Genomic DNA, 111,109 nt, shown 5'->3' with positions numbered 1-111,109 from the left:
CGTCGACGGGCTCCACCTGCGCGCGGGATCGCGCAGGGTCGTCGAGCTGCACGGCACGATGCGCCGGGTTCTCTGCACGCACTGCGGGCAGGTGTTCGACCGCCGCGACGTCGGCGAGCGCCTCGAGCGGGAGAACCCCTGGATCACGGTGCCGGACCGCGTGCAGCTCGGGCCGGACGGCGATGTCCTCCCCGCGTCGTCGGAGGGCTTCGTCGTCCCGGACTGCACGGTGTGCGGAGGCGTCCTGAAGCCCGAGGTCGTGTTCTTCGGCGAGTTCATCCCCGCGGAGAAGTTCCGGGAGGCCGAGCAGCTCGTGGCCACGAGCGGGGCCCTGCTCGTGGCGGGCTCCTCGCTCGTCGTGAACTCGGGCATCCGTCTCGTCGAGCGCGCACGGCGTCGTCGGATCCCCGTCGTGATCGTCAACCGCGGGGAGACCCGCGCCGACCGGCGCGCGACGGTGAAGGTCGACGCGGGCACGAGCGAGGTGCTCGCCGCGCTGGCCGACGAGCTCCCAGCCCTTCGAGGATCCGGCGCTCTCTGAGGCGCGTGCCCCTAGGCTCGAGGGGTGACCGTCATCACCCTCGTCCGCCATGGGCAGACCGACTGGAACATGCTCGGCCGCGTGCAGGGCCGCACCGACATCCCACTCAACGACACCGGACGCGCTCAGGCGCGCGAGGCCGCTGAGGCGCTGCGCCACGGCGGATACGCAGCGGTCGTGTCGAGCCCGCTGAGCCGCGCACGAGAGACCGCCGAGATCATCGCCGGCGTCCTGGGGGTGCCGGGGCCCGCCCTGTACGACGGGCTCGTCGAGCGCGACTACGCCTCAGCCGAGGGCATGACCTCGGAGGACCTCTGGAAGCTCCAGCGCCGCGCCATGGGTCCTGACGCCGAGAGCGACGAGGCGGTCGCGACCAGGGCCGTGGCCGCGCTGCGCGACGCCGCTGCGGCGCACGCGCATGTCGACGGACCGCTCATCGCGGTCGCGCACGGGTCGCTCATCCGAGTTCTCATCGCCCTCGCTTCGGACGGTGAGTTCCCCCGCCCCGGCGAGCGCGTCGAGAACGGGTCGCAGCACGCGTTCCGCCTGGACGACGACGGCCTCTCGCTCCTGTCGTACTCCGCAGTCCCCGCCGACTGACCCACGCGTCTCTCCCGCGCCAACCGAGACACGCCGATCTGGCGTCTCAGCTCACGGCGTCGATGAAGGCCTCGAGGCCCATCCCGTAGTCGATGCGCACGCGCGGGAGGGCGAGCTTGTCGGCGCCCGGGCGGACGAACCCCGGCTCGATCGTCACCGCCATCTCGAAACCCGCGTCGGCGACGCCCTGCTTGCTCCGCTCATCGTAATGGCCGAACGGGTAGGCGACGACCTCCGCCGCCCCGAGGATGTCCGCCGACGTGCGCAGATCCGCGGCGATCTCCTCGGGGGTCCAGTTGACCATCCGTCCGCGCCCGTCCGCACCCGGATCGTGCATGTCGTGCGTGTGCGAGCGCTGCAGCACGTACGGCGACGGCGTCGGCTCCGAACGCCACTTCGTGATGACGAACGACGTCGCGAGCACGCCGTGCTCGTCGAGCACGGGCACCGCGAGGTCGAACCACGACGCGTGCGCATCGTCGTCCGTGACGATGACCGAGCGCTCGGGCAGCCGCAGCCGCCCGTCGATGAACGCCGACAGCTCGCGCCAGCTCGGCAGGTAGTAGCCCTCGTCGGCGAGATAGGCCATGTGCTGCTCGAAGTCGCCTGCATACGCCCAGTTGAGCCGGAGGGGGTCGTCCACGCCGGCGGGGTCGGCGGTGAACTGGTGGTACATGAGGATCGGCACCCCGACGTCGGCGGCTGCCGTCTCCTCGGGGGTCGTCCACGCGGCGTGCAGCGGGAGCCTCCGGTCCTCGTCGCATGAGACGACGTCGGCGATGTTCACGCGCTGTGCGACGTCGAGGGCCGCCGCCGCCTCTGCGTCGAGGTACCAGCCGGCGAATACCGCGCCCTCGCGCTCCGGCAGCGGCAGCTCGGCGACGTGCGCGCCCTCGGTGGCGAGAACGGGATCGAGCGCGATGCCCTCCCCCGCGAAGGTGACAGCGCACGCGGCAGGGTCGCCGGCCTCCTCGAGCAGCGCGGCGGCCGCGTCGGGCGCTGCGGTCGGGCTCGACGGTGCTGATGCACCGGGGGCTGTTGCACCGGGGGCGGATGCACCGGGCTCGGATGGCGAGGACGAGGACGGCGCGGATGGCGCGCACGAGAGCACGAGGACCGCTGCCGCGGCGACGACGGGAAGCGCGAGGAGGCGGCGGGAAGCTCTCATATCCCGGTCAGGATAGCCGCTCGCGCAGTCACGGCCGTGTCGGCCGGGGTTCCGGACCAGCACGCGCAATCGATCCGATAACGACTGAGCAGGATGCGCAATCGCGCGACGGCCCGGGTGCTACCGTCTCTCTCTATGGCCTCCCTCGATCACGTCGATCTCGAGCTCCTCGCCGCGCTCTCCGAGGACCCGCGGGCGACGGTCGTCGCGCTCGCGGAGCGCCTTCGCCTCTCCCGCAACACCGTGCAGGCCCGCATGGCGCGCCTTGAGCGCGCGGGCGTGTTCCACTCGTTCGAGCGCGCGATCTCGACCGAGGGCCTGGGCTTCCCGCTCCAGGCGTTCCTGTCGATCGGCGTGCGCCAGCCCGAGCTCCCTGCGATCACGGACGAGCTGCGGCGAATCCCCGAGGTCATCCAGGTCTACGGCGTGAGCGGGCAGGTCGACCTGCTCGCGCTCGTCGCGTGTCGCGACGCGCGCCACCTCTTCGACGTCGACGCCCGCATCCTGTCCGTCTCGGGTGTCGAGCGCACCGAGACGTCCCTCGTGATGAGCGAGGCCATCCCCTACCGCGTGAGCGGCCTCATGGAGCTCGCGCGCCGCGAGCGCTGAGCGCGCCTCACACGAACGAGCGGATGGCCTCGGCCGCTTCCGCGGGCCTCTCGTAGTGGATGAGGTGGCCGACGTCGGCCAGCTCGACGAGCCGCGCATCGGGGAACAGCCCGCGCAGCGCGCGCTCGGCCTCGATCGGCGTGATGTCGTCGCGGTCGGCGGCGATGAGCAGCGTGGGCTGGGCGATGCGCGGGGCGAACGCGCGCACATCGTGCGACACGCTCGTGACGAACGCCTCGCGCAGCGCCTGCCGGTCGGAGAACCCCGAGAAGAAGCGATCATGCTGGTCGTGGATCCAGCGGCGCAGGGCCCTGTCGCGCGTCTTCGCCATCGCGATGCTCATGATCCGCACGATCACCGGCCAGCGCAGGAGCCACGTGCCGACGGGATCGGGCAGCCGAGCGCCCGCCGCGTAGTAGAGCACCGCCAGGCGCGTCAGCACGCCCCGGGGCCCCTCGAGCGCGGGCGCGCCGATCGGGTTCACGAGGATGAGCCGCGGTGTCGGCAGTCCGCGGGCGACGGCCGCGGACGCGACGATCGATCCGAACGAGTGCCCGAGCACGACGGCGCCCGGCGCGACCTCGGCGGCGAAGGCGGTGAGCCACGCGACGAACGCATCCAGGTCGAGGGGCCGGCCCGGCACGGGCGGCGTCTCGCCGAAGCCCGGCAGGTCGGGCATGACGACGCGCACGCCGGGCAGATGCGCGACGACCGGCTCGAGCCCGTGGTGGTCCCCGCGGAACCCGTGCACCGCCAGGATGCTCGTCTCGGCGTCGTCGGGCCCGTACACCCAGTAGGCCGTCCGCGTGCCCAGGACCTCGACCTCCGCGCGGCGGACGGGGATGCGGGCGAGGCGGGACGCGTACGGGGAGGCGACGGGCACCGCACGAGTCTACGTTCGCCGGGGTGGCATACGCGGGTTTGTCCCCGCTGCGCCCTACATTCTCCCTATGGCGACATCATGGCCGGATCCGCCGCCCCTGTTCGAGCTCGACGACGCGGGCGAGCGCCCCACCTGGTTCGCCGCGCCCGGCGGGCGCCTGGATCGCCTCGGGGTGTTCGACCTCGAGACGACGGGCGTCGACGTCGAGTCCGACCGCATCGTCACGGCCTACGTCGGACTCCTGTCGGCCGACGGCACGGTCCTGCGGTCGCGTCACTGGATGGCTGACCCGGGCATCGACATCCCCGAGGGAGCGACCGCGGTCCACGGCATCACGACCGAGCGGGCGCGCGCGGAGGGGCGCCCGGCAGCCGAGGTCGTCGCCGAGGTCGTGTCGGCTCTCCGCGAGATCTTCGCCGAGGGCGTGCCGATCGTCGCGTACAACGCGCCCTTCGACTTCTCCCTGCTCAAGCACGAGGCCCTGCGCCACGGCGTCGAGCCGATCGCGTCGCCCACCCCCGTGCTCGATCCGCTCGTCGTGGACAAGACGTGCGACCGGTATCGCCGCGGCAAGCGCACGCTCGCGACCGTCGCGGCGCACTACGACGTGGTCCTCGAGGCCGCGCACGACGCGTCGGCCGACGCCGTGGCCGCGGGGCGGCTCGCCTTCGCGCTCGTCGAGCGCTACGCGGGGATGCTCCCCGAGGATGTCGCGGAGCTGCACGACCGGCAGATCGGCTGGGCGCGCGAGCAGGCGGAGAGCCTCACCGAGTACTTCGTGAAGATCGGCCGGCTCGACCCCGCCGACGCGCTCGACGGCAGCTGGCCGATCCGCTGACGATCAGGACGACGAGCGCGCGCGCCACTCCTCCCAGCTCGCCATGAGCTGCTCGATGGCGGCGTGGAACTTCGCCGTGGCGACCCCCGGCGTCGTGTCGCCGAAGTAGTGCGCGACCCAGTGCGCGAGGCGCTGCGCTGCCTCGGGGTCCTCGCGCACGCGCTCGACGTGCGCGACGATGTCGGGGGCGTCCGCCGGCTCGAGCCACTCGCACGCCGACAGGTAGCCGCCCTCGTCGATCTCCGCGGCGGGATCGGCGGGCCTCGTGATGAGCAGGGGCTTGCCGACCGCGAGCCGGTCGTAGACCATCGCCGAGATGTCGACGATCGCGACATCGGCCGCTGCGAGCTGCCATCCGAGCTCCGGCCGATCGTCGTAGACGTGCTGCGCGGACGGGTCCTTCTGGTTCGCCGCGCGGATGGCCTGGATGATCCGCTCGTTCGCCTCGCCGAACGCCGCGTTGACGACGCCGCTGCGCGGATGCGGACGGTAGATGACGCGGTGGCGGCCGGTCGCGAGCAGCGCCGCGACGAGCGCCTCCCCGTGCGAGGCCACCGAGCCGTAGCGCGCGGCGGGGCGGTCGCCCTCCCAGGTCGGCGCGTAGAGCACGACCGTGCGCTCGTCGGGCGTGTAGGGCAGCTCGCCCGAGTAGTGATCGGCCTGCGGGCGGCCGATCTCGATCGTGCGCGCATCGACGTCGTAGTCCCACAGCACGCGGGAGAGGCGGTCTCGCGCGGCCTGGCCCGCGACGAGAGCGCGGTCGTAGGCCTTGTACTGATTGGTCGTCATGTACATCTTGTCGGACTCGCCGTGGTTGATGAACACGTGCCAGCGCTCGCCGTACCGGAACATCTGGAAGTTGCGCGTGTTCTGGTTCACGTAGAGCACGATGCGGATGTCCTGCGCCTCCAGGAACCGCTCGATGCTCGTCACGCTCGGGGTGAACGCCACCGGCAGCGCGCCGTCGTCGAGAAGCGCCTGCGCCCCGAGCGAGTTGCGCGCCATGACGACGACCGGCCAGCGCTCGGCGAGCTCCTGCAGCGGTCGGTACCACTGGCGCATCTGGTACATGTTGACCGCGCCGTCGGCGAAGTACACCGCGATGCGGAACCTTCGGGGGGTGAGCGGGGGCCGCGTGGCGAGCGTGCGGCGCACCGTCCTGTGTGCGTTCCGCGTCGCGACGGCCTTCCGGAGGAGCTTGATCGCCTTCTTCACATCGCGCGTCACACCCACCCGACCAGGCTACCGGGGGCTTTCCCGGCGGCCGTCATGGGATGATCGTCGAATGCGTAACGATCCCCTGCCGGGCCCCCGCGCGCCTCGGAGGGACGCGCCGTCGGTCCCGCTCGACGCGGGTGTGTCGTTCGTGATGCCGGTTCTCAACGAGGCCCCGTACCTGCGCCGCGCGGTCGAGTCGACCCTCGCGCAGGAGATCCCCGGGCCCGTCGAGCTCGTCCTCGCGCTCGGACCCTCGTCCGACGGCACGACCGAGCTCGCGCGCGCTCTCGCGGAGGAGGATGAGCGCATCGTCCTCGTCGACAACCCCGCCGCCGACATCCCGGTCGGGCTCAACGCGGCCATCCGCGCAAGCACGCACCCCACGATCATCCGCGTCGACGCCCACTCGGAGCTCACGCCGGGCTACGCGGCCCGCGCTCTGGAGACGCTCGCTCGCACCCGCGCGGGCAACGTCGGCGGCGTCATGCGGGCAGACGGACGGACGCCGTTCCAGCGCGCAGCCGCCTGGGCGTACAACTCCCCCGTGGGGCTGGGCGGCGGCGCGTACCACGGAGGGTCGCGCGAGGGCGAGGCCGAGTCGGCGTACCTCGGCGTCATGCGACGCGCCGTTCTCGAGGAGGTCGGGCTCTTCGACGAGACCATCCGCCGCGGCGAGGACTGGGAGCTCAATCTGCGCATCCGCACGGCGGGCTACCGCGTCTGGTTCGATCCCGCGCTGTCGGTGACGTACTGGCCGCGCGAGCGGTGGACGCGCCTCGCGCAGCAGTTCCTCGCCACCGGCCGCTGGCGCGGTGAGCTCTTCCGCCGCTACGGACGCCGCAACTCGCTCAAGTACTTCGCGCCGCCCGCGCTCGTGATCCTCGTGGCGCTCGCCGCGATCAGCGGGGCACTGCAGCTCGCCGGCGTGCCCGCTCCCGGTCTCGCCGTCGCGACGTGGGCCCTGTGCGCACCGCTCGTCGCCTACGCCGCGCTCGTCGCGGCGGTCGCGATCGGCGCGCGGGCGCCCGGGCCGTTCGGATGGCGGGAGCGGGCATGGCTGCTCGCGGTGCTGCCGACCATGCACCTGTCGTGGGGAACGGGGTTCCTCACGGGCGCCGTGCGCGGCGCGCACGACACCGTCGACACCTCGCGCCTCTCCGGACGCAACACGCCGCTGCCGTAGCGGTCAGCCGACCGGCAGGAGCCCCTGGTCGATGAGGCGCGCGACCACGCGCTCGGCGGCACGGCCGTCCTCGCGCGCATTGAAGGCGCGTCGCCACGCCGCGTAGCGCTCGGCGTACTCCGCGGGATCCGCCGCGAGCGCGGCGAGGAGGCCGTCCATGTCCTGCACGAGCGGGCCGGGGGCGCGCGCGGCGAGGTCGAAGTAGAACCCGCGCAGAGCGCCCCGGTAGTGGGCGAGATCGGGCACGAGGAAGTACATGGGCTTGCCCGTGACGCTGAAGTCGAACATCACCGACGAGTAGTCGGTGATGAGCGCATCGGCGGCGAGGAGGAGCTCTGACGTGTCGGGGTACGCCGTGACGTCGACGACCCGCGGACCCGCGACGTCGCGCCCGGGGATGAGGGTGCGCGAGTGCCCGCGGACGAGCACGACGGCGTCCGCCTCGACCGCGAGTCGCGCCGGGTCGATGAACGCCACGATCTCGTCGCGGTCGTCGCGCCAGGTCGGCGCGTACAGCAGCACGCGCTCCCCCGGCTCGATGCCGAGGCGCTCGCGCACGGCCAGCGGGTCGCCCGTGACGAGCGCGTCGTTGCGCGGGTAGCCCTCGACCCAGACGGGCTTGCGAAAGAAGGCGTAGGCGCGCGCGAGGATCCTCGCGGCGTACGGATTCTGCGCGAGGAGCACGTCCCACCGGCGCGACTCCTTGATCACCGCTCCCCATCGGCGCGGCGCGAACCCCTTGCGGTGGAGGGCGAGGCGCTTGAGCGGCGTGCCGTGCCAGGTCTGCAGCACGCGCTGGCCATCACGGCGGGCGAACGCGCGGCGGAGCCAGTCGTTGACGATCACGAGCTTCGCGACGCTCCGGGCGCGCCACCACTCGGGGCTCCCCTCGACGACCGCGACCGCGCCATCCGGGACGGCCACGGAGAGGTCGACCACGCTCCAGTAGCGGGTGACCCCCGGGGCGCGGAGCGCGATCTCCCGGTCGAGCGCGAGCGGGTTGCAGCTCGCGCTGCGCCCGTAGAAGCTCTCGAAGAAGACCGCGTCCTCGAGCGGCGCGGTGTGCGAGAGGTAGCGGCGCTCGAGCGAGCCCTGCGCCTCTCCGCCGTCGTACACGGGGTCGACGGGCGGGCCGATGAGCACCGTGTCGCCGTCGAGCTGCGCGCGCAGCGTGCCCAGCATCTCGACCGGCAGCGTCGCATCGAGCTCGGCGCCGGCGACGGCCACGCGATAGCGTCCGGACGGGAGCGGTCGCTCGGGCCCGCCCCAGCGTGCCGCGACGAGCGCGAAGCGCACCGACCATCCGTCCCCGCTCGCGGAGACCGCCCCTTCGACCGCCGCGCGCGAGCCCTCGAGGCGCGCCGAGGCGGGCGCGTCCCCCTCTCCCTCCACGACGAGGGCGGGGCCGTCCTGCTCGAACCGGGCGGTCGTCATCGGTGTCCTCTCCTCGGGCCCCTGGCCCGCGCGCGTCGAGCGACGATCGCGTCGTGCACACGGCGAGCGCTGCCGCCGTCGCGGAACGCGTGCACGCGCTCGCTCAGTCTCGCAGACCGCGCGGTGCGATCTGCGAGCGCCGCGGGGTCGGAGGCGACCTCCGTCAGCTGCGCGACGAGGCCGGGCCAGCCGGTCGCGTAGTCCTCGCCGGCGACGTCCTCGTATCGGCCGTAGAAGCCCCGTCGCGCGCGGTACGCCTCCAGATCGGGGGCAAGGTACAGCACGGGCAGGGGCACGAGGCCCGCGTCGTACGCGAGCGACGAGTAGTCCGTCACGAGGACATCCAGTCCGGGGAGCGCCGCCGTGACGTCGCCCAGCCGATCGGAGCCGAGGTCGCGGACCCGGTCCGTCGGGAAGGGCGGCACGTACGCGCCTGCACCCAGACGGTGCGAGCGGACGAGCAGCACGAGGTCGGCTGCGGCGAGCGCGTCGACGATCTCGCGCCATTCCTCGGCCGTGGGAACGGCCGGGTCGGGCTCGCCGTCGCGCCAGGTCGGGGCGTAGAGCACAAGACGCGCGCCGTCGGGAAGATCGCCGACCGCCGCACGCAGGAGCTGCCGCGCGCGAGCCCTGCGCTCATCCGCGGTGCCCGCGCTGAGCACGTCGACCCGGGGCTCCCCCGTCACCGCCACCCGGTCATCCGGCAGCGCGAACGCCGACTCGAGGCGCCCCCGCACGAGGTGCGACGCGGCAGGGAGCAGCCGGATCCGGCGCTGCGCTCCCCGGTACAGCCGGGCCAGCAGCCCGCGGACGAGCATCGAGTCGGGCAGCAGCGCCGAGCGGACCGTCTCGGGCGAGTCGAGGCCGATGCGCTTGAGCGGGATGCCGTGCCAGAGCTGCACGAGGAATCCGCCCGACACGGCATACGGGTTCACATCGCCCGTGCCGTAGGACACGACGAGCACGCCGCCGCGCGCGGTCGCCCAGAACCCGCGCCAGGAGAGCTTCGGGAGGGTCGGGATCCCCCGCGCGGCCGCCTCCTCCGCCTCGCGCGGGTCCGACGTCAGCCACACGGCCCGGTGACCCTCGGCGGCCGCCACCTCCCACAGCGCGAGCGGCCCGTCGCCGACGCCCGCGCCGCATCCGAAGACCCAGCGGTCGCCGCGTGGGATCGCGAGGGTCGCGATCCTCCCCAGCGCATACAGGGGCAGGCGCAGGAGCTTCGCCGCGTTGCCCGCACCGAACGAGAAGGACGCCACCCCACGAGCGTACTGGTGGGGCGGCGTCCTTCCGGTCAGCCCGCTCTCACGGGCGCCGGGTCGTCACTCGAGGGTGCCGAGCTCGACCGTCGCGGTGTGCTCCTCGCCGTCGCGCACGTAGACCACCTCTGCCTCGCTGCCGCCGGCGGCCGCGCGGACCTGGGCGGTGAGATCGACGGCGTCGTTGATCTTGGCGCCGTTGAACCGCGTGACGATGTCGCCCTCCTGCAGTCCGGCGGCCTCGGCGGCACCGCCCTCGACGACCTCGGCGATGTACGCGCCCGTGATGGTCGCGCCCTCGACCTGGCTCGAGGGCTGCACGCTCGCGCCGAGGAGGCCGTGCGTCGCGGTGCCGTTCTCGATGATCTCGTTCGCCACCCGCTCGACGACGTTCGACGGGATCGCGAAGCCGACGCCGATCGATCCGGACTCCGACGAGCTCTGATCGGCCGTCGCGATCGCGACGTTCACGCCGATGAGCTTGCCCTCGCTGTCGACGAGCGCGCCGCCGGAGTTGCCCGGGTTGATCGCGGCGTCGGTCTGGATGACCGAGATCGCGATGGACTCGCTCGCCTGCGCCTGCTGGTCCTCCTGGCCGGGGATGTCGAAGAACCAGGGGCTCGATCCCTCTCCCTGCCCCTCGTCCTCGCCCTCGACGCTGTCGCCCTCGGGCGCCGCGGCCGACGCGATCTCGATGCTGCGGTTGAGCGCGCTCACGATGCCCGTGGTCACCGTGTTGGCGAGGCCGAGGGGCGCGCCGACGGCGACCGTCGTGGCGCCCACGTTGAGCTTCGACGAGTCGGCGAACTCGATCGGCGTGAGACCAGACGCGCCCTCGAGCTTGATCACCGCGAGGTCGTAGGTGGGGTCGGTGCCGACGATCGTGGCGTCGTAGATGCGGCCGTCGCTCGCCGTGACCCGCACGGTCGCGTCGGCCGCCGTGCCGCCGAGGGTCACGACATGCGTGTTCGTGACGACGTAGCCGTCCTCGCTGATGACGACGCCCGATCCGCTGCCCGACGACTGCCCGCCGGCCACCTCGATCGTGACGACGCTCGGCAGCACCTCGGTCGCGACCGCCGTGGCCTCGTTGACCGACCCGGGGTTGTTCACCGTGATGTTCGACGGCGCGCTGCCCGACTCCGCGACGGATCCGCCGCCGGCCGTCAGGGAGTTCGAGACCCAGCCGCCGCCGAAGCCCGCGCCGCCGCCGACGAGCGCGGCCACGAGGATGGCCGCGGCCACGCGGCCGCCGCCCTTCGACTTCCGCTCCTCCGCGCGCGGCTGCGGCGCCCACACGGCCTGCGGCGGGCCGTCGTGCGGAAGCGGCTGCGTGGGCTGCGTCGCGCCGAACGCCGCGCCCTGCCCCTCGCCCTGCGCCTCGTACGCGCTCTGCGCGCGGTAGGGAGCCCCCGGGTGACCGGGAGCGGCGTGCGGCGGAGCGGCGTGCGGCGGCGTCGGCTGCGCGGGAGCCTCCTGCGGCCGCCCGTAGCCCGTCGGCGGCGCCGGCCGCGGCGGGATGTTCAGAGGGGTGTCTTCGGAACGCTGCTCGTCCATGGGTGCTCCTTCTTCCACGTCCTCTTCAGGGTGATCCCGCAGTCTGTGTGCTTCCTATGATGCGCGTATGCCGCGGGCGTGACTTCGCGCGCGGGTAGCCTGAGCGGATGCGACACGTCAGCGGCGCCTGGAGGCGCACCGCCGCAGGAGCCGGGCTGCTCGGAGCCGACGGCTCGCCCGCCCCCACGATCTTCGCCGAGATGTCGGCGCTCGCGACCGCCACGGGCGCCCTCAACCTCGGGCAGGGCTTCCCCGACGAGGATGGCCCCGCCGAGGTGCTCGACGCGGCGCGGGCGGCCATCGCCGGGGGCCGCAACCAGTACCCGCCGGGGCGCGGCGTGCCCGAGCTGCTCGAGGCGATCGCCGAGCACCAGCGCCGCTTCTACGGGCTGGAGCTCGATCCCGCGCGGGAGGTGCTCGTGACGGCCGGCGCGACCGAGGCGCTCGCCGCGACGCTGCTGGCGCTCGTGGACGGGCCCGACGACGAGGTCGTCGTCTTCGAGCCGCACTACGACTCCTACGCCGCGTGCGTCGCGCTGTCCGGGGCCCGCCTGCGCACCGTGCCGCTGCGCTGGCCCGACTTCCAGCCGGACCTCGACGAGCTCGAGGCGGCCGTCACCGACCGCACCCGGATCGTCCTCGTGAACGATCCGCACAACCCCACGGGGGCGGTGTTCTCGAGGGAGGCACTCGGGCGGATCGTGGCGCTGGCGGACCGCCATGACGCCGTCATCGTCACCGACGAGGTGTACGAGCACCTCGTGCACCGCGGTCCGCATGTGCCGATCGCGACGCTGCCCGGCGCCGCAGCGCGCACGCTCACCATCTCGTCGGCGGGCAAGACCTTCCGGACGACCGGGTGGAAGATCGGCTGGGTCTCGGGGCCGGCCGAGCTCGTGGACGCGGTTCTCGCCGTCAAGCAGTTCCTCACGTACGTCAACGGCTCGCCGTTCCAGCCCGCCATCGCGGTCGGGCTCGGCCTGCCCGATGCGTTCTTCCGCACGACCTCGTCCGACATGCGACACAAGAGCGAGATCCTCGGCGAAGGGCTGCGCGCGGCGGGCTTCGACGTCTCGACCCCGGCCGGCTCGTACTTCACCGTCGCGGATGCCGCGGCTCTGGGCGCGAGCGACGCGGCGGAGTTCTGCCGCGCGCTCCCCGAGCGCGCGGGCGTCGTCGCGATCCCCCTCACCGCGTTCGCGACGCGGGAGCGGCGCGACGAGTACCGCACGCTCGTGCGCTTCGCCGCCTGCAAGCGGGACGAGGTCCTCCAGGACGCGGCGACCCGCCTGAGCACGCTCCGGGGCTGAGGGTCAGCGCGGGGCCACGCGGTAGCGCCGCAGCGCGAGCGCCGGGTTGACCCGCCGCACGTTGTCGATCGCCGACCGCTCGGCGAACGCCACGGCGACGTCGGTCGTCGTGCCCACGCTCGCGACCGCCGTCCCCTGCGGGTCGACGATGAGCGAGCTGCCGACCGCGAGCGGGGGCGTGTGGTCCGCCGCGGCGACGTACATCGTGTTCTCGATCGCCCGCGCGGTGACGAGCGTCCGCCAGTGATGCTCCTTGAGCGGACCGCGCACCCACTGCGCGGGAACGAGCGCGACGTCGACACCCGCATCCGCGAGGACGCGCGCCGACTCGGGGAAGCGCAGATCATAGCAGGTCATGAGACCGCACACGAGGCCGTCGACCTCGAACGTCTCGGGGTCGCTCAGCGCCCCCGGCTCCACCCAGTCGGACTCGCGCTGCCCGAACGCGTCGTAGAGGTGGGCCTTGCGGTACGTCGCCCGCACGCCATCCGCGTCGACGGCGACGACCGTGTTGCGCACGCGACGCGGGTCGTCGGCGCGTTCGAGGAGCCCCGCCACGATCACGAGGCCGTGGTCGGCGGCGACGCGGGCGAGGTGCTGCGCGAACGGGCCGTCGAGCGTCTCCGCGCGCTCGACGAGCGTCTCGTCGAAGGGGTGGATGAAGCTGCTCGCATACTCGGGGAAGAGGACCACTCTCGCCCCTCGCTGGGCGGCGCGCTCGGCGAGCGCCGCGATGTCCTCGCGGTTGGCGTGGGGCTCGGCGCCCGGCGAGAACTGGGCGACGGCGACTCCGACGGCGTGCTCCGACATGCCGCCAGCCTATTGCGCCGGTCGCGGGGCGGCGTCGGCGGGTGCGCCGCTCTCCCCCGGCCGCGGAGCGCGCGTGCGCAGGAGGAGCGGCAGCGCGACCCAGAGGACCAGCATCACGCCGCCGAGGATCCCTCCCGCGAGCCAGGCGGCCTGATCGCTCACGACGACGTCGAAGATGAAGCCGACCACGCCGACGAGGAGGACGGAGACGACGACGAGCGCCGACAGGAGCGCGATGTGCCCGAAGCGCACGGTGAGCCCCTTCCTCCCCTCGCGGAAGAGCACGCGGTGCAGCGCGACGGGCGCCAGCGCGATCACGGCGCTCACGGCGGAGAGCACGACGAGCACGAGGTAGAACACCCGCTGACCGCCGGTGAGGTCGGCGAAGGCCGGCTGGAACGCGAGGGCGAGGAGGAAGCCCGTGATGATCTGGGTGCCGGTCTGCAGGACGCGCAGCTCCTGGAGCACCTCGTTCCAGTTGCGGTCGAAGCGCTCCGCCGCGCTCTCCCCCGGACGCAGTCCCGCCGCCCGTGCCGTGTCAGCCGTCATGCCATCCATCATTCGCGCCACGCCCGGGCCACGCAAAGGGGGCCGCTCGATTCGCCCTCTCCTCGACGCCGTGTTAGGCTATTCATGTGCCGCGGGGTGGAGCAGTTCGGTAGCTCGCTGGGCTCATAACCCAGAGGTCGTAGGTTCAAATCCTGCCCCCGCAACCAAGTGAAGGCCCGGATCCGAGAGGATCCGGGCCTTCTGTCTTTTCCGCATGCGGGGCCTCCAGGGCGCTGGCCATGCCCCTCGTCGCGCGAGCGCAGGAGGATCCGCCCGCTGCAGGACGCCGATCGCCGCCGCCGTCCTGCAGCCATCCGATTCTCCTGCTGCGGACGGCACACACACGACCGGAGACGCGGAGCGGCCCCGCAGGATCGCTCCTGCGGGGCCGCGTGTGTGCGCGCTGCGCCGGCTTACTCGGCCGGGGCCTCCTCGGCCGCACCCGTGTCATCGAGGAACGCGAGCAGGCGCTCGACGGCCTCGGTGAGGTCGGCGTCGGCCTCCGCGTACGCGACCATGTCGCCCTCCTCGAGCGCGGCCTTCTTCGCCTCGATCGCCGTCTGCGCATCGGCGAGAGCCTGCTCGTAGGTGTCGCTCGACGGCGGCGTCGGCTGCGTCGGCTCCTCCGGCTGCTCGGGCTCGGTCGGCTGCTCGGTCTCGGGGTCGACGGGCGTGACATCCTCATCGCCCGTGTCGGCACCCGAGTCGCCGCCGAACAGCTCGTCGAGCGCCTCGGCGAGGGTGTCCTCGAAGGCGAGCTGGTCGCCGAACGCGACGAGCACCTTGCGCAGGAGCGGGTACGACGTGCCGCCGGTCGACTGCACGTAGACGGGCTGCACGTAGAGCAGGCCGCCGCCGACGGGCAGTGTCAGCAGGTTGCCGAGGCTCACATCCGACGCGCCGATGGTGAGGATGTTCATCTCGTTCGCGATCTGCGAGTCCGAGTTGAACGAGTTCTGCACCTGGCCCGGCCCCGGCACGGTCGTGTCGGCCGAGATCTCGAGCATCGTCAGCTTGCCGTAGTCCTCGCGCACGCTGCCGGCGTCGGCGCCCGCGTCGGAGTCGACCGCGAGGTAGCCCATGAGCACGTTGCGCGTGCCGCCGTCGGGGATGAAGGTCGTGAACATCGAGAACGTGGCCTCGTCCTGCCCCGGCATCCGCATCGACAGGTAGTACGGCGGCTGCAGCTGCTGGTCGCTGGTCGGGTCGTTCGGCGTCGTCCAGGCGTTGTCGCGCTGGTAGAACGCCCGGGCGTTGTCGACGTGGTACGTGCCGAGCATCGCGCGCTGGACCTTGAAGAGGTCCGTCGGGTAGCGCACGTGGCTCATGAGCTCGCCCGACATCTCGTCGATCGGCTTGATCGTGTTCGGGTAGATCTTCTGCCAGGTCTCGAGGACCGGGTCCTCCTCGTCCCACGCGTACAGCGTGACGCTGCCGTCGTAGGCGTCGACCGTGGCCTTGACCGAGTTGCGGATGTAGTTGATCTCGTCGATCAGCAGGTTCGGCGTCGGGTTGGTCGAGTCGCTGATCGCCTGCGAGAGGCTGACCTGCGACGAGTAGGGGTAGGTCGCGCTCGTCGTGTAGCCGTCCACGATCCACACGATCCGGCCGTCGACGACGCTCGGGTACGGGTCGTTGTCGAGGGTGAGGTACGGCGCGGCCTTCTGCACGCGCGTGAGCGGATCGCGGTCGTAGAGGATCTGCGACTCCTCGTTCACGTAGTCCGAGAAGAGGATCTGCTCGGACTGGAACTTGAGCGCGTACAGCACGCGGTTGAAGAAGCTGCCGACGCTCGGGCCGCCGTCGCCGGAGAACGTCGTGTTCGTCTGCGACGCGCCCTCCTCGCCGGCGGGGTAGTCGAGCTCGACGGGGTCGGCGCCCTCGGGCGCTCCGACGATCGAGTACTCGGGGTTGTTCTCGCCGAAGTACACGCGCGGCTCGTACTCGAGGTCGCTCAGCGCACCGCTGGACGGGATGCCCCCCTCGATGAAGACCGGCTCGCCCTCGTTCGTGCGCTCGTTGCCCTTGGCGGCGACCATGCCGTAGCCGTGCGTGTAGACGAGGGTCGTGTTGTTCCAGGTGCGCGCGTCGGCGTCGAGCTCGTCCATGTCGAGCTCGCGCACCGCGACCACGGTGTCCTGCGTCTCGCCGTCGACCTCGTAGCGGTCGACATCGAGCGTGTCCTCGAAGCCGTAGTACGCGCGGTACTGCTGCAGCTGCTGGACGGTCGGGCCGATGATGCCCGGGTCCATGAGGCGGATGGACGCCGTCGTGTCGGCGTCGTCGCGCAGCTGACCGGCGGCCGCGTCGGTCTCGGCCGCGAACGGCACCTTCTCGATGCCGTCGAGGCCGTACGCGGCGCGGGTGGCGTCGACGTTGCGCTGGTAGTAGTCCATCTCGAGCGCCTGCTCGTTGGGGCGGACCTGGAAGGTCGTCACGGCCCACGGGTAGCCGACGCCGATCACGAGCGAGGTCACGATGAGCAGGGCGGTCGCGATGAGCGGGTAGCGCCAGCGGCCGATGACCGCGGTCACGAAGAAGAGGATGGCCACGAGCGCCGCGACGATCGAGAGGATCGTCTGCGCGGGGATCACGGCGTTGACGCCCGCGTAGCCCGGGCCCGTGATGCGGCTGCCCTGCTCGACCATCGTGAAGTAGCGGTCAAGCCAGAGGCTGGCCGCCTGCACGAGGAGGTAGACGCCGGCCGTGATCGCGAGCTGGATCCGCGCGGGCTTCGAGATGCGCAGCTCGCCCTGCCCGATGCGGACCGAGCCGTAGAGGTAGGCCACGAGCGCGGTGACGAGGAGGCTGATGAGGACGGTCGCCGATGCGAACCCGACGACGCCCGCGTAGAACGGCATCGCGAACATGTAGAAGCCCGTGTCGAGCCCGAACAGCGGGTCGGCGTCGCTCGTCGGCGTGCCGTTGGCCCACAGCCAGGCGGTCTCCCACTGCGACGAGGCTGCGAAGCCCGCGAAGAAGCCGAAGAACACCGGGATGCCCCACATCGCGAGGCGGCGGAGCGGCTCGACGACCTCCTGGTACCGGTCGAGCTGCGAGCTCAGGCGCGCGTAGACGGGGCGCAGGCGGTAGGCGAGGAAGATCGCGAGCCAGACCGGCACCGCCATCCCCGCGAAGCCCACGACGAACATCACGACCCGAGCCGTCCACTGCGTGAGCAGCACCGACTCGAAGCCGAGCTGATCGAACCAGAGGAAGTCGGTGTAGAGCGATGCGAACACGAAGAAGGCGACGACGAGCGCCGCGATGACCGCGAGCGAGATCGTGACGATTCTTCGGAACGGAGACGGGGTCGTGGCCGGAGTCGGCGCTGAGGTCGAGGTCACCATTCCATCCTAGGCATGCGCACCACGCGCATCGCCCGGTCATGGGGAATGCTCAGCCGGCCGTGCACGTGGGCAGCTCGCCCGTCTCCCCCTGCGCGATCGCCTCGACGGCCGTCATGGCGTCGTCGAGCGTCTCGATCGAGAAGACCTCGAGACCCGCCGGGACATGCCCGACGACCTCGTCGCAGTTCGACGCCGGCGCGAGGAAGAAGTCGGCGCCCGCGCCGCGCGCCCCGTAGAGCTTCTGCCGGATCCCGCCGATCGGGCCGACCGTCCCCGCCGCGTCGATCGTGCCGGTGCCGGCGATCTCCTCGCCGCCGGTGAGCGAGCCGGGCGTGAGGGTGTCGATGATGCCGAGCGCGAACATCGTGCCGGCGCTCGGGCCGCCGACGTCGTCGAGCTGGATCGTGACGTCGATCGGGAAGTCGAACGTCGTCGTGAGGTAGACGCCGATCAGCCACGTCGTCCGGCCGTCGACCTCGCCCTCCTCCGGCGTGATCTCGAGGTCCTCCTCCGCGCCGTCGCGCTGGACGGTGAGCGTCACGGGAGCGCCCTCGCCCTCCGCGACGATCTCCTTGAGCCGATCGATGTCGGCCACGTCCTCGCCGTTCGCGGCGACGATCACGTCGCCCTCCTCGACGACGCCGCTCGCGGGCGAGTCGTCGCTCGTGGGCCGCACGACCTCGAGGCGGGCGCCGACGTCGTAGCCCAGCTGCGAGAGCGCGGCGGCCGTCGCCTCGGCCTGCGAGTCGACCATGAGCGCGGCGTTCTGCTCCTCGCGCTGCTCGCTCGTCTGCCCCTCGGGGAACACCGCGTCGATCGGCACCACCGCGCGCGAGCCGTCGAGCCACGCGAGTGCGAGCTCGAACCACGACGGCGTGCGCTCGCGGTTGCCGACGACCTGCACGGTCGTGAGGTCGAGCGATCCCGACGTCTCGTACGTCTGCGCCCCCTCGACCGAGATGAGCGGCTTCTCCTCGCCGTCGTGGTCGGGCGCCGTCCCGATGGTGTCGTACACGGGCCCCGGCTGCTGGATGACGTACGACGTCGGCAGGAACGTGATCGCGACGAGGGCGACGAGGGCGACCACGAGCGCCCAGATGCCCGCGACGGTGCGACGCGACGCGGGCGAGGACGGCGTGCGGGCAGACCGGGAGTGCGGGGCGTCGATGAGTGTCACGGGGATCCTTCCGCCGTCGTTCGCGGGTGGCGTAAGCGCATCCGCCTCACTGCGGGAGGAGCACGGACCGGCGCGATTAGCCTAGATCGCACGGACCGAGACCGGCTGAAAGGCGGCTGACGTGGCTGACGACGACAGGACTCCCGACGACGACCTGCAGGAGCTCCTGCGCCGCCTCATGAACGGCGGCGCGATCGACCCCGAGCAGCTGTCGCGCATGGCGGGCATGCCCGTCGACCCGGCGACGCTGTCGCAGATGATGCAGCAGTTCCAGGGCATGTTCGCCGGCGCGCAGGACGGCTCGATCTCGTGGGACGCGACGAAGCGCCAGGCGCTCCACATCGCCAACCAGGACGGTCTCGGCGTGACGGACGGGCAGCGCACCGATCTCGACCAGGCCTTCGCTCTCGCCGGGCTGTGGCTCAGCGAGGTGACGACCCTCTCGCCAACCGCCGAGCTGCCGCGCGCGATCACGCGCGGCCAGTGGGTCGAGCAGACGCTGCCCGTGTGGCAGGAGGTGGCGGAGCCGGTCGCGACGAGCATCGCCGACGCGCTCACGGAGGCCCTGCGCTCGCAGGTGCCCGAGGAGATGCAGGACATCGTGCAGAGCGCGGGGCGCCTCATGCGCGGGGTGGGCGGCACGCTGTTCGCGACGCAGCTCGGCCAGGTCGTCGGCAAGCTCTCCCTCGAGGTCGTGAGCGGCGCGGATGTGGGGATCCCGGTGATCCCGGCCGGCAGCGCCGTGCTCCTTCCGCAGAACTTCGCGGAGCTGGGGGCCGGCCTCGAGATCCCGGAGGATCAGCTCGCGCTCTACATCGCGGCCCGAGAGCTCGCCTCGGCGCGCCTGTTCCGGCACGCGAAGTGGCTGCGCCTGCACATCCTCTCCCAGATCGACGACTACGCGCGCGGCATCAGCGTCGACACGGACGCGCTCGAGGAGATGGCGTCGCGCCTGGATCCCTCGAACCCGGAGGAGCTCCGCCAGGCGCTCGAGAGCGGCGCTCTGCTCCCCCAGCAGTCCGAGGCGCAGAAGCTCGCCCTCGCCCGCCTCGAGAACCTCCTCGCGCTCGTCGAGGGCTGGATCGACGTCGTGACCGCCGACGCGACCGCGCGCGTGCCGCATCTCGAGCGCATCGCCGAGGCCATCCGCCGCCGCCGCGCCGAGGGCGGGCCGGCCGAGGACGCGCTCGGCGCGCTCGTCGGGCTGCGCCTGCGTCCCCGGCGACTGCGCGAGGCGGCCGCCATGTGGCGCGCCGTCGGGGACGCCGTGGGCATCGCCGCGCGCGACAGCCTGTGGGACTACCCCGACCTCATGCCCACCTCGGAGGACATCGACGATCCGGCCGGTCTCATCGCGCGGCTCGAGGCGCAGGCCCGCGGCGAGCAGCCGGAGGCCGACGACATGGACGACGCGCTCGCGCGCCTGCTCGCCGAGGAGGCCGAGCGCACCGAGGGCGAGGCCGACCGCGATGCGCCGGCGTCGCCGTCCGACGACGACGAGGGCCATCCGCGGCCCGAGGGCGACCAGCCCGTGTGACGTCTCCTCCACAGGCGGTCCGACCTGCGCGCGCAGGTCGGGCCGCCTGTGGACAGTCCGCTCGCGCCGGCGTCGCGCGGAGCAGAATCGCGCTATGGCGCACCTCAGCCTCGACCCCGCGCGGCTCCCGCTCTGGCGCGACGCAGCGACGATCCAGCTCGGACTCGACGGCGGCGTCCGGATCCGCGAGCCGGCGCCCTGGCAGGAGCGCCTCCTCGTCCGGCTCGCGGACGGCGTCGACGAGCACGACGACCTCGCGGGTGCGGTCGGCGTCGACGAGGTGCGCCTACGGACGTTCCTCGCGCACATCGCCCCCGCGCTGCGGCGCGAGGAGGACCCCGGGCTCCTGCACATCCTCACCGCCGACGGCGTCTCCGCGGCGACGGTCACGGCGCTGTGCGACGCCCTCGCCGCGTGCGGATGGGCGCCGGAGTGGGTCACGCTCGCGGCCGTGAGCGCGCACGTCCCCGTCGCGCTCGTCGCCCATCACGCCGTCGCGCCAAGTGCGTGGGTGCCGCTCGTGCGCGACGACGTCGTCCATGCGCCGATCGTCTTCGCCCGCGAGAGCGCCGAGGTGGGGCCGCTCGTCCGCCCCGGCGCGACGCCCTGCCTCGGCTGCCTCGCAGCGCATGAGCGCGAGCGCGACCCGGCCTGGCCCGTGCTCGCGCTGCAGCTGCTCGCGCGCCGCCCGCCCGAGACGCCGTCGCCCCTCGTCGCGGCGACGGCGACGCTCCTGACCGAGCTCCTGCGCGCCCCGGCGGGCGACGACGCCGCGCGGTCCGCGCGCGTCAGCGGCGACGGGCGCCGGCAGTGGCGGAGCCACCGGCACCACGCAGAGTGCCTGTGCCGATCTCCGCGAGGAAGCGCGACGGCTCTCGCTGCAGCCGACCCGACGCCGACGCGCGAGGCCACGACAGCGACAGCGATCGCCCTGCGCGCGTGATGCCGACGTACGCGAGGCGCCTCTCCTCGTCGACCCCGTCGAGCGACGTCGCGTACGAGATCGGCAGGAGCCCCTCGGCGAGCCCGAGGAGATGCACGTGCGGCCACTCGAGGCCCTTGGCGGCGTGCAGGGTCGAGAGGGTCACCGTCTGCAGCGTGGGCTCGTGCTGGTCCTTCGCGCGGGCGAGAAGCCCCTCCGTGAACGCGCGGAGGGTCGTGCCCGGCGGGGCCTCCTCGGCGAGGCGCAGGATGGCGGCGCGCGCCTCCCACGCGTCGCGCAGGGCGCCGCCCGCGGCGGGCGGCTCCTCGGCGTGGCCGAGGCTGCGCAGCACGTCGCGCACGAGGTCGGCGAAGCCCTGGTCGGTCGGCGCGACCGACGCCCCGCGGAGGGCGAGCAGCGCCTGGCGCACCTCGGGCATGTCGAAGAAGCGCCGCCCGCCGAGGACGGTCGTCGGGATCCCCCGCCGCGAGAGCGCGTCCTGGATCTCGGCGGACTGGGCGTGCGAGCGGTAGAGCACGGCGATGTCGGACGGCGGCACCGACTCGAGCTGACGGGCGATGGCGTCAGCCACGCCCTCGGCCTCGAAGTGCTCGTCGTGGTAGCCCGTGACGACCGGCATCTCACCGGATGTCGCCGCGGCGGACGCCTCGAGCCGGAGCGCACCGGGACGACCGCGCATGAGCGCGTTCGCGACATCGACGATCGCCGGCGTCGAGCGGTAGTTGCGCTCGAGACGCACGACCGTCGCATCCGGGTACCGGCGCTCGAAGTCGAGCAGGAAGCGCGCCTCGGCGCCCGTGAACGAGTAGATCGTCTGGCTCGCGTCGCCCACGACGCAGATGTCGCGGCGATCGCCGAGCCACAGCTCGAGGAGCCGGTTCTGCAGCGGCGAGACGTCCTGGTACTCGTCGACCGTGAAGTGGCGGTACTGCTCCCGCACGGCCCGCGTCACCTGCGGCTCCGCCTCGAGCATGCCCGCGCACGCGAGCAGGACGTCCTCGAAGTCGAGCTGCCGCCGTGAGTCCTTGAGCTTCTCATACGCGCGCATGAGGTCGACGAGCGCCGACGGGCGGATGCTGCCGACCGAGCGCTGCAGGGTCGCGTACTGCTCGATCGAGCGCATCGTGACCTTGCGCCACTCGATCTGCGCCGCGATGTCGCGCAGCGTCGCCTTGTCCGGACGCAGGCGCAGCTCGTCGGCGGCGTGCGCGAGCAGGCGCACCTTGTTGTCCACGATGGTCGGGGCGACGTCGCCCGTCACGGTCGGCCAGAAGAAGTTCAGCTGCGCGAGCGCCGCCGCGTGGAAGGTCTTGGCCTGCACGCCCTCGACGCCGAGCGCCCGCAGCCGCCCACGCAGCTCGCCGGCAGCCTTGGCCGTGAAGGTGAGCGCCATGACGCGCTGCGGCGTGTACGCGCCCGTGTCGACTCCGTGCGCGATCCGGTGCGTGATGACGCGCGTCTTCCCGGCGCCGGCTCCTGCGAGCACGGCGACGGGGCCGCGCAGGATCGACGCTGCCCTGCGCTGCTGCTCGTCGAGGGCGTCGAGTGCGCTCACGCGGCCTCGTACCAGGCTCGGATGAGGCGGTGCGCGATCGAGACCGCGCCGGGCAGGGCGACGGGGCCGCGCCCGGCGAGGCCTTCGCCGATCTCCTCGCGGGTGAACCAGCGGACATCGAGGATCTCGGTGCCGTCGGCGCGCGCCTCGGCGTCGTCGACGGCGGCCGCGTGGAACCCGAGCATGAGGGAGCGCGGATACGGCCACGGCTGCGAGCCGAGGTAGCGGATGCCGTCGACGCGGACGCCGGCCTCCTCGCGGATCTCGCGGTGGATCGTCGTCTCGAGCGACTCCCCCGCCTCGACGAATCCCGCGAAGCAGGAGTACATCCGCCCCTGCCAGGAGGCGTTCGCGCCGAGCAGGAGGCGCTCTCCGTCGGCGCTCGTGATCGCGACGATCACCGCGGGGTCGGTGCGTGGAAAGTGCTCGCGGCCGCAGCCGGGGCACAGCCGCGACCATCCGGCCTGACGCACTTCCGTGCGCGAGCCGCAGGCCGGGCAGAACGGCGCGTCCACGAGCCAGCGGCCGAGGGCGACCGCGACGACGAGGACGTCGAGCTGTCCGGCGGGAAGGAGCGCGCCGGACGTCCGGATGGTGCTCCACTCCGCGTCCACGAGCAGGGCGTCGGCATCCTGCGGGAACGCGGCCAGGAGCACCGCCGCGCCCGACGCATCGCGCCCGAGGAAGGCCCAGGTCGCGCCGTCGCGGACGTCGCCCGGCTCGACGAGCGCGAGCGCAGGCGCGGGGTCCGCGGCGACCGGGGCCGCGTCGCCGCGGACGGCGAGGACGCGCGTCGCGGGATCGGCGATCGCCGTCTCGAGCAGGCCGGGCGCGTCACGCTCCTCCGCGCTCCTGTCGATCCTCGCAGGGGCGGAATGGACGGGCATCCGGTACCTCTCTCGCGGGCGTGGCGCGGTGGGACGAGCACGGCGGCGACCTAACCTGGTACCCATGCCACGCTCACTCCTCACTCTAGCCGCGGCCGCGACGGCCGCCGTGCCCGGTGCGGAGGTCACGGGCGTCAGGTCCCTCACGGCCGGCGGCGCCGGCCGCTTCGACGCGGCGGTCGCGACGCTCGCCGACGGGCGCGAGCTCGTCGTCCGCGTGCCCGTCGACGAGGCGGCCGAGCGCGAGATCTCGGCCGAGATCGTGGCGCTGCGCGCGCTCACGTCGGGCGTGCGCGAGCTCCTCGGCTTCGACGCCCCCGAGTTCCACGGCGCCGTGCCGTTCGACGGGACGAGCGCGGTGGTCACGGGCTACGTGCGCGGCTACCAGGTCGAGGCGAGCGAGATCCCGCCCGGGCGCGGAGTCGCGGAGTCGCTCGGCCGCGCGATGGCCGTGCTGCACGCGCTGCCCGGCTCGGTCGTCCGGTCGGCCGGGCTGCCGGTGCGCACGCCGGACCAGTCGCGCGCCGACATCGAGCGGGTGCTCGACGCCGCCGGCGCGAGCGGGCGCGTCCCCGTTCGGCTCATGGTGCGCTGGCGCGAGGCAGTCGAGGACGACCGGCTCTGGGCGTTCGAGTCGTCCGTGTGCCTCGGCGGAACGCAGTCCACCTCGTTCGTGCTGACCGACGACGTCGCGGGCGTCCCGCGCGTCGCAGGCGTGCTCGACTGGCACGGCCTGTCGATCGACGACCCCGCCGTCGACCTGCGCTGGGTGGCGTCCGCGCCCGACGCCTCCGAGGACATCCACGAGGCGTACGCGGCGGCCGCGCACCGCGCGCCCGACGCCGCGCTGCGGGTGCGCGCCCGACTGCACGCCGAGCTCGAGTTCGCCCGATGGCTCGTGCACGGCCTCGAGGCGCACCGTCCGGACGTCGTCGACGACGCGGCGGCCCTGCTCGAGTCGCTGTCGGACGGCGTGCGCGACGACCGCCTGCTCGCGGGCCTCGGCGCCGCCTCGTCGGACGTCGACGACGCCCTCGCGGCGATCGGCCGAGTGCCAGAGACGACGCCGGCGGCGGTCGACACCTCGATGCAGACCGACGCGTACGACCCCGCTCAGCTCTCCCTCGACGGAGACGGCCACTGGGGCGAGCGGTGGGACGACGCGGACGCCGCCGACACCCGGATCACGACCGACACCGTCCCCGAGGTGCGCCTTCCGACGGCACAGCCGGCGGACGATCCGTCGGGCGCGACGGTGCCGCTCGACATGGAGGCGTACATCGCCCAGGAGCGCGAGCAGCGCGGCGACTGACCAGCGCTAGCCGACGCGCGCCGCCGTGCGCCCCTGGGTCTCCTGCCAGCGGGCGGCGAGCTCCTCGGCGGTGTACACGCGGTCGCCCCGCAGGACGAGGTCGTCGGCGACGTAGTACAGGGCCACGTCGATCTCCTCCAGGGGCACCCCGTGCCGCCGGTGGTAGGCGAGCCGGTAGAGCGCGAGCTGCAGCATCCGCTCGTCGCGCTCGGCCGCCGTCTGCGGGGCTCGTCCGGTCTTCCAGTCGACGATCTCGATCCGCCCCCCGCGATCCTCCCGGCGGTAGACCGCGTCGAGCTTGCAGATCACGATGTGCTGCGGCGCGCCGCCGAGGGCGGGAAGGGGGAAGTCGATCTCCGTCTCGACCTCGAGGGGGCGCAGCGACGCCCACTCGCTGCGCAGGAACGTCTCCCGGAGTCGCTCGAGCGCCGCCTCGTCCTCGGCGGACACCTCGGTGCCCGCCGCGTCGTGATCGCTCCACAGCTCCTCGTCGCTCTCCCAGAGGGCGTCGTCGACGGACGATCCGGCGCCGGCCGCACCGGAGCGCGCCTCGACCCACTGATGGAACAGCGTCCCGATACGGGTCTGCTGGTACGGCCGCTCGGGCATGGGCCGCGCGATCTGCGACACCGTCCCCGAGAAATCGGACACGTAGTCCTTGAACCGCGACGCCGGCACGCGCGTGGGCACGCCGAACCGGCGCCCGCGCTCCCGCTCGGCGCGCTCGGCCAGCAGCAGGGCGAGCTCGTCCGAGGGCTCGGCGCTCGTCGCCGCGGCCACGGCCGCCGCGGCCGCCGCGACCCGTCCCCTCCGCGAGCCGAGCGGATCCATGGGCCAGCTCCTGGTCATCGACGCGCCCTCGTACGGGTTGTCGTCCGGATCGACGTCGCCGATCGGGTCGAGGCCCTGCTCGTCGATGATCTCGAGCAGGTAGTCGCTCGGCGTCCGCGGCGTCTTCTGACCCGCCCAGTGCGAGCCGGTCAGCAGCAGGTCGCCGCGTGCGCGCGTGATCGCCACGTACGCCAGGCGCCGCTCCTCCTCGCGCTGATAGTCTCCGTTGGCTCTCTTGAACGCGGTGATCGCCGTCGCGAGCGCCTTCTCGGCGGCCCTGAACCGCTGGGCGGGGTCGTCGCCCGCTGACTCCATCGCGGCCTGAGGGTCCCAGGCGAGCTGCGGAAGCGCCGTCCGGTCGCCGCGCAGGGCGAACGGCAGCACGCCGAAGCCGAGCCATCCGGAGGCGTCGGTCACGCGGCTGGGCAGCTCGTCCTTCACGAGGCGCACGACGGCCACCGCGTCCCACTCGAGACCCTTCGAGCCGTGGATCGTCAGCAGCTGCACGACCCCGGGCTCTGGCGGCTCCGGCCGCGGCACGAGCTCGTCCGTGCGCTCGGCCTTGTCGAGCCAGGCGAGAAGGCTCCCGATCGTGCCCCGCTCGTCGGCGGAGAGGAACGCGCGCACCTCGTCGCCGAAGGCGCGCAGCTGGGTGGCCGCGACGCGCGCCGGTCCGCGCGACTCGTTCGCGGCGAGCTCGATGTCGAGACGCAGCTCGAGCTCGATGAGGCGGATGAGCTCCGGGATCGGCTGGCCCGCGGCGCGACGGAGTCGCTCGAGCATCTCCCCGGCGGCGCGGAGCCGCGCGCGCCCTTCGGGGCTGATGCCCTCGAGCAGGCGGTAGTCGTCGCGGGCCGTGCGGATGAACTCGACCGCGTCGACGATCGACACCGCCTCGTCGGCCCCGCGCGACGCCCGAAGCCGATCGCGGACGTCGTCCGGCAGCGGATTCAGCGAGCCGTCCCGCTGCGCGAGGGCGGTCGCGAGGTCGTGGAGCGCCGCCATGTCGGCGACGCCGACCGCGAAGCGCGGGCCGACGAGCAGCCGGATGAGCGGGGAGCCCGATGTCGGGTCGTGGATGACCCGCAGCACCGAGACGACGTCGGTGACCTCCGGTGTGGACAGCAGTCCGCCGAGCCCGAGGATGCGGTGCGGGATGCCGCGGCGGCCCAGCGCGGACGCGAACGTCTGCATGTGCCGCTTGGACCGGAAGAGGATGGCACCCGTGTGCGGGCGATCTGCTCCCGACGCGGCGTGCTCGGCGCGCACCGCGCCGAACCAGGCGGCCACCTCGTCGGCCTCGTCGTCGACGGTCTGGGCGAACCGCACGCCGACGCGGCCCTCGCCGGCGCCGGGCCGCGCCTCGAGCGCCGGCACCGCGAACGCCCCTGCGCCCTGCAGCGGGCGGAGCACGCGGTTCGCGGCGTCGAGGATGCGACGGTCGTTGCGCCAGCTCGTCATGAGGCTGTACGACGTGGCCGCGCTGTCGCGCGCGAACGCGCGCGCGAACGCGTACAGGTTGTCGGCGCTCGCGCCGCGCCATCCGTAGATCGACTGGTGCGGGTCGCCGACGGCCATCACCGCGCTGTCTCGGAAGAGCTCGGCGAGGAACCGGGTCTGGATGACCGAGGTGTCCTGGTACTCGTCGAGGAGGACGACGCGGTACTGCTCGCGCAGCTGCGCGCGCACGTCGGGGGCTCCCTCGACGATGTCGTACGCACCGCCCACCTGGTCGGCGAAGTCCAGCACGCCTCGGCGCGTCTTCTCGGCCATGTACGCCCTGACGAGCTGCACGAGCACGGGCATGGCGTGCAGATGCCGCCACGCCTTCTCGATGTCGCGGTCCTTCGTGTCGTCGACGTACGGCGCGATCGCCGCCTCCTCCGCCGCGCACACGCGCTCGAGCTCGTCGAGATCGACCCGGTGGTCGAGCACGTCGGCGGCGAGGCGCTGCACGGCGTCGATGAGCGTCGAGAGCGCCTTGTCGATGTCCTCGAGGCCGCCGATGTCGGCACGCAGCACGACCGCCCGCGCGATGAGCCACGACGCCGACTGGCTGAGCATCGCGGCGTCGGGATCGCGGCCGATGCGCGCGGCGTGCTCGCGGACGATGGAGTCGGCGAACGCGTTGTACGTCGCGACCCGGGGCCGGATCATGAGGTCGTCCGCCGTGCGGGGCGCGGACGGATCCCAGCCGGTGGCGAAGCGCGCCGCGAGCTCGTCGAGCACCTGCCGCCGGATCGTCTCGCGCTGGCGCGGCGCGACGGCCGTCTCGACGCGCGCGAGCGCTCCCTCGGCGACGATGCGCGGCAGGTGCGGCAGCAGCCCCCTGCGGCCGAACTCGTCGATCACGGCCAGGCGCGCCGCGATCCGCTCCGCCAGCTCGCCGGCTGCCTTCCGCGTGAAGGTGAGCCCGAGGATCTCGTCGCGGCGCACGTGGCCGTTCGCGACGAGCCAGACCACGCGCGCGGCCATCGTCTCGGTCTTGCCGCTGCCCGCGCCTGCGACGACAAGCGCCGGAGTCTGCGGCGCCTCGATGACCCGCTGCTGGGCAGGCGTCGGCGTCGGCTGTCCGAGCGCCGCCGCAATGTCGGTCGCGCTGATGCCGTGCCCGCCCGGCCATCCGCCGGCCCGGCGGGTGTCGTCGGCGTGCAGGGTCTCGACGCCCATCGTCATGAGCTCACCGCCTCGATCGTGTGGATGCGGCACGGATGCACGCGCTGCTGGGTATCGGCGCAGTGCGCCTCGACCTGGGCGGTGAAGCTCGCGGCCGACATGCCGCGCGCCGCCTCGGCGACCCGGCGGAGGAACGCCGCGCGCGTCTCGGGTCCCAGTGCGTGCTGATGCGCGACCCGGTAGTCGCTCTTCGCGAGCGTCTGGGACACGATCACGAGCCGAGCTCCGCCGAGGGCGTCCGCAGGGGCGCCGTCGACGAGCCCCTCCTGCACCGCGATCTGGTAGGCCGCGAGCTGCGCGTGCTCCACGACAGCCGAGTCCGACGGCTTCTCGCTCTTGCCGGTCTTGAGATCGACCACGACGACGCTGCGCTCGGACGCGGCCTCGGGCATGGGCTCCCAGCCCCGGGCGCGCGCCGGGGCATGCTCGCCCGCTCCGGGCGGGTAGGACTCCACACGGTCGATGACGCCGCTCACGACCGCGCGATGCGGCGCCGCGATGTCCTCGCCCACGTGCACGGCGGGCGCGTCGTCCGCCGCACGCGGCGACGTCTCGACCGCGAAGCGGAACGGGGCCTCGGACGCGATGACGTCTCCCCCGTCCGCGCGCACCCCGCGCAGGTAGGCGTGGAGGCGGTCCACGTAGAGGTCGGCACGGCGCCGCTCCTTCGCCGCGATCCAGGGTGTCTCGAAGTCGAGCTCGGGCCAGTGCTCCTCGACGACGGCGCGCAGCACGGCGAGGTCGCCGTCGGGCGCGCGCTCCATCGCCTCGTGCAGGATGGTCCCGATGCCCGCCGACGGGGGCGCGACGGTGTCGCCGCCGAGGGCCGCGATCACCCAGCCGAGACCGCACTCCTCGAACGCCTCGACGCGCGAGGGCGAGACCCGCGCGGGGCCGGCCGCGAGATCGCGCAGCGGCGCATCCGTCGAGGGGACGAGCATGCCGTACCACTCGTGCGGGTCGGCGCCGGGGACGCCGGCTTCCGCGAGCACCCTGAGCTGCCCGGCCGCCGCCGCGCGGGCGGCCTCGTCGGCATCGTCGGTGAGCGTCCGCCGATGCCGGGCGACGAGGCCCCTCAGCGTGAGCGGGTGCTCCGCGCGCTCCCCGTCGTCGTCGCGCGGCGGAGGGAGGAAGGAGAACAGCGCGCTCGACCCCGTATCGTCGTCGTCGACGGCGGTCACGAGCAGATGACGCCGAGCGCGCGAGATCGCGCGGACGAACAGGCGCAGCTCGTCGTGCAGCGCCGCGCGCCGCCGGTCGAGCACCCCGAGCGCATCCGCGCGGGCGCGTCCGGCGCGGTGCGCCTCGACCGCCTCCGCCAGCCGCCACGTGTCGAGGAGCCCGCCGCGCAGCCGGACGTTCGGCCACACCCCGTCCTGGACGCCCGCCACCACGACCGCGTCGAACTCTGCGCCGAGCGCGTTCGCGGGCGTGAGCAGGGTGACGGCGTCGTCGCGCTCGGGGGCCGAGAGGGTGTCCTCCGGGACGTCGCTGTCGAGGATCTCGCGGATGAAGGGCAGCGGCCCCTCCTGCGGGTTGCGCTCGATCGCCCGCTTGGCCGCGTCGAACAGCGCGACGAGGCCGTCGAGCGCGCGCCCCGCCTCCGCCGCGAGAGGGCCCTGTCCGAGCGCGAGGTCGCGCCACGCGCGGTCGAGCCGGCGTCCGTCGCCCGTGCGCGCGCGGTCCCACACGGTCCACAGGAGCTCGTGCACGGTCGCGCCGCGCGCGCCCTCGTCGTGCACGATTGAGAGCGTGCGCGCGAAGCGGGCGGCGGTGCGCCCCTCCGGGGTGTCGAGGAGGTCGAGGAGCACGGGCTGCGCGAGCGCCTCCCGCAGGAGAACGCGCGCCGGCCGACTGCCCCCCTCCGAGAGCTCGGCGTGACGCAGACGCGCGCGCAGCCGACGCAGCCCCACGCCGTCGAGACCGCCGAACGGCGAGCGCAGCGCCTCGAGCAGCTTGTCATCATCGCGGTCCTGCGCCTCCTGCAGGCCGAGGCGGACGATCTCGACAATGTCGCGGACGACCGCCTCGGCGCCGAGCGGGCGCTGCACCCCGGCCGCGCGCGTGGGCACCTCGCGCGCCGCGAGCTCGGCCTCGAGCGACGTGATCTGCCGCGTGTCATGCGCGATGACGGCCATCCGCTCCCACGGCACCCCCTCGACGAGGTGCCACTCCCGCAGCGCACGCGCGATGCGGTCGGCCTCCTCGTACGACGACGCCGCATGGCAGGTCTCCACGGTCCCGTCGGACGGCTCCTCGGGGCCGGGCGGCCTGCGGTGGTCGATCACGCCGGCCGCCCCGATCGCCTGGGTCACGCTGCGCGCGAGCCGCGTCAGCGCCGTCGTGCTCCGATGCGCCTCGTCGAGGACGTGACGCGGGCCCAGCGATGCCGCGAGGCGCGCGAACAGCTCGGGCGTCGCGCCGCGGAACGCCCCGGAGCCGATATCGGGATCGCCGAACGCGAGCACCGCTGCGCCCTGCGCGTGCAGGGCCTCGACGAGGGCGACGCCGCCGCGCGTGAGCTCCTGCGCGTCGTCGACCAGGACGACCCGCAGGCGCTCGAGCCCGGGCACGCGCGCGCCGTCGCGCACGCCGGCCGCGGCCTCCGCGTACAGCTCCGAGACGTCGCGATGCGGAGAGCGCATGCGATCGAGGACAGCCCGGTAGTCGCGGAGGAAACCGGCCACCGCCGTCCACGCATCGACGCCGAGCCGCGCCAGCTCGGCGGGCGTCGTCCCGAGTTCGGTCATCTCGGCGATGAACGCGCGCAGCTCCGAGCGGAAACCCTTCGTCGCGCGCACGGGCGCGCCGAGATGCGCGGGCCACCGCGATGCTCCGTCGCGCTCGTCCTCCTCGTCGCCGAGCAGGATGTCGGCGATGATGCGGTCCTGGTCGGCGCCGGTGAGGAGCTTGGGCGGCTCCCCGCCCCGCCGCACGGCGTCGGCTCTGACAACCTGGTACGCGAACGATCCCACGGAGCGCGCGAGCGGCCCGGGGCTCGCGACGTCGACGCGGAGCCCGAGCTCGTCCCGCAGACGCGTCGCCGACGCGCGCGTGGGTGTCAGGACGACGAGCTCGTCCGGCGCGACGCCGGCCGCGACGAGGGCGGCGACCCTGCCGACGAGCACCGCCGTCTTGCCGGTCCCGGGCGCCCCGACGACCGTGCCGGATGCGCCGTGGGGCAGCTCCACGACAGCGCGCTGCGCGTCATCCCATCCCGTGCTCGGCATGGACTCCACGGTACCCAGCGCCGCCGACATCCCCGGTCGGAGGCGCGGGCGTTCGCCCTGAGCGTTCGCGCGGCCGGGCGCATCCCGCCGTGCCGTAGGCTTTCGATGCAACGAACCGCAGACGAAAGGCAGTCACCGTGGAGATCCGAATCGGCATCACGAATTCCGGCCGCGAGCTGACCTTCGAGACGACCGAGAGCGCGGACGCCGTGAAGTCGGCCGTCGCCGCAGCCCTCGACGAGGGCGCGAGCCACCTCTCCTTCACCGACGTCAAGGGCAACTCGTACTTCGTCCCGTCGGCGAACCTCGCGTTCGTGGAGATCGGCACGGGCGAGACGCGCCGCGTCGGCTTCGTCGGCTGAGCCCGGGCGGGACGGCCGTGTACATCCTGCTCGCGATCATCGCCGCCGCGGCGATCGGCGTCGCGGCGCACTGCGCGCTCCCGCACCGGGAGCTGCGCGGCGTCGCGCTGGTCCCGGCGGTGGGAACGGCCGTCGCCGCCGCTCTCTACGCGATCCTGACCTGGGCCGGGCCCGGCGAGGCCAGCCCCTGGCTGTGGATCGCCGTGCTCGCGGCCGGGGCGGTCGCGGCCGTCGCGACGGCGCTCGCATCCACGCGCATCCGCGCCCGGTCCGACGCGGCAGCTGCCGCGGCAGCCGGGATCCGCTGACCGCGCGCCGCGGCACTCCCGCTCAGGCCGCGAGGCCCAGCGCGTCCATGCGCCGCGCGTGCGCGGCCATGAGCGCGGTGAAGACGGGCTCGACGACCTTCTCGACGTCCTCGCCCCCGCGGGCCTGCGCGTCGGCCATCCCGCCCCGCAGCGCGCTGCGGGCCACAAGCAGCGTGTCGCCGACGAGGCGGCGCGCCCACATCGACAGCAGAGCCCGCCACTCGTCGTCGCTCTCGATCGTGCGCACGAGGAGCTCGGCGATCTGCTGGCGGTCGTGGTCGGCGCGGAGCACCTTCGCGACCCTGCGCCCGCGCTCGCCGTAGCTCGAGGCGAGCGCGAGGTAGAAGTCGTCGAGCATGCCGGCGGTGATGTGCACGGTCAGCATGGTCTCGCGAGGCCGGGCGCCGAGCGTCTCGCGCCGGAAGGCGTCGAGAGGCTCCTGGAACGGCGCCATGAGCGCGGTGGGGTCGTCGCCGCCCTCTCGGATGATGTCGACGAGGCCGAGGTGCTTGCGCAGCGCCGCGCCCGCGGCCAGCGAGAGCGCCTCCTTCTCGTGCAGATCGGGCGTCGCCCGGATGAGCCGCGTGAGCGTCTCGAAGTAGCCGAGCTGGAGGTAGGCCGCCTGGCCGAGGAACGTGCGCACATCGGGCGCCAGCTCCTGGAAGTCGACGCGCACCGCGTCGGAGAGCTCTCCGCGCGGTCGCAGGCGGAGGATCCGCGCGGGCGTGGGCCGCTTCCAGAACTGCCAGTTCACCACGTCGAAAGCCTACGTCCTGCTCCCCTGCCCCGCCGCCATCCTCGCCTCCACGCGCCGCGGAGCCGCTGGCGCTAAGGTGGAGACGGCCCCGACGACGGCTCGGGGCACCGCGCCTGTGGCTGAGAAGGGCGTGGACGCATCCAGCGGCGCGGCCCCGTCCGGCATCCGCCGACCGGCCCGCCGAGACAGGCACACAACTCCATGACGTCATTCGCCGAACTCGGCATCGACCAGGACATCGTCGACGCGCTGGCCGCCAAGGGCATCGTCGACACCTTCCCCATCCAGGAGCAGACGATCCCCCTGTCCCTCCCGGGTCAGGACGTGATCGGCCAGGCCAAGACGGGAACGGGCAAGACCTTCGGCTTCGGGATCCCCGTCGTCCAGCGGCTGGGCCTCGACCCCGAGCCCGGGGTCAAGGCCCTCATCGTCGTGCCGACGCGCGAGCTCGCCGTGCAGGTCTACGAGGACATGGACCTGCTCACGTCCGGCCGCTCCACGAACGTCGTCGCGATCTACGGCGGAAAGGCCTACGAGGGCCAGATCGAGCAGCTCAAGGCGGGCGCGCAGATCGTCGTCGGCACGCCGGGCCGCCTCATCGACCTCGCGGGGCAGCGTCTGCTCGACCTCTCGCACGCGACCGAGGTCGTGCTCGACGAGGCCGACAAGATGCTCGACCTCGGCTTCCTCCCCGACATCGAGAAGATCTTCCAGCGCGTGCCGGCCAAGCGCCACACGCAGCTCTTCAGCGCGACGATGCCGGGCCCGATCATCGCGCTCGCGCGCCGCTTCATGGTGAACCCCATCCACATCCGCGCGACCGACCCCGACGAGGGCCTCACGCAGGCCAACATCCGCCACATCGTCTACCGCGCGCACGCGCTGGACAAGGTCGAGATCGTCGCGCGCATCCTGCAGGCCGAAGGCCGCGGCAAGACCGTCATCTTCACCCGCACGAAGCGCGCGGCGCAGAAGCTCGTCGACGAGCTGAACGACCGCGGCTTCAACGCCGCGGCCGTCCACGGCGACATGGGCCAGGAGCAGCGCGAGCGCTCGATGGCCTCGTTCAAGGCGGGCAAGAAGGACGTGCTCATCGCGACGGATGTCGCCGCGCGCGGCATCGACGTCGACGACGTCACGCACGTCATCAACCACACGATCCCCGAGGACGAGAAGGCCTACCTCCACCGCGTGGGGCGCACGGGCCGCGCAGGCCGCACGGGCATCGCCGTGACGTTCGTCGACTGGGACGACCTGCACAAGTGGGCGCTCATCAACCGGGCACTCGACTTCGGGCAGCCCGAGCCCACCGAGACGTACTCGTCGAGCCCGCACCTCTACACGGACCTCGACATCCCCGCCGGCACGAAGGGCCGCCTGACGAAGGCGCCCGCCACGGGCGCCGTCCGCACCGCCAAGGCCGACGGCGAGGGCGCATCGCGCCCGCGTCGCCGCCGGCGCGCCGAGGGCGACGCACCGCGCGAGGGCGCGGCGCACGAGGCCGGCGAGGGGCGCGGCACGCACGACGGAGCCGGCAAGGAGCATCACGACGGCAAGCCCGCTCCTGCGCGCCGCCGTCGCCGGCGCCGCGCGTCAGGTCAGCCGCAGCAGGGAGCCTGAGCGCTCAGGCCCGCACAGGACGGGAGCCGACGCCGGCCGCGATGATCCGCTCGACCATCGCGGCCGGCGTCGTGTTCTCGCCAGGGAGGTTGGGCTTGCCGAGCCCGTGGTAGTCGCTCGAGCCCGTCGCGATGAGGTCGCGCTCGGCCACGAGCCGCTGCAGCACCTCCCTGCCGTCGGCGGTGTTCTCGCGGTGGTCCACCTCGAAGCCGGCGAGCCCAGCGTCGACGAGATCGTGCAGCGTGCGCAGGGGAATCATCCCCGACCGCCCGGCTGTCGCGGGGTGCGCGATCACGGGGACGCCGCCGGCCGCCCGCACGATCTCGATCGCGCGGAACGTGTCGGGCGCGTAGTGCGGAACGTAGTAGCCCTCGCGCGGGTGGAGGATGCCGTCGAAGGCCTCCCCTCGGTCGGCCACGATCCCCCGGGCGACGAGCGCGTCGGCGATGTGCGGGCGCCCGACCGTCGCGCCCGTCTGGGTCTGCGCGACGACGTCGTCCCAGACGAGGTCGTAGTCGCGCGAGATGTTCGCGACGATCCGCTCGGCACGGCCCATGCGGTCGCCGCGCACCTCCTCCATCTGCGCCCGCAGCGCCGGGTCGTCGGGATCGAAGAGGTACGCGAGCAGGTGCACGCTGCGCCAGTCGAGGCGCGTGGAGAGCTCGGCTCCCGGCAGGAACGTCATCCCGAGCGACACCGCGGCGTCGGCCGCCTCGGCCCACCCCGCCGTCGTGTCGTGGTCGGTCAGCGCGAGCGTGCGCACGCCGTGCGCGTGCGCCGAGCGGACGACCTCGGCGGGCGGCTCCGTCCCATCCGATCGGTTCGAGTGGAGGTGCAGGTCGGCCGGCTCCTCCACGCGGCGCGCACCCGAGACATCCATGGACCTCATCGTACGGCGTGCACGGAGGTCGCTCTCGGCCCCCACGGCGCGTGCTCGCGACGCTTTCCCAGCGGGTGCGCCTAGGGTCGGATCCGTGCTGCGCTTGCTCGGGATCCTCGTGACCGTGCTGTTCGCGATCGCGACGGCCGTCCTCACGTGGCCCGGCTTCTTCCGCCTCGAGCAGACCTTCCCGATCGCTCAGCTCGCCGCCCTCCGGGGGCTCGTCGTCGTCGCTCTCGCGATCATCACGATCCTCTTCCTGCTCGTCGCCTTCATCCGCCCGATGCGCGGTTTCGCGCTCTCGATGGCGCTCGTCTCAGCCATCGGCGCGATCTCGGGCGGCGTCGTCCTCGGCATGCGCGGCTACGGCACGGACGCCCTCCCCGCGGCGACCGACACGAGCGTGCGCGTGATGACCTGGAACACGGCGGGCAACGCCATGGGCGCCGACGAGATCGCGGAGACCGCCGTTGCCATGGGCGTCGACATCGTGGCGCTCCCCGAGACCGCGGACTTCGTCGGCGAGGAGGTCGCCGTCGCGATGCGCGACCTCGGCAGCCCCATGTGGGTGCATCACGTCGCGCTGCGGCCCGACGTCGACAACGGGCCGCAGGCGTGGCAGACCACGCTGCTCATCTCGCCCGAGCTCGGCGACTACTCCGTGATCGAGGCGTCGAGCGACCTCACGAGCAACACCGAGGTCGTGCCGAGCGTCGTCGCGATGCCCGTCGACGGCCAGGGCCCGATCGTCGTCGCCGTGCACGCCGTGTCTCCGCAGCCGGAGTACATGGACGAGTGGGCCGACGACCTGCGCTGGGTCTCTGACCAGTGCGTCGACGGCAACGTCATCCTCGCGGGCGACTTCAACGCCACGATCGACCACATGGCCTCGCTCGGGGTCGACGGCGCCGACCTGGGCTACTGCTCAGACGCCGCGGCGACCACCGGGAACGGCGCGGTGGGAACGTGGCCGACCGACATCCCGGCCCTCCTGTCCGCGCCGATCGACCACGTCATGCACTCGGCGTCCTGGAAGGCGACCGGCTCCCTCGTGCTCACGAACCTCGACGACGCCGGCAGCGACCACCGGCCGCTCGTCGTGCAGCTCGAGCCCGCCGGCTGACTCACTGCGCTGACGGGCGCCTCCGGGCGCGCGCCGAGCGCAGGGCGTGCACGGCGAGGCGCCAGCCGACGAGGAAGACGAGCAGCACGATCGCCGTCACGACGACGAACGGGATCGGCGCGCCGCCGCCTGTGATCACGCGCAGCGCGAGGCCGCCGAGCGCCGTCATCGCCCACAGCGGGAGGCCCTTCCGCACGGGAGCAGAGGGATCCGTCCAGACGCGCAGCGCGAGCCATCCGGCGAGGAGCGCGACCGCGAACGGCCACGCGACGCGCACGAGGCCGGCGGGGTCCACGGCGCCCTCGTGGCTGGCCAGCCCGAGCGCCGCGAACACGATCACGAGCACGATGTCGGCGGCGAGAGCGGCAGGGGCGGAGGAGGACGTCGAGCGGGCCATGGTCATCCACCCTACGGGCCTCCTCCGCTGAGCCGCGGTGAGAGACTGGTGCCATGACCACCGGCGAGACGAACACCCAGGCAGAGGCCCAGAAGGCCGCCGACTCCAACACCAACCGTCGCCAGCCCTACCCCCAGGGCTTCCTCGACGTGATCTCGAGCGGATGGGCCGAGCGCCCCGAGCCCCTGCCGGAGCCGCGCGCCCAGGCGTCGTTCGCGGCGCGACGGCGCGACGCCGTCTCGGCCGCGTTCCCCGGGAAGCGCCTCGTCATCCCCGCCGGCTCGTTCAAGCAGCGCAGCAACGACACCGACTACCCGTTCCGTGCGCACTCGGCCTTCGCGCACCTCACGGGCTGGGCGGTGGACGCCGTGCCCGACTCCGTGCTCGTGTTCGAGCCGGCGGGCGACGGCCACGACGTCACGCTGTACCTGCGCGATCGCGCCACGAGGGAGACGCCCGAGTTCTACCGGGACGCGACGATCGGCGAGTTCTGGGTGGGTCCGCGCCCCTCGCTCGCGCAGGTGTCCGCCGACCTCGGCATCCGCACCGCCCACGTCGACGCGTTCGCGGGCTCCGACGAGGACCTCGTGCTCGAGGAGGACGAGGAGCTCACGCGCTTCGTCTCCGAGCTGCGCCTCGTGAAGGACGCGTACGAGATCGAGCAGATGCGGCTCGCGGTCGAGGTGACGGCCGCGGGATTCGACGACATCGTCCGGGAGCTGCCCCGCATCGTCGAGCACCCGCGCGGGGAGCGCGTGGTCGAGGGCGTCTTCCACCAGCGCGCCCGCAGCGACGGCAACTGGGAGGGCTACGACACCATCGCGGCGTCGGGCCCGCACGCCTGCTACCTGCACTGGACGCGCAACGACGGCGCGGTCGTCCCGGGAGATCTCATCCTCATCGACGCGGGGGTCGAGGTCGACAGCCTCTACACCGCCGACATCACGCGCACGCTGCCCGTGAGCGGGACGTTCACCGACATCCAGCGGAAGATCTACGAGGCCGTCCGCGAGGCGGCCGACGCGGCGTTCGCGGCCGCGCGCCCCGGCGTCCGCTTCCGCGCCGTGCACGAGGCCGCGATGGAGGTCATCGCCGCGCGCACGGCCGAGTGGGGGCTGCTGCCGGTGTCGGCGGAGGAGGCGCTCGACGCCGACCGCGGCGGCCAGCAGCGCCGCTACATGGTGCACGGCACGAGCCACCACCTGGGCATCGACGTGCACGACTGCGCGCAGGCGCGCCGCGAGATGTACTACGACGGAGAGCTCGCACCGGGCATGGTGTTCACGATCGAGCCCGGGCTCTACTTCCAGATCGACGACCTCACGGTGCCGGAGGAGTACCGCGGGATCGGCGTGCGGATCGAGGACGACATCCTCATGACCGAGGACGGCCCGGTCAACCTCTCGGCGGGCATCCCCCGCACCGCCGACGAGGTCGAGGCCTGGATCGCGCGTCTGCGCGGCTGAGCCGAGCGGTCAGCCGCCCGAGCGCTGCCGGATGAACCGCACGACGGGGTCGGCGAGCGATGCGCCGATCTCGTCGGCGGGCCGCCGCCGGCCCTTGACCTCGAAGGCGTGGGTGCCGCCCGCGATCCACTCCACGGTCGCGTCCTGACAGGAGGCGACGGCGTCGTCGAACTGCGCGCGGGGCTGGATGAACGGGTCGTTCTCGCCCTCGACGAACAGCTGCGGCGGTGCGACCTCGGGCAGATGCTCCGCACGCGGCTTCTCGGGCCTGCCCGGCGGGTGGAGCGGGTAGGCGAGGTACACGAGCCCCGCGACGTCGAACGCGCCCTCCGTAGCCGCCATCGACGCCATCCGCCCGCCGTACGACTTGCCGCAGGCCCACAGGGGCGCGGGCAGGCTCGCCGCGGCGAAACCCGCCACCGCGCGCCACGCGGCGATCGCGTGGGCGGCGGGCCCTGGCATCCGCCGGCCCGCGACGATGTACGGGAAGTCGAACCGCACGGTGGCGATGCCGGCGTCGCGGACCGCGGCGGCGAATCCAACGAGGAACGGATGGTCCTTGCCCGCTCCGGCGCCGTGCGCGATCGCGAGCGTCGCCCAGGCTCCGTCGGGAGCCCCGACGGCGGCGGGCAGCTCGACGGCCCCCGCGGGCAGCTCGACGCGGATGGCGGCGGCGCGCTCCTCCGTCACGCGCGCTCGTCGGGATGCGCGGGCCGGTCCGACTCCGCGCTCTGCGGCTCGGAGGGCGCCGCATCGGCCGGCGGCGCCGGCTCCGCGGACGGCTGTGCGGGCGACGTCGGCTCGGCGGACGGCTGCGCGGGCGACGCGGCGTCGGCGGAGGCCGGCGCGACCGGCGCGCCCGTGCGCGGGTCGATGCGGACGCCGAACCGCGGCGGCTCCGTGAGCGAGACCGGGTCGATCCGCTCGGTCCGCGTCGGCGCGGTGCCGAGCACCTGGCGCGCCTTCGCGACGCTCGCGCGCTCGACCGCGACCTCGTAGTGGTCGGCGGTCACCTGCATGACGCTCGCGAAGTCGCGGCGGCGGCGCACGATCATGTAGTTGACGAGGCCGAAGACCATGCCCATCGCGACGCCGAGCAGGAGCATGCCGACGAACGCGCCCATCGGGAGGGCCGGGGTCCAGATGACGACCATCGCCCCGAGGAGCAGGCCGAGGAGCACGCCGTTGAGGGCGCCGGCCCACGCGGCCTGCGCCCAGCCGAGGCGTCCCGTGACCTTCTCGATCGAGCGCAGCGCCGTGCCGACGATCGCGATGTCGCGCGCCGGGACCTCCGCGGCGATCAGCTTCGACACCGCCTTCAGCGCGCCGTCGTAGTCGCGGAAGCTCGCGACCGTCTCGCCGACCTCGGGGGCTCGGCCCCGCCCGCTCCACATGCTCATGTCGGCATTCTCCCATGCGGCCACGCGCCTCAGCCTGTGCCCTGGCGATGCGCCGCCTGTGAGGGCGCGGCTCCCCTGAACATCGCGTGACGCCCGCGTCGCGGGAGGAGCGCGCGCATTACGCTGGGTGGGTGAGTACGCAGAGGGTTTTCGTGGCGCGCCTGGCCGGCTGCCCCGTGTTCGACCCCACGGGCGACCGTCTCGGCAGGGTCCGCGACGTCGTCGTCGTGTACCGAAGTACCGCGGCCCCGCGCGTCATCGGCCTCGTCTGCGAGATCCCGGGCCGTCGCCACGTGTTCGTCGCGATCGGACGCATCACCTCGATCGCCCAGGGCCAGGTCATCACGACCGGTCTCATCAACGTGCGCCGCTTCCAGCCCCGTGCCGACGAGGTGCGCGTCATGGCCGAGCTCGTCGGGCGCCGCGTCGACTTCAAGGACGGCTCCGGGTCGGCCGTGATCGAGGACGTCGCGATCGAGCCGAACCGCATCGGAGAGTGGGCCGTCGGTCAGCTGTTCCTCCGCAAGCCGAAGACGAGCGCCTCCCCCTTCGCGAAGGGGCCGACGACGTTCGCGACCTGGAGCCAGGTGCGCGAGCACCGCGCTCCGGGCGAGGCGCAGTCGGCCGAGCACCTCGCCGCGAGCTACGCCGAGCTGCGCGCGGCCGACCTCGCGAACACGCTCCTCGACCTCCCGGAGGAGCGGATGATCCAGGTCGCCGGCGAGCTCTCCGACGACCGCCTCGCCGACGCCCTCGAGGAGATGCCCGAAGAGGACCAGGTCCACATCCTCGAGCGCCTGGGCGACGAGCGAGCGGCGGACGTCCTCGACGCGATGGATCCCGACGACGCCGCCGACCTCCTCGCCGAGCTCGCGCCGCAGCGCAGCGAGGAGCTCCTCGACCTCATGGAGCCCGAGGAGGCCGAGGACGTCCGCATGCTCCTCCGCTACGGCGCCGACACGGCGGGCGGCCTGATGACGACCGAGCCGATCATCCTCCCCGCCGACGCGACGATCGCGGAGGCGCTCGCGCTCATCCGCCGGCACGAGCTGCATCCCGCCCTCGCCGCGAGCGTGTACGTGACGCTGCCGCCCTACGAGACGCCCACAGGCCGCTTCCTCGGCGCCGTGCACTTCCAGCGCATGCTGCGATACCCGCCCCACGAGCGGATCGGCGCGATCATCGACGAGACCATCGAGCCGGTCCCCGTGACGGGCTCGGCCTCGGAGGTGGCGCGCCGGCTCGCGAGCTACGACCTCGTCGCCCTGCCCGTGACCGACGCGGCGCACCGTCTCGTCGGCGCCGTGACGATCGACGACGTGCTCGACTACCTGCTCCCCGAGGACTGGCGATCGCAGGACGCGGATGAGGAGATCCCGCGCGATCCCACGACGGGCGCGATCCGGACGGTGCGCGGATGATGGCCCGCGCGTCGGAGATGCGCGGGCGGCGGCCTCGGATGGACACCGCCGGCCGGGCGCGCGATCGCGACCGGTTCGGGCGCGCGACCGAGTGGATCGCCCGCGCCATGGGGACGCCCTGGTTCCTGATCGGGCTCACGCTGTTCTGCGTCGCGTGGATGGCGTGGAACTCGCTCATGCCCGAGCAGTGGCGCTTCGACTCCGCCGCCCTCGGGTTCACGGCGCTCACCCTCATGCTGTCGCTGCAGGCCTCGTACGCGGCCCCGCTCATCCTCCTCGCGCAGAACCGCCAGGACGACCGCGACCGCGTCGCGATGGAGCAGGACCGCCAGCGCGCCGAGCGCAACCTCGCCGACACCGAGTACCTCGCGCGCGAGATCGTCGCACTCCGGATGGCGCTGACCGAGGTCGAGGAGCGGATCGTCTCCCGCGACGCCCTGCGCGAGGAGCTGCGGGCCCTGCTCGAGCGGCTCGACGAGCGCGACGCCGAGCGCGACGGCGAGCCGCGAGCGACGGCGGGCGACGCATGACCGGCCTGCCCGCCGAGGTCGTCGACGCGGTCCGCTCGGCCGTCGGCGCCGTCAGCGACCCCGAGCTGCGGCGGCCGCTCGCCGACCTCGACATGGTGCGCGATGTGCGTGCCGACGGCGATGCCGTGCGCGTCGAGATCGACCTCACGATCGTCGGATGCCCCGCGGCCGACCGCATCGAGCGCGATGTGCGGCGGGCGGCCGAGAGCGCAGCGCAGGGCGCCGCCATCGTGCTCGAGATCGGCGTGATGTCGCCCGCCCAGCGCAAGGCCCTCACGGAGCGCCTGCGCGGCGGAGCGGCCCGCGTCATGCCGTTCGGCCCCGACTCGCTCACGCGCGTGATCGCCGTGACGAGCGGCAAGGGCGGCGTCGGCAAGTCGACCGTCACGGCCAACCTCGCGGTGGCTCTCGCCGCCCGCGGGCTCAAGGTCGGCCTGATCGATGCCGACGTGCACGGCTTCTCGATCCCCGCGCTCCTGGGGCTCGTCGAGGGCGGCGTCGCGCCGTCCCCCACCCAGGTGGGCGACCTCATCCTGCCGCCCGTCGCGCACGGCGTGAAGGCGATCTCGATCGGGATGTTCCTGCGCAGCGGCGAGGAGGTCGTCGCGTGGCGGGGACCCATGCTCCACCGCACGGTGCAGCAGTTCCTCACCGACGTGTTCTTCGGCGACCTCGACGTTCTCCTCATCGACATGCCGCCCGGCACGGGCGACATCGCGATCTCGGTGGGCCAGCTGCTCCCCCACGCCGACGTCCTCGTCGTGACGACGCCGCAGGCCGCGGCCTCCGACGTCGCCGTGCGCAGCGGCCTCGTCGCACGGCAGACCGGGCAGCGGGTGATCGGCGTGATCGAGAACATGGCCGCCCTGACCCTGCCCGACGGGACGTCGCTCGCGCTCTTCGGCGAAGGCGGCGGCGCCGCGGTGGCCGCGGCGCTGTCGGCAGATGGGCAGGAGGTGCCGCTGCTCGCGTCGGTGCCGCTCAGCCCCGCCCTGCGCGCGGGCGGCGATGCCGGCGACCCGGTCGTGGTGTCGCACCCCGAGGATCCCGCGGCGCACGCGATCGCAGAGGTCGCTGCCCGCCTCGCGGCCGAGCCGCGCCGCCTCGCGGGGCGGAAGCTGCCGGTCTCGCTGGCCTGACGCGGGTCAGGTCGCCTCGGAGTCGAACGGGGGCGGCGTCTCCGCCGTGAAGGTGCGGCGCGCGAGCGGCGTCGTCCGCGGCTGCCGGACGGGCGCCTGCGGAGCCGACGACGCGGATGGTGCGGGTGACGCCGGCGCGACGGGCGCGTCCTCGAGGAGGGCCTCGCGGATGATCCGGCGCGGGTCGTACTGCCGCGGGTCGAGCTTGCGCCAGTCGACGTCGTCGAGCTCGTCGCCCATCTCCTCCTTCATGCGCGTGCGCGCCCCCTGCACCCACTCGCGGGTGCGGCGCGTGAACTGCGCGAGGGTCTCGGCGTAGCGCGGAAGGCGCTCGGGCCCGATGATGAGCGCCGCGATGACGCCGATCAGCATCACCTTCTCGATCGTCAGGCCGAAGAACATGATCTCAGGGTACCGGGCCTCGTCGTGCGGTCCCGGCAGGGGCGGCGGCTTAGGCTGGAGAGATCGTCAGGAGGAACCCATGAGCGAACTGGACGCCGTCGCGCGCTTCGCCCGAGAGACCGTCGTCGAACCCGATCACATCGCTCGCGCCCGTCAGCACGCCCTCGAGCTCGGCGCCGCTCCGATCAGTCCCTCGATCGGAGCGCAGTGCGCCGTCATCGCGGCCGCCACGGGCGCCCGATCGATCATCGAGATCGGCACGGGGGCCGGCGTGTCCGCCCTGTGGCTCCTGCACGGCGCCCCGCACGCGACCCTGACCACGATCGACAGCGAGCCCGAGCACCTCTCCGCGGCGCGCACCGCCTTCCAGAGCGCGCGGCTCCCCGTCGCCCGCACGCGCCTCATCACGGGGCGGGCGGCCGATGTCCTGCCCCGTATGAACGATGCGGCATACGACATCGTCCTCATCGACGCCGACGCGAAGGGCGTCATCGACTACGTCGAGCACGGCCTGCGCCTCGCCCGACCGGGCGGGACCGTGCTGGTGCCGCGCGTGCTCCACGGCGGCAGGGTCGCCGACCCCGTGCAGCGCGACGAGATCACGCGCACGTACCGCACGCTCCTCCAGGAGACGCAGGCGTCGAACGCCGTGATCGCCGCCCTCTCGACCGTGAACGAGGGCCTCCTGCAGCTGCACGTCTCACCTCGCCTCTGACGCGTCCGCACATGAGAAGAGCGGATGGCCGGAGTCGTTCCCGACTCCGACCATCCGCTCTGTGACGGTCGTGATCGCTAGGCGTTCACGACGTCGCCCAGGACGCCGTACAGCTCCCGAGCCTCCTCGTCATTGACGGAGACGACCAGGCGCCCGCCCCCCTCGAGCGGCACGCGCACGATGATGAGGCGCCCCTCCTTCACGGCCTCCATGGGTCCGTCTCCGGTTCTCGGCTTCATCGCTGCCATCGCGGCATCCTTTCCGTTGTGGTCAGATGTCCAGTTTATCGGTCGACTGCACGCCCACCGACACGCGAGACGCGCGATGTCGCGCGCAGATCGCGTCACGGGATGAGCCAGAAGGTGTTCCCGAGGCCGTACATGCCGTGGATCCAGGCCCACTGCCCCGCGAGGCAGAGCGCGAGGGAGGCGAACCGGTACCCGCGGCCGCGCGGAACCGCCAGCGCCGCGCAGGCGAGCGGTGCAAGCGGCAGGAGCAGGCGGAAGACGCTCGACTGCGGGAAGAACACCGCGAGGAGGTAGACGAGGTAGCTGAGCGCCCACAGCTGCAGCTCGCCGCCCGCGCGGCGCGCCTGCGGCGCGAGCAGGATGGCCGCGACGGCGCCCACGACGAGGACGACGAGCAGGGCGTAGCCGGCCCAGGCCGGGATCCCCCAGATGCCCGCCCACACGGCCGCGGCCTGCGGCCACCCCTCGAACGGGATGAACCCGCCGGAGTCCCCCGTCCACGACCGTCGCCACGCGAGCTCGGTCGCGAGGTACGCGCCCGGGTCGCCCGTCACGACGCCCGCGATGTGCTGCCAGGAGAAGCCGACCGCGGTCGCGATCGCCCCCAGGGCGATGATGTGCACGACCTCCCAGCGCGTCGGTCCCCCGAGCGTGCGCCGCCGCTCGGGCGCGAGTCGCCAGAGGCCGTAGAGGCCGAGGAACAGCGCGAAGGCGAGGACGCCGGGGCGCGTGAACCCCATCAGCGGCACGAGCAGGTACAGGCCGCGCCACTGCCGCCGGACGACGCACAGCAGCGAGGCGATGAGGAGCAGGAGGAACAGCGACTCGGCGTAGCCGACCTGGAACAGCGCGGCGAGCGGGCCGGAGGCGAGCAGGACGACGCCCCACATCGCCTGATCCTCGTCGAGGCGCTCCCTGAGGAGCGCGTGGAGCGCGACGCACGCGCCGTATCCCGCGGCGAGCGAGACGAGGAGGGCGCCCACCCACCAGGCTCCCGCCCCGAAGACGTTGCCGGCCAGGCGCGCGAGGTGGGCGTAGACCGGCATGAACGCCCACGCGTTCTGCGCGACCTCGCCGGTCTCGGTGAGCGGCAGCTCCGCCGGGTAGCCGCTCACGGCGACCGTCCAGTACCACTGGGCGTCCCATCCGAGGATGTAGTCGACGAGCGTCGGGTCGGGCCCGTGCCGCGAGGAGGACGGAGACTGCTGCGCCGTCAGCAGCATGAGCGCCGTCGTCACGAGCCGCGCCGCGAGATAGACCGCGGCCACCCGCGCGGGTGCGGGCCATGCGCGCCAGCCTGCCGCGGGGGCGGTCTCGGTCACCCCGCTGTGAGCCATGCGCGCAGGCTCCGCTCGCAGCTCTCGATCTGGGCGACCGCGACGCGCTCCTCGTCGTGGTGCGCGAGGCTCGGGTCGCCCGGCCCGTAGTTGACCGCGGGCACCCCGAGCGCCGAGAAGCGAGCCACGTCGGTCCATCCGTACTTCGGCTGCGGGACCGCGCCCACCGCCCGCACGAAGTCCTGGGCGATCGGCGAGTCGAGCCCGGGGCGCGCGCCCTGCGCGAGGTCGGTCACCTCGACCTCGAAGCCGTCGAACACCTCGCGCACGTGATCGGCGGCCTCGGCGGCGGATCGGCTCGGCGCGAACCGGAAGTTGACCTCGACCTCGCACAGATCGGGGATGACGTTGCCCGCGACTCCGCCCGAGACGCGCACCGCGTTCAGGCCCTCGCGGTAGGCGAGGCCGTCGACGACGATCTCCTGGGGCTCGTACGCCGCGAGGCGGGCGAGCACGGGCGCCGCGGCGTGGATCGCGTTGACGCCCATCCACGCGCGTGCGGAGTGCGAGCGCCGGCCGTGCGTGCGCACGACCGCCCGGAGCGTCCCGTTGCAGCCGCCCTCCACCTGCCCGTTGGACGGCTCTCCGAGGATCGCGAAGTCGCCCTCGAAGAGATCGGGCCGAGTCGCGGCGAGGCGCGTGAGCCCGCTGCGCGACGCCTCCACCTCCTCGTGGTCGTACCAGATCCACGTGATGTCGACGACCGGGTCCGACAGCTCGGCGGCGAGCTTCAGCTGCACCGCCGTGCCCGCCTTCATATCCACCGTCCCCCGCCCCCAGATGAAGGGCTCGCCGTCGATCTCGATGTCGCGCGTGGGGAGGTTGCCGTTGAGCGGGACGGTGTCGATGTGGCCCGCGATCACGACGCGCTGCGCGCGCCCGAGCGCCGTGCGCGCGACGATCGTGTCGCCATCGCGATGCACCTCGAGGTGCGGGAGCGGGCGGACGGCCGCCTCGATCGCGTCGGCGAGCATGCGCTCGTCGTCGGAGACGCTCGGGATGTCGCAGATCGCGCGGGTGATGTCGGCGGCGGACAGGGACAGGTCGAGCGTCGGCATGCCGTCGAGTCTATCGAGCGCGTCCGCGCGGCCCTCCGTCCGGGGAGGCCGGTCCCGCTCGCCCGATAGCCTGGTGTGCATGAGCGATGAACGAAAGGTCTGGGGCGTCGGCCTCGCGACCACCGCCGGCGATGGCACGGTTCTGGACACCTGGTACGGCGAGCTGGGCACGGGCGCGGCCGACGAGGCCGCGGTCGCGACCGCCCTCGAGCGCGTGGCCGCCTCGGCGGGCCCCGACGAGCGCCGCAACGTGACCGTCGACGCCGTGCGCGTCGAGATCGACCTCGACGAGGCGCCCGCGTCCACATCGGACGCGTACCTCCGCCTGCACGCCCTCTCTCACCGCCTCGTGAAGCCCAACGAGCTGAACCTCGACGGGATCTTCGCGCACCTTCCGAACGTCGCATGGACGACCGCGGGCCCCATGCATCCCGACGACCTCGCCCGGCTGCGTCCCGCGCTCCAGCGCGCGGCCATCCAGGTGCAGTCCCTCGACAAGTTCCCGCGTCTGACCGACTACGTCCTCCCGCCCGGCGTGCGCATCGCGGACACCTCGCGCGTGCGCCTCGGGGCCCACCTGTCGCCGGGGACGACGGTGATGCACGAGGGATTCGTGAACTTCAACGCCGGCACGCTCGGCGCCTCGATGGTGGAAGGCCGCATCTCCCAGGGTGTCGTGGTCGGCGACGGCAGCGACGTCGGCGGCGGCTCCTCGATCATGGGGACGCTGTCGGGCGGAGGAACGCACCGCGTGTCGATCGGCCGGCGCACCCTGCTCGGCGCGAACGCCGGCATCGGCATCTCGCTCGGCGACGACTGCGTCGTCGAGGCGGGCCTCTACGTCACGGCGGGCACGAAGGTGCTGCTCGTCGACGAGCCGCCCGCCGCCGACGGCACGCCCCGTGTCGTGAAGGCCGCGACGCTGCACGGAGCCGACGGCATCCTCTTCCTCCGGAACTCGACGACCGGGGCGATCGAGGCCCGACGTCGCAAGGGCGTCGGCGTGACGCTCAACGAGGCCCTGCACGCCTGAGCGGGGCCTCGCCGGAACGCGAAGAGGGCCGGACGTCGCACGACGTCCGGCCCTCTTCGCGTTCCGCTACGCGGTCGGGTACTGCCGCTCGGGCGAGCCCGTGAAGAGCTGCTGGGGGCGGCCGATCTTCGTCTTCGGGTCGAGCGTGAGCTCGCGCCAGTGGGCGAGCCAGCCCGGCAGGCGCCCGATCGCGAACAGCACCGTGAACATCCGCGTCGGGAAGCCCATCGCCTTGTAGATGACGCCGGTGTAGAAGTCGACGTTCGGGTAGAGGCGGCGCTCCTTGAAGTAGTCGTCGTTGAGGGCGATCTCCTCGAGCTCCTTCGCGAGGTCGAGGAGCGGATCGGTCACGCCCAGCGCCGTGAGGACCTCGTCCGCCGACTCCTTGACGAGCTTCGCGCGCGGGTCGTAGTTCTTGTAGACGCGGTGACCGAAGCCCATGAGCTTCACGCCGTCTTCCTTGTTCTTGACGCGCTCGACGAAGCGCTGCACGCTCTGACCGGAGTCGCGGATCTGCGCGAGCATCTTGAGCACGGCCTCGTTCGCGCCGCCGTGGAGCGGCCCCGAGAGGGCGTGGATGCCGGCCGACACCGACGCGAACTGGTCGGCGCCCGTCGAGCCGACCAGGCGCACGGTCGACGTCGACGCGTTCTGCTCGTGGTCCTCGTGCAGGATGAGGAGGCGCTCGAGAGCCCGCGACATGACCGGGTTCACCTCGTACGGCTCGCTCATCACACCGAAGTTCAGACGGAGGAAGTTGTCGACGAAGCTCAGCGAGTTGTCCGGGTACAGGAACGCCTGCCCGATCGACTTCTTGTGCGCGTAGGCCGCGATGACGGGGAGCTTCGCGAGCAGGCGGATGATGTTGAGCTCGACGTGCTCGGGGTTCGCCGGGTCGGACTGGTGCTCGTAGTAGGTCGAGAGGGCCGAGACCGCCGACGAGAGGACGGCCATCGGGTGGGCGCCGTCGGGCAGCGCCGAGAAGAAGCGCTTGAGGTCCTCGTGGAGGAGCGTGTGACGGCGGATGCGGTCGTCGAAGTCGGCCAGCTCGGACGCCGAGGGCAGCTCGCCGTAGATGAGCAGCCAGGCCACCTCGAGGAAGCTCGAGTTCTTCGCGATCTGCTCGATCGGGTAGCCCCGGTAGCGCAGGATCCCCTGGTCTCCGTCGATGTACGTGATGGCAGACGCGGTCGAGGCGGTGTTGACGAACCCGTAGTCGAGGGTCGTGTGTCCCGTCTGACGCATGAGCGTCGAGATGTCGATGCTCGGGAGTCCGGACCTGCCCTGCAGGACCGGGAACTCCGCCGTCTTGTCACCGATCGTGAGGGTGGCCTTGTCGGCCGGGATTCCCGCGTCGCTCACAGCGCCTCCTGGCGGATCGTCTTCGCGACTTCTTCGGTCGCCTTGGATCTCGGTCGGCCGCCGGTCAGGCGGCACGGCACATGCTCGGTCGAGTGCGCGAGCCCTGTGCTTCTACAGCCTATCGGTCGTCCCGCCTACCTGTGAAAACTCCCAAACGGCCGGGCGATGCGTGGAGGATTCCTACGAAGACGCGCGGGTGAGACGACGCGCCGCTGCGGCGATGCGCTCGTCGCTCGCCGTGAGCGAGAACCGGACGTGCAGCGGGAAGTGCGGGCCGTAGAAGACGCCGGGGCCCGCGAGGATGCCGAGATCCGCGAGCCGGCCGATCGACTCCCACGCGTCGCGCCCCTCGGTCGCCCAGAGGTAGAGCCCGGCCTCGCTGCGGTCGATCCGGAAGCCGGCCGCCTCGACGGCGGGGCGGAGGATGTCGCGACGGGAGCGGTAGCGCGCCTTCTGCTCCTCGACGTGCGCGTCGTCGCGGAGCGCGACGGCCATCGCGTGCTGCACGGGCGCGGGCGGCATCAGCCCGAGGTGCTTGCGCGCGGTGAGGAGCTCGCCCACGATGCGCCCGCACCCGGCGATGAAGGCCGCGCGGTAGCCGGCGAGGTTCGACTGCTTGCTCAGCGAGTACACGCTGAGCAGCCCGGCGCGGCTGCCGCCCGTGACCCGGGGGTCGAGGACCGACGGCACGGGCTCGCTCTCCCACGGGCCGTCCCAGCCCAGCTCGGCGTAGCACTCGTCGCTCGCGAGCACGGCGCCGATCTCGCGGGCGCGGCGCACGGCGGCCGCGAGCTCGTCCACGGTCCACGTGCGCCCGTCGGGGTTGCCCGGGGTGTTGATCCAGATGAGCTTCGCGCCCTCCGGCCATTCGGCGGGGTCGTCGACGGCGACCGGCGTCGCGTTCGCGACGCGCGCGCCGACCTCGTACGTCGGGTACGCGGCGCGCGGGTGCACGACGATGTCGCCCTCGCCGAGGCCGAGCAGCGTCGGCAGGAGGGCCACGAGTTCCTTCGACCCGATCGTCGGCAGGACGTTGCGGGGTGCGAGGTCGGGCACGCCGCGGCGGCGCGCGTACCACTCGACGATCGCCTCGCGCAGCGCGGGGGTGCCCACGGTCTGCGGGTACGCGTGCGCATCGGTGGCCTCCGCGAGCGCGTCGCGGACGATCGCGGGGGTCGGGTCGACGGGCGAGCCGATGGAGAGGTCAACGAGCCCGTCGGGGTGAGCGGCAGCCCGCTCACGATACGGGACCACGGCGTCCCAGGGGTAGTCGTCGAGGTCGCGGACGCCCATCCGCTTACTCGCCCTGGGGCGGGAGGGCGGCGATGAGGGGGTGGTCCTTCTCGATCACGCCGACCTTCGACGCGCCACCGGGCGACCCGATGTCGTCGAAGAACTCCACGTTCGCCTTGTAGTAGTCCTGCCACTCATCGGGCAGGTCGTCCTCGTAGTAGATCGCCTCGACCGGGCACACCGGCTCGCACGCACCGCAGTCGACGCACTCGTCCGGATGGATGTACAGCGACCGCTCGCCCTCGTAGATGCAGTCGACCGGGCACTCATCGATGCAGGCGCGGTCCTTGACGTCCACGCAGGGAAGGGCGATCACGTAAGTCACGCCCTCAATCCTACGCGCGCGCGAGGCCCGTCGCCCGGAAGGCGAGCCTAAGCCGAGCCGGACGCCATCCGGCGCAGCTTCGCCATGTCGGGCCACGCGACAGCGACGAGGACGATCCCGGCGAGGAGGAAGGTCCACACATAGCCGAAGGGGAACTCCCCCTCCGCCGGCATCGGGACGACGACGGAGCCGCCGGGGCCTCGCCCCGAGTAGATCGTGAGCGCTCCGAGCATGCCGATGCCCGCCGCGAGAGCCGACCACCGATCATCCGTCAGGAGCCGCAGCGACGTGAGCAGCCCGCCGCACGCGATCGCGGCCAGCACCATCCCGACGGGCACGGCGCCCCACGTGAAGGAATGGGCGATCGTGCTCGCGACGCCGAACACCGCGCCCGCGCAGAGGGCAACGAGCCACGTGACGACGTGCGCGAGACGATCGCCCCTCATGCTCAGCCCTGGCGCTTGAGGCGCGAGGCGGCGCGGGCGCGCTCGGTGGCGTCGAGGATCACCTTGCGGATGCGGACGGCCTCGGGCGTCACCTCGACGCACTCGTCCTCGCGTGCGAACTCGAGCGACTCCTCGAGCGAGAGCAGACGCGGGGGCGTCATGGACTCGAACGAGTCGGCCGTGGAGGAGCGCATGTTGGTGAGCTTCTTCTCCTTGGTGATGTTCACGTCCATGTCGTCGGCGCGCGAGTTCTCGCCCACGACCATGCCCTCGTACACCTCGTCGGTCGGCTTGACGAAGAACGTCATGCGCTCCTGCAGCGCGATCATCGCGAACGGCGTCGCGACACCCGCGCGGTCGGCCACGATCGAGCCGTTCTGACGCGCGACGATCTGCCCGGCCCATTCGCCGTAGCCGTGCGAGATCGCGTTGGCGATGCCGGTTCCACGGGTGATCGAGAGGAACTCGGTGCGGAAGCCGATGAGGCCGCGCGACGGCACGATGAACTCCATGCGGATCCAGCCGGTGCCGTGGTTGATCATGTTGTCCATGCGGCCCTTGCGGTTCGCCATGAGCTGCGTCACGGCGCCGAGGTGCTCTTCGGGGACGTCGATCGTGAGGTGCTCGTACGGCTCCTCGACCTTGCCGTCCGCGCCCTTGCGCGTGACGACCTGGGGCTTGCCGACCGTGAGCTCGAAGCCCTCGCGGCGCATGTTCTCGACGAGGATGGCGAGCTGCAGCTCGCCGCGGCCCTGCACCTCCCAGGCGTCGGGCTTGCCGATGTCGAGCACGCGGATCGACACGTTGCCGATGAGCTCGCGGTCCAGGCGGTCCTTGACCATCCGCGCGGTGAGCTTGTGGCCCTTGACCTTGCCGACGAGCGGCGAGGTGTTCGTGCCGATGGTCATCGAGATCGAGGGCTCGTCGACCGTGATCTGCGGCAGCGGGCGCACGTCCTCCGGGTCGGCGATCGTCTCGCCGATCATGATGTCGGGGAAGCCCGCGATGACCGCGATGTCGCCGGGGCCGGCCTCCTCGGCCGGGTACCGGTCGAGGGCCTTCGTCATGAGCAGCTCGGTGATGCGCGCGTTCTGCGTCGTGCCGTCCTGACGCACCCAGGCGACGGTCTGGCCCTTCTTGAGGGTCCCGTTGAACACGCGCAGCAGCGCGAGTCGGCCGAGGAACGCCGACGAGTCGAGGTTCGTGACCCACGCCTGCAGGGGCGCCTCGTCGTCGTACGACGGAGCCGGCACGTGCTCGAGGATCGCCTCGAACAGCGGCTCGAGGTCGGCGTTGTCGGGCAGCGAGCCGTCGGCGGGGCGGTTGCGCGACGCGGCGCCGGCACGACCCGAGGCGTAGACGACCGGGACGTCGAGGAGCGCGTCGACGTCGAGGTCGGGGACGTCGTCCTGGAGGTCGCTCGCGAGCCCGAGCAGGAGGTCGTGCGCCTCCTCCTCGACCGCCGCGATGCGCGCGTCGGGGCGGTCGGTCTTGTTCACGAGGAGGATGACGGGGAGCTTCGCCTCGAGCGCCTTCCGCAGCACGAAGCGGGTCTGCGGGAGGGGACCCTCCGACGCGTCGACGAGGAGGACGACGCCGTCGACCATCGACAGGCCGCGCTCGACCTCGCCGCCGAAGTCGGCGTGGCCCGGGGTGTCGATGACGTTGATCGTCACCGGGACGTCGGTGTGCGCGCCGTTGTACGTGATCGCCGTGTTCTTGGCGAGGATCGTGATGCCCTTCTCGCGCTCGAGGTCGTTCGAGTCCATCGCGCGCTCTTCCACGTGCGCGTGCTCGCCGAACGAGCCGGTCTGGCGCAGCATGGCGTCCACGAGGGTCGTCTTGCCGTGGTCGACGTGCGCGACGATCGCGACGTTGCGGAGATCGGAACGGTGGGCGAGCGCCATGAAGGGATCCTTCTGATGTGGGGGTTCCGCCCCGAAAGCGGGGCGTTCCATCCTATAGCGCGTCGTCGAGCGGGCGCTCAGGCTGCTCGGAGGCGGGCCGTCAGCCGGTGACGATCCCGCCCGTGATGCTGAGCGACCAGGCCGCCCACGCCGCGATCCCGGCGAGGATCAGCAGCGTCGGGATGTGCCATCCGCGGCGGACAGGGATATCGGTCGGCCGCGCCCGCTCCCGGAAGAGCTCGAGCGTCGCGGCCTGGTCGTCGCCGGGCTGCTCGCGGCGGTTGATGTGCAGGTGGCGGCTGGCCGCGCCGGTCGCCGCGACGACCGTTCCGTCGTCGAGCGCGATCTCGAGCTGCCAGCGCATCCGGATGGCCCGCACGCGCGACCACGGGATCTCGACCACCCTCAGACCGCCGCGCACACGAAGGAGATCGTCGGTCGCGGTGACGCTCGGGGCGGCGAGGAGCACGTAGACGCCCCAGCAGAGCGCGAGGAGCCACGGCGCCACGAGGAGCGCGTCGAAGGGCCGCCCCCGCAGGACGGCGTCGCCGAGGAGGAGCACCGTCAGCAGGGCGGCGCACGCGAAGGCGACCCAGCCCGACGGACGCCGGAACGAGACGCGGTACTCGGAGTCGCGCGAGCCGCTCATCGGGTCACCGCGACCGACACGGCCGCCCAGATGAGGATGGCCGCGAGCAGGCCGATCTCGCGCGCGTTCCAGGACGTGCGCACCTCTCCCCCGTCAGCCGGCGCCGCGCCATCCGCCGCGGCCTCGCGCAGCTCCTGGAGGATCTCGAGCTCGCGCTCGGCGGGCTGCGGGGTGTGGGCCCTGCCGCTCGGGCGCTTCGCGGCGGCTGCCCACGCCTGCAGGTCGCGGCCATCCGCGAGGACGAACGCGATCTGCCAGCGCAGCACGATGTCGCGCACCGCGCTCCAGGGCGCGCGCGTCGTGCGCAGCGGGTTGCGCACGACGACGCCGTCCTCGTCGGCGTGGACGCTCGGCGCGAAGAGGAACGTCCAGACGAACCAGACGGGCAGGAGCAGCCAGGGCGCGATGAGCACGGCGTCGACCGCGCTCCCGCGGACGACGACGTCGCCCAGCAGGAACACGACCACCGCCGACGTGGCGAGGAGCCAGACGATCCCGGCGCTGCCGCGGATCGTCCGGCTCCTCTGCTCGGGAGGCGTCATCGGCCGCCGAGCTCGACGGTCTGGCCGGGGATCGCGTCGAGGAGGCGACGCGTGTACTCCTGCTGCGGGTCGGCGAAGATCTGGTCCACGGCGCCCTGTTCGACGACCCGCCCGTGCTCCATGACGCAGACGAGATCGGCCGCCACGCGCACGACCGCGAGGTCGTGGGTGATGAACAGGTAGGTGAGCCCCAGCTCCGACTGCAGCTCGGCGAGCAGCTTCAGGATCTGATCCTGCACGAGCACGTCGAGCGCCGAGACCGCCTCGTCGAGCACGACGATGTCGGGCTTGAGCGCGAGGGCGCGCGCGATCGCGACACGCTGACGCTGGCCGCCGGACAGCTCGTTGGGGTACCGCCACGCGAGCTCGCGCGGCAGGGCGACCTGCTCGAGCAGCTCGAACACGCGGTCCCTGCGCGACGCGGCGTCGCCCACCCTGTGCACGCTCAGCGGCTCGGAGATGAGCGCGCCGATCGAGCGCAGGGGGTCGAGCGACCCGTACGGGTCCTGGAACACCGGCTGCATCCGGCCGCGCAGCGAGAAGATCTCGCGCGGGGACAGCGTCGTCGCGTCCACCCCGTCGATGAGGATGTGCCCGCTCGTCGCCTGCTCGAGCTGGAGAACCATCTTGGCGACGGTCGACTTGCCCGATCCCGACTCGCCGACGAGGGCGAGCGTCTTCCCCTTGGGGATCTGGAACGAGACGCTGTCGACTGCCCGGAACGGCTCGCTGCGGAAGCCGCCGCGCCGGATGCGGTAGTCCTTCACGAGATCGCGCACCTCGACGACGGGCGCCGCGGCGTGCAGCACCTGGGTCGTCGTCTCGATGCCCCGGTCCTCGACGCTCGCCTGGATGCGCTGCGACGCGAGGCTCGGAGCCGCGGCCACGAGACGCTGCGTGTACGGGTGCTGCGGGTCCTCGAGGATCTCGCGGCTCGGCCCCGACTCGACGATCTCGCCCTGGTTCATCACGACGATGGTGTCGGCGCGATCGGCGGCAAGGCCGAGGTCGTGCGTGATGAAGAGGACCGAGGTCCCCTTCTCGCGCGTGAGCGAGGCGAGGTGGTCGAGGATGACCCGCTGCACCGTGACGTCGAGCGCGCTCGTCGGCTCGTCGGCGATGAGGAGCGCGGGGTCGGCCGCGAGGCCGATGCCGATGAGCGCGCGCTGACGCATGCCGCCCGAGAACTGATGCGGGAACTGGTGCAGGCGCCGCTCGGCGTCCGCGAGTCCCGCCTGCTTCAGCACCTCGATCGCGCGCTGCTCGACCTCCTTGCGGCCGGTGGCGATGCCGTTCGCGCGGATCGCCTCCTTCACCTGGAAGCCGATCGACCAGACCGGGTTGAGGTTCGACATCGGGTCCTGCGGGACGTAGCCGATGCGGCGTCCGCGGATGTCCTCCATCTCGCGGCGCCCGACCTTGGCGAGGTCGACGCCCTCCAGCTCGATCGAGCCGGCGGTGACCTTCCCGGTGCCGGGGAGGAGGTCGATGATCGCCGTCGCGGTCGTCGACTTGCCCGACCCCGACTCGCCCACGATCGCGACGGTCTCGCCGCGGTGGATGTCGAGGTCCACGCCGTGGACGACCTCGCGCTGCTTCTTTCCGGTGCCGAACGCGACCTTCAGCCCGCGCACACGCAGGAGAGGCTCGGTCATGGGTGTGCCCTTCGTGAGATCGGTCATCGCTGCGCCCTCGCCTTCGGGTCGAGCGCGTCGCGCAGCAGCTCGCCGAGCGTGATGAACGCGAGCACCGCGATCGTCAGCGCGAGCGACGGCCAGAACAGCGCCATCGGCGAGGTGCGGATGGAGGTCTGCGCCTGGCTGATGTCGTTGCCCCACGACATGGTGGTGCCGCCGAGGCCGACGCCGAGGAACGACAGGGTCGCCTCGGCGACGATCGCCTGCCCGAGGCTGATCGTCGCGACGACGATCACGGGGGCCATGGCATTCGGCAGGACGTGCACGAGGAGCGTCTTGAACCGCGACAGGCCGAGTGCGATGGAGCCCATCACGTAGTCCGCCTGCTTCACGCGGAGCACCTCCGCGCGCATGATGCGCGCGGTCGACGCCCATGAGAACCCGCCGATCGCGAACGCGAGGACGAGCTCGTTGCGCTGCTCCTGGAGCACCGTCATCACGACGATCGCCGCGACGATGTAGGGGATGGTGAAGAAGATGTCGCCGATGCGCGACAGCAGCGAGTCGAGCCATCCGCCGTAGAACGCCGCGAGCGCGCCCATGATGACGCCGATCACGGTGCCGATGATCGTGGCGAGCAGACCGACGACCATCGACGTCCGCGTTCCCCACACGAGCCGCGACCAGATGTCGCAGCCCTGGCGGGTGAATCCGAGCGGGTGCCCGGCGGTCGGGCCGCCGTTGCTGTTGGCGAGCTCGCACCCGAGGTAGGGCGAGGTCTGCGTGAAGAGCGTGGGCCAGGCGGCGATGAGCACGATGAGCGCGCTCACCGCGAGCGCGACCCAGAACGACGGACGACGGCGCAGGTCGCGCCATGCGTCGAGCCAGAGGTTGCTCTTCCTCTCGTCGACGCGGACCGCGTCGACGACGATGGTCTGCTTCACGGGGGCGACGAAGCGCGTGTTACTTGACATAGCGGATCCTCGGGTCGAGCAGACCGTAGAGCAGGTCGACGAGCAGGTTGATGAGCACGTACACGACCACGAAGATCGTCACGAACGAGACGACCGTGGGCGTCTCATGCCGGATGATCGCCTGGAAGAGCGTGTTGCCGACGCCGGGCACGTTGAAGATGCCCTCCGTGACCGTCGCGCCGACCATGAGGATGCCGAACTGGGTCGCGGTGTCGGTCACCATCGGGATGAGCGAGTTGCGCAGCACGTGAACGGGGATCACGCGTCGTCGCGGGAGCCCCTTCCCGTAGGCCGTGCGGACCCAGTCCTGACCGAGGGTCTCGATCATCGACGAGCGCGTCAGGCGCATGCTCGCGGCGTAGATGCTGAAGCCGAGCACGAGCGCAGGCAGCCAGAGGTCGCCCCAGTCGTTGTTCGCGCCGACGGTCGGCTTGAACCACGCGAGCTGCACGCCCAGGAAGTACTGCGCGATGAACGAGAGGACGAAGATCGGCACCGCCACGAAGACGAGCGCGATGACGAGCATGAGGTTGTCGTACACGCCGCCCTTCAGCAGGGCCGATGTGGCGCCGACCACGATCGACAGCACGAAGGCGATCGCGACCGCCATGACCGCGAGCCGCAGCGTCACGGGGAACGTGCGCGCGAGCACCGTCATCACGTCCTGACCGGAGAACGTCACGCCGAAGTCGAGGCGGAGGATGCCGCCGAGGTAGTTGAGGTACTGCACGATGAACGGCTGGTCGAGCATGTACTGCCGACGCAGGTTCTCGATCACGGCGTCCGGCGGCTGCTTCTCGCCGAAGAGGGCCGCGATCGGGTCGCCGGGCATGGCGAAGACCATGAAGTAGATGAGCAGGGTGGCGCCGAGGAACACCGGTATCACCTGCAGGAGCCGTCTGAGGACGTAGCTGGCCATCCTCTTCCTTCCTGTGGATTGAGAGATCCGTGTCGGGTCACGGAAAAGGCACCGATCATTCGGTGCCGGAGTCGGGCCCCATCATCGCCCGGCGCTTCTGAGAGCGCGCTGGGGCGATGCATGGGGCGAGGCGGCGACGGTGACCGTCGCCGCCTCGCGGGGAGAGAGCCTGCGGCTCTCCCGTCACTCGGCCTTGGTGATCTCGCTGTAGATCGGGACCGAGTTCCAGCCGAACTCGACGTTGTCGACGGTCTCGCTCCAGCCGCCGGTCACGTTCGAGTACCACAGGGGGATGGCGGGGAGGTCGGTCAGCAGGACGGTCTGCGCCTGCTGGAAGATCTCGTTCGCCTCTTCGGGGTCGGTGGCGCTGATGCCCTCGGCGATCAGCGAGTCGAACTCCTCGCTCGAGTAGTCGCCGTCGTTCGAGCCGGCGCCGGTGGCGTAGAGCGGGCCGAGGAAGTTGTACAGACCCGGGTAGTCCGCCTGCCATCCGGAGCGGAAGGCGCCGACCTGCTTGTTGTCGCGCGCGTCGAGGTACGTGGCGAAGTCGGGGTACGGCTCGCCGATCGCGGTGATCCCGAGCGTGTTCGAGATCGAGTTCGCGACCGCGTCGACCCAGGCCTGGTGGCCGCCGTCGGCGTTGTACGAGATCGTGAAGTCCTCGCCGCTGTACGGGCTGATCTCGTCGGCCTGCGCCCAGAGCTCCTTCGCGAGGTCGGGGTCGTACTCGAGGACCTCGCCGCCCTCGAGCGACTCGCTCCAGCCGTCGATCACGGGCGACGTGAAGTCGCTCGCGGGCGTGCGCGTGCCCTGGAAGATGACGTCGGTGATCTCCTCGCGGTTGATCGCGTGCGAGATCGCCGCGCGGCGGAGGCGCCCCTCCTCATCCGTGGCGAAGTGCTCCTGCCACTCGGGGATCGTGAGCGACTGGAAGATCGCGGCCGGCTGGTTCACCCAGCGGTCGGGCAGGTCGCTCTCGAACGTCTCGAGCGCCGAGTCCGGGATCGCGTCGAGCACGTCGACGTTGCCCGCGAGCAGGTCCTGGTAGGCGGCGTCCTGCGTCGCGTAGAAGACGATGTTCAGGCCGCCGTTCTTCGCGGCGCGGGGGCCGTCGTAGTCGGGGTTGACGACGAGGTCGATGCCCTCGTCGTGCTGCCACGCGTCCTCGCTGGCGAGCATGTAGGGGCCGTTCCCGATCGGGCTCTCGCCGAACGCCTCCATGTCCTCGAACGCGACGTCGGGGAGCGGGTAGTACGCCGAGTAGCCGAGACGCTGCGCGAAGTCGGCAGCAGGCTTGTTGAGCGTGATGGTGAACGTGTAGTCGTCGACCTGCTCGAGACCGGTGAGCTCGGAGTCCTCGTCCCAGCTGAAGCCCTCGATGTCCTCGAAGAAGTACGAGGCGTTCTGCGCGTTCGACAGGAGCGCGCCGTAGTTCCAGGCCTTGATGAAGTTGTCGACAGTGACCTCTTCGCCGTTCGTGAACGTCAGGCCCTCGCGGATCTTCACCGTGAGCTGCGTGGGCGAGTCGACCGTGATCTCCTCGGCGACGTCGTTCACGACGGAGCCGTCGGCCTCGTACGAGATGAGGCCCGCGAAGATCGAGTCGACGATCTTGCCGCCGCCGGTCTCGTTCGTGTGGGTCGGGAGCAGCGGGTTCTGAGGCTCCGAGCCGTTGGTCGTGATGACGGCGGTCGATGCGCCGTCCGTCGGCGTCTCCTCGCCGGTGTCGCCGGATCCGCTTGCGCAGCCGGCGAGCGTGATGCCGCCGACCGAGAGCAGCGCGAGCCCCGCGAGGGCGATCTTGTTGCGCTTCACAGTGATTCCTCCGATGGAAGGGGTTGTAGGTGCCTTCACGAAGCCTCGGGAGTCTCCGTGAATGCGATGAGTGAAATCTAGGCTCCGATGCGGTCTGTGACAAACCTTCAGCGGAACCGTTACAGACCCTTTACTGGAGGGGCTCTCGATTTGGCAATCTGCGCCAACACGCCGTCGACTTCATGCACATGCATCGACGGCGTTTCGCACGGTCGCATCCCCGCGCTGTGCGAGTCTCGTGGTATGAGCGCTCCCCTCCCCGCCGCGCGGCCTTCGCGACGTCGCCTCGCATGCGAGGTCGCGATCGTCCTCGCCCTGACCCTCGGGCAGTCGGCGCTCTACTCGGTGCTCTCGCTCGTGCGCGCTCTCCTGCGGCCGGTCGCGCTCGCCGACCAGTCGGCGGCTCTGAATCCCGCGCGCGCCGAGGAGCCGCTGTGGGACGCGGTCTACCGGATCCTCGACGTCTTCTTCGACCTCGCCCTCGTCGCCCTGGTGGTGTACCTGCTCTGGGAGCCGGGGCGGAGCGCCCTGCAGCGCATGGGGCTCGATCTGCGCGCCATCCCCCGGGATCTCGGCCGTGCGGCCATCCTGCTCGTGGTCATCGGCGTGCCGGGCCTCGCGCTCTATCTCGGCGCCCGCGCGCTCGGCCTCAACGTCGACGTGCAGGCGTCGTCGGGCGTCGAGGGATGGCTCGTCCCGATCCTCGTGCTGTCCGCGGTGCGCGCGGGGCTCCTCGAGGAGGTCATCCTGAACGGATATCTCGTCGACCGGCTCGCGCGCCTGGGCTGGCGCCCCGGGTCGGTCATCCTCGCGGTGGCCGGCCTGCGCGCTGCTTACCACGCCTACCAGGGGTTCGGCGCGATCGTCGGGAACTTCGCGATGGGCGTCGTGTTCGTCTGGTGCTACCGCCACTGGGGGCGGGTCATGCCCCTCGTCATCGCGCACGCGCTCATCGACGTCATCGCGTTCGTCGGCTACCCGCTCGTCGCACCGTACCTGCCGTAGGTGCCCATCCGCCCTCGGTGAGACTAGTGCCCGTCGTCGAGACTGGCGCTTCGAGCACCGGTTTCGACGACGGGAGCTAGTCTCAACGACGCACTGGTCTCGCGGGCCGTTCGTCACCGCGAACGCGGGTTGCGCACCGCCGCGAAGACCTCCGGCGACCGCGGCCTGATGCGCGGGATGCCCGCGGCGACGAGGATCCGCTCGAACGGCTCGACGCGCACGACGTCTGACCATTCCCATCGGATCACCCGCCCTGCCGCGATCTGGAGCTCGTTCTCCCGGCGCCGTTCCTCACGCAGCACGAGCGCGGTCGACGAGTCCGTCGGCTGCGCGTACTTCGCGCGCCCGTCGGCTTCGCCGATGACCCGGACGGATCTCCACCACGCGTCGACCCGGCGAACTCTCCCGTTGACGACGAACTCGGCCTGCGGTTCGGGCGACTCGAACCCGAGGAGCTCCAGCACTACGCGGCTGACGCTCTCGAGGACCGACTCCGATCTCGCGTCGGCCGCCTTCAGGGCAGCGTGGCCGATGCGAGCGCCGCGCCGGTTCGGCAGCTCGCGGATGCGCCGCTCGAGGTCGTCCGACGTCAGTCCGGACAGCGCGGCATCGACGACCGCAACGCCGAACGCGAGCGGCAGCACGCGCGCGAGGTCGATCGCGGTCTCGAGCTTCGACGTCATCCGCACGCCGTCGACCCAGACGATCTCCCGCTCCGCCATGCTCGTGTGGGCGAGAACGTCTCCCCGTCGATACGAATGCCCTCGGCCCATATGCGGCAGATGGATGTCGCGCGGTTCGCCGAACACAGGGAGGGCATGTCGCACGGCAGCCGACTCGAAGCACAGCACGGGATCGCGCAACGCCGAGACGGCCGCGCTGACCCTCCGCGCATACCGCTCGTACGGGGCGAGCCGCGTCCAGTCGTCGGCCGCGACGTGCAGCCCGCGTCGCATCGGCACGGTCTGCCCCACCTGCCGGCGCAGCGCCCGGAGGCTGGCGTCGCGCCCTGTCCTGTGCAGCTCGTCGCGGTCGGCCATGGCTCCAGCCTCGCGAAGCGGTTCCACGAGCGTGCGACGTCGATCGTCTTCTGGACAGACACGCGGAACAGGTCCCCCTGTGCACGCGCCGTTGCCGCACTCCGCGCCACCGCTGCCTTGGGACTAGCGCTGGTCGTCGAGACCGGTGCTCCGGGCAGCAGTCTGGGCGGCGAGAGCTAGTCTCACGAGTGGGACGCGCCGGGCGCCGCTACACGTCCGGGATCAGGCGCTTGCCGAGGACGGCGACGTCGTCGCGGGCGTACTCGAGCTCCGCGTAGTAGTCCATGACGCCGCGGTTCTCCGCACGGACCATCAGCATGACCTTGGGGCATCCGAGCGCGAGGAGCCGCCGCTCGGCCTCCGCCACGAGCGCGCGGCCGATCCCCTCGCCGCGACGGGCGCTCGCGAGGTACGAGAGCCAGCCGCGGTGCCCGTCGTAGCCCGCCATCACCGTGCCGACGACCGCGCCGTCGTCGTCTGCCACGAGAAGCAGCTCCGGCCAGACCTCCCGCGCGCGGCGGATGTCCTTGTGGGGGTCGTTCCAGGGCCGAGTGAGCCCGGCCGCCGTCCACAGCGCCACGACCGGCTCGACGTCCGCATCCACGAGCGGGCGGATGGCGATGCTCACGATGCGAGCTCCGCGAGCGACCGCGACCAGGCCACCTCGCGATCAAGCTGCCCCGTCTCGCGAAAGAGGCGCACCTGGTGCGTGTCGGCGAGGGCCACTGCCAGCTCCGCCCGGTCGGCCGGGACGAACCCGAGCTTCTGCCAGAACGGCCCGGACCGGCGGGAGAACAGCCACGCCGTCGCGGCACCCGCCTCTGCCGCCCGCGCGAGCGCGAAGCGCGCGAGAGACGTCCCCGTGCCGGCCGCGCGGCCATCCGGATGCACGGCGACGCTGCGGATGAGCGCGTGGCCGCCGTCGGCGCTCGCCTCGTAGCCGGTCGTCTCGACGATGCGGCCGGCGGCGTCGCGGCGGAGCCAGATGCGCACCGACGGAGCGTCGAGGCCGCTCGTCGTGAGGTCGACCAGGCGCAGGAACGCCTCGACGTCACCTGAGTCGGCGGCCGCCATCGGGACGAGACCAGTCATGCTCGGGCCGCCTCCCGGTGCCGCTCGAGTCGCGCCTCGATGCCGAGCCGCACAGCCGCCCACTCGTGCGGCAGGATCGAGAAGACCACCGTGTCGCGCACGTGCCCGTCGGGGAAGATCGCGTGGGCCCGCAGCACGCCGTCCTGCCGGGCGCCGAGACGGGCGATGGCGGCGCGCGACTGGTGGTTGTGCCAGTGGGTGCAGAACTGCACGCACACGCAGTCGAGCTCGTCGAACGCGCGCTCGAGCAGCAGCAGCTTCGCAGCCGGATTCACGCCGGTCCCCTGCGCCGAGCGCGCGAGCCACGTGTACCCGATCTCGACGCGGCGGTTCGGCGCGTCGATGTTGCAGTAGGTCGTCATGCCGAGCGCACGCCCCGTCCGGGCATCCACGACGGCCCAGGGCGCCATCCGCCCGGCCGCCTGCTCCCCGAGCCGCCGGTCGATCTCCGCGGCGACCCCGTCGGGCGAGGGGATGCGCGTGTACCAGGTCCGCCAGAGGTCGCCCTCCGCGACAGCCGCCGCCAGGTCGTCGTGATGCGCGGAGCTCAGCGGCTCCAGACGGACGATGTCGTTCTCGAGCACGGGGTTCGCAGCGAAGTCCACCGATCCACGCTATCGGTCGCCGCGACATCCGCCCGCATAGGATCGCCTCATGGCGACCCCCGACTTCATCCTTCGACTGCGCGAGAGGATCGGGACCGACCCCCTGTGGCTCACGGGCGTGACCGCGGTCGTGCTGCGCGGCGACGGCGCTGAGCGCGAGGTGCTGCTCGTCCGACGCGCGGACAACGCGCGCCTCACGCCGGTCACGGGCATCGTCGATCCCGGCGAGGAGCCCGCGGTGTCGGCCGTGCGCGAGGTGCTCGAGGAGGCCGCCGTCGTCGCCGAGGCCGAGTCGCTCGCGTGGGTCCACGCGACGCGGCCGATGACGTACGCGAACGGCGACCAGGCGCAGTACCTCGACCTCGTCTTCCGCTGCCGCTACGTCTCCGGAGAGCCGCACCCGGAAGACGGGGAGAACACCGAGGCGATGTGGCGCCGACTCGACGATCTGGGCGACGTCGACGCCGAGATGCGCGAGCGGATCCGGATGGCCGCCGCCGGCCATCCCCACGCGCGCTTCGAGACCTGATCCCGCCCCGCCCTGGCCCGGTTCTATCCGTCGGACTAGCGCCCGTCGTCGAGACCGGCGCGGGGAGCGCTAGCCTCGACGACGGGCGCTAGTCTCGACGACCGGCGCTCCTAGGCGAACGCCTCGATCGGCGGGCACGCGCACACGAGGTTGCGGTCGCCGTAGGCCTGGTCGATGCGGCGCACGGGCGGCCAGTACTTCGCGACGCCGACTCCCGCGGGGTAGACCGCGGTCTCGCGCGTGTACGGATGGTCCCACTCGCCGGCGATCGCGGCCGCGGCGGTGTGCGGGGCGTTCACGAGCGGGTTGTCCTCCACGGGCCACTCCCCCGCGCCCACGCGCTGCGCCTCGGCGCGGATGGCGATCATCGCGTCGACGAAGCGATCGAGCTCGGCGAGGTCCTCCGACTCGGTCGGCTCGACCATGAGCGTGCCCGCCACCGGGAACGACATGGTGGGCGCATGGAAGCCGTAGTCGATGAGGCGCTTGGCGACGTCGTCCACGCTCACCCCGGTCTCGGCCTTGAGCGGCCGGAGGTCGAGGATGCACTCGTGCGCGACGCGGCCCTGCTCACCGGTGTAGAGCACGGGATAGTGGTCGGCGAGGCGCGCGGCGACGTAGTTCGCCGCCACGACCGCCGCGTCGGTGGCCTGCGTGAGCCCCTCAAGGCCCATCATGCGCACGTACGCCCACGAGATCGGCAGGATGCCGGCCGACCCGTACGGCGCGGCCGACACGGGGCCGATCCCCTCGGTGTCGCCGTCGCCCTGCGCGAGGGCGTGCGAGGGCAGGAACGGCGCGAGATGGGCCTTCGCCGCGACCGGGCCGACGCCCGGGCCGCCGCCGCCGTGCGGGATCGCGAACGTCTTGTGCAGGTTGAGGTGCGAGACGTCGCCGCCGAGGTCGCCGAACCGCGCGTGCCCGAGCAGCGCGTTCAGGTTCGCGCCGTCGATGTAGACCTGGCCGCCCGCGTCGTGGACGGCCGCGGTGATGTCGAGCACGTCGTGCTCGTACACCCCGTGCGTCGACGGGTAGGTGATCATGAGCGCGGCGAGCGCATCGGCGTGCTGCGCGATCTTCGCACGCAGGTCGTCGAGGTCGACGTTGCCGGCCTCGTCGCACGCGACGACGACCACCCGCATGCCCGCGAGCACGGCGGACGCCGCGTTCGTGCCGTGCGCGGAGGACGGGATGAGGCACACGTCGCGGTGCACATCGCCACGCGAGCGGTGGTACCCGCGGATGGCGAGGAGGCCGGCGAGCTCGCCCTGCGACCCGGCGTTCGGCTGGAGCGAGACGGCGTCGTACCCGGTGAGATCGGCGAGCCAGCCCTCGAGCTGATCGATGAGCTCGAGGTATCCGGTCACGTCCTCCCGCGGCGCGAACGGGTGGATGCGCCCGAACTCCGGCCACGTGATCGCGGCCATGGCGGTCGCGGCATTGAGCTTCATCGTGCACGAGCCGAGCGGGATCATGCCGCGGTCGAGCGCGTAGTCCTTGTCGGCGAGGCGCTTGAGGTAGCGCATCATCGCCGTCTCGGAGCGGTGGCTCGAGAACACGGGGTGCGTGAGGAAGGGCTCCGTCCGGACGAGCTCCTGCGGGATCGCGACGGCGCCCGCCCCCTCGCCGCGCGCGCCTCCGAAGGCGCCAGCGACCGCGGCGAGCTCCGTCGACGTCGTCGCCTCGCCCACCGAGATGCCGACGGTGTCGGCGTCGACGCGGTGCAGGAGCACGCCGGCGTCGTGCGCCGCCGCCACGACGGCGTCTGCGCGGCCCGGCACGCGCACGCGGAGCGTGTCGAAGAACGCGCCGTCGACCACGTCGGCGCCCGCGTCCTCGAGCCATCCGCGCAGCTGGGCGGCCTTCTCATGCACGCGGGTCGCGATCTCCCGGAGACCGTCGGGCCCGTGGTAGACGGCGTACATCGCCGCCATGACGGCGAGGAGCACCTGCGCGGTGCAGATGTTGCTCGTCGCCTTCTCACGGCGGATGTGCTGCTCGCGCGTCTGGAGGGCGAGACGGTACGCGAGCTGCCCGTCCGCGTCCTTCGAGACGCCCACGAGCCGGCCCGGCAGCTGGCGCTCGAGGCCCTGGCGCACGACCATGAATCCCGCGTGCGGGCCGCCGAACCCGAGCGGCACGCCGAAGCGCTGCGACGACCCCACGACGATGTCGGCGCCGAGCGAGCCCGGCGACGCGATGAGGGTGAGCGCGAGCAGGTCGGCCGCGACGACCGCCTGGCCGCCCGCGACGTGCACGGCGTCGATGACGCCCTGCGGGTTCCAGATGCGACCCGACGCGCCCGGGTACTGGATGAGCGCGCCGAAGACCGACTCGGGCAGCGCCGCGCCGCCCGCGAGGTCGAGCTCCACGAGCTCGATGCCCACGGCCTCGGCGCGCACGCGGAGCACGTCCTTCGTCTGCGGGAGCGCGTCGGCGTCGACGACGAACACGTCGGAGCCGCCGCGCACCGCGCGGCGCGCCACGAGCATGCCCTCGACGGCGGCGGTCGCCTCGTCGAGCATCGACGCGTTCGCGACCGGGAGCCCCGCGAGGTCGGCGACCATCGTCTGGAAGTTGAGCAGCGCCTCGAGGCGCCCCTGCGAGATCTCGGGCTGGTAGGGCGTGTACGCCGTGTACCAGGACGGGTTCTCGAGCACGTTCCGCTGGATGACCGACGGCGTGAGGGTGTCGCTGTAGCCGAGCCCGATCATGGGGGCCAGCACCCGGTTGCGCGCGGCGAGCGAGCGGAGATCGGCGAGCGCCGCCGCCTCCGACACGCCCTCGCGCGGGATTGCCGAGCCTGCGGAGCCGAGATCGCGGATGACCGCGGGCACGGCCGCCGACAGGACGGCGTCGACCCTGCCGTCGAAGCCGATGACCTCCGCCATCCGCTCCTGGTCGGCGCCGGTCGTGCCGATGTGGCGCGCGGCGTACGCTCCGAAGCCCGCGGCGCTCACGCCTCGGCACCCGTGAGCGCGGCGTAGGCGGCGCGATCGAGGAGGCCGTCGACGTCGCCGGTCACGCGGACGCGGACGAGCCACGCGTCCTCGAACGGCGACTCGTTCACGAGCCCGGGGTTCTCGTCGACCGCGCTGTTGACCTCGACGACCGTCCCGTCGACGGGCGCGTACAGCTCGGACACGGACTTGGTGGACTCGATCTCGCCCATGACCTGGCCCGAGGCGACGGACGCGTCGGCGGCGGGCAGGTCAACGAAGACGACGTCGCCGAGCTGCTCGGCGGCGTAGTCGGTGACGCCGATCGTGGCGATGTCGCCGTCGATGCGGATCCACTCGTGCTCGGCGGTGTAGAGCAGCGCGTTGAGGTCGGTCATTTCTTCCTCCGGTAGAAGGGCGGGGTGGTCGGGGTGGCGGGGATGCGGGTGCCGCGGACGTCGACGGTCAGGTCGTCGGCGTCCCTGGCCTCCTGGTCGACGTACGCGAGGGCGATCGGATGGCCGAGGGTCGGGCTGAGCGCGCCGCTCGTGATCTCGCCGACCTGGTGGTCGCCGCGGAACACGCCGTAGCCCGCGCGCCCGGCGCGGCGGCCCTCCATCGTGAGGCCGACGAGCACGCGCTCGCCCGGCCGCGCGTCGAGCGCCCGCGCGCCCACGAAGTCGCCCTTGTCTGCGGCGACGACGCGGCCGAGCCCGGCCTGCGACGGGAAGATGTCGCGCGCGAGCTCGTGCCCGTACAGGGGCATGCCCGCCTCGAGCCGCAGCGTGTCTCGCGCGGCGAGTCCGGCCGGCACGAGGCCGTGGGGCGCTCCGGCCGCGAGCAGCGCGCGCCACAGGTCGACGGCGCGGTCGGCGTCGATGCAGAGCTCGAAGCCGTCCTCACCCGTGTAGCCGGTGCGCGCGACGAGCAGCGGCGTGCCCGCGAACTCCGCGTCGGTCCAGGCGTAGTTGCGCAGCTCGTCGAGCGGCAGGCCGAAGCCGCCCACCTCGGGCGCGCTCTCGAGGATGGCCTGGGCGCGCGGCCCCTGCAGGGCGATGAGCGCGAGGCGATCGGAGGCGTCCTCGAGGTCGGCGTCGAAGCCCGCGATGCGCGCCGACACCTCGGCGGCGACGGTGCGGCGGTTGCCCGCGTTGGCGATGATGAGGAACTCGTCGTCGGAGAGCCGGTACACGACGAGGTCGTCGATGATGCCGCCGTCCTCCGCGAGCATCATCGTGTACTTCGCGCGGCCGACCGCGACGGCCGACAGCCGCCCGGCGAGAGCGTAGTCGAGGAACGCGCCGGCGCCCGCGCCGCGCACGAGGATCTCGCCCATGTGCGAGATGTCGAACAGCCCTGCCGCCTCGCGCACGGCGCGATGCTCGGCGAGATCCGACGTGTAGCGCACGGGCATCCACCACCCGCCGAAGTCGGTGAACGACGCTCCCTGCGCCTCGTGCTCCGCCTGCAGCGGCGACCGCCGCAGGCCCTCCGAGGCGGAGGCGGTCGATTCGTCTGTGCTCACGCGGTTCTCCTCAGCATTCGACCACGTTGACGGCCAGGCCGCCCCTCGCGGTCTCCTTGTACTTGTCGCTCATGTCGCGGCCGGTCTGCCGCATGGTCTCGATGACGGCGTCGAGCGAGACGCGGTGCGTCCCGTCGCCCCACATGGCCATCTTGGCGGCATTGACCGCCTTTCCGGAGGCGATCGCGTTGCGCTCGATGCACGGGATCTGCACGAGGCCGCCCACCGGGTCGCACGTGAGACCGAGGTTGTGCTCCATCGCGATCTCGGCCGCGTTCTCGACCTGCTCCGGCGTGCCGCCGAGCACGGCGGCGAGAGCGCCCGCCGCCATCGACGACGCCGAGCCGACCTCGCCCTGGCAGCCGACCTCGGCGCCCGAGATCGAGGCGCGCGCCTTGTAGATCGAGCCGATCGCCGCGGCCGTCAGCAGGAACTCGACGGCCACATCGTCGCGGTGCCTCCCCGCGGCGACCGCGGGCGTGTAGTGCGTCGCGTAGTGCAGCACGGCGGGGATGATGCCCGCGGCGCCGTTCGTCGGCGCGGTGACGACCCGCCCGCCCGCCGCGTTCTCCTCGTTCACGGCGAGCGCGACGAGGTTCACCCACTCCTGGGCGTACGCGGGGCTGCGGTCGGGGTCCTCCTGGAGAAGCCGTGCGTGCCACTGCGGAGCGCGGCGACGGACGCGCAGGCCCCCTGGCAGCTCTCCGTCGGCGCGCGTGCCGGCCGCCACGCACTCGTCCATCGCGTCGCGGATCCGCAGGACCCCCTCGCGGACGTCGTGCGCGGACTGCAGTGCGCACTCGTTGCGCAGCGCGATCTCGGCGATGCCCGCCTGCTCGGCCGCGCAGATCGCGAGCAGCTCCGACGCGGTCGAGAACGGATGCGGAACGGGCGTCTCGGACGCCGCGGCCTCCTCGCCCTCGCGGACGATGAATCCGCCGCCGACCGAGTACCACGTGCCGTGCGCGAGCGTGCGACCCGCGGCATCCCTCGCCGTGAAGCGCAGCGCGTTCGTGTGGCGGGCGAGCACGGTGAGCGGCGCGAGGCGGATGTCGCGCGCACGCAGCGGGACCGACCCCGTGCCGCCCAGGCGGACGACGCCGTCGCGCTCGATGCGCGCCGCGCGAGCGGACACCTCGTCGGCCCGCACGACGTCAGGGCGACACCCCTCGAGGCCGACGAGCACGGCCGTGAGCGTCCCGTGGCCGGCGCCCGTGGCGGCGAGCGAGCCGAACAGCTCGACCTCGAGGGCCGCGACGAGCGGGATCCGCTCGGCGAGCTCGTCGGCGAACGCCGCGGCCGCGCGCATCGGCCCCACGGTGTGCGAGCTCGACGGCCCGATGCCGATCGTGAAGAGGTCGAAGACCCCGACGAACGGCGCCCGGTCGCCGAGGGCGGTTCCGGCACGGCCGACGTCGTCGTCTGTCGTGTGCACCATCGAGGAACTCCCGTCTTCGGCACCCTCGCCGTGAGGGTGCGCCGAGTTCCTCCCGCTCTGTCATAGGCCTGAGAGTTTCCGCGGCGCCGCAGCTCCGCTTGCCCCGTCGGCGGGCGCGTGTGCGCCGCTTTCCAGAGTGACCTGCCGCCACGGTACGTGGGCCTGAGAGATTCCGGGAGGGGTTGCTCCTACGGCAGCCGCGCGAGCGCGGCATTCTCCCGTGACGGGTGGACGGTCGTTCAGTTGTGTGTGCCGATCCTACCCGGCGACCGCACCCGCCCGCGACTGCTCCCGCGCGACGGCATCGCGCCGCTGAGCGAAGAACGCGAGCTCGTGCCGGGCCGACACGTCGAAGGCCGTGCGCATGCGCGCGAGGCGCGCGTCGTCCGCGGCCCTGGCGTGCTCCTGCGTCCAGCGGATGGCCTCGCGCGTCGCGAGGTCGAACGCGTCGGATGCGTACATCTCGAGCCAGTCGGCATACGGATGGCCCGGGCGATTCGCGGCCGCGAGGCGCGCGCCGATGTCCTGGTAGAGCCAGAAGCACGGGAGCACCGCGGCGACGAGCACCGCGTGGTCGCCGGCCGCTGCCGTCGCCCGCAGATGATCCAGGTACGCCATGGTCTCGGCGGACGGCGTCGCCGGGGCGTCGGCCGGCGCATCGTCCAGCCGGGCGCGGTGCAGGGAGAGCTCGGTCTCCAGGCAGCTGTGCGCGGATGCCGCCCAGAAGGCCTGCTCCTCGAGCGTCGGCGCGAGCTCCGCGGCCCGGCTCAGCACGCGCGCGTACGTGCGCAGGTACAGCGAGTCCTGCGCGAGGTAGTGCGCGAAGTCGTCCCGATCGAGCGAGCAGTCCGCGAGTGCGCGCACGAACCACACGTCGTCGATGCCGGCGCGCAGCGGTGCGATGTCCTCCCACCAGGCGTCGAGCTCGGCGTCGCGGCGCGGGAGGCCTCCCGTCCGCCACAGGCCCGCGAGATGGTGGAGCGGGCCGTGCCCTCCCGGGCGGCCCACCTCGAGCTCGGAGCCCGACGCGATCGCGTCGCGCAGCCATCCGCGGGCGAGGCGGGCCGCCCAGGTCCAGTCGCCCTCGCGCGCGCGGAGCGTGGCGAGCGCCGCGGACAGGGAGCACCCCGTGCCGTGCGTGGCGGTCGTCTCGATCCGCGCGTCCGAGAATTCGGCGATGAGGCCATCCGGCCCCACCAGCGCGTCCGGGCACGCCGGGCCGTCGAGGTGCCCGCCCTTCGCGAGCACGAGCACGCCGTGGCGACGCGCGAGCGCGGCCGCCTGCGCGAGCGCGTCCGTCCACGATCCGATGGCCGCGACACCGGTGAGCACGGCCAGCTCCGGGAGGTTCGGCGTCACGACGTCGGCGAGCGACAGGAGATCGTGCAGCGCGCGCTCGGCCTCGGCGTCGATGAGGCGATCCCCGCTCGTGGCGATCATGACGGGATCCAGGACCACCGGCGGGCGCGTGTCGAGGCCGCGCAGCCAGTCCGCCACGACAGCGACGATCTCCGCCGTGCCGAGCATGCCGATCTTGACGGCGTCGATGCGGATGTCGGCCGCGAGCGCGTCGAGCTGCTCGCGCAGGAACGACGCGGGCGGCACGTGCACGCCCGAGACGCCCTGCGTGCTCTGGGCGGTGAGCGCCGTGATCGCGGCCATGCCGTAGCCGCCGCACGCGGCGATCGACTTGAGGTCGGCCTGGATGCCCGCCCCTCCCGACGGGTCGGAGCCGGCGATCGCGAGGATGTTCGGCACGGCGGTCATGCGACGACCTCGGCGTCCGCCCACTCGAACCGCAGCGCGGCCGCCGCCGCGGCGGGGAACTCCGCCGAGCAGATGGCGCGGACGACCGCGATCCCGGCGGCGCCCGCGCGCCGCGCGTCGCGTGCGTCGCCCGGGCCGACGCCGCCGATCGCGACGCACGGGAACTCGTGCGCGAGCTCGGCGAAGGCCGCGAATCCGCTCCATCCGATCGGGGTCGGATGGTCCTTCTTCGTCGGGGTGGCGCGCACCGCGCCCACGCCCAGGTAGTCGACCGTGCCGGCGGGGAGGCGCCGCAGCGCCTCGAGCTGGCGCGGCAGGCTCGCGCTCAGGCCGATGATCGCGTCGTCGCCCACGAGGCCGCGCACGCGGTCGGCCGGCAGGTCGGTCTGCCCGATGTGGACGCCGTCGACGGACGCTCCCGCGGCCTTCGCGGCCAGGTACACGTCGACGCGGTCGTTCACGAGCAGCGTCGCACGGCCGCGCGTATGCCCGGCAGCGGCCTCGACGAGGGCGAGGAGATCGGCGGCGGACAGGTCCTTGCCGCGGATCTGCACGGTCGATGCCCCTCCGTCGACCGCCTGGGCGACGACGTCGACGAGCGAGCGGCCGGTGATCGTCGCGGCGTCCGCGACGAGGTAGAGGGAGAGGTCGAGAGGTCGCGCGGTCATGCCGGCACCTCCGTCGCGAAGCGCTCGGGCGCGGACACGTCGACCGAATCGACCCCCGCGAGCGCGTCGAGGAACGCCACCGCGAACGAGCCGGGGCCCGTCGCGACGGCCGCCGCGCGCTCGGAGGCGGCCGCGTAGACGGCGTGCGCCGCGATCGTGCCCGCGAACGCGGCATCCGGGCCATCCGCTGCCGCGACGCAGGCGGCCACGACCGCTCCGAGCGAGCAGCCGCCTCCCGTCATGCGGGTGAGGAGCGCGCTCCCGCCCGCGATGCGCTCCGTGCGCGCGCCGTCGGTGACCGCGTCGACCGCGCCCGACACCGCGACGACCGCGCCGGTGCGCTCGGCGAGCGCGCGGGCGGCGTCGAGCGCCGCATCGACCTCGTCGGCCGCATCGACCCCGCGCCCGCCCGAGCCGGCGCCCGCGAGCGCGAGCACCTCCGAGGCGTTGCCGCGGATCACGGTGGGCCGGTGCGCGAGCAGGTCGCGCGCGACGCCGGTGCGCAGGCCGAGGGCGCCCACGCCCACGGGGTCGAGGACCCACGGCGTGCCGGACGCGCGTGCCGCGGCGACCGCGGCGGTCATCGCCGCGCGCTGCTCGGCGGTCGGCGTCCCGAGGTTGACCAGGAGCGCCGACGCGAACGCCGCGCACTCCCCGGCCTCCTCGGGGATGTCGGCCATCACGGGCGCCGCGCCCACCGCGAGCAGCGCGTTGGCCGTGACGTTCACGACCACGGCGTTGGTGATGCACTGAACGAGCGGCGCGGTCTCGCGCAGTCTCGACAGCACGGCCCCGGGGCCATCGGATACCGACAGGTGCGCGTCACTCATCAGCGACATCCCTCCGCTCGTCCTAACGAGATCAGGTGCATACGGGTGTGATCTCAGTCCCGGATGGGGACACCCCGTGTCACTGCGAGCGAGCATAGCGGGTCCGCGATGGCCCGCGCGCCGGGTCGCCTACGCTCGAAGGGTGACCTCCCCTTCCGCGACCGAGAGCGCCGGCATCCGCGTCGCCGTCTCGACCGTGATCTTCTCGCTGCGCTCGCGGCCCGGGGCCGACGCGCTCATGATCCCGCTCGTGCGCCGCACGCGGGAGCCGTTCGAGGGCGCGTGGGCCCTCCCGGGCGGATGGCTCGACGAGCGGGAGGGGCTCGACGACGCCGCCGCCCGCACGCTCGCCGAGACGACCGCGCTCAGCCCGAGCTACCTCGAGCAGCTCTACGCCTTCGGCGACGTCGACCGCTCCCCCACGCGCGTCGTGTCGGTCGTCTACTGGGCGCTCCTGCGCTCGGACCTCGTGGATGCGCAGCGCGCCGCGGAGGACGCGCCGGAGAACGTCGAGTGGTTCGACGTGGACGATCTGCCGGCGCTCGCCTTCGACCACAACCGGATCGTCGACTACGCCGTGTGGCGGCTGCGCAACAAGGTCGGCTACAGCCGGATCGCGCACGGCCTCCTGCCCGACGAGTTCACGCTGACCGAGCTGCGGGAGGTCTACGAGGCCGTGCTCGGGCGTCGCCTCGACCCGTCGAACTTCCGCCGCCTCCTCGAGGGCTCCGAGGCGCTCCTCCCGACCGAGTCGTTCCGCACCGGCAAGCATCGCCCGGCGCGGCTGTACCGCTACAACTCGGAGGTCGAGCTCGCCGATCGCGGACCGCTCGGACCGGCCTGAGGAGCCCGCTCGCCTTTGTGGTCAACCTGACTTAAAGTGGTGTCGACGACTTAGAGTCGAATCGACACGAACAGGGGTCCCCATGGCCGCGACCAGCATCACCCTCACCGCCCGCGACGCGAGCGTCGACCACGAGATCCAGGCGATCGTCTCGGGCGGCGCCGCGGGCTCGACGTGCTCGACCGACCTCGCCGCGGGGCCCTGGAGCTTCGACGCCGTCGCCGGTTACGGCCCCGGCGCCTCGATGGGCGACGTGATCCCGACCGACGCCCCGCGGCAGGGCGAGCTCCCCCGCGCCTACCGCGAGGCCCCGGAAGCCGAGCTGCATGATCGCATCCGGGCGGCGAAGGCGGCGCTCGGCGACCGCGTCGTGGTCCTCGGCCACTTCTACCAGCGCGACGAGGTCGTGCAGCACGCCGACTACGTGGGCGACTCGTTCCAGCTCGCGGGCGCGGCGAAGGCGCACCCCGAGGCCGAGGCGATCGTCTTCTGCGGCGTCCACTTCATGGCCGAGACCGCCGACATGCTGTCCCGCCCGGAGCAGTCCGTCATCCTGCCGAACCTCGCCGCGGGCTGCTCGATGGCCGACATGGCCGACATCGACCAGGTCGAGGAGTGCTGGGAGCAGCTCGCGGACGTGTACGGCCCGCTCGACGTGCCGGACGAGGACGGCCGCGTGCCGGTCGTCCCGGTGACCTACATGAACTCCTCCGCGGCGATCAAGGGCTTCGTCGGCCGCAACGGCGGCATCGTGTGCACGTCGTCCAACGCGCGCACCGTGCTCGAGTGGGCGTTCGCCCGAGGGCGCCGCGTGCTCTTCTTCCCCGACCAGCACCTCGGGCGCAACACGGCCAAGGCGATGGGCGTGCCGCTCGAGCGCATGCCGCTGTGGAACCCTCGCGCGCCGTACGGCGGGTCGTCCGAGGAGACGCTGCGCGACGCCGAGGTCATCCTCTGGCACGGCTTCTGCTCCGTGCACCGCCGCTTCACGGTCGACCAGATCGAGACCGCGCGCGCCGAGCATCCGGGCGTGCGCGTCATCGTGCATCCGGAGTGCCCCATGCACGTCGTCGACGCCGCCGACGAGGCGGGATCGACCGACTACATCCGCAAGGCGATCGAGGCGGCGACCGAGCCGACCACGTTCGCGATCGGCACCGAGATCAACCTCGTGCGCCGGCTCGCCGCCGAGCACCCGCAGCACACGATCTTCTGCCTCGACCCCGTCGTGTGCCCCTGCTCGACGATGTACCGCATCCACCCCGGCTACCTCGCGTGGGTGCTCGAGGAGCTCGTCGCGGGGCGCGTGGTCAACCGGATCGGCGTCGACGACGCGGTGGCGGACCCGGCGCGCGTCGCGCTCGAGCGGATGCTCGCGGCCAAGCCCCTGCCGACGGGAGGCGCGCGCGCATGACCGGGGTCATCGTCGTCGGAAGCGGCGTCGCGGGCCTCGCGACGGCGCTGCACCTCGCGCGCGGCGGGGCGGATGTGCAGCTGGTCACGAAGGCGGGGATGGCCGACGGCAGCACGCGGCACGCGCAGGGCGGCATCGCGGCCGCGCTCTTCCCCGATGACAGCGTCGAGAGCCACGCGGCCGACACGCTCGCCGCGGGCGCCGGACTGTGCGACCCCGCCGCGGTCGACGTGCTCGTGTCGGAGGGGCCGGCGCGCGTGCGCGAGCTCATGGACCTCGGCGTCGCGTTCGACCGCGACGCCTCGGGCGCCCTGGCGCGAGGACTCGAGGCCGCGCACGCGCATCCGCGCATCCTCCACGCGGGCGGAGACGCGACGGGCCTCGCGATCGAGATCGCGCTCATCGCGGCCGCGCTCGAGGCGGGCGTCCGCCTTCGCGAGCGGACGCTCCTCGCCGACCTCCTCGTGGAGGACGGACGCGTCGCGGGAGTCGAGCTGCTCGCCGACGGGCGCCGGGAGGTGCTCCGGGCGGATGCCGTCGTGCTCGCGACCGGCGGAGCGGGGCGGCTGTGGGCGCGCACCACCAACCCCGACGTCGTGACCGGCGACGGCATCGCGGCCGCCCTGCGGGCGGGGGCCGCGGTCGTCGATCTCGAGTTCGCGCAGTTCCACCCCACCGTGCTCGCCGAGGGCACGCCGTTCCTCGTCTCCGAGGCGGTGCGCGGCGAGGGCGCCGACCTCATCGACCTCGACGGGCGGCGCTTCGTGCTCGACGACCACCCCGACGGCGAGCTCGCGCCGCGCGATGTCGTCGCGCGATCGATCGCCCGGCGGATGGCGGAGCAGGGCGGGCGCCCCGTCCTCCTGGACGCGACGCGCATCGGCCGTCGGCGACTCGAGGCGCGCTTCCCGACGATCGCGAGGGCGCTGGCAGCGCGCGGGCTCGACTGGGCCGCGCACGCGATCCCCGTCGCGCCGGCCGCCCACTACCTCATGGGCGGGATCGCGACCGACCTCGACGGGCGCACGAGCCTGGCCGGCCTCCTCGCCGTCGGCGAGTGCGCGCGCACGGGCGTGCACGGCGCCAACCGCCTCGCTTCCAACTCCCTTCTCGAGGGCGCGGTCTTCGCCGCGCGCGCGGCCGCGGCCATCCTCGCGGGCGACGTCGATGCGGCGCCCGCGCTCCCCTCCGCGCCCGGCCCCGAGTTGCCGTCGGAGCTCGCCGCCGTCCCGCCCTTCTCGCGCGCCGCCCTGCAGCGGCTCATGTGGGATCACGTGGGGCTCCTCCGCGACGGCGCGGGCCTCGCGCACGCCGTGGCGGTGCTCGCCACGTGGCAGGACGCCCTCCCCCGTCCGCAGACGGTCGCCGCGCATGAGGACGCGGGGCTCGTGCGCGTGGGCCTCGCCGCGGCGAGCGCCGCTCTCGCCCGGCCGGGCTCGGTGGGGTCGCATTTCCGCACCGACGACGCGTCCGCACACGCGCGCGAACTCGTCTCGGCGGGTGCCGCATGCTGACGGCGTCGACGATCGAGCGCGCCGTGCGCGCCGCCCTCGAGGAGGACGCGCCGTGGGGAGACCTCACGAGCGAGGCGTTCCTTCCCGCATCCGCTCACGCGCGGGCATCCCTCGTCGCGCGCGAGGACGGCGTGTTCAGCGGAGGCGAGGTCTTCCGGGCGGCGTTCGCCCTCACGGATCGCGCGACCGACGTCGACCTCCGCGTGGCGGACGGCGCGCCCTTCGCCGCGGGCGACGTGCTCGCGACCGTCGCCGGGCCGGCCCGCGCGGTGCTCACCGCAGAGCGCATCGGGCTGAACTTCACCCAGCGGATGTCGGGCGTCGCGACGCTCACGGCGCGGTTCGTCGCCGAGGTGGCGGGCACCCGCGCGCGGATCGTCGACACCCGGAAGACGACGCCGGGGCTCCGCGCGTTCGAGCGGCACGCCGTCCGCTGCGGCGGCGGGCACAACCACCGGCACTCGCTGTCAGACGCGGTCATGGCGAAGGACAACCATCTCGCCGTGCTCCAGGCCGGCGGCGCCGACCTGACGACCGCCCTCCGCGCGGGCATCGCGCGTCTGCCGCACACGGCGCATGTCGAGGTCGAGGTCGATCGCATCGACCAGATCGAGCCCGTGCTCGCGGCCGGAGTCGACACGATCATGCTCGACAACTTCTCTCTCGACGACCTCCGTCGCGGCGTCGGGATCGTCGGCGGGCGAGCGATCGTCGAGGCGTCGGGCGGCGTCGACCTCGGGACGGTGCGGGGCATCGCCGAGACGGGCGTCGACGTCATCTCGGTCGGCGCGCTGACGCACTCCGCCCGCGCGCTCGACCTCGGTCTCGACATGCGCGTGAGCTGAGCCGTGCTCTACCTCGACAACGCCGCGACGACGCCCGTGCGGCCCGAGGTGCTCGCGGCCATGGAGCCCCACCTGACGCGCGCATTCGGCAACCCGTCGAGCCACCACACGGTCGGCGAGCGAGCCGCGCGCGCTCTCGAGGACGCCCGCGCCAGGGTCGCGGCCGTGCTCGGGATGCGCCGAGGCGACATCGTCTTCACCTCGGGCGGAACCGAGGCGAACAACCTCGCGGTGAAGGGGATCGCCCTGGGCGCTGCGGCGCGTGCACGGCACGTCGTGACGACGCCGATCGAGCACGAGTCGATCCTCGCCTCGGCCGATTACCTCCGCCGCCTCCACGGGTTCGAGGTGACCCTCCTCCCCGTCGACGCGGACGGCCTCGTCCGGCCGGACGACGTCGCCGCAGCCCTCCGCGACGACACCGCGCTCGTGTCGATCGGGCTCGCCAACAACGAGATCGGCACCGTGCAGGACGCGCGGGGCATCGCCGATGCGCTCGCGGGGCGCCGCGTCCCCCTGCACCTCGACGCCGTGCAGGCGGCGGGATGGCTACCGCTGGCCGACACGGGCGCCGACGCGATCGCGCTCGCCGGCCACAAGATCGGGGCACCGCCCGGCACCGGCGTGCTCGCCGTGCGCGGACGCATCCCGATCGAGCCGCTCCTCCACGGCGGCGGCCAGCAGCGCGGTCGCCGCAGCGGCACCGAGGCGGTCGCGGATGCCGTCGGATTCGCGACGGCGCTCGAGCTCGCCGACGCCGAGCGCGCCGAGAGCGCTCGGCGCGTGGCGGCCATCCGCGACGCCTTCATCTCACGGGTGCTCGCGCTCGTGCCCTCGGCGCGCCTCACGGGCCATCCGACCCGGCGCCTCCCCGGCACGGCGAGCTTCACCTTCGCGGGCACGAGCGGCGAGGCCGTGCTGCTCGAGCTCGAGCGCCGCGGCGTCGTGTCGTCGAGCGGGTCGGCCTGCGCCGCGGGAAGCGACGAGCCGTCGCACGTCCTCGTCGCGCTCGGGGTCCTGCCCGAGGAGGCGCAGACCGCGGTCCGCTTCACGCTCGCGCACCGCCACGAGGGCTCGCTCGACGCCGTCGCCGACGCGGTCGCCGCTGCGGTTGCGGCGGTCTGACCCCGGTGTCCCCGTGCGCCGATAGTCTCATCCGGTGACCACCGCTCCCCTCGTGACCGTCGTCGTCCCGGGCTTCGACATCGAGGGATACATCGCCGAGGCGCTCGACTCGCTGCGCGCGCAGACCCTGACCCGCTGGCGCGCGATCCTCGTGGACGACGCGTCGACCGATGGCACGGGCCGCGTGCTCGAGGAGTTCGCCGCGCGCGACGATCGCTTCCGGGTCATCCGGCATCCGCGGCGCAAGGGGCTCGGCGCGGCGCGCAACACGGCGCTCGCGCACGTGGACACGCCGTACCTGGGCTTCCTCGACGGCGACGACATCATGGTCCCGCGCGCGCTCGAGACGCTCGTCGGGTCGCTCGAGACATCCGGAAGCGACGTCGCGGTGGGGGCGTACGTGCGCCTGTGGCCCGAAGGAGGGTCGTACACGGCGGGAGAGGTCCAGCCGTGGGTCTCTGCCTCGACGAGCCCGCGGCGCGTCGGCGTCACGCTCGACGCGCACCCCGAGGTCACCGGGAACGTCGTGGCGTGGTCGAAGGTCTCGCGCACGGGCTTCTGGCGTGCGCACGACCTGCGGTTTCCCGAGAACGCGCTCTACGAGGACCAGGCGATCGCTCAGCGGATGTACACGGCCGCGCGTGCGATCGACACGGTCCCCGACGTCGTCGTCCAGTGGCGCGTGCGCGCCGACGGGAGCTCGATCACGCAGCACGAGGCCGACCCCCGCGTCTTCCGCGCGTGCCTCGCCGCGATGCGCGACGGCCTCGCGGTGCTCGCCGGCCACGGCGCCGCGCAGCGTGCCCGGGCGGGTCAGATCCTGCGCATGGACATCCCTCGACTCTCCGCGATCGCCGACGCGTCCACTCGCTCCGACCTCGACGCGTTCGCCGCCGAGGTCGAGGCACTGCACCGGGCATAGCCCCCTTCCGTCCCGTCCCCCTCCCCCGGCCCTTCCCCCTTCCATCCCATCCCCCATGTCTCACCTCCCGCGTTCTCCGGCCGGGTCCTTGCCACGAGTGGCCGCCATCCGCCCCTCTCACCGGCCGGACGCGGCAGATGCCCGAAGGGACGTCGCCTCTCACCCACGCCGCGCGACCGCGGCGCGCAGGTCCGCGAGGAGGTCCGCGGGATCGGAGAGGTCGGCCTGGGTCACCGGGAGGTAGATCCAGCCGAGTGCCTCGAGACGACGCCGCCGCGCGAGATCTCGGCGCCACTGGTCCCGATCGCGGTGATGGTCGCCCTCGTATTCGACGGCGATCCGCTGCGCGGGCAGTGCGAGGTCCACGCGCGCGATGAAGCGGCCGGACGCATGGCGCACGACGAAGTTCGCCGCGAAGGGCCCGAATCCCGCGCGGACGAGCAGCAGCCGCAGCTCGGTCTCCTTGGGCGACTCGGCACGGCTGTCGATGAGCGCGACCGCCTCGCGGAGGACGCGCGACTGCCTGTTCCGAGGACGCCGCGCGAGCTCCGCCTCGATGGCGGCCGCGCCGTGGTCGTGGGCGACGCGATCGCCGACCGCGACGAGATCGTCGAGGTCGAGGATCTCCGACAGGTCGCAGAAGGTGCGCGACGGCGACGTCAGCGGCAGACCGCGTCGCTGCCGGACCTGGTCGGCCGCGAGCTCCCGCTGGTGGCCGATGATCAGGCGGCCGCGCCGGGCGCGCGTGCCCGTCGGGGTCGTCACGTGCACGGTGCGCTCGGCCTGCTGCCCGAGCGGAAGGGGAAGCCCCCAGAGGACCGCCGCGGTCGTGTGACTGAACGCCGCCCCCGCCGGAAGCGAGAGCGCGACCGCGTGGCAGATGCTCGCCAGCCCCTGCTGGTCGATGGGCAGGCGCGCGCCTCGAACGGGCGTCCACAGATCCGACGCGCGGGACCGGCGACGCGACACCTCGGGTGCGTCCGCGAGGCGGAACGCACGCCCACGGAGATGACGTGGGAGATCGGATGGTCGTGAGCTCACGGAGCGAGGCTCGCGCACGACGGAGTGGTCGGATGCGCGCATCCACACCCTCCGGCACCGCCGCGCCGCCCTCCGCCCCCTGTGCACGGACCGTGACGGGGCACGACCGGCGCCCGCCGCCGTCCTTGCCGCGACCGGCCGCCATCCGGCCCGCTCACCGGCCTCTCGCGGCAACAGCCCGTCCGCGCTCGCGGCCGAACACCTGAGCCCTGGCTTCAGTCCTCCAGGACGCGGGTCGCAGCGAGCTGCTCGGCGGCGAGCTCGGCGTAGAGGCCGCCTGCCGCGACGAGCTGCGCGTGCGTGCCCGACTCCACGATGCGGCCGCCGTCCACGACGTGGATGGTGTCGGCGTCGATGACGGTGGAGAGGCGGTGGGCGATCGAGATGGTCGTCCGGCCGCGCGCCGCATTCTCGAGCGCCTCCTGGACGATCCGCTCGGAGACGGTGTCGAGCGCGCTCGTCGCCTCGTCGAGGAGGAGCACGGGCGGGTCCTTGAGGAGCACGCGGGCGATCGCGATGCGCTGCTTCTCACCGCCCGACAGCCGGTAGCCGCGCTCGCCCACGACGGTCTCGTACCCGTCCTCGAAACCGGCGATGATGTGGTGGATGTTCGCCTGCCGGCACGCGTCCTCGATCTCCTCGTCCGTCGCATCCGGGCGCGCATAGCGCAGGTTCTCCCGCACCGTCGCGTGGAAGAGGTACGTCTCCTGCGACACGATGCCGACGTGGTCGACGATGGACTCCTGCCTGAGCCGGCGCACGTCCTCGCCGGCGAACAGCACCCGGCCATCCGTCGCCTCGTAGAACCGCGGCGTGAGGTAGAGCACGGTCGTCTTGCCTGCGCCCGACGGGCCGACGAATGCCACGTGCTCGCCCGGCTCCACCGCGAACGACACGCCCTGCAGCGTCGGGCGGGTGTCGCCCGCCGCGTCCGGATAGCGGAACGAGACATCGCGGAACTCGACGCGGCCGACCGGGCCCGGGGCGTCCTCCACGTCGACGGCGTCGGCCGCGTCGGCGATCGCGGGCTTCAGGTCGAGGTACTCGAAGATGCGCGCGAAGAGCGCGAACGATGTCTGCACGTCGAGCGCGACCCGCATGAGGCTCGTGAGCGGCTGCAGCAGCCGTGCCTGCACGTTCGTGAAGGCGACGATCGTGCCCGCCGTGATCATCCCGGCGTCGCCCGCGACGAGGAAGCCCGCGACGAGGTAGATGACCGCGGGCACGGAGGCCATGAGCACGTGCACGACCGCGAAGAACCCCTGCCCCGTCATCGCCTGGCGGATCTGCAGGCGGATCTGGTTGGCGTTCTCCTCGGCGTAGCGAGCGGACTCCGTGCGCTGGCGGTTGAACGACTTCGACAGGAGGATGCCCGAGACGCTCAGCGTCTCCTGCGTGATCGCGGTCAGCTCGGACAGCGACTGCTGCGTCTGCGCCGCGATGCGTGCGCGCACCTGGCCCACGCGACGCTGCACGACGACGAGCACCGGCATGATGACGAGGGCGATCAGGGTCAGCCGCCAGTCGATGAGGATCATCGCGACGAGCGACGCGATGACCGTCACGGTGTTCCCGAGGATGCTCGTGAAGGTGTTCGTCAGGACGCTCGAGACGCCGCCCACATCGTTCTGCAGGCGCGACTGGATGATGCCCGTCTTCGTGCGCGTGAAGAAGCCGAGCTCCATCGCCTGGAGGTGATCGAACATCCGGACGCGCAGGTCGCCCGTCACGCGGTTGCCGACGTTGGAGGTGAACCACGTCTGCGCGACGCCGACGATCGCGCTCAGGAGGTAGAGGCCGATCATGAGGGCGACGAGGCGCACGAGGAGCGGGATGTCGACGGGCCCGCCGTCGACGGGGAAGAGCGCGTCGTCGAACACCCGCTGGATGACGAGGGGCGGCACGACGCCGAGCGCCGCGCCGACGATCACGAGGACGGCGGTCGCGGCGATGCGACCGCGATACGGGCGGAAGAGCGCCACGACGCGGCGCCCGAGTCCGGGCACGCGCGGCGCCTGCGCGTTCAGTCTCCGCTGCGCCGCCTCGTCGATCGGCTTGCCGCCGCCGCGCCCACCCATGCCCCGCCCCATACTCATGTCAAAGAGCATACATATGCTCGGAGCGGGTGGATCCGATCGGATCGGGAATGGCAACGGGAATGTCGCCGTTAAGCTGTAACGTTCGCGCGGAGACCCTTCTCCCCTCCGCCTCCGGCCTTCCTCTTCTCTCTCCAGGAGTCTCATGACGTCTACCGACACCGGCGCCATCCGCGCACAGCAGCAGGAGATCGATCCGAAGGGCATGCGCGTCATCTGGCTGCTGCTGATCGCAGCCTTCACGGCGATCCTCAACGAGACGACGATGGGCATCGCCATCCCGCACCTCAATGCGGACCTCGGGCTCGCGCCCGAGCTGGGCCAGTGGCTCACGAGCGCCTTCATGCTCACGATGGCCGTCGTCATCCCGACGACCGGCTTCCTGCTCCAGCGCTTCACGACGCGCCAGATCTTCCTCGCGGCGATGATCGCGTTCTCGCTCGGAACGCTCGTGTGCCTCATCGCGCCCGGCTTCGTCGTGCTCCTCCTCGGACGCGTGATCCAGGCCGCCGGCACGGGCATCATGATGCCGCTGCTCATGACGACGATGATGAACGTCGTCCCGCCGCAGTCCCGCGGCCGCATGATGGGGCGCGTGGGGATGGTCATCTCGCTCGCACCGGCGATCGGCCCGACCCTGTCGGGCGCGATCCTGACGACGCTCAGCTGGCGCTGGATCTTCGGGATCGTGCTGCCGATCGCGCTCGCGTCGCTCCTCATCGGCGCGAAGTGGATGACCAACCTCGGCGAGACGCGCAAGGCGCCGATCGACGTGCCGTCGGTCATCATGTCGGCGATCGCCTTCGGCGGGATCGTGTACGGCCTCAGCCAGTTCGGCGGGGGCGCCCACGGCGCGGCAGCGGACGGCGGCGCGAGCATCTCGCCGATCGCGTCGGGAGCCATCGCGCTCGTCGTCGGCCTGGTCATGCTCGCGGTGTTCGTGATGCGTCAGATCAAGCTGCAGCGCATCGACGACGCGCTGCTCGATCTGCGCGTGTTCCAGTCGCGCAACTTCACGATCTCCATCGTGATCATGGCGCTCATCGCCCTCACGATGTTCGGCTCGCTCACCCTGCTGCCGCTCTACCTGCAGAACGTCGTGGGCCTCGACGCGCTGCAGTCGGGTCTCATCCTCCTCCCGGGCTCCGTGCTCATGGGCCTCCTCGGGCCGATCATGGGACGGATCTACGATGCGAAGGGCCCGCGCACGCTGCTCGTGCCCGGCACGATCATCGTGGCTGCCGCGATCTTCGTGTACGCGACGGTGAGCGAGCACACCCCGTGGGGGCTGCTCATGGCGGTGCAGACGGCCATGTCCGTCGGCATGGCGATGTCGTTCACGCCGCTGTTCTCGGCCTCGCTCGGATCGCTCGAGCGCCACCTCTACTCGCATGGCTCTGCCGTGCTCAACACGCTGCAGCAGGTCGCCGGCGCGGCGGGCGTCGCGATCCTCATCGCGACCTACTCGAGCATCCTCCATGCGGGCGAGGAGGCGGGCGTGCCCGCAGCCGCGGCCGGCGCCCCCGGCGCGCGGACGGCCTTCCTCATCGCGGCGATCATCTCGCTCGTCTCGGTCGCGCTGTCGTTCTTCGTGCGCAAGCCCGAGGAGCAGGAGGGCATGCCCGGCGGCCACGGCCACTGAGCTCCCTCGCACGCAAGAGGAGAGGGCCCGCGACCATGGTCGCGGGTCCTCTCCTCTTGTGCGCTCAGGTCAGGACGACTGCGCACCCGGCCAGCTGCATGCTCCGTCGGCGCATGCGGGAGCGTCCTCCGCGGACGCGGTCAGCAGCGGGACGAGCGGCGTCGCCCTGGTCTCCTCGGTCGTGGACATGCCGACCATGCTACGCCCGCGAGAGGACCCGGGCTCCGGAGCGTCAGTCATCGCCCTCGTCGTCGACAGCGCCGTCCGGATACGCCGGCACCTCGGGCTTCGACGAGAGGAAGACGATGCTCGCGACGAGCCCGCCCCAGATGAGGACGGCGGCGATGATGAAGAACAGCGTCGCGATGGCGGTCATCGCAGGTCTCCCTTCAGCGACACGGCGTCCGTCGCCGGCCACGGCTCGAACTTCTCCGGATCATGGCGCCACCGTGCGCCAGTGAGCGCGATCGCCCCGACGACCATGATGGCGACCGATCCCCAGCCGACGATTCCCAGGTAGGTCACGGGGTAGCCGCTGTATCCGTCGACGAGCAGCTCCACGATCTTCGATACGAGCATGTACGCGAGAACGACCGGGGCGACGATCGACACGAGGAACAGCCAGACTCGCCCGACCTTGAAGGTCGACAGGGTGCTCAGGTGCGACGCGAGCTCGGGGCCGGCTCGACGCACCCACAGCACGACGATCGAGACGATGATCGCCGAGGCCACGATGCCGATGTTGTTCGCCCAGTTGTCGACCGTGTCGAGCGCGGTGAGGCCGGACGTGGTCGAGAAGAGCAGGATCGAGACGACCGCGAGCACTCCCCCCAGACCGTAGACGACCTGCGAGCGCGTGAGGCCGAACTTGTCTCGCACGGCCGCGATGATCACCTCGAGGATCGAGATGAGCGAGGTGAGGCCGGCAAGCACGAGTGCGCCGAAGAAGAGGGCGCCGAACCACTCGCCGCCCGGCATCTGCGAGACGATCGCGGGGAAGGTCATGAACGACAGCGCGACGCCGGTCAGCCCCTCGAGCTCCGCCACCGGGACGCCCTGCTCGAACGCGAAGAACCCGAGCGTCGCGAAGACGCCGATTCCCGCCAGCAGCTCGAACGACGAGTTGCCGAACGCGACGACGAGGCCGGGAGTGGTGAGGTTGACACGCCGGCGGCGGTAGGACGCGTACGTGACCATGATGCCGAAGGCGATGGACAGCGAGAAGAAGATCTGACTGTACGCCGCGATCCACACGGATGGGTCGGCGAGCGCCGCGAAATCCGGCGTGAAGAACGCCGTGAGCCCGTCGATCGCGCCAGGGAGGAACAGGGCGCGCACGACGAGGATCAGGAACCCGATCACGAGCAGAGGGATGAAGATGACGTTCGCGCGCTGGACGCCCTTCACGACGCCCGCGCCGAGCACCACGAGAGCGACCACCCACATGAGGACGAGCGGGATCAGCACACCGGGAACGAACTCGAAGGTGATCGGCTCTGCCGCCACCTGCAGGTATTCCCCGACGAAGAACGCGGTGGGATCGGACCCCCAGCGCAGATCCCACGAGAAGACGAAGTAGCTCGAGGCCCAGGCGAGCACGGCGGTGTAGTAGATGCAGATGAAGACGCAGATCATCACCTGGAACCAGCCGATGCTCTCGCCCACGCGCCCCGCGAGGCGTCGGAAGGCGAGCGGGGCGGAACCGCGGAAGCGGTGCCCGATCGCGTAGTCGAGGAAGAGGATGGGGATGCCGGCGGTCAGCAGCGCGACGAGATACGGGATGAGGAAGGCTCCTCCCCCGTTCTCGTAGGCGACGCCGGGGAAGCGCCAGATATTTCCGAGGCCGACAGCCGACCCGAGCGCGGCGAGGATGAAGCCGATCTGACCGGTCCACACCTCGCGTGCCGGAACGGCGCCGGCCGTGTTCGTGCGAGACATTCTGTATCCCTTCACTGGGCGGTTGTCACGCCATCTCAGTATCGAGCGAGCGTAGCAACATGCTCAGCAGACGCACAGGTGGCTCACCTGGATATGGCAGATTTGATCGGATGAGCCAGCCGACTGCATCCGACTCCTCCGCCCCTGATCGCGCCGCGCGGCGCGCGGTCACGGTCTTCCCGATCCTCGTGCTGGTGGCCGGGGTGGTCGGATTCCTCCTGCCGGGGGCCGCGCCCGTGCTCGGGCCCGCAGTGCCGTGGCTGCTCGGATTCATCATGTTCTGCATGGGCCTCACCCTGACCCTGCCCGACTTCGCGCGCATAGCGAAGCGCCCGTGGATGGTCCTCGTGGGAGTCGTGCTGCAGTACCTCATCATGCCGCTGACCGCGTGGCTCATCGCCTTCGCACTCGGCCTCCCGCCCGAGCTCGCGGCGGGCGTCATCCTCGTCGGCTGCGCCCCGGGCGGAACGGCGTCGAACGTCGTGACCTACCTGTCACGCGGCGACACGGCGCTGTCGGTCACCGTGACGACGTGCTCGACGCTGCTCGCGCCGATCATGACCCCGCTGCTCACCCTGTGGCTCGCCGGCACGTTCCTTGAGGTGCCGTTCGGCTCGATGATGGTGTCGATCCTGCAGACCGTCCTGCTGCCGATCATCGCCGGCCTCGTCGTGCGCCTCTTCCTGCGCGCGTTCGTGGAGCGCGTGCAGGCCTGGTTCCCGTGGCTCTCCACGATCGCGATCTCGCTCATCGTCGCGGCCGTCGTGGCGGGCAGCGCGGATCGGATCGTCCAGGCCGGCCTCATCGTGCTCCTCGCGGTCGTGCTGCACAACGGCCTGGGGCTCCTGCTCGGCTACCTCGCCGCGATCGCGCTCGGGATGACCCAGCGCGAGCGGCGCGCGATCTCGATCGAGGTCGGCATGCAGAACTCCGGGCTGGCCGCATCGCTCGCGGCCGCGCACTTCTCGCCGCTCGCGGCGCTGCCCGCGGCGGTGTTCTCCGTCTGGCACAACCTGTCGGGTGCGCTGTTCGCGATGGTCATGGGCCGCCGACCCGTCACCGACGAGCCGTCAGCGCCCGAGCCCGTGCGCGAGCGCTGACGACCGGCGCGCTGGCGGGAACCGCCGCCCGCCAGCGCGCGGCCGTCCGCTACTCGGCCATCCGCTCACCCGCGGGAGACAGCACCCACCACACGTCGTTGACGCCCTGGCCGTTCACGTCTCCGGCTGCGGCATCGCCCGCGAAGTAGTAGAGCGGCCAGCCGTTCAGCGTCACCTGCGTTTCGCCGTCGACGCCCTCGATGGTGCCCACCTCGCCGGTGACGCCCTCCACCTCCGGCAGGTCGCCCTCGACGGTCACGGCAGGCCAGTTCTCGGCGCACTGCCCCTCGCAGGTGCTGGCCCCGGCGCCCTGGGTGTCCTGGTCGAACATGTAGACGGTCATGCCCTCGCCGTCGACGACGATCTCGCCGAGCGGCGACTCGGCCACCATGAGGGTCGTGCCGTCGCCGGTCATCTCATCGGGCGAGGTCATGGGCTCCGAGGACCCCGACTCGGACGGCTCCTCCTCGGGCTCGGCGGCGGGCGCCGAGCAGCCGGCGAGCGCGAGCACGAGCACCCCTCCCCACACGGCCGACCTGATCACGTGCTTGCGGAACATGGCGATCCTCCGTTCACGACTGCGGTTCAGTCACCGGGGACACGATCCGCAGGCGCATCGGGTTCACTTCCCCTTCAGCGGTGCAGCGCGCATGAGAACGTCGCCCGTCGTCGACGAGCGGATGTCGATGCTCGCGATCTCGTCGGGGGCGAGGGCCGTGCCGGCGCTCAGGCGGGCCGTCGATCCGGCTGTCGCCCGCCAGGTCGACAGCGCGCTCTCCGTGCCGTCTGCCGCCGTGACGACGAGGGTGTAGCGCCACTCGCGGTCGGACGGGCCGTGTCCGTACGCGCACGTCATGTCGATGCGCGTGCCCCACGCCACCTCGGTGAGCTCCACCGACGCCTCGAGCGGCGCCGATCCGACGGGCACCATCGCGACCACCGTGCTCTGCGGCTGCGTGACGGTCACCACGACGGGCACCGCGACGAGCACAGCGGCGAGCGCGGCGACGACCGCGACGCCCGCGCGCCGGCGCCGTCGCGAGCGGCGTGCGCCGAGCGCGACGAGCTGCGCGCGACGAGCGGCGTCGGGCCCGTCGCTGACGCGCTCTGCCTCGATCAGACCGCGGCCTCGGTCGGGTTCCACCCGAGACAGGAGCCCGACGATCGGAGCGAGGTCGGCGATCGCCGCCCGACAGCGCTCGCACTCGACGAGGTGGGCCTCGAACGCGGCGCGGTCGGCCGAGCTCAGCGCGCCCAGCACGTAGGCGGCGTCCCACTCGGCGAACCGCTCGTGATCGGCGTTCATCGCGTCACCCCTCTCTCCTGCAGCGCGAGGCGCAGCGCCCGCAGCCCGTAGTGCAGCCGGGACTTGACCGTGCCCTCCGGGATGCCGAGGTCCGCGGCGATCTCGACGGTCGACAGGCCGCCGAAGTACGCGCGGACGACGACGTCGCGATGCGCATCCGAGAGGACGCCGAGCGCCTCCTCGATGAGCAGGGCGTCGAAGATCGCGTCGGTCGCGTCCCGCACAGCCGATTCCGGCGTCTCGGCGACCGCGATCTCACGGCGATGCCGCGCGCTGCGCGCCTCGTCGATGACGATGTGCCGCGCGACCGTGTACATCCACGAGCGGGCCGTCTCCGGATCCTGCGCGAGGATGCGCGGCGTGCGCCAGGCGCGCAGGAGCGTCTCCTGGACGACATCGTCGGCGCCCGCGCGATCTCCCGTGAGGTGGACGACGTAGCGCCACACCGGGGCCGCGTGCGCGTCGAACAGCGCACCCAGTCGTGTCGCGTCATCGCCCGGCATCGCACACCTCCCCACTGAGGCAACGAGATGCGCGGTGCCCGGGTTCATCTGAACCGCTCGCCCCGCCATCCCGTGTTCCGAGTATGAACCCGTTCGAGGTCGCCGGCCTCCCCCTCCATCCGCTCGTCGTGCACGGTACGGTCGTGCTCGTGCCCCTCACGGCTCTCGCGCTCGTGCTGGGTGCGATCCTCCCGTCGGCGCGTCGACGACTCGGCGCCGTGACGCCCCTCGCGGCCGTCGTGACCGTCGTGCTCGTGTACGTCGCGGTCGTGTCGGGCGGAGCGCTCAAGGAGGTCGTCGGTCCGCTGCCTCAGGTCGCGCGCCACGAGGCGCTCGCGGTGCTCGTCCCTCCCTGGACGATCGGGATGGCCGTGGTCGCGGTCGCGCAATGGCTCTGGTTCCGGCGGCGCCCGGCGGATGGCGCGAGCACGCGCGAGGCCTCTCGTCGCGATCGCGTCGTCGACGTCACGATCGCTGGTCTCGCTCTCGTCACCGCATCGGGAGCGACGGTCTCGGTCGTCCTCGCGGGCGAGGCGGGAGCGCGCGCCGTCTGGGGCGGCTGAGTCAGCGCCGCGGGCGCACGGCGACGATCGCCGCATGCGGCCTCGCGCCCGGATCGGCCCGCTGCTCGATGTCGGTGACCGCGAACCCGGCCGCCTCGAGAGCGCGCCGCATCTCGGCGGCCGGCCACCGGTGCGCGGTCACGACCTTGTGCGGGAACGGCTCGATGTCGGCCCCGTCGAAGAGCCCGATGAGCAGCGAGCCTCCCGGCGTCAGAGCACGCTCGAACTCGGCGAGGACCGCCGGGATCTCCGCGGGGTCGAGATGGATGAGCGGGGCCCGGCCTCGATCGAGGCTACGCCGGCCCGGGTCCCGCCGCACCGGAGTGGAACGGGCAGCGCCGGACGCGCCCGCCCGACGCGGGCATCGTCGGGAGCCTCCTCCGATTGACCTCCAGTCCGGAGCCGAGGATGGTCACCTGCGGGTCGCTGAGAGCGGCGATCGCGGTCGCGAGACCGGCGATCGCGAGCTTCTCACCGGGGCACCGATGCCCCGTCGCGACATCCGCGCCGCCGTGCGGCACGAACGCGGCGAGGGCCTCGTAGTCCTCGACGCCCGCGAACCGCTCCGGATCGAACTCGTCGGCGCGCTCCCACGAGCGCTCGTCGGTGTTCGTCCCGAGGATGTCGAGGACGACGCGTCCGCCTGCGGCGACGCGGCGGCCGTCGAGCTCGACGTCGGCGATGGCCCAGCCGGGGAGCATCGGCACGAACGGCGCGGTGCGCCGGATCTCCTGCGCGAACATCGTCGCGAGCAGGCCGCCCACGAGCGAGCCCCGCTCTCGCGTCTCCTCCGCGATGCGCTCGCGCCACGCGGGTCGGTCGTGCAGCTCCTTCGCGGCGAACGCGGCGAAGCGCGCGACCGCGATCATCGGCCGCATGCTGTTCTGCAGCTCGATGCCGGCCGTGCGCGCAGGCAGGGGTGCGCCATCCGGCTCCCGGTGGTCCGCCCAGGCGCGCAGCGCGGTGTCCGTCTCGGCCTTCAGCTCGCCGGCGCGGACAGCCGCGATCAGCCGCTCGGCATGGCGATCCGACCAGAGCCGGTTCGCGAGCGCGAGCAGATAGGCAGGCGAGTAGGGCGAGCCGAACCCGTCGACGATCTGGGCGAGCCGCCCCGCCCACCGCGTCTGGGCGTCGGCCGTGCCGGGCAGCCCCGCCCATCGCATCGACGCACGCCCGAACGCGCCGACCGCGGCATCGTACGCCGAGCGCGTGCCGCCGTCGCGCCATGCCTCGAGCTCGGTGCGCCACTCGCGCTCGAGGTGCGGGCCGAACCTCTCCACCTGCGCGTCCTCGTAGGCGACGTCGACGAAGGTCGCCTTGCGATGCCGGTGCGCCGCGCCGTCGAGACTGTGCACGGAGCCGTGCCCGAAGAGCGACTCCTGCACGATCGCGGGCATCGCCCCGTGCCTCGCGATGCGGCTCTCGTCGTAGAAGACCGCGACGCCCTCGGGGCCGCGCACGAAGAGCGTCTCGTCGCCGAGGAGCCGCATCGGCGCGGACCGCGCACCGTCGCGCACGCGGCTCCAGATGTGCGAGCCGAAGTCGTACCCGCGCAGGAGGAAGGACAGGGAGTCGTCGTGCAGCAGGTTGCCGAGTCGAGATGTCCGCATGCTCCCACCGTCTCAGGGATCAACGCGCCCCTCCAGGGGGCGGCGCCGAGCATGGCGGTGTGCTATCGGAGGACGCGTCATATCCACATGGCAGGATGACGGAGGACGCCCGCTCGCTCGGAAGGACCACTGCTCCATGCCCCTCTCCCCGAAACGCGGCGCCGCCGTTGCGCTCCTCGCGCTGCTGCTCCCTCTGGCCGCGTGCACGAACGGCGCCGAAGACGCCGCCCGCGCCGCGGCGGACGACCTCGCCCAGGCCCTGTCCGAGCGGACGCTCGACGGCGTCGCGCTCACGGAGCCGGACGCGGCCACCGCGTTCGACGAGCAGATCGCCCCGCTCGCGGACTACGCGGTGAAGGTGTCCGCCGACGAGGTCGAGCGGGACGGCGCCGAGGCGACCGTCGCCCTGCACTGGAGCTGGGATGTCGACGGCCACGAGTGGACCTACGACACGACGGCCGCCCTCGTGGAAGGCGAGGACGAATGGGCCGTCGACTGGACGCCCGAGACGCTCATCCCCGAACTCGGACCGGATGATCGGATCGAGATCCAGCGCACCTTCTCCCCGCGCGCCGAGGTCCTGGGAGGTGACGGAGCCCCCATCGTCACTGACCGCCCGGTCGGCCGGTATGGCCTCGACAAGACCGCGATCCCGGCGGAGGAGGTCGGCGCCTCGGCGGAGCGGATCGCGTCCGCCGTCGGCATCGATCCCGCCGCCTTCCGGGCATCCGCGGAGAGCGCCGGCCCTGAGGCCTTCGTGCAGGCGATCGTCGTGCGCGAGGGCGAGGAGGATCAGCACGTCGATCCCGCCTTTTCGAGCATCCCCGGCGCACTCGTCGTGCCCGACGAGATCCCGCTCGCGCCGACGCGCACGTTCGCGCGCGAGATCCTCGGCACCGTCGGCGAGGCGACGGCCGAGATCGTCGAGGACTCCGAGGGCGCCGTGCGAGCTGGCGACGAGGTCGGGCTCTCCGGCCTGCAGGCGCAGCACGACCGTCAGCTTCGCGGAACGCCGACCACCGTCATCGAAGCGGTCGGCGCCGAGGACGAGCGGCGCACGCTCGCGGAGTGGCCGGGCGAGGACGGTGAGCCGCTCGCGCTCACCCTGGATCCCGCCATGCAGATGCACGCGGAGGAGATCCTCGGCGGCCTCGGCGGCGAGGACGCGCCGGGGAGCGCGATCGTCGCCATCCGCCCGTCCACCGGCGAGATCCTCGCGGCGGCGAATGGCCAGGGCAATGCGGGCCTCAATCTCGCGACCACCGGCGAGTTCGCCCCGGGCTCGACCTTCAAGCTCGTGACGTCGCTCGCTCTCCTGCGATCCGGCGTCGCTCTCGACGACGTGCTGTCCTGCCCCGAGACGATCGAGGTCGACGGCTTCACGTTCAAGAACTACGACGACTACCCGGATTCGGCGCTGGGCGACGTGACCTTCCGCACCGCGATCGCGAACTCCTGCAACACGGCGCTCATCGGCGCTCGAGACCGGATCGCCGACGGCGCGCTCGCCTCCGCTGCCGCGTCCCTCGGGCTCGGCTCCGAGATCGACCTCGGCTACCCGGCCGGGCTCGGCCGGGTTCCCGAGCCCGAGAGCGAGACGGAGCGCGCGGCCGACCTCATCGGACAGGGGCGCATCATCGCCACGCCCCTGGCCATGGCGACGGTCGCCGCGTCCATCCAGGCCGGCGAGACGGTCGTGCCGCATCTGATCGCGGACCGGACGGGCGACGCCGAGCCGGCGGATCCGCTCACGGCAGACGAGGCGACCGCGCTGCAGACCCTCATGCGCGCGGTCGTCACCGAGGGCTCGGCGACCTTCCTGAACGGCATCGGCGAGGTCGGTGCGAAGACGGGCACGGCGGAGTACGGCGAGCCCGGCGAGGATGGCTCGCACCCCACGCACAGCTGGATGGTCGGCACGCACGGCGACCTCGCGGTCGCCGTGTTCGTCGAGGACGGGGAGTCGGGCGCCGAGACCGCCGGACCGCTGCTTCGGGCCTTCTTCGAACGCTGGTGACCCGCGGCGGCCCGATCAGGCTCGGGCCGCCGCGGCCCAGACCTCGCGCCACTTCGCCGCGAGCGAGTCGATCGTCTCGTGCGCGTTGAGCCCGCTCGGCTGAGGAACGACCCAGAGCGCCACGCTGTCGGGCCATCCCCGGGCGAGGGGCGGGTCCTGCGCTCCGAGCCTGGCCTTCGGCAGCGAGAACGCCGCGCGAAAGGCCGTGATGCCCGCCACCGCGACGACGCGGGGCCGGAGGCGCGCGACCTGCGCGACGACGCGGCGACCGCCTTCCCTCAGCTCGTCACGGCTGAGCTCGTCCGCGCGGGCGGTCGCGCGGCCGACGAGGTTCGTGATGCCGATCCCGCGCACGAGCAGCTGCTGCTCGTCTTCACCCGACAGCCCTGTCGATGCGTCCACCACGCGGTCCGTGAGACCGGCGCGCTGCAGTGACGGCCAGAACCGGTTGCCCGGACGGGCGAACGGCGCGTTGACCGCAGCGGTCCAGAGGCCAGGGTTGATTCCGACGATGAGCATCCGCAGGGCCTCTGGGTCCGCCGACAGGACATCGTCCATCGCTTGCGGGTCATCCGCCGCGAATCGCCGCAGGTCGTCCGCACGCGGCCGCCGCCCGCCGAGTGGCGACGGACGCCTCGGCTCCCCGAGCACGGGCGGCACGCCCTCGCGCGTGACGTAGCGGCGTTCGATCCCCGCGGTCGCGCGCGCCCAGGTGCTCTGGGCCATCCGCGACCGATGGGCGGCGAAGGCGCTCTCGTCCGCGAACACCTCATCGACCTGCCACGCGAGGGGGTCCGCGGTCGGGCGCACGTGGAACGCGAGGCACCCCGGCTCCGCGCGGGTCGTCGCGAGATGCGCGGGAAGGTGGCGCTCGACGCGCTCGGCCTCGGCGGGCGTCGCGCAGAGGAGGTGTCCCGTGAGGACGATGGGCATCAGGCGCCCCGGCCAGACGAGCGCGCGTCCGCGAGGCCCGGACGCGGGGCTGCGATGCCGCGGACGCAGACCGCGAGCGCCGTGCGCCAGGCCTGCTCCCCCTGCAGAGCGCGCCGGCGCTCAAGCGCCGCGAGCCCCTCGCAGAGGGCGTGGAACGCGCGGACCTGCGCCCCCAGCTCCGGTTCGTCGACCGAGCCGCCGACCCGCGCGACGCGTGCCCGGAGCTCGGCGAGCGCCTCACCCCGCGCCGCTTCCGCCGACGGCGCGTCGTCTGCCGTGGGGCGGTCGAGACCGAAGGCGAGAGCGTAGAGGGCCGGATGACGCGCGGCGAACGCGCGGAGCGCCAGTCCGGCCTCGACGAGGTCTGCCTCCGGGTCGTCGGTGACGGGCAGCTCGGCCACGCGGCGCCCGAGCATGTCGAACCCTCGCGCCGCGAGCCGCGCGAGGAGGTGGCCCTTGGAGGTGAACACGCTGTAGATCGCACGCGTCGTGACGCCGGTCCGCTCGGCGAGGGCGCGCATCGACAGAGCCGCGAGCCCGCCCTCCTCAAGCACCTGCTCGGCCGCCTCGAGCAGGTCCGCCTCGGTCTCGGCGCCGTACCGTCTGGGTCGTCCCACCTTGACAGACTATCGTCACATCGTTACGTTACGTTGTAATGAAACTCGGGAGGTCATCGTGGACCCCACTCTCTCCCCGGTCGGACAGCACGCCTTCGGCGGGCGCCTCGAGCGCTTCCGCCTCCTCCGGCGCGAGCTCTTCGCGCGTCGCGGTCTCGAGCTGGACGAGCACCAGGTCATCCGCAGAGACGGGAGCCGCATCCATCTCCTGTCATCCGGCGGCGACGACGAGGTCACCGTCTTCGTCCACGGCGGCGTGGGGAACAGCGCAGAGTGGGCGGACGTCGCGCCGCGCGTCACGGGTCGGGTCGCGATCGTCGACACGCCGGGCTTCGGCCTCTCGGATCCGCTCCCCTCCCCGATCGACGACTGGGGACGCGCCTGCGCGAGCTGGCTGCTCGACGTCGTCGACGCCCTCGGGGCGGCTCGCGTCCGCCTCGTCGGCTGCTCGATGGGCGGCTTCGCGACGATCCGGTTCGCGGCCGCTCACCCCGATCGCGTGGCGGGACTCACACTGGCGGGAAGCGCCGGCGGGCTGTTCGCGGACATCGGGCTCTTCCTGCGCCTGTGGACGGTCCCCGGCGTGGGCAAGGCGGTCTCGCGCCTGCCCCTGCGCGATCCGGAGGCCGTGCGCAGAAGGATGTTCGGGCCCTACGTGGCCGACCCCGCGCGGATCGCCGACGATGTGCTCGCGGTCGCCCTCGCGGGCGTGAACCTCCCGGGCGCGAGAGAGGCGAGCCGAGCGGTGATCCGCTCCGTCGCCGACGCGCGGGGCTGGAAGCCGGCGGCGCGCGTGGACGCTGTCCTGGTCGCCGCGGACGTGCCGACCGCCTTCGTGTGGGGCGATGCCGACATCCATGCTTCCCCCGACGTCGCACGCGCCCTCGCCGCGCAGATGAGCGCGGCCCGCGTCGTCGTCGTGCCGGCCGCCGGGCACATCCCCCACCTCGACCATCCCGACGCCGTCGCGGACGCCATCCGCTGATCGGCTCGCGGCGCGCCGCTCACGCCGCCGCGATGCGCCACTCCCCGCCGGGATCGCGCACGAGGCGGGCCTGCGCGAGGCCGAACGGCGGTGGTGCGACGCGTCGCCGCGCGTCCCAGAGCTCGATCTCGAAGGCGACGCACCGGACCACGACGAACGCGGGGTCGTCCGGTCCTGCCGGCCAGAAGGCTCGCCAGAACGGCATGAACCAGCGGCGGCGGGCGGCCGCGTCCTCGAGCATCTCCGCCGCACATCGGACGGTGACACAGGCACCGTCGCGTTCACGGAGGTACGAGAGGACGACCCTTCCGCTCCGGCGGATCTCGGCAGCCTTCCGACTGTGCGGCGACGTCCCGAAGTGCACGACGAGGTCGTCATCGGGCCGGAAGGGCTGCACAGCGCGGGCCCGCGGCCCACCCGGTGCGTCGGTGATGCACAGGCAGTAGCGAGCGCGCATCGTCGCGCGGGCGACGTCGAGCCAGACGTCGACGGATGCGCGGTGCGCGCGGATGCCCCGGCGGCGCACCACCGCGCCGATCCGCTCGAGGAGAGCGCGCCGGGCTCGCCGGACGCGCGAAGTGGACCGCGCGCTCACCGGGGCAGCTCGATTCGCGCGAGACGAGCGGGCCCCGCGTAGGCGTCGATGGCGACGATGCGCTCGCCGGCCACCGAGAAGGCCATCACCGACACCGGACGCTCCCCCACCTCGATGACGACGCCCGGCCGTCCGTCGACGAGCACGGGCACGAGCCGCGCGTCGGGGTTCGCGAACATCATCGCGTTGCCCGCGACCGCCTCGGCACCGCGCACCACACGGAGGGGCGAGGTCGCCGTGTCCGCGCGGAGGACGACGTCGGGATCGAGCACGGCGATGAGACGCGGCAGGTCGCCCGCGCGGGCCGCCGCGAAGAACGCATCGAGGACGGTCCGCTGCCGCCGCGGGTCCGCGTCGCCACCTCCTCCCGCCGCCTGCACACGACGCCGTGCACGGGACGCGAGCTGGCGCACTGCCGCGGGAGACCGCTCGAGAAGCTCCGCGATCTGCTCGAAGGGGACGTCGAAGGAGTCGTGCAGCACGAAGGCGACGCGCTCCGCGGGGCTGAGCCGATCGAGGACGAGCATGAGAGCGGCGCCGACGGCGTCTGACAGCTGCGCCGCGACATCCGGAGCGCCCTCCGGAGTGTCCGTGTCCACGACGGGATCGGGCAGACCCTGTTCGTACGCGATCTCGTTGCGGGTCGCGCGAGCGCGCAGCGCATTCAGACACACGCGCGATGTCACGGTCGTGAGCCAGCCGCCGAAGTTGTCGACGTCATCGTCGCCTGCGCGTGACACGCGAAGCCACGTCTCCTGGACCGCGTCGTCGGCGTCTGAGGCGGATCCGAGCATGCGCTGGGCGAGCCGTGCGAGCCGCGGTCGGTGCTCCTCGAAGCGGATGGCGAGGTCGTTCTGATCGGTCATGTCACATTCCCTCTGTTCGGCGGGTCACTCTACTGACCGCCCGAAACGCGGCGGTGTGACAGCACAGATGCGATACGAGGAGACCACCATGACTGACACCGCTCTGCTCACCCCCGCCGACGCCGACGCCGTCGTGGCGCACAAGGCGCGCATGCCCCATCCTGCCTTCCTCCTGGAGGGCGGGCTCGATGCCCTCACCGGGCTGAACCGCGTCGCCCGCTCGGCAGGACTGCCCGAGCCCCTCCTGCATCTGCTCTGCCTGCGCGCGAGCCAGATCAACGGCTGCAGCTGGTGCGCGGTCGACCACGCACGCGAGATGAGCGAGGACGGCGCATCGCCCGAGCGGATCCACTCGGTCGCCGCCTGGCGCGATGCGCCGTACTTCACCGAGCGAGAGCGGGTCGCGCTCGAGTTCACGGAGGCGATCACCCGCCTCGCCGATCACCACGACCCGATCTCGGACGAGCTCTGGTCGCGCATGACCGAGCTGTTCGACGCTCGCCAGATCTCGGCGCTCCTGTTCGAGATCGGCGCGATCAACGTCTGGAACCGGATCAACGCAGCCATCCGTCAGCCCGCAGGGCGGCGCTGAGCACGCCGGGCCGCGCCGCGTGAACGGCGGCGCGGCCCTGACCTGCGGCGCATCCCCCTACGCGGCGAGCGCGGCGGACGAGACGATCTCATCCACGCGCGCCGCGTCGGGCTCGTCGAGGGTGTCGTAGATGAGGTGGACACGGGCGTCGCGGATCCCGCAGAACTCGGAGATGCCGACCCGCAGCTGGACATCGAGCGCCGTGTCGAATCCGTGGCGCGCGTAGTACGCCGACGAGGCGCCGGCCAGGCCGATCCAGAGCATGCGCGTGCCGTGGAGAGTCGACGGCTCGTAGGCGAACCCCCGGTTCCACACCCGATCGACCCAGCCCTTGGCGATCGCAGGCAGACCGAACCACCACACGGGGAAGACGACGACAACGAGGTCCGCGGCGGCGATGCGAGCCATGTGCGCCCGGACCTCCGCCGAGTACTCTTTCGTGTGATCGGCCCAGTCGGGCTCGTCCGCGGTGCGCAGCGACGGATCGAAGCCCTCCGCATACAGATCCAGGACGTCCACCGTGCTGCCCTCGGCGCAGAGCGTGTCCCGAACGCGCGCCGCCGTGGCGGCGGTCAGCGAATCACGGCGTGGATGTGCGACGACGACGAGCGCGTGCATCGATCTCGACTCCCTTCGGCGGTGGCACCGCATACTTGATCGGCTCAAGCATTACCGTGGCACATTTGCTTGATTGGATCAAGTGTTATGCTCGGCGCATGGCAGCTCCGTCAGGACCCGTGTCGGCATCGACGGACGCCGAGCGCGCGATGTTCGACTTCGTCGACGCCTACGACAGGGCCTATGAGATCGCGGCCGCGCAGCACGAGATGAGCGTCGCCCAGGCATGCGTGCTCGGACGCATCTCGACGCCGCGCGGGATGCGCGAACTCGCCGACGAACTCGAATGCGACGCATCGAACATCACGCAGATCGTCGGCCGACTCGAGGCGCGAGGACTGGTGGAGCGCCACGCGAATCCCGACGACCGCAGGTCTCGACTGCTCATCCGCACGCCGTCCGGTGAAAGCCTCAACGCCGCCTTCGAGCAGAGCTTCGCGTTCGCGAGGACAGCCGTCTCCCGACTCAGCGCTGACGAGCAGAGCCAGCTGGCCCAGCTCCTGCACAAGGCACTCGGACGAGCCTCGGCCTGACGCCGCGCGGGCTGAGACGGCGGCGTGGCCCGAGGATTCGTCACGTCGCACCGGCAGGAGCCATCCGCCCCTCCCCGACTCGCAGCCCGACAGCGCTCAGCCCGCGGCCCGCGGCCCGCGACATCCTCGCCGCTGCAGCCCGGACGCGGTCGCGCAGCTCGTCCGGGCCGTCGATCGTCACCTCGCCGTCGAGGGCCGCGATCACGGGCGGCAGCCAGTCGAGGCTCTCGGCATGGATCTCCGCCCGATACCAGGGCAGGCCGTCCTCGGTCGCACCCTCTCCGTCGTCCAGCCGCTCGAGCCGGGCCACGCTCCGCGGCAGGTGAGGTCGGATGCGATCCTCGGTCGCCCGGATGCGCAGCACCACCTCCCACCGGTAGTCCGCGTCGGCGAACCGATCGAGCAGGCCCTCGGCATCCGGCCGGCGCGGCGGAGCGAAGGTCTCGCGCAGAGATCGAGCTGACCGAACCCTGTCGACGCGGAAGGTCCGCTCCTCCTCCCGATCCGTATCGAAGGCGATGAGATACCACCGATCCCCGTGCGCCACCAGGCCATGCGGATGGACCACTCGTCGGGAGAGCGCGCCGTGACGGTTGACGTACCGGAGATCGAGCGCCCGCCGAGACGCGACGGCCTCCGCCAGGGTCAGCGTGATGGCAGGATCGGGAGCAGCGGCACCGCCCTGAGGGGTGCGCATCGTCGCACCGAGAAGGGCGTCGACCCGCTCCGCCTCCGCGGCCGGGAGCGCTCGCCGGATTTTGGTGAGGGCCGTCTGCGCGGCGATCTCGGGCTCACCTGACGCCGCCTGGGCGCGGACGAGCCCGAGATAGACAGCCACCGCCTCCTCGGCGCTGAACATGAGCGGGAGGACCCGCTCGCCCGGCGCCAGTCGATAGCCGCCGTAGCGCCCCCGCAGCGTCTCCACGGGCAGCCCGAGATCGACCAGCCGCGCCATGTCCCTGCGGATGGTCCGCTCATCGACGCCGAGCCGATCGGCCAGCTCGCCGACCGTGCGCTGGTGCGCGGACTGCAGGAGGTCGAGCAGGCGCAGGGCGCGAGCGGTCGTGTCGGCCATCCATCCATTGTCCTCCGCATACAGGACACTTTGCGCCCGGTATCGCTCGTAGCGTCATGTCCGTGGCCGAGTGCGTCGGCCACGGACATCACAGAAGGAGAAGGCTATGGAGCTGGCAGCCACCCGCATCATCACCGACGACGTCGACGCTCTCGTCGCGTTCTACGAAGCAGTCACCGGAGCAGCCGCCGAGCGGCTCCACCCGATGTTCGCCGAGCTTCGGACGCCATCCGGCACGCTGGCCATCGCGAGCTCCGCGACCGTGCACCTGCTCGGAGACGGTGCCGCCGAGGCCCACGCGAACCGCAGCGTCGTGCTGGACTTCCTCGTCGACGACGTGGACGCGACCTACCGGGCCGTTCAGGACGTCGTCGAGGTGTTCGTCAACGCGCCGACGGACATGCCCTGGGGCAACCGGTCGCTGCTCGTCCGCGACCCGGACGGCAACCTCATCAACCTCTTCACGCCGATCAGCGAAGCGGGCCGGCGGCGCTTCGCGAAGGACGTCGGCGCCGAGCGCTGAAGGCGCGCCTCCTCCCTCGGCGCGGAACGCCACCACGGGCGCTATGCTCGGCGCCGAGCGCGGAAGCCGCGTTCTTCCGGCGCCTCGTCCGATCGGAGAGCTCATGACCACCACCTCGGCCACCGGCGACGCGCCTGCCGCGTCCGCGCAGCACGGGATGACGCCGATCCCCATCCCCGAGCAGCCCGACGCCATCGAACTCGGGACGGGACAGCTGCCGGAGGCTTCAGCACCCGAGGCGTGGCACAGCCAGTACGGAAGCATGTTCGCTCGCAATGTCGGCACCGCCACCCTCACGCCGTTCCTGCCCGACCCGGCCACGGCGACGGGCACCGCCGTGATCGTGGCTCCGGGCGGCGGATTCATGTCGCTGTCCATGGAGAACGAGGGGTGGGACGTCGCTCGCGCGCTCGCGAACCGTGGCGTCGCCGCCTTCGTGCTGAAGTACCGTCTCAAGCCGACTCCAGAGGATCTGGACGACTTCGACGCGGCGATCAGGGCGATGCTGGCCGCACCGCGCCTGTCGGACCGGCATGACCCGGCCACGGCGCTCCGCGGGCTCGATGCGCAGATCGCCGACGCTCGCGCCGCATTCGCGCTCGTGCGAAGCCGCGCGGACGAGTGGATGATCGATCCCGCGCGCGTCGGCATGGTCGGCTTCTCCGCGGGTGCGATGCTGACGGTCGCAACGGCCCTTGTCGGCGGGGATGCGAAGCCGGCGTTCATCGGCGATGTCTACGGCCCGCTCACGGCCTTCGACGTCCCTGAGGACGCCCCGCCGCTGTTCATCGCGCTCGCCGCGGACGATGGCCTGATGGACCCGAGGGGGTTTCCCCTCGTCGAGAGCTGGCGCGCTGCGGGGCGGCCGGTCGAGCTCCACTTCTATGAGCGAGGCGGCCACGGCTTCGGCATGTATCCGAAGGAGACGACCAGCACGGACTGGTTCGGCTCGTTCGTGAGCTGGATGAGGATGCACGGTCTGCTGGAGCGCGCTGAGCCGACGTCTCGCTGAACGCTGCGACTGCGCTACAGGCTGCTCGGCTTCTCGCCCCTGATGAAGCCGTCCTGCAGGTATCCCCCCACGGAGTCGAGCACTGCGCGGCACATGCCTGTAAGCGCGGCGTGATCATCCGCCCCGCGGTCGACCCAGGCGGCAAGACCGAAGGGATCCTGGTTCGCGCGCAGCTCGCGCAGGAGCCACTTCCCGGTCCCGACCCAGGCGGGCATCGAGCACAGGGCCAGCTCAGCGCCGACGAGCGCCGAGAGGCTGTACCGGCGCGCTCGATGTCCAACCAGACCTGCAGCGCGTCCGGGCCGTAGACGAAGGCCTCCACCAAGCGCCCATTGTGCGTGGTGGTCTGAACGAACGCCGTCGTCGTCGACCATTCGCCGGGCAGCACCACGAGAATGTCCAGGTCCGAGGTCTCGGTCGCTCTCCCGGACGCAGCGCTCCCCCCGAGGACGCCGCAGACGCCTGCGGGTAGTCGGCGCGCACGAGTGCTCGTGCGCATTCAACGAAGTCCGTCACGACAGCCGCTCTCGCACGACGGCCTCGGGAGGCCGACACTCGTCGTGCGGGAACTCACCCCACCGTCTCGCCGAGCTGCGCTTGGATCTGGCGAATCGTCGATCCGAGCACGCCGCGGGACAGAAGTCCAGCTGCGAGCGGACCTGACGGGTCGGCGCCGAGGGGCGGGAGCAGACGCAGCGCCTCACGCTCGCGCTCGCTGAGGTCCGCCACTTGCCAGCGCACTTCCTCCTGCACCAGCTCCGGCTGCTCGGGGTGCGCAAGCGAGATCGCCTTCGCTGCGTACGCCGCCGCGCCCAGCGCGTGAGCGGCCATGTGGGCGACAGCCGCCGCCTGGCCGACGGCGCGAGCGGCCGCCACTCCCGCGGAAGTGGTCGCTGCGCGTGCCGCTTTCAGAGCGACGAGGCGCTTTCGGATCTCCTGCCCAGCACTGCTGTCCCCGGCGCTGTAGGCACGAGTGCGGGCGACGGCATCAAGGATCTCATCTCGCGCCACGTCGTCGGCATCGAACAGCGGGAGCACCCGCTCAGCGCAGGACAGCGCCCACCGCGCCAGCACGCGCCGGTCGGAGTCGCTCAATGTCTGATTCGACACCACCCGGCGAGGATATCCGACGCGGGCGACGCGCTGAGGTTGAATTGCTCAGCCTTCACGGCGCGGCTCGGTTCAGACGTCAACCCATCCGTACTGTCGTGCACCTTCTTATCGCCAGGCTCTTCCCGAGACGCCTTTGTGCGGGTCATCGCCGACCCGCGACTCAACGGCGATGACGCGGGCCCGGGCTTGGTCACATCAGTGGCGACCGATTCTTCTCGAACGCGAACATCAGATCCGGAATGGAGCGTTCCTCCGCTCCTGCAGCGGGGGAAGTGTCATGCGGGTCGGGGTGACCCGGATGGAAAAACTCCACGATGCGGAAGCCACATTTGTTCACATAGAAGTGGATGTTCCTCGTATCGTCGTACGGTGTCATGGTCTTCCAAACCCTGACCCCCGGATAATGCGCCTCAATGGCCGCCCAAAGCTCCGAGCCGAGTCCCCGCCCGTGCTCCCCCGCATCGATGAACAACAGGTCCAACGAAGCGGCGAGACCACCCTCCTTAATCGAGACGACAGCGCCGCCTACGCCATTCCCGCCTTCTCGAACGTCCCATGTATCGGCGCCGGGGTGATCCATCGACTGATAGATCTCCGCTTCAGAAATCACTGGATCACTTGAGTCATTGTCAAAATACGCCGCCGCACCGACATCGAAAGAGCCTTGAAGGCGCGTCACGAACTCCTGTCGATCAGACGTCGCGAGTTTGTGCAACACGAGCGAATTCGCTTCAGAAACCACCATGATCCAGACCTTCCTTCGAAGCAGCAGAGTTTAGTTCGAGTACTGAAACTCATCCAATTGCTTTACGGAACAACCTCGGGTCGCCCAGTCCGACTGACGCTGTGGAGGGCCATCCGGCTTCTGCGTGACGATTGAGTGCACCCGCCGACTTCTGGGAACTCAGCCCGGGATGTGGCATCGATGACAGACCGGGTCAGTTCTGGGGACAACGCGCCGGACTCCCCACGTCGCCGCTGTCATGACCGTAGACATGCTCGCAAGCGCAGACCGCGTCGCAGGGGTCCGCAGCCGGGCACCGGACGATCACGCTCTCATCGAAGCGGCGAGGACCATCGTCCAGAGCGAACTGAGATCAACGCGAGGTACGTCGAAGGCATCGACGGCGCGACCGATTGGACGTTCATCGCGCGAGAGATCATAGGGAAGCCACACTCTCGCACCGTACCCACCCTGATCCACGAGGAGAGCTCGATGCCGCCTCAGTGCATGCGCCGTGGGCGACGGCTCCCGCGAGCTCCCGGCAGGGCCGTGCAACTGCAGGCCCACGAGGCCATCACCGCCGAGGTCGCTGACCGCGCTGGAGTCCCCTCTCGCAGTAGTGAACAGTCGCGCACGCCACCTTCAGCGGCGTGATCGCTGCGATCTGCTCCCTGACTGATCCTCGGCGCGGTCCGGCTCGTCGTGCCCCTGCAGGTTGATCCAGAACTCCGCCGAGGTGCCGAAGTACGTCGCGAACCACCCGATTACCTTCGACCAGGGGATAACGCAACGCGTCAACAGCGCCTACACGTTGAAGCGGAACTCCACCGAGTTCCGGCACGTACGACCATCTGCATCACCGGCGGGCCCGTTCACGTGGCGTTGGCGATCTTCTCGGCGGCGCAGCTGAGCGCTTCGCGGGCTTCCGGGAGCTGCGGGACGCCGACGAAGACGTGGAACGCGTCGGGGTAGAGGTGGAGCCCCGCCCGCGTGCCGGCGGCGACGGCCTTGTCGACAAAGCACTGTGCGTCGGGAGCGAACATGTCATTACCGCCCTGGAACACCGCGATCGGTGGCAGGCCCTCGAGCGTGTCGTTGATCGGGCTGATCCACGGGTCGGTCGTCGGCCGGGTGCCGGCCCAGCGGTCGGCGGCCCAGCGGAGGCCGTCGCTCCCGAGCATGGGGTCGCGGGGTCAATGGCGACGATCTCAGGGTTGGTCATGCTGGCATCGACCCACGGCGAGAACAGCAGCACGGCGGCCGGCGCGGTCTGGTGCTCGTCGCGTGCTCGCAGGGTGTAGGCCATCACGATGGCAGCGCCCGCGGAGTCGCCGGCGATCACGAGTGGAAGCCCGGACGCGACAACGGTGTCGTACACGCGGTGCAACTTCGGGTACGCCTCGTCACCGGTGTGCTCGGGCGCGAGCGCGTGCAGCGGGGCGGTGATGCGCATCGCGGTGTGCTCGACGAGACGCTCGATGATGTGCCAGTGCGGCTTGACGAGGGGGTGCACGTATGCGCCGCCGTGGATGTAGACGAGATCGCCAACGGGTTCGGTGCTCTTCTCCACTGAGTTCCGGCACGGACAACCATCTGCGTCAACTGCCCGCCACGGACCTCAAGAGTGGTCGGCGACCAACCTGCCACGCACGTCGAGATCGTGGCGGTCCTCCGGGCGGAGGTCGTAACCGAGCCTCAGCGCCATGAGTCGCGCGGCGCACGCGACAACCACCGGGCGATCTCCGATCACTCCGACCGCGCGCTCGCGCGCTCGGTGGACAAACGTGTCTTCACCGAAGCCCTGCTGGACCCCGTCCCCGACACAGTCCACGTCCATTGGATGGATGTCGACCGCCCTGTCGCCGGCGCGCAGCTCAACTCGGATCGGACGCCAGTCCTCCACGATGCTGTATCCGCGACCGAGCAACCATTCCATGAGGGCGTCGACCGTCGTCGAGTCGACGAACACATCCAGATCACCATGCGATCTGGTCTGGGAACCGTGCAGAGCGTCAACGGCCCATCCGCCGTTGACCTGATAGACGACTGATCGCTCCTCGAGCCAGCCAACGACTCGGACGACCTCAGCGGCGTCCATCCCGCTGAAGGTCATGCGGATTGCAGCGGCGCGATGGCGTCGATCTGCTCAGCTGCGCGATCCTCTGCGAGGTCGAGATCGTACTGCGCCTGCAGGTTGAGCCAGAACTGGGCGGACGTACCGAAGTACTTGCCGAGCCGCAGTGCGGTGTCCGCCGTGATCGCGCGCTTGCCGTGGACGATCTCGTTGATCCGCCGCGGGGGCACGCCGATCGAGACGGCGAGCTTGTTCTGGGTGATGCCGAAGGCCTCGACGAAATCCTCCATGAGGACCTCGCCCGGGTGGATCGGCGCGAGCTTGTCAGTGGTAGTCAACGATCTCCACCTCCTCTGGTCCGGCGTCGGTCCACGTGAAGCAGATCCGCCACTGGTCGTTGATCCTGATGCTGTGTTGTCCGGCTCGGTCGCCTTTCAGTGCTTCGAGCCTGTTCCCTGGCGGCACCCGAAGGTCATCGAGCGACTCCGCGGCTCCCACCTGACGAAGCTTGCGGAGGGCGACCCGATGGATCCGAGGATCGATCGAGCGCACCCGCTCCCGTCGCCAGAATCGTTCGGTGTCCTTGTCCCCGAACGACCTGATCACCCGTCCAGTGTATAACGTCGCACGTTAATAACGCTACACGTTAAACCGGAACTCCACCACGTCGCCACGGTTGGCGAATGTTTGTTGACCTCGCGCCCCGGTGGCTCCGTAGCTCGCCCGTGACGGAGTCCGGGACCTCGGCCAACTTCCGCTCCTTATGCACGCCGTTGGGGCGCCTCCGATCCGCGGGCCTGGCCTCGATCGTGGACCGTCACGGACTTGCAGGTCGGCGCTACGGGCCAGGACCGCCGCGAGACCTCGAGGGCGTCGGCGGCGTCCACGGCGAGGCGCTGTGGAGTCGAACGTGTGCTCGCCTCTCGATCAATGCGGGCGGTCAGGAGACTTCCCTGCTCAACTTGCCCAGCCATTCGACGAGCAGCTGAGTCTCGGTGGCGCCCAGGATGTGTGGATGTGCAGCGGCAACCTCGATCGCCGCGTTGAGGGCGTCTCCCTGTCCGGTCGCCGTGCCGGTAATCGCCGCCATCACTCCCTCGCGCACAGCGTGGCTCAGCTCCGGGTCCGGCTGCGCAAGGATGATCTGGCGCAGGGTGACGCCGATGTTCGAGACGAGGACATGGGCTGCGGCCTGATCCGGCGACACCGCCAGGCGACCCTGATCAGCGGCCCGCGAGGTGAGCCCTTTCAGTATCTCGTTCGCTCTCGACTGGCCGGCGGGCGAGTGACCCGGGCTGACCTTGCCGTACATGAGGGTGTAGAAGCCCGGGTTGGTCAGGCCGAATGCGACGTGGGCATCCCATCCGGCCCGTATGCCCTGGATCGGGTCTCCTGAGGACTCCATCGCCGCCTTCTCGCCGAGGTAGAGGTCGAAGCCGTGCTCGACGACGGCGTCGATCAACCCCTGCTTGGAGCCGAAGAAGTGGTACAGGGTCGGCATCTTCACGCCCACCGCGTCGCATACCGCGCGCAGGGAGAAGCCCTCGCCGGGCGAGGCGGCGATGAGGTCAGCGGCAGCGGAGATCAGCCTCTCCCGTGTATCACTCGACGCCATCTCCATCATGTCGCTATAGTACCGTGTGTAGCCACGCTACATTGATACATACTGGTGACACAGAGGAAGCACGATGACCGAGCACACTCTCGCAGGAAAGAACGTCCTCATCGCCGCGGGCGCGAAGAACCTCGGCGGCCTGATCGCCCGCCAGGCGGCCGAGGCCGGGGCGAACGTCGCGATCCACTACAACTCCGATTCGACGCGCCCGGACGCTGAGCGGACCCTTGCCGCTGTCGAGGCCGCCGGGGTCAAGGGCGCGATGTTCCAGGGTGATCTCACCGTCCCGGCCAACGTCGAGCGGCTGTTCGCCGATGCGGAGGCGGCGATCGGGAAGATCGACGTCGCCGTGAACACGGTCGGCAAGGTGCTGCGCAAGCCGATCGTCGAGACGACTGAAGACGAGTACGACTCGATGTTCGACATCAACTCCAAGGCCGCGTACTTCTTCATCAAGGAGGCCGGCAGGAAGCTCGCCGACGGCGGGAAGGTCATCACGATCGTCACCTCGCTGCTCGCGGCGTTCACCGACGGGTACTCGACCTATGCCGGCGGCAAGTCCCCTGTGGAGCACTTCACTCGTGCAGCGGCGAAGGAGTTCGCTGAGCGGGGCATCTCGGTCACCGCGATCGCGCCGGGGCCGATGGACACCCCGTTCTTCTACGGGCAGGAGACCCCTGAGCGGGTCGAGTTCCACAAGTCGCAGGGCATGGGGAACCAGCTGACCAAGATCGAGGACATCGCACCCATCGTGCGCTTCCTCGCGACCGAGGGCTGGTGGATCACCGGGCAGACGATCTTCGCCAACGGCGGCTACACCACTCGCTGACAGGGAGGGATGAGATGACGGACCTGACGATCCCCGAGCCCGTGTCGTCGTTCATCGACGCCGTCAACCGACACGACGAGACGGCGTTCCTCGGAGCGTTCACCCCGGACGGCGCGGTCGACGACTGGGGCCGCGTGTTCACAGGACGCGACGAGATCAAACGATGGAGCGACAAGGAGTTCATCGGGGCGCGCGGCACGCTCGCCGTCGAGGAGGTCGACGTCGCGGGCGGCACGATCACCGTCGTCGGCGACTGGCGTTCGAACTACGCCAACGGACGCTCCACGTTCATCTTCGACATCGCAGGCGACAAGCTCGCGAAGATGACCATCCGCGAGGGCTGAGAACGCTTCTTCGCACCTCGAGCGGGCGTCTAGCATCCGGACGCCCGCTCGAGGTGCGCCACCACAGCTTTTCCCACGACCCGGAGGTATCCCCGATGGCCGCCGCTGCACTCGCCCGCCCCGGGCACCGCCGCTCCGAGGTGGGCCCCGTCGAGCTCTTCTTCGACCTGGTCTACGTCTTCGCGATCATCCAGCTGTCGCACGTGCTGATCGAGCATCTCTCCTGGGAGGGGGCCGCACAGACCGTCGTGGTGTTCGCCGCGGTGTGGTGGGGTTGGAACTACACGACCTGGGCGATGAACTGGCTCGACCCCGGTCGCACACAGGTCCAACTGCTCTGCGGAGTGCTCATGCTCACGGCGCTGGGCGTGTCCATCGCCATCCCACGTGCGTTCGAGGATGCGGCCTGGCTCTTCGTCGGCTGCTACCTGCTCATGGGCGTCATCCGCCCGGTCTTCATGATGATCGCGTACCGCGGTCACCGTCTCGCGGCCAACTACCGGATGCTGCTGCTGTGGACCCTCCTGGCGGGTGTGTTCTGGGTGCTCGGGGCGGCACTGCCCGCAGAATCGAGACTCGCCCTGTGGGTGGTTGCGGTCGTGGTCGACTATGCCGCGCCCCTCGCGCAGTACCGCATCCCGGGGCTCGGCTCCGCTCCGATGGAGCACTGGGACACCGATGCCGACCACCTCGCCGAACGCAACCGCCTCGTGTTCATCATCGCGCTCGGAGAGTCGATTCTGCTCATGGGCGGTAGCATCGTCGCCAGCGGACAGCTCACTGGATCACTTGCCTTGAGCGCAGTGATCGGTTTCGCGTCGCTGTTCGTCCTCTGGTGGAACTACTTCGCACTCGCAGGCCCGGAGACTCGCGGCGGCGATTCCTCGACGGCGGCACTGCGTTCGGCGTATGCGTACGCTCACGCGCTCATGGTCCTCGGCGCAATCCTCGTCGCGGTGTCGATCGAGCTGAGACTCTCGCACGACCACCTCACCCCTGCCACCGTCCTGGTGACATCGGCCGGACCGCTCGTCTACCTCGTCGGCAACATCCTCTTCCTCCGATCCCGCTTCGGACGCCTCACCCGATCCCGCTTCATCGCCGCCGCCGTGCTCATGGTGCTGACATTCGTCGCGATGCCGCTGGCCAGACACCTCCCAGTGAGCGCCTTCAGCGTCGCCGTGCTCGCCGTGACCGCCACCCTCGCAGCACACACGGCCTACACCGCGCGACGCCAGGCGCAAGAGGACTCTCCACAGCAAACTTGACCGGTCATTCAAGAATGGCATGGTCGGGGTTGCGCAGTTCGATCGGCACGAGGTGCTGCTGTCCTCCGCGCGCACCTTCGCCGAGCACGGCTTCGAAGCGTGCAGCGTGAATCGACTTGTGGACGCGACGGGGCTGCAGAGGGGAAGCCTCTATGGAGCATTCGGCAGCAAGGCAGGGCTTTTCCGCGAGGCGTTCAAGGTCGACCGAGACGAGCGCAGATCGAAGCCTCGTGACAGATCTGCTCATCGTGGCTCTGAGGGAGCGGGCTGCGACGGACCCATTGGTGGCGGAGATCTCGAAGCGCACCGTAGCGGCAATGGAGGCACAGCCGTCTTCGGTCGCCGATCAGGTGTACTCCCGACTGCTCCAACGTGCAGGATTGACTTCCTGACCCGCGCAACCGACTGAAGAAGGAGAAGAAGATGGCCGATGTGACTATCAAGGATGGCGAACTCGTCGTGCGGATCCAGGGGATCCGCGAGCTCGGCACGCTCTAGAGCGAGCTGTCGATACCGCTGACACAGGTTCACGGGGCGACATTCGACCCTGAACTGTCGATCGAGTGGCCTGGGCTCACCGACGCCAAGCACTGGCCCGGACGCAAGATCATGGGGATCGACGCCTACGGGCGGTACCTTGGCGGAACATTCTCTGACTCTGTCGGTGAGTCCTGACAGCACATGTCGGTGAGAACCGACAGCACTCGCGCCAGGAGGGGTTTGGATGTCGGTGAGTCTCGACAGCACCCGGGTGCTGGGTGGATGATGGGGCATCGCCCGTGGTGACGCGGGGTGGTGTCGGTGAGAGATTCTCGAGTTGGGCTGTACGCGGCGATCCGGCGTGATGCTCGTGATGGCCTCTCGAAGCGTGCGTTGCAACGCAAGTACGGCGTCGGGTTCCGCACCGTCGCCGCCGCGCTCGAGTCAGCCTGGCCTGGTGAGCGGAAGGCGTTGCCTCGGCGGGCTTCGCGGCTGGATCCGTTCACGGATGTGATCGATGGCTGGTTGCGGGCTGATCTGTCTGCGCCGAGGAAGCAGCGGCACACGGTGGTGCGGATCCATCAGCGGCTTCTCGACGTGAAGTAGTTCAGAGCGTCGGTGACGCTCATCTCGAAGACGTCGGCGATGTTGCGGCCTTGGACGTGGTGGCGCTGCGCTTCGGGCGTGAATCGCCGCCCGTCGCAGGCTTCACAACGGGTGAGCACGCCGTCCATGAATGCGAGGTCGGTGTCGATGACGCCGTGTCCTTCGCATGAGGAGCACCCACCGGTGGAGTTAGGCCGTGTTGCTGAATGTGGGTGTGGAGCCTTTGGGTGATTCTTGAGTCGTGTCGCGAGATGTCATCACGGACGA

108 protein-coding genes, 1 tRNA gene, 3 pseudogenes and 3 riboswitches (1 of these 115 cut by a window edge) are annotated in these 111,109 nt (G+C 71.9%); of the genes and pseudogenes, 40 read left to right on the top strand and 72 right to left on the bottom strand.

The genetic code is table 11. The features are described 5' to 3' along the window. On the top strand, positions 1 to 541 hold the 3' portion of the coding sequence (locus ACWXWW_RS07700; protein ID WP_271172118.1) for a Sir2 family NAD-dependent protein deacetylase. The gene continues 326 nt to the left of window position 1, outside the view; the window shows 541 of its 867 coding nt (coding positions 327-867); its start codon lies beyond the left edge, outside the window; it ends in the stop codon at positions 539 to 541. A gap of 24 nt (positions 542 to 565) precedes the next feature. Further along, positions 566 to 1,141 carry a histidine phosphatase family protein gene (locus tag ACWXWW_RS07695; protein ID WP_271172119.1) on the top strand — a complete coding sequence of 192 codons (576 nt, stop codon included), beginning with the start codon at positions 566 to 568 and terminating at the stop codon, positions 1,139 to 1,141. Positions 1,142 to 1,187: 46 nt separating this feature from the next. On the opposite strand, the gene ACWXWW_RS07690 is transcribed toward ACWXWW_RS07695, so the two are convergent. Beyond that, positions 1,188 to 2,309 (bottom strand): polysaccharide deacetylase family protein, encoded by a 1,122-nt coding sequence (locus ACWXWW_RS07690; RefSeq protein WP_455969520.1) that lies wholly within the window; start codon positions 2,307 to 2,309, stop codon positions 1,188 to 1,190. A gap of 135 nt (positions 2,310 to 2,444) precedes the next feature. On the opposite strand from ACWXWW_RS07690, the gene ACWXWW_RS07685 reads away from it, so the two are divergent. Then, the gene (locus ACWXWW_RS07685; protein WP_271172121.1) at positions 2,445 to 2,918 is read left to right on the top strand and encodes an Lrp/AsnC family transcriptional regulator; all 474 of its coding nucleotides are present in this window, start codon (positions 2,445 to 2,447) and stop codon (positions 2,916 to 2,918) included. 7 nt (positions 2,919 to 2,925) lie between these two features. Here the strand turns inward: ACWXWW_RS07685 and ACWXWW_RS07680 are convergent, their stop codons facing one another. After that, a complete protein-coding gene (locus ACWXWW_RS07680; RefSeq protein ID WP_455969519.1) occupies positions 2,926 to 3,801 on the bottom strand; it encodes an alpha/beta fold hydrolase in 876 nt (291 codons plus the stop codon). A gap of 67 nt (positions 3,802 to 3,868) precedes the next feature. On the opposite strand from ACWXWW_RS07680, the gene ACWXWW_RS07675 reads away from it, so the two are divergent. Continuing rightward, positions 3,869 to 4,639, top strand: coding sequence for a 3'-5' exonuclease (locus ACWXWW_RS07675; RefSeq protein ID WP_271172123.1), 771 nt, complete (start codon positions 3,869 to 3,871; stop codon positions 4,637 to 4,639). A 3-nt stretch (positions 4,640 to 4,642) separates the two neighbouring features. Here ACWXWW_RS07675 and ACWXWW_RS07670 read toward each other — a convergent pair whose 3' ends face one another. Continuing rightward, a complete protein-coding gene (locus ACWXWW_RS07670; protein ID WP_282977997.1) occupies positions 4,643 to 5,872 on the bottom strand; it encodes a CDP-glycerol glycerophosphotransferase family protein in 1,230 nt (409 codons plus the stop codon). 136 nt (positions 5,873 to 6,008) lie between these two features. Between ACWXWW_RS07670 and ACWXWW_RS07665 the strand changes: the two genes are divergently transcribed. Continuing rightward, on the top strand, positions 6,009 to 7,040 hold the full coding sequence (locus tag ACWXWW_RS07665; RefSeq protein WP_421074550.1) for a glycosyltransferase family 2 protein: 1,032 nt from the start codon (positions 6,009 to 6,011) through the stop codon (positions 7,038 to 7,040). A 3-nt stretch (positions 7,041 to 7,043) separates the two neighbouring features. Here the strand turns inward: ACWXWW_RS07665 and ACWXWW_RS07660 are convergent, their stop codons facing one another. The 3 genes from ACWXWW_RS07660 to ACWXWW_RS07650 form a co-directional block, all read right to left on the bottom strand. Beyond that, positions 7,044 to 8,474 (bottom strand): CDP-glycerol glycerophosphotransferase family protein, encoded by a 1,431-nt coding sequence (locus tag ACWXWW_RS07660; protein ID WP_282977999.1) that lies wholly within the window; start codon positions 8,472 to 8,474, stop codon positions 7,044 to 7,046. Further along, a complete protein-coding gene (locus ACWXWW_RS07655; RefSeq protein ID WP_455969518.1) occupies positions 8,471 to 9,733 on the bottom strand; it encodes a CDP-glycerol glycerophosphotransferase family protein in 1,263 nt (420 codons plus the stop codon). Before ACWXWW_RS07655 ends, ACWXWW_RS07660 begins: the two co-directional genes overlap by 4 nt. A 63-nt stretch (positions 9,734 to 9,796) precedes the next feature. Next, positions 9,797 to 11,290 carry a S1C family serine protease gene (locus ACWXWW_RS07650; protein ID WP_455969517.1) on the bottom strand — a complete coding sequence of 498 codons (1,494 nt, stop codon included), beginning with the start codon at positions 11,288 to 11,290 and terminating at the stop codon, positions 9,797 to 9,799. Positions 11,291 to 11,397: 107 nt separating this feature from the next. Here ACWXWW_RS07650 and ACWXWW_RS07645 point away from each other — a divergent pair, with 107 nt between their 5' ends. Beyond that, positions 11,398 to 12,600, top strand: a complete 1,203-nt coding sequence (locus ACWXWW_RS07645) for an aminotransferase class I/II-fold pyridoxal phosphate-dependent enzyme (protein WP_455969516.1) — start codon at positions 11,398 to 11,400, stop codon at positions 12,598 to 12,600. A gap of 3 nt (positions 12,601 to 12,603) precedes the next feature. Here ACWXWW_RS07645 and ACWXWW_RS07640 read toward each other — a convergent pair whose 3' ends face one another. After that, positions 12,604 to 13,410 carry a carbon-nitrogen hydrolase family protein gene (locus tag ACWXWW_RS07640; RefSeq protein ID WP_455969515.1) on the bottom strand — a complete coding sequence of 269 codons (807 nt, stop codon included), beginning with the start codon at positions 13,408 to 13,410 and terminating at the stop codon, positions 12,604 to 12,606. 9 nt (positions 13,411 to 13,419) lie between these two features. Beyond that, positions 13,420 to 13,959: a DUF6328 family protein gene (locus ACWXWW_RS07635; protein WP_455969514.1), complete on the bottom strand. Its 540-nt coding sequence runs from the start codon at positions 13,957 to 13,959 to the stop codon at positions 13,420 to 13,422. Positions 13,960 to 14,049: 90 nt separating this feature from the next. Between ACWXWW_RS07635 and ACWXWW_RS07630 the strand changes: the two genes are divergently transcribed. Then, positions 14,050 to 14,126 (top strand) — tRNA-Met (locus ACWXWW_RS07630). 246 nt (positions 14,127 to 14,372) lie between these two features. Here the strand turns inward: ACWXWW_RS07630 and ACWXWW_RS07625 are convergent. Continuing rightward, on the bottom strand, positions 14,373 to 17,309 hold the full coding sequence (locus ACWXWW_RS07625; protein WP_455969513.1) for a UPF0182 family membrane protein: 2,937 nt from the start codon (positions 17,307 to 17,309) through the stop codon (positions 14,373 to 14,375). Positions 17,310 to 17,358: 49 nt separating this feature from the next. Continuing rightward, on the bottom strand, positions 17,359 to 18,486 hold the full coding sequence (locus ACWXWW_RS07620) for a YlbL family protein (protein WP_455969512.1): 1,128 nt from the start codon (positions 18,484 to 18,486) through the stop codon (positions 17,359 to 17,361). A gap of 121 nt (positions 18,487 to 18,607) precedes the next feature. Between ACWXWW_RS07620 and ACWXWW_RS07615 the strand changes: the two genes are divergently transcribed. Beyond that, positions 18,608 to 20,023 (top strand): zinc-dependent metalloprotease, encoded by a 1,416-nt coding sequence (locus ACWXWW_RS07615; protein ID WP_271172132.1) that lies wholly within the window; start codon positions 18,608 to 18,610, stop codon positions 20,021 to 20,023. 788 nt (positions 20,024 to 20,811) lie between these two features. Here the strand turns inward: ACWXWW_RS07615 and ACWXWW_RS07610 are convergent. Then, the gene (locus ACWXWW_RS07610) at positions 20,812 to 22,521 is read right to left on the bottom strand and encodes an ATP-dependent helicase (RefSeq protein WP_455969511.1); all 1,710 of its coding nucleotides are present in this window, start codon (positions 22,519 to 22,521) and stop codon (positions 20,812 to 20,814) included. Then, complete coding sequence (gene nudC / locus ACWXWW_RS07605) at positions 22,518 to 23,408, bottom strand: NAD(+) diphosphatase (protein ID WP_282978012.1); 891 nt, start codon at positions 23,406 to 23,408, stop codon at positions 22,518 to 22,520. The genes ACWXWW_RS07610 and nudC overlap by 4 nt, the downstream gene beginning before the upstream one ends. Before the next feature lie 64 nt (positions 23,409 to 23,472). Between nudC and ACWXWW_RS07600 the strand changes: the two genes are divergently transcribed. Next, the gene (locus ACWXWW_RS07600; protein WP_455969510.1) at positions 23,473 to 24,720 is read left to right on the top strand and encodes a phosphotransferase; all 1,248 of its coding nucleotides are present in this window, start codon (positions 23,473 to 23,475) and stop codon (positions 24,718 to 24,720) included. A gap of 6 nt (positions 24,721 to 24,726) precedes the next feature. On the opposite strand, the gene ACWXWW_RS07595 is transcribed toward ACWXWW_RS07600, so the two are convergent. Further along, positions 24,727 to 28,221, bottom strand: coding sequence for an ATP-dependent helicase (locus tag ACWXWW_RS07595; protein ID WP_455969536.1), 3,495 nt, complete (start codon positions 28,219 to 28,221; stop codon positions 24,727 to 24,729). Positions 28,222 to 28,223: 2 nt separating this feature from the next. Beyond that, a complete protein-coding gene (locus ACWXWW_RS07590; RefSeq protein WP_455969509.1) occupies positions 28,224 to 31,457 on the bottom strand; it encodes an ATP-dependent helicase in 3,234 nt (1,077 codons plus the stop codon). A 137-nt stretch (positions 31,458 to 31,594) separates the two neighbouring features. Here ACWXWW_RS07590 and ACWXWW_RS07585 point away from each other — a divergent pair, with 137 nt between their 5' ends. Both ACWXWW_RS07585 and ACWXWW_RS07580 read left to right on the top strand, forming a co-directional pair. Continuing rightward, positions 31,595 to 31,819, top strand: coding sequence for a DUF3107 domain-containing protein (locus ACWXWW_RS07585; RefSeq protein ID WP_271172138.1), 225 nt, complete (start codon positions 31,595 to 31,597; stop codon positions 31,817 to 31,819). Between the two features lie 17 nt (positions 31,820 to 31,836). Continuing rightward, positions 31,837 to 32,127 carry a hypothetical protein gene (locus tag ACWXWW_RS07580; protein WP_455969508.1) on the top strand — a complete coding sequence of 97 codons (291 nt, stop codon included), beginning with the start codon at positions 31,837 to 31,839 and terminating at the stop codon, positions 32,125 to 32,127. Positions 32,128 to 32,149: 22 nt separating this feature from the next. On the opposite strand, the gene ACWXWW_RS07575 is transcribed toward ACWXWW_RS07580, so the two are convergent. Beyond that, the gene (locus ACWXWW_RS07575; RefSeq protein ID WP_271172140.1) at positions 32,150 to 32,884 is read right to left on the bottom strand and encodes a ferritin-like fold-containing protein; all 735 of its coding nucleotides are present in this window, start codon (positions 32,882 to 32,884) and stop codon (positions 32,150 to 32,152) included. A 201-nt stretch (positions 32,885 to 33,085) separates the two neighbouring features. Here ACWXWW_RS07575 and ACWXWW_RS07570 point away from each other — a divergent pair, with 201 nt between their 5' ends. Beyond that, positions 33,086 to 34,504, top strand: coding sequence for a DEAD/DEAH box helicase (locus tag ACWXWW_RS07570; RefSeq protein WP_282978021.1), 1,419 nt, complete (start codon positions 33,086 to 33,088; stop codon positions 34,502 to 34,504). Between the two features lie 4 nt (positions 34,505 to 34,508). On the opposite strand, the gene ACWXWW_RS07565 is transcribed toward ACWXWW_RS07570, so the two are convergent. Then, positions 34,509 to 35,384, bottom strand: coding sequence for a PHP domain-containing protein (locus ACWXWW_RS07565; RefSeq protein ID WP_271172142.1), 876 nt, complete (start codon positions 35,382 to 35,384; stop codon positions 34,509 to 34,511). A gap of 94 nt (positions 35,385 to 35,478) precedes the next feature. Here ACWXWW_RS07565 and ACWXWW_RS07560 point away from each other — a divergent pair, with 94 nt between their 5' ends. Beyond that, positions 35,479 to 36,507 (top strand): endonuclease/exonuclease/phosphatase family protein, encoded by a 1,029-nt coding sequence (locus ACWXWW_RS07560; protein WP_455969507.1) that lies wholly within the window; start codon positions 35,479 to 35,481, stop codon positions 36,505 to 36,507. Position 36,508: 1 nt separating this feature from the next. Here ACWXWW_RS07560 and ACWXWW_RS07555 read toward each other — a convergent pair whose 3' ends face one another. Further along, on the bottom strand, positions 36,509 to 36,904 hold the full coding sequence (locus tag ACWXWW_RS07555) for a DUF3054 domain-containing protein (protein ID WP_455969506.1): 396 nt from the start codon (positions 36,902 to 36,904) through the stop codon (positions 36,509 to 36,511). A gap of 53 nt (positions 36,905 to 36,957) precedes the next feature. On the opposite strand from ACWXWW_RS07555, the gene ACWXWW_RS07550 reads away from it, so the two are divergent. Further along, positions 36,958 to 38,370, top strand: a complete 1,413-nt coding sequence (locus ACWXWW_RS07550; RefSeq protein ID WP_455969505.1) for an aminopeptidase P family protein — start codon at positions 36,958 to 36,960, stop codon at positions 38,368 to 38,370. A 9-nt stretch (positions 38,371 to 38,379) separates the two neighbouring features. Here the strand turns inward: ACWXWW_RS07550 and ACWXWW_RS07545 are convergent, their stop codons facing one another. Together ACWXWW_RS07545 and ACWXWW_RS07540 are read right to left on the bottom strand one after the other, a co-directional pair. Then, positions 38,380 to 39,060, bottom strand: a complete 681-nt coding sequence (locus ACWXWW_RS07545) for an alpha/beta hydrolase family protein (RefSeq protein ID WP_455969504.1) — start codon at positions 39,058 to 39,060, stop codon at positions 38,380 to 38,382. After that, positions 39,057 to 39,770, bottom strand: coding sequence for a general stress protein (locus ACWXWW_RS07540; RefSeq protein ID WP_455969503.1), 714 nt, complete (start codon positions 39,768 to 39,770; stop codon positions 39,057 to 39,059). The genes ACWXWW_RS07545 and ACWXWW_RS07540 overlap by 4 nt, the downstream gene beginning before the upstream one ends. 131 nt (positions 39,771 to 39,901) lie before the next feature. Between ACWXWW_RS07540 and ACWXWW_RS07535 the strand changes: the two genes are divergently transcribed. From ACWXWW_RS07535 to ACWXWW_RS07525, 3 genes are read left to right on the top strand one after another with little or no spacing between them, the layout of a single operon-like run. Then, positions 39,902 to 41,191, top strand: coding sequence for a magnesium transporter (locus ACWXWW_RS07535; protein ID WP_271172148.1), 1,290 nt, complete (start codon positions 39,902 to 39,904; stop codon positions 41,189 to 41,191). A gap of 38 nt (positions 41,192 to 41,229) precedes the next feature. Further along, positions 41,230 to 41,721 (top strand): DUF1003 domain-containing protein, encoded by a 492-nt coding sequence (locus ACWXWW_RS07530; RefSeq protein ID WP_455969502.1) that lies wholly within the window; start codon positions 41,230 to 41,232, stop codon positions 41,719 to 41,721. Further along, positions 41,718 to 42,860, top strand: coding sequence for a P-loop NTPase (locus tag ACWXWW_RS07525; protein ID WP_455969501.1), 1,143 nt, complete (start codon positions 41,718 to 41,720; stop codon positions 42,858 to 42,860). The genes ACWXWW_RS07530 and ACWXWW_RS07525 overlap by 4 nt, the downstream gene beginning before the upstream one ends. 6 nt (positions 42,861 to 42,866) lie before the next feature. Here the strand turns inward: ACWXWW_RS07525 and ACWXWW_RS07520 are convergent, their stop codons facing one another. Then, positions 42,867 to 43,262 carry a Sec-independent protein translocase family protein gene (locus ACWXWW_RS07520; protein WP_271172150.1) on the bottom strand — a complete coding sequence of 132 codons (396 nt, stop codon included), beginning with the start codon at positions 43,260 to 43,262 and terminating at the stop codon, positions 42,867 to 42,869. A 79-nt stretch (positions 43,263 to 43,341) separates the two neighbouring features. Between ACWXWW_RS07520 and ACWXWW_RS07515 the strand changes: the two genes are divergently transcribed. Beyond that, entirely contained in the window at positions 43,342 to 43,977 is a 636-nt protein-coding gene (locus tag ACWXWW_RS07515) for an O-methyltransferase (protein ID WP_324014492.1), read from the top strand. Between the two features lie 77 nt (positions 43,978 to 44,054). Here the strand turns inward: ACWXWW_RS07515 and ACWXWW_RS07510 are convergent, their stop codons facing one another. The 3 genes from ACWXWW_RS07510 to dapE all read right to left on the bottom strand — a co-directional run bounded on the left by ACWXWW_RS07510 (position 44,055) and on the right by dapE (position 46,620). Next, the gene (locus tag ACWXWW_RS07510) at positions 44,055 to 44,225 is read right to left on the bottom strand and encodes a DUF3117 domain-containing protein (protein WP_156240919.1); all 171 of its coding nucleotides are present in this window, start codon (positions 44,223 to 44,225) and stop codon (positions 44,055 to 44,057) included. Between the two features lie 95 nt (positions 44,226 to 44,320). Further along, on the bottom strand, positions 44,321 to 45,562 hold the full coding sequence (locus ACWXWW_RS07505; protein WP_455969500.1) for a hypothetical protein: 1,242 nt from the start codon (positions 45,560 to 45,562) through the stop codon (positions 44,321 to 44,323). Next, a complete protein-coding gene (dapE, locus tag ACWXWW_RS07500) occupies positions 45,544 to 46,620 on the bottom strand; it encodes a succinyl-diaminopimelate desuccinylase (protein WP_455969499.1) in 1,077 nt (358 codons plus the stop codon). The genes ACWXWW_RS07505 and dapE overlap by 19 nt, the downstream gene beginning before the upstream one ends. Positions 46,621 to 46,699: 79 nt before the next feature. Here dapE and dapD point away from each other — a divergent pair, with 79 nt between their 5' ends. After that, complete coding sequence (dapD, locus tag ACWXWW_RS07495) at positions 46,700 to 47,653, top strand: 2,3,4,5-tetrahydropyridine-2,6-dicarboxylate N-succinyltransferase (protein WP_282978036.1); 954 nt, start codon at positions 46,700 to 46,702, stop codon at positions 47,651 to 47,653. Positions 47,654 to 47,719: 66 nt separating this feature from the next. Here the strand turns inward: dapD and ACWXWW_RS07490 are convergent, their stop codons facing one another. From ACWXWW_RS07490 to ACWXWW_RS07440, 11 genes are all read right to left on the bottom strand, one after another. After that, a complete protein-coding gene (locus ACWXWW_RS07490; protein WP_271172155.1) occupies positions 47,720 to 49,015 on the bottom strand; it encodes a citrate synthase in 1,296 nt (431 codons plus the stop codon). Positions 49,016 to 49,195: 180 nt separating this feature from the next. Continuing rightward, complete coding sequence (gene dapC / locus ACWXWW_RS07485; protein ID WP_455969498.1) at positions 49,196 to 50,308, bottom strand: succinyldiaminopimelate transaminase; 1,113 nt, start codon at positions 50,306 to 50,308, stop codon at positions 49,196 to 49,198. A 4-nt stretch (positions 50,309 to 50,312) separates the two neighbouring features. After that, a complete protein-coding gene (fdxA, locus tag ACWXWW_RS07480; RefSeq protein WP_271172157.1) occupies positions 50,313 to 50,633 on the bottom strand; it encodes a ferredoxin in 321 nt (106 codons plus the stop codon). 47 nt (positions 50,634 to 50,680) lie between these two features. Next, positions 50,681 to 51,079, bottom strand: coding sequence for a histidinol dehydrogenase (locus ACWXWW_RS07475; protein WP_282978038.1), 399 nt, complete (start codon positions 51,077 to 51,079; stop codon positions 50,681 to 50,683). Positions 51,080 to 51,081: 2 nt separating this feature from the next. Then, positions 51,082 to 52,986, bottom strand: coding sequence for a translational GTPase TypA (gene typA / locus ACWXWW_RS07470; RefSeq protein ID WP_282978040.1), 1,905 nt, complete (start codon positions 52,984 to 52,986; stop codon positions 51,082 to 51,084). Positions 52,987 to 53,086: 100 nt separating this feature from the next. Continuing rightward, a complete protein-coding gene (locus ACWXWW_RS07465) occupies positions 53,087 to 53,635 on the bottom strand; it encodes a PH domain-containing protein (protein ID WP_282978042.1) in 549 nt (182 codons plus the stop codon). Next, positions 53,632 to 54,177 carry a PH domain-containing protein gene (locus ACWXWW_RS07460; protein WP_455969497.1) on the bottom strand — a complete coding sequence of 182 codons (546 nt, stop codon included), beginning with the start codon at positions 54,175 to 54,177 and terminating at the stop codon, positions 53,632 to 53,634. The genes ACWXWW_RS07465 and ACWXWW_RS07460 overlap by 4 nt, the downstream gene beginning before the upstream one ends. Further along, positions 54,174 to 55,832: a dipeptide ABC transporter ATP-binding protein gene (locus ACWXWW_RS07455; protein WP_455969496.1), complete on the bottom strand. Its 1,659-nt coding sequence runs from the start codon at positions 55,830 to 55,832 to the stop codon at positions 54,174 to 54,176. Before ACWXWW_RS07455 ends, ACWXWW_RS07460 begins: the two co-directional genes overlap by 4 nt. A 23-nt stretch (positions 55,833 to 55,855) precedes the next feature. After that, positions 55,856 to 56,788: an ABC transporter permease gene (locus ACWXWW_RS07450; RefSeq protein WP_271172163.1), complete on the bottom strand. Its 933-nt coding sequence runs from the start codon at positions 56,786 to 56,788 to the stop codon at positions 55,856 to 55,858. Further along, on the bottom strand, positions 56,778 to 57,707 hold the full coding sequence (locus ACWXWW_RS07445) for an ABC transporter permease (protein WP_271172164.1): 930 nt from the start codon (positions 57,705 to 57,707) through the stop codon (positions 56,778 to 56,780). The genes ACWXWW_RS07450 and ACWXWW_RS07445 overlap by 11 nt, the downstream gene beginning before the upstream one ends. 183 nt (positions 57,708 to 57,890) lie before the next feature. After that, entirely contained in the window at positions 57,891 to 59,522 is a 1,632-nt protein-coding gene (locus tag ACWXWW_RS07440; RefSeq protein ID WP_282978050.1) for a peptide ABC transporter substrate-binding protein, read from the bottom strand. 243 nt (positions 59,523 to 59,765) lie between these two features. On the opposite strand from ACWXWW_RS07440, the gene ACWXWW_RS07435 reads away from it, so the two are divergent. Further along, entirely contained in the window at positions 59,766 to 60,527 is a 762-nt protein-coding gene (locus tag ACWXWW_RS07435; protein WP_455969495.1) for a CPBP family intramembrane glutamic endopeptidase, read from the top strand. A gap of 113 nt (positions 60,528 to 60,640) precedes the next feature. On the opposite strand, the gene ACWXWW_RS07430 is transcribed toward ACWXWW_RS07435, so the two are convergent. From ACWXWW_RS07430 to ACWXWW_RS07415, 4 genes are all read right to left on the bottom strand, one after another. Then, the gene (locus ACWXWW_RS07430) at positions 60,641 to 61,567 is read right to left on the bottom strand and encodes a hypothetical protein (RefSeq protein ID WP_455969494.1); all 927 of its coding nucleotides are present in this window, start codon (positions 61,565 to 61,567) and stop codon (positions 60,641 to 60,643) included. Positions 61,568 to 61,775: 208 nt separating this feature from the next. After that, the gene (locus tag ACWXWW_RS07425) at positions 61,776 to 62,195 is read right to left on the bottom strand and encodes a GNAT family acetyltransferase (protein WP_271172168.1); all 420 of its coding nucleotides are present in this window, start codon (positions 62,193 to 62,195) and stop codon (positions 61,776 to 61,778) included. Next, positions 62,192 to 62,659, bottom strand: a complete 468-nt coding sequence (locus tag ACWXWW_RS07420; protein ID WP_455969493.1) for a GNAT family N-acetyltransferase — start codon at positions 62,657 to 62,659, stop codon at positions 62,192 to 62,194. Before ACWXWW_RS07420 ends, ACWXWW_RS07425 begins: the two co-directional genes overlap by 4 nt. Then, complete coding sequence (locus ACWXWW_RS07415; RefSeq protein WP_455969492.1) at positions 62,656 to 63,264, bottom strand: GNAT family N-acetyltransferase; 609 nt, start codon at positions 63,262 to 63,264, stop codon at positions 62,656 to 62,658. Before ACWXWW_RS07415 ends, ACWXWW_RS07420 begins: the two co-directional genes overlap by 4 nt. Before the next feature lie 49 nt (positions 63,265 to 63,313). On the opposite strand from ACWXWW_RS07415, the gene ACWXWW_RS07410 reads away from it, so the two are divergent. Further along, positions 63,314 to 63,793: an NUDIX hydrolase gene (locus ACWXWW_RS07410; RefSeq protein WP_271172171.1), complete on the top strand. Its 480-nt coding sequence runs from the start codon at positions 63,314 to 63,316 to the stop codon at positions 63,791 to 63,793. A gap of 110 nt (positions 63,794 to 63,903) precedes the next feature. Here the strand turns inward: ACWXWW_RS07410 and gcvP are convergent, their stop codons facing one another. The 7 genes from gcvP to thiM all read right to left on the bottom strand — a co-directional run bounded on the left by gcvP (position 63,904) and on the right by thiM (position 72,960). Beyond that, complete coding sequence (gcvP, locus tag ACWXWW_RS07405; RefSeq protein ID WP_455969491.1) at positions 63,904 to 66,753, bottom strand: aminomethyl-transferring glycine dehydrogenase; 2,850 nt, start codon at positions 66,751 to 66,753, stop codon at positions 63,904 to 63,906. Further along, positions 66,750 to 67,130 carry a glycine cleavage system protein GcvH gene (gcvH, locus tag ACWXWW_RS07400; RefSeq protein ID WP_271173689.1) on the bottom strand — a complete coding sequence of 127 codons (381 nt, stop codon included), beginning with the start codon at positions 67,128 to 67,130 and terminating at the stop codon, positions 66,750 to 66,752. Before gcvH ends, gcvP begins: the two co-directional genes overlap by 4 nt. After that, complete coding sequence (gene gcvT, locus ACWXWW_RS07395) at positions 67,127 to 68,257, bottom strand: glycine cleavage system aminomethyltransferase GcvT (protein ID WP_421074499.1); 1,131 nt, start codon at positions 68,255 to 68,257, stop codon at positions 67,127 to 67,129. The genes gcvH and gcvT overlap by 4 nt, the downstream gene beginning before the upstream one ends. Positions 68,258 to 68,267: 10 nt before the next feature. Next, on the bottom strand, positions 68,268 to 69,695 hold the full coding sequence (locus ACWXWW_RS07390) for an L-serine ammonia-lyase (RefSeq protein WP_455969490.1): 1,428 nt from the start codon (positions 69,693 to 69,695) through the stop codon (positions 68,268 to 68,270). A gap of 47 nt (positions 69,696 to 69,742) precedes the next feature. Further along, a riboswitch (glycine riboswitch) is annotated at positions 69,743 to 69,835 on the bottom strand. Continuing rightward, a riboswitch (glycine riboswitch) is annotated at positions 69,836 to 69,926 on the bottom strand. A gap of 27 nt (positions 69,927 to 69,953) precedes the next feature. Then, positions 69,954 to 71,462: a bifunctional hydroxymethylpyrimidine kinase/phosphomethylpyrimidine kinase gene (gene thiD / locus ACWXWW_RS07385; RefSeq protein WP_455969489.1), complete on the bottom strand. Its 1,509-nt coding sequence runs from the start codon at positions 71,460 to 71,462 to the stop codon at positions 69,954 to 69,956. After that, positions 71,459 to 72,130: a thiamine phosphate synthase gene (thiE, locus tag ACWXWW_RS07380; RefSeq protein WP_455969488.1), complete on the bottom strand. Its 672-nt coding sequence runs from the start codon at positions 72,128 to 72,130 to the stop codon at positions 71,459 to 71,461. Before thiE ends, thiD begins: the two co-directional genes overlap by 4 nt. After that, entirely contained in the window at positions 72,127 to 72,960 is an 834-nt protein-coding gene (thiM, locus tag ACWXWW_RS07375) for a hydroxyethylthiazole kinase (protein WP_282979523.1), read from the bottom strand. Before thiM ends, thiE begins: the two co-directional genes overlap by 4 nt. Then, positions 72,952 to 73,047, bottom strand: a riboswitch (TPP riboswitch). (Overlaps the previous gene by 9 nt.) A gap of 55 nt (positions 73,048 to 73,102) precedes the next feature. Here thiM and ACWXWW_RS07370 point away from each other — a divergent pair. The 6 genes from ACWXWW_RS07370 to ACWXWW_RS07345 all read left to right on the top strand — a co-directional run bounded on the left by ACWXWW_RS07370 (position 73,103) and on the right by ACWXWW_RS07345 (position 79,624). After that, positions 73,103 to 73,804 (top strand): NUDIX hydrolase, encoded by a 702-nt coding sequence (locus ACWXWW_RS07370; protein WP_271173695.1) that lies wholly within the window; start codon positions 73,103 to 73,105, stop codon positions 73,802 to 73,804. An 82-nt stretch (positions 73,805 to 73,886) separates the two neighbouring features. Further along, positions 73,887 to 75,218, top strand: a complete 1,332-nt coding sequence (gene nadA, locus ACWXWW_RS07365; RefSeq protein WP_455969487.1) for a quinolinate synthase NadA — start codon at positions 73,887 to 73,889, stop codon at positions 75,216 to 75,218. Continuing rightward, positions 75,215 to 76,732 (top strand): L-aspartate oxidase, encoded by a 1,518-nt coding sequence (nadB, locus tag ACWXWW_RS07360; protein WP_455969486.1) that lies wholly within the window; start codon positions 75,215 to 75,217, stop codon positions 76,730 to 76,732. Before nadA ends, nadB begins: the two co-directional genes overlap by 4 nt. Further along, positions 76,726 to 77,577, top strand: coding sequence for a carboxylating nicotinate-nucleotide diphosphorylase (nadC, locus tag ACWXWW_RS07355; protein ID WP_455969485.1), 852 nt, complete (start codon positions 76,726 to 76,728; stop codon positions 77,575 to 77,577). The genes nadB and nadC overlap by 7 nt, the downstream gene beginning before the upstream one ends. Before the next feature lie 3 nt (positions 77,578 to 77,580). Further along, on the top strand, positions 77,581 to 78,702 hold the full coding sequence (locus ACWXWW_RS07350; protein WP_455969484.1) for a cysteine desulfurase family protein: 1,122 nt from the start codon (positions 77,581 to 77,583) through the stop codon (positions 78,700 to 78,702). A 34-nt stretch (positions 78,703 to 78,736) separates the two neighbouring features. Beyond that, positions 78,737 to 79,624, top strand: a complete 888-nt coding sequence (locus ACWXWW_RS07345) for a glycosyltransferase family 2 protein (RefSeq protein WP_455969483.1) — start codon at positions 78,737 to 78,739, stop codon at positions 79,622 to 79,624. Positions 79,625 to 79,783: 159 nt separating this feature from the next. Here the strand turns inward: ACWXWW_RS07345 and ACWXWW_RS07340 are convergent, their stop codons facing one another. Then, a complete protein-coding gene (locus ACWXWW_RS07340) occupies positions 79,784 to 80,665 on the bottom strand; it encodes a hypothetical protein (protein WP_455969482.1) in 882 nt (293 codons plus the stop codon). 215 nt (positions 80,666 to 80,880) lie between these two features. Continuing rightward, positions 80,881 to 82,755 (bottom strand): ABC transporter ATP-binding protein, encoded by a 1,875-nt coding sequence (locus ACWXWW_RS07335; RefSeq protein ID WP_455969535.1) that lies wholly within the window; start codon positions 82,753 to 82,755, stop codon positions 80,881 to 80,883. Positions 82,756 to 82,906: 151 nt separating this feature from the next. Here ACWXWW_RS07335 and ACWXWW_RS07330 point away from each other — a divergent pair, with 151 nt between their 5' ends. Further along, entirely contained in the window at positions 82,907 to 84,403 is a 1,497-nt protein-coding gene (locus ACWXWW_RS07330) for an MDR family MFS transporter (protein WP_455969481.1), read from the top strand. 232 nt (positions 84,404 to 84,635) lie between these two features. Here the strand turns inward: ACWXWW_RS07330 and ACWXWW_RS07325 are convergent, their stop codons facing one another. Both ACWXWW_RS07325 and ACWXWW_RS07320 read right to left on the bottom strand, forming a co-directional pair. Then, entirely contained in the window at positions 84,636 to 84,779 is a 144-nt protein-coding gene (locus ACWXWW_RS07325) for a MetS family NSS transporter small subunit (RefSeq protein WP_271173703.1), read from the bottom strand. Further along, positions 84,776 to 86,341 (bottom strand): sodium-dependent transporter, encoded by a 1,566-nt coding sequence (locus tag ACWXWW_RS07320; protein ID WP_455969480.1) that lies wholly within the window; start codon positions 86,339 to 86,341, stop codon positions 84,776 to 84,778. Before ACWXWW_RS07320 ends, ACWXWW_RS07325 begins: the two co-directional genes overlap by 4 nt. Before the next feature lie 110 nt (positions 86,342 to 86,451). Between ACWXWW_RS07320 and ACWXWW_RS07315 the strand changes: the two genes are divergently transcribed. Continuing rightward, positions 86,452 to 87,441, top strand: coding sequence for a bile acid:sodium symporter family protein (locus ACWXWW_RS07315; RefSeq protein ID WP_282979538.1), 990 nt, complete (start codon positions 86,452 to 86,454; stop codon positions 87,439 to 87,441). A gap of 49 nt (positions 87,442 to 87,490) precedes the next feature. Here the strand turns inward: ACWXWW_RS07315 and ACWXWW_RS07310 are convergent, their stop codons facing one another. The 3 genes from ACWXWW_RS07310 to ACWXWW_RS07300 all read right to left on the bottom strand — a co-directional run bounded on the left by ACWXWW_RS07310 (position 87,491) and on the right by ACWXWW_RS07300 (position 89,250). Continuing rightward, complete coding sequence (locus ACWXWW_RS07310) at positions 87,491 to 88,000, bottom strand: COG4315 family predicted lipoprotein (protein ID WP_282979540.1); 510 nt, start codon at positions 87,998 to 88,000, stop codon at positions 87,491 to 87,493. 63 nt (positions 88,001 to 88,063) lie between these two features. After that, positions 88,064 to 88,747 (bottom strand): zf-HC2 domain-containing protein, encoded by a 684-nt coding sequence (locus ACWXWW_RS07305; RefSeq protein WP_455969479.1) that lies wholly within the window; start codon positions 88,745 to 88,747, stop codon positions 88,064 to 88,066. Next, entirely contained in the window at positions 88,744 to 89,250 is a 507-nt protein-coding gene (locus tag ACWXWW_RS07300) for a sigma-70 family RNA polymerase sigma factor (protein ID WP_271173708.1), read from the bottom strand. The genes ACWXWW_RS07305 and ACWXWW_RS07300 overlap by 4 nt, the downstream gene beginning before the upstream one ends. Positions 89,251 to 89,333: 83 nt before the next feature. Here ACWXWW_RS07300 and ACWXWW_RS07295 point away from each other — a divergent pair, with 83 nt between their 5' ends. Further along, complete coding sequence (locus tag ACWXWW_RS07295) at positions 89,334 to 89,813, top strand: DUF2231 domain-containing protein (RefSeq protein ID WP_455969478.1); 480 nt, start codon at positions 89,334 to 89,336, stop codon at positions 89,811 to 89,813. A 1-nt stretch (position 89,814) separates the two neighbouring features. On the opposite strand, the gene ACWXWW_RS07290 is transcribed toward ACWXWW_RS07295, so the two are convergent. Next, on the bottom strand, positions 89,815 to 90,132 hold the full coding sequence (locus ACWXWW_RS07290; RefSeq protein ID WP_455969477.1) for a hypothetical protein: 318 nt from the start codon (positions 90,130 to 90,132) through the stop codon (positions 89,815 to 89,817). After that, positions 90,107 to 91,423 carry a cytochrome P450 gene (locus tag ACWXWW_RS07285; protein ID WP_455969476.1) on the bottom strand — a complete coding sequence of 439 codons (1,317 nt, stop codon included), beginning with the start codon at positions 91,421 to 91,423 and terminating at the stop codon, positions 90,107 to 90,109. Before ACWXWW_RS07285 ends, ACWXWW_RS07290 begins: the two co-directional genes overlap by 26 nt. Positions 91,424 to 91,559: 136 nt before the next feature. On the opposite strand from ACWXWW_RS07285, the gene ACWXWW_RS07280 reads away from it, so the two are divergent. Further along, positions 91,560 to 93,440, top strand: a complete 1,881-nt coding sequence (locus ACWXWW_RS07280) for a penicillin-binding transpeptidase domain-containing protein (RefSeq protein ID WP_455969475.1) — start codon at positions 91,560 to 91,562, stop codon at positions 93,438 to 93,440. Positions 93,441 to 93,455: 15 nt separating this feature from the next. Here the strand turns inward: ACWXWW_RS07280 and ACWXWW_RS07275 are convergent, their stop codons facing one another. From ACWXWW_RS07275 to ACWXWW_RS07265, 3 genes and pseudogenes are all read right to left on the bottom strand, one after another. Then, entirely contained in the window at positions 93,456 to 93,998 is a 543-nt protein-coding gene (locus tag ACWXWW_RS07275; protein ID WP_455969534.1) for a mismatch-specific DNA-glycosylase, read from the bottom strand. A gap of 162 nt (positions 93,999 to 94,160) precedes the next feature. Beyond that, positions 94,161 to 94,373: pseudogene (locus tag ACWXWW_RS07270) on the bottom strand (putative quinol monooxygenase); the annotation flags it as partial. Beyond that, positions 94,373 to 94,990, bottom strand: coding sequence for a TetR/AcrR family transcriptional regulator (locus tag ACWXWW_RS07265; RefSeq protein ID WP_271173713.1), 618 nt, complete (start codon positions 94,988 to 94,990; stop codon positions 94,373 to 94,375). The gene ACWXWW_RS07265 and the pseudogene ACWXWW_RS07270, both read right to left, overlap by 1 nt. A 58-nt stretch (positions 94,991 to 95,048) precedes the next feature. Between ACWXWW_RS07265 and ACWXWW_RS07260 the strand changes: the two genes are divergently transcribed. Continuing rightward, positions 95,049 to 95,975 carry an alpha/beta fold hydrolase gene (locus ACWXWW_RS07260; protein WP_455969474.1) on the top strand — a complete coding sequence of 309 codons (927 nt, stop codon included), beginning with the start codon at positions 95,049 to 95,051 and terminating at the stop codon, positions 95,973 to 95,975. Between the two features lie 19 nt (positions 95,976 to 95,994). Here ACWXWW_RS07260 and ACWXWW_RS07255 read toward each other — a convergent pair whose 3' ends face one another. Then, positions 95,995 to 96,504 carry a pyridoxamine 5'-phosphate oxidase family protein gene (locus ACWXWW_RS07255; RefSeq protein WP_455969473.1) on the bottom strand — a complete coding sequence of 170 codons (510 nt, stop codon included), beginning with the start codon at positions 96,502 to 96,504 and terminating at the stop codon, positions 95,995 to 95,997. Positions 96,505 to 96,566: 62 nt separating this feature from the next. Continuing rightward, complete coding sequence (locus ACWXWW_RS07250; RefSeq protein ID WP_455969472.1) at positions 96,567 to 97,436, bottom strand: sigma-70 family RNA polymerase sigma factor; 870 nt, start codon at positions 97,434 to 97,436, stop codon at positions 96,567 to 96,569. 88 nt (positions 97,437 to 97,524) lie between these two features. Here ACWXWW_RS07250 and ACWXWW_RS07245 point away from each other — a divergent pair, with 88 nt between their 5' ends. After that, positions 97,525 to 98,028 carry a carboxymuconolactone decarboxylase family protein gene (locus ACWXWW_RS07245; RefSeq protein ID WP_324014442.1) on the top strand — a complete coding sequence of 168 codons (504 nt, stop codon included), beginning with the start codon at positions 97,525 to 97,527 and terminating at the stop codon, positions 98,026 to 98,028. Positions 98,029 to 98,085: 57 nt separating this feature from the next. Here the strand turns inward: ACWXWW_RS07245 and ACWXWW_RS07240 are convergent, their stop codons facing one another. Beyond that, positions 98,086 to 98,646, bottom strand: coding sequence for an NAD(P)H oxidoreductase (locus tag ACWXWW_RS07240; RefSeq protein ID WP_455969471.1), 561 nt, complete (start codon positions 98,644 to 98,646; stop codon positions 98,086 to 98,088). Positions 98,647 to 98,744: 98 nt separating this feature from the next. Between ACWXWW_RS07240 and ACWXWW_RS07235 the strand changes: the two genes are divergently transcribed. Further along, positions 98,745 to 99,179, top strand: a complete 435-nt coding sequence (locus ACWXWW_RS07235) for a MarR family winged helix-turn-helix transcriptional regulator (protein ID WP_455969470.1) — start codon at positions 98,745 to 98,747, stop codon at positions 99,177 to 99,179. A gap of 40 nt (positions 99,180 to 99,219) precedes the next feature. On the opposite strand, the gene ACWXWW_RS07230 is transcribed toward ACWXWW_RS07235, so the two are convergent. After that, complete coding sequence (locus ACWXWW_RS07230) at positions 99,220 to 100,254, bottom strand: helix-turn-helix transcriptional regulator (protein WP_455969469.1); 1,035 nt, start codon at positions 100,252 to 100,254, stop codon at positions 99,220 to 99,222. Positions 100,255 to 100,360: 106 nt separating this feature from the next. On the opposite strand from ACWXWW_RS07230, the gene ACWXWW_RS07225 reads away from it, so the two are divergent. Next, a complete protein-coding gene (locus ACWXWW_RS07225) occupies positions 100,361 to 100,777 on the top strand; it encodes a VOC family protein (protein WP_455969468.1) in 417 nt (138 codons plus the stop codon). Between the two features lie 103 nt (positions 100,778 to 100,880). Then, a complete protein-coding gene (locus tag ACWXWW_RS07220) occupies positions 100,881 to 101,789 on the top strand; it encodes an alpha/beta hydrolase (protein ID WP_455969467.1) in 909 nt (302 codons plus the stop codon). A gap of 14 nt (positions 101,790 to 101,803) precedes the next feature. Here ACWXWW_RS07220 and ACWXWW_RS07215 read toward each other — a convergent pair whose 3' ends face one another. From ACWXWW_RS07215 to ACWXWW_RS07170, 10 genes and pseudogenes are all read right to left on the bottom strand, one after another. Next, a complete protein-coding gene (locus tag ACWXWW_RS07215; protein ID WP_455969466.1) occupies positions 101,804 to 102,004 on the bottom strand; it encodes a hypothetical protein in 201 nt (66 codons plus the stop codon). A gap of 170 nt (positions 102,005 to 102,174) precedes the next feature. Further along, positions 102,175 to 102,288 (bottom strand): annotated as a pseudogene (locus tag ACWXWW_RS07210) (nucleotidyltransferase domain-containing protein); the annotation flags it as partial. Between the two features lie 71 nt (positions 102,289 to 102,359). Then, positions 102,360 to 102,902: a putative immunity protein gene (locus tag ACWXWW_RS07205; protein ID WP_271173723.1), complete on the bottom strand. Its 543-nt coding sequence runs from the start codon at positions 102,900 to 102,902 to the stop codon at positions 102,360 to 102,362. 190 nt (positions 102,903 to 103,092) lie between these two features. Continuing rightward, complete coding sequence (locus tag ACWXWW_RS07200; protein WP_271173724.1) at positions 103,093 to 103,647, bottom strand: GNAT family N-acetyltransferase; 555 nt, start codon at positions 103,645 to 103,647, stop codon at positions 103,093 to 103,095. 851 nt (positions 103,648 to 104,498) lie between these two features. After that, a complete protein-coding gene (locus tag ACWXWW_RS07195) occupies positions 104,499 to 104,807 on the bottom strand; it encodes an alpha/beta hydrolase (RefSeq protein WP_271173725.1) in 309 nt (102 codons plus the stop codon). 83 nt (positions 104,808 to 104,890) lie between these two features. After that, positions 104,891 to 105,139: pseudogene (locus tag ACWXWW_RS07190) on the bottom strand (alpha/beta hydrolase fold domain-containing protein); the annotation flags it as partial. A gap of 105 nt (positions 105,140 to 105,244) precedes the next feature. Then, on the bottom strand, positions 105,245 to 105,724 hold the full coding sequence (locus ACWXWW_RS07185) for a nucleotidyltransferase domain-containing protein (protein ID WP_455969465.1): 480 nt from the start codon (positions 105,722 to 105,724) through the stop codon (positions 105,245 to 105,247). 11 nt (positions 105,725 to 105,735) lie between these two features. Continuing rightward, positions 105,736 to 106,038, bottom strand: a complete 303-nt coding sequence (locus tag ACWXWW_RS07180) for a HigA family addiction module antitoxin (RefSeq protein WP_271173728.1) — start codon at positions 106,036 to 106,038, stop codon at positions 105,736 to 105,738. Further along, a complete protein-coding gene (locus ACWXWW_RS07175) occupies positions 106,025 to 106,306 on the bottom strand; it encodes a type II toxin-antitoxin system RelE/ParE family toxin (protein ID WP_271173729.1) in 282 nt (93 codons plus the stop codon). The genes ACWXWW_RS07180 and ACWXWW_RS07175 overlap by 14 nt, the downstream gene beginning before the upstream one ends. 334 nt (positions 106,307 to 106,640) lie before the next feature. Continuing rightward, complete coding sequence (locus tag ACWXWW_RS07170) at positions 106,641 to 107,324, bottom strand: TetR/AcrR family transcriptional regulator (RefSeq protein ID WP_455969464.1); 684 nt, start codon at positions 107,322 to 107,324, stop codon at positions 106,641 to 106,643. A 64-nt stretch (positions 107,325 to 107,388) separates the two neighbouring features. Between ACWXWW_RS07170 and ACWXWW_RS07165 the strand changes: the two genes are divergently transcribed. From ACWXWW_RS07165 to ACWXWW_RS07150, 4 genes are all read left to right on the top strand, one after another. Then, positions 107,389 to 108,144, top strand: coding sequence for an SDR family oxidoreductase (locus tag ACWXWW_RS07165; RefSeq protein ID WP_167997760.1), 756 nt, complete (start codon positions 107,389 to 107,391; stop codon positions 108,142 to 108,144). 14 nt (positions 108,145 to 108,158) lie between these two features. Further along, positions 108,159 to 108,488, top strand: coding sequence for a nuclear transport factor 2 family protein (locus tag ACWXWW_RS07160; protein WP_455969463.1), 330 nt, complete (start codon positions 108,159 to 108,161; stop codon positions 108,486 to 108,488). Between the two features lie 95 nt (positions 108,489 to 108,583). After that, positions 108,584 to 109,756 carry a low temperature requirement protein A gene (locus ACWXWW_RS07155; protein WP_455969462.1) on the top strand — a complete coding sequence of 391 codons (1,173 nt, stop codon included), beginning with the start codon at positions 108,584 to 108,586 and terminating at the stop codon, positions 109,754 to 109,756. A 19-nt stretch (positions 109,757 to 109,775) separates the two neighbouring features. Continuing rightward, a complete protein-coding gene (locus ACWXWW_RS07150) occupies positions 109,776 to 110,165 on the top strand; it encodes a helix-turn-helix domain-containing protein (RefSeq protein WP_455969461.1) in 390 nt (129 codons plus the stop codon). A 652-nt stretch (positions 110,166 to 110,817) separates the two neighbouring features. On the opposite strand, the gene ACWXWW_RS07145 is transcribed toward ACWXWW_RS07150, so the two are convergent. After that, complete coding sequence (locus tag ACWXWW_RS07145) at positions 110,818 to 110,970, bottom strand: hypothetical protein (RefSeq protein WP_455969460.1); 153 nt, start codon at positions 110,968 to 110,970, stop codon at positions 110,818 to 110,820. Positions 110,971 to 111,109 lie beyond the last annotated feature (139 nt).

Source organism: Microbacterium sp. KNMS, assembly GCF_053851835.1.
This window is presented reverse-complemented; position numbering and strand designations above follow the sequence as displayed.

Bases quoted from the DNA above. Each gene is read 5' to 3' on its own strand.
- ACWXWW_RS07690 (WP_455969520.1), bottom strand. From the start codon at position 2,309: ATGAGAGCTTCCCGCCGCCTCCTCGCGCTTCCCGTCGTCGCCGCGGCA.
- ACWXWW_RS07685 (WP_271172121.1), top strand. From the start codon at position 2,445: ATGGCCTCCCTCGATCACGTCGATCTCGAGCTCCTCGCCGCGCTCTCC.
- ACWXWW_RS07675 (WP_271172123.1), top strand. From the start codon at position 3,869: ATGGCGACATCATGGCCGGATCCGCCGCCCCTGTTCGAGCTCGACGAC.
- ACWXWW_RS07665 (WP_421074550.1), top strand. From the start codon at position 6,009: ATGCCGGTTCTCAACGAGGCCCCGTACCTGCGCCGCGCGGTCGAGTCG.
- ACWXWW_RS07660 (WP_282977999.1), bottom strand. From the start codon at position 8,474: ATGACGACCGCCCGGTTCGAGCAGGACGGCCCCGCCCTCGTCGTGGAG.
- ACWXWW_RS07650 (WP_455969517.1), bottom strand. From the start codon at position 11,290: ATGGACGAGCAGCGTTCCGAAGACACCCCTCTGAACATCCCGCCGCGG.
- ACWXWW_RS07645 (WP_455969516.1), top strand. From the start codon at position 11,398: ATGCGACACGTCAGCGGCGCCTGGAGGCGCACCGCCGCAGGAGCCGGG.
- ACWXWW_RS07640 (WP_455969515.1), bottom strand. From the start codon at position 13,410: ATGTCGGAGCACGCCGTCGGAGTCGCCGTCGCCCAGTTCTCGCCGGGC.
- ACWXWW_RS07635 (WP_455969514.1), bottom strand. From the start codon at position 13,959: ATGACGGCTGACACGGCACGGGCGGCGGGACTGCGTCCGGGGGAGAGC.
- ACWXWW_RS07625 (WP_455969513.1), bottom strand. From the start codon at position 17,309: ATGGTGACCTCGACCTCAGCGCCGACTCCGGCCACGACCCCGTCTCCG.
- nudC (WP_282978012.1), bottom strand. From the start codon at position 23,408: ATGCCCGTCCATTCCGCCCCTGCGAGGATCGACAGGAGCGCGGAGGAG.
- ACWXWW_RS07600 (WP_455969510.1), top strand. From the start codon at position 23,473: ATGCCACGCTCACTCCTCACTCTAGCCGCGGCCGCGACGGCCGCCGTG.
- ACWXWW_RS07595 (WP_455969536.1), bottom strand. From the start codon at position 28,221: ATGGGCGTCGAGACCCTGCACGCCGACGACACCCGCCGGGCCGGCGGA.
- ACWXWW_RS07590 (WP_455969509.1), bottom strand. From the start codon at position 31,457: ATGCCGAGCACGGGATGGGATGACGCGCAGCGCGCTGTCGTGGAGCTG.
- ACWXWW_RS07570 (WP_282978021.1), top strand. From the start codon at position 33,086: ATGACGTCATTCGCCGAACTCGGCATCGACCAGGACATCGTCGACGCG.
- ACWXWW_RS07565 (WP_271172142.1), bottom strand. From the start codon at position 35,384: ATGGATGTCTCGGGTGCGCGCCGCGTGGAGGAGCCGGCCGACCTGCAC.
- ACWXWW_RS07555 (WP_455969506.1), bottom strand. From the start codon at position 36,904: ATGGCCCGCTCGACGTCCTCCTCCGCCCCTGCCGCTCTCGCCGCCGAC.
- ACWXWW_RS07550 (WP_455969505.1), top strand. From the start codon at position 36,958: ATGACCACCGGCGAGACGAACACCCAGGCAGAGGCCCAGAAGGCCGCC.
- ACWXWW_RS07540 (WP_455969503.1), bottom strand. From the start codon at position 39,770: ATGAGCATGTGGAGCGGGCGGGGCCGAGCCCCCGAGGTCGGCGAGACG.
- ACWXWW_RS07530 (WP_455969502.1), top strand. From the start codon at position 41,230: ATGGACACCGCCGGCCGGGCGCGCGATCGCGACCGGTTCGGGCGCGCG.
- ACWXWW_RS07525 (WP_455969501.1), top strand. From the start codon at position 41,718: ATGACCGGCCTGCCCGCCGAGGTCGTCGACGCGGTCCGCTCGGCCGTC.
- ACWXWW_RS07520 (WP_271172150.1), bottom strand. From the start codon at position 43,262: ATGTTCTTCGGCCTGACGATCGAGAAGGTGATGCTGATCGGCGTCATC.
- ACWXWW_RS07515 (WP_324014492.1), top strand. From the start codon at position 43,342: ATGAGCGAACTGGACGCCGTCGCGCGCTTCGCCCGAGAGACCGTCGTC.
- ACWXWW_RS07510 (WP_156240919.1), bottom strand. From the start codon at position 44,225: ATGGCAGCGATGAAGCCGAGAACCGGAGACGGACCCATGGAGGCCGTG.
- ACWXWW_RS07505 (WP_455969500.1), bottom strand. From the start codon at position 45,562: ATGGCTCACAGCGGGGTGACCGAGACCGCCCCCGCGGCAGGCTGGCGC.
- dapE (WP_455969499.1), bottom strand. From the start codon at position 46,620: ATGCCGACGCTCGACCTGTCCCTGTCCGCCGCCGACATCACCCGCGCG.
- dapD (WP_282978036.1), top strand. From the start codon at position 46,700: ATGAGCGATGAACGAAAGGTCTGGGGCGTCGGCCTCGCGACCACCGCC.
- dapC (WP_455969498.1), bottom strand. From the start codon at position 50,308: ATGGGCGTCCGCGACCTCGACGACTACCCCTGGGACGCCGTGGTCCCG.
- ACWXWW_RS07475 (WP_282978038.1), bottom strand. From the start codon at position 51,079: ATGAGGGGCGATCGTCTCGCGCACGTCGTCACGTGGCTCGTTGCCCTC.
- typA (WP_282978040.1), bottom strand. From the start codon at position 52,986: ATGGCGCTCGCCCACCGTTCCGATCTCCGCAACGTCGCGATCGTCGCG.
- ACWXWW_RS07465 (WP_282978042.1), bottom strand. From the start codon at position 53,635: ATGAGCGGCTCGCGCGACTCCGAGTACCGCGTCTCGTTCCGGCGTCCG.
- ACWXWW_RS07460 (WP_455969497.1), bottom strand. From the start codon at position 54,177: ATGACGCCTCCCGAGCAGAGGAGCCGGACGATCCGCGGCAGCGCCGGG.
- ACWXWW_RS07455 (WP_455969496.1), bottom strand. From the start codon at position 55,832: ATGACCGAGCCTCTCCTGCGTGTGCGCGGGCTGAAGGTCGCGTTCGGC.
- ACWXWW_RS07450 (WP_271172163.1), bottom strand. From the start codon at position 56,788: ATGTCAAGTAACACGCGCTTCGTCGCCCCCGTGAAGCAGACCATCGTC.
- ACWXWW_RS07445 (WP_271172164.1), bottom strand. From the start codon at position 57,707: ATGGCCAGCTACGTCCTCAGACGGCTCCTGCAGGTGATACCGGTGTTC.
- ACWXWW_RS07435 (WP_455969495.1), top strand. From the start codon at position 59,766: ATGAGCGCTCCCCTCCCCGCCGCGCGGCCTTCGCGACGTCGCCTCGCA.
- ACWXWW_RS07430 (WP_455969494.1), bottom strand. From the start codon at position 61,567: ATGGCCGACCGCGACGAGCTGCACAGGACAGGGCGCGACGCCAGCCTC.
- ACWXWW_RS07420 (WP_455969493.1), bottom strand. From the start codon at position 62,659: ATGACTGGTCTCGTCCCGATGGCGGCCGCCGACTCAGGTGACGTCGAG.
- ACWXWW_RS07410 (WP_271172171.1), top strand. From the start codon at position 63,314: ATGGCGACCCCCGACTTCATCCTTCGACTGCGCGAGAGGATCGGGACC.
- gcvH (WP_271173689.1), bottom strand. From the start codon at position 67,130: ATGACCGACCTCAACGCGCTGCTCTACACCGCCGAGCACGAGTGGATC.
- ACWXWW_RS07390 (WP_455969490.1), bottom strand. From the start codon at position 69,695: ATGGTGCACACGACAGACGACGACGTCGGCCGTGCCGGAACCGCCCTC.
- thiD (WP_455969489.1), bottom strand. From the start codon at position 71,462: ATGACCGCCGTGCCGAACATCCTCGCGATCGCCGGCTCCGACCCGTCG.
- thiE (WP_455969488.1), bottom strand. From the start codon at position 72,130: ATGACCGCGCGACCTCTCGACCTCTCCCTCTACCTCGTCGCGGACGCC.
- thiM (WP_282979523.1), bottom strand. From the start codon at position 72,960: ATGAGTGACGCGCACCTGTCGGTATCCGATGGCCCCGGGGCCGTGCTG.
- nadA (WP_455969487.1), top strand. From the start codon at position 73,887: ATGGCCGCGACCAGCATCACCCTCACCGCCCGCGACGCGAGCGTCGAC.
- nadB (WP_455969486.1), top strand. From the start codon at position 75,215: ATGACCGGGGTCATCGTCGTCGGAAGCGGCGTCGCGGGCCTCGCGACG.
- nadC (WP_455969485.1), top strand. From the start codon at position 76,726: ATGCTGACGGCGTCGACGATCGAGCGCGCCGTGCGCGCCGCCCTCGAG.
- ACWXWW_RS07335 (WP_455969535.1), bottom strand. From the start codon at position 82,755: ATGGGGCGGGGCATGGGTGGGCGCGGCGGCGGCAAGCCGATCGACGAG.
- ACWXWW_RS07330 (WP_455969481.1), top strand. From the start codon at position 82,907: ATGACGTCTACCGACACCGGCGCCATCCGCGCACAGCAGCAGGAGATC.
- ACWXWW_RS07325 (WP_271173703.1), bottom strand. From the start codon at position 84,779: ATGACCGCCATCGCGACGCTGTTCTTCATCATCGCCGCCGTCCTCATC.
- ACWXWW_RS07320 (WP_455969480.1), bottom strand. From the start codon at position 86,341: ATGTCTCGCACGAACACGGCCGGCGCCGTTCCGGCACGCGAGGTGTGG.
- ACWXWW_RS07315 (WP_282979538.1), top strand. From the start codon at position 86,452: ATGAGCCAGCCGACTGCATCCGACTCCTCCGCCCCTGATCGCGCCGCG.
- ACWXWW_RS07310 (WP_282979540.1), bottom strand. From the start codon at position 88,000: ATGTTCCGCAAGCACGTGATCAGGTCGGCCGTGTGGGGAGGGGTGCTC.
- ACWXWW_RS07305 (WP_455969479.1), bottom strand. From the start codon at position 88,747: ATGAACGCCGATCACGAGCGGTTCGCCGAGTGGGACGCCGCCTACGTG.
- ACWXWW_RS07300 (WP_271173708.1), bottom strand. From the start codon at position 89,250: ATGCCGGGCGATGACGCGACACGACTGGGTGCGCTGTTCGACGCGCAC.
- ACWXWW_RS07295 (WP_455969478.1), top strand. From the start codon at position 89,334: ATGAACCCGTTCGAGGTCGCCGGCCTCCCCCTCCATCCGCTCGTCGTG.
- ACWXWW_RS07285 (WP_455969476.1), bottom strand. From the start codon at position 91,423: ATGCGGACATCTCGACTCGGCAACCTGCTGCACGACGACTCCCTGTCC.
- ACWXWW_RS07280 (WP_455969475.1), top strand. From the start codon at position 91,560: ATGCCCCTCTCCCCGAAACGCGGCGCCGCCGTTGCGCTCCTCGCGCTG.
- ACWXWW_RS07275 (WP_455969534.1), bottom strand. From the start codon at position 93,998: ATGGACGATGTCCTGTCGGCGGACCCAGAGGCCCTGCGGATGCTCATC.
- ACWXWW_RS07250 (WP_455969472.1), bottom strand. From the start codon at position 97,436: ATGACCGATCAGAACGACCTCGCCATCCGCTTCGAGGAGCACCGACCG.
- ACWXWW_RS07245 (WP_324014442.1), top strand. From the start codon at position 97,525: ATGACTGACACCGCTCTGCTCACCCCCGCCGACGCCGACGCCGTCGTG.
- ACWXWW_RS07240 (WP_455969471.1), bottom strand. From the start codon at position 98,646: ATGCACGCGCTCGTCGTCGTCGCACATCCACGCCGTGATTCGCTGACC.
- ACWXWW_RS07235 (WP_455969470.1), top strand. From the start codon at position 98,745: ATGGCAGCTCCGTCAGGACCCGTGTCGGCATCGACGGACGCCGAGCGC.
- ACWXWW_RS07230 (WP_455969469.1), bottom strand. From the start codon at position 100,254: ATGGCCGACACGACCGCTCGCGCCCTGCGCCTGCTCGACCTCCTGCAG.
- ACWXWW_RS07225 (WP_455969468.1), top strand. From the start codon at position 100,361: ATGGAGCTGGCAGCCACCCGCATCATCACCGACGACGTCGACGCTCTC.
- ACWXWW_RS07220 (WP_455969467.1), top strand. From the start codon at position 100,881: ATGACCACCACCTCGGCCACCGGCGACGCGCCTGCCGCGTCCGCGCAG.
- ACWXWW_RS07215 (WP_455969466.1), bottom strand. From the start codon at position 102,004: ATGCCCGCCTGGGTCGGGACCGGGAAGTGGCTCCTGCGCGAGCTGCGC.
- ACWXWW_RS07200 (WP_271173724.1), bottom strand. From the start codon at position 103,647: ATGGTGGTTTCTGAAGCGAATTCGCTCGTGTTGCACAAACTCGCGACG.
- ACWXWW_RS07195 (WP_271173725.1), bottom strand. From the start codon at position 104,807: ATGCTCGGGAGCGACGGCCTCCGCTGGGCCGCCGACCGCTGGGCCGGC.
- ACWXWW_RS07185 (WP_455969465.1), bottom strand. From the start codon at position 105,724: ATGGACGCCGCTGAGGTCGTCCGAGTCGTTGGCTGGCTCGAGGAGCGA.
- ACWXWW_RS07170 (WP_455969464.1), bottom strand. From the start codon at position 107,324: ATGATGGAGATGGCGTCGAGTGATACACGGGAGAGGCTGATCTCCGCT.
- ACWXWW_RS07165 (WP_167997760.1), top strand. From the start codon at position 107,389: ATGACCGAGCACACTCTCGCAGGAAAGAACGTCCTCATCGCCGCGGGC.
- ACWXWW_RS07160 (WP_455969463.1), top strand. From the start codon at position 108,159: ATGACGGACCTGACGATCCCCGAGCCCGTGTCGTCGTTCATCGACGCC.
- ACWXWW_RS07155 (WP_455969462.1), top strand. From the start codon at position 108,584: ATGGCCGCCGCTGCACTCGCCCGCCCCGGGCACCGCCGCTCCGAGGTG.
- ACWXWW_RS07150 (WP_455969461.1), top strand. From the start codon at position 109,776: ATGGTCGGGGTTGCGCAGTTCGATCGGCACGAGGTGCTGCTGTCCTCC.
- ACWXWW_RS07145 (WP_455969460.1), bottom strand. From the start codon at position 110,970: ATGGACGGCGTGCTCACCCGTTGTGAAGCCTGCGACGGGCGGCGATTC.